Source organism: Dyadobacter sp. 3J3, from assembly GCF_009801115.1.
GTDB lineage: Bacteria > Bacteroidota > Bacteroidia > Cytophagales > Spirosomataceae > Dyadobacter.
This window is the reverse complement of sequence record NZ_VTOL01000016.1, coordinates 1-115,343: the sequence shown is the minus strand read 5'-3', so window position 1 is coordinate 115,343 and position 115,343 is coordinate 1. Positions and strand designations below refer to the sequence as shown.

The window sequence follows — 115,343 nt, the reverse complement described above, 5'->3', positions numbered from 1 at the left end:
TTTCTTTGCCGGAGTTTATACAATCATAATCTGGGGGATTGCACAACTTGCCCCAAACCACGGAAATGGTGAAGTGGTGATGCAAAATGGCAAAAAATACTACGCCAATGTCGGACAGACTTTTACGGAAGATAAATATTTCAACTCACGTCCATCCGCTGTGGATTACAATGCGGCCGGTAGTGGCGGTAGTAACAAAGCACCTTCCAATCCAGAATATCTTGCAACCGTCCAAGCGCGTATCGACACTTTTTTAGTACACAATCCGGAGGTTAAAAAACAAGACATTCCGGTTGAACTAATAACGGCAAGTGGCAGTGGGCTTGATCCGGATATTTCTCCAAACGCCGCGCTTGTTCAGCTTAAACGAGTTTCGAAGAATAGAAATATTTCTAATGAAAAGTTGCAAAAACTAATCGAGGAAAATACAGAAGCTCCTTTGCTGGGACTATTGGGGCCAGCAAAAGTGAATGTTTTAAAATTGAATATGGCGCTTGACGGATTGAAAAATTAATCATTAAAAACTCAAGGTTACAGGTTTTGTGAGGCTTCTGTAAGCCTCACAAAACAAAAAATATCAGATTTCAATAAAAAAGACTTTACGCGTTAGTGCACTTACCAGAATGAAAATGAATAAATTAGTACTGCTTGCAGCTGGAATTTTTTCAATACCAGCCATTGCCCAGGATGCCATCTCAACAGAAAAAACAAAACCAAATCCATTAACTTTTTCAGGTTACGTTGAAGCTTTTTATAGTTACGATTTTAACAAACCAGCTAATCACGAACGACCAGGTTTTTTATACAATTACAACAAACACAATGAGGTCAATTTAAATCTGGGGCTTTTTAAAGTAAATTATAATACAGAAAATGTTCGCGCAAATCTGGCTGTAATGGCCGGTACTTACCCACAATATAATCTGGCAGCCGAGCAGGGATTATTGAAAAATATCTATGAAGCCAATGTCGGAATTAAAATATCAAAAAAGAACAATCTCTGGATTGACGCCGGTGTTATGCCATCTCATATTGGCTTTGAAAGTGCGATAGGAAAGGACAACTGGAGTTTGACACGCAGTATTTTAGCTGAAAATTCGCCGTACTATGAAGCAGGTGTAAAGATTGGTTTTACAAGTAAAGACGAAAAAATCTATGCAGCGGCGATGTATTTGAACGGCTGGCAGCGTATCCAGAAAATTCCGGGAAACCAAACTCCCGCTTTTGGAACACAATTAACATATAAACCCTCTTCCAATACAACATTGAATTGGAGCACTTACATGGGAAATGAGCAGCCGGACAGCTCGAAACAATGGCGATATTTCAACAACTTTTATGGCCAGTTTCAATTGACAGAAAAATTTGGGCTGACAGCCGGTTTTGATATCGGGGTACAACAAAAAAGTAAAGGAAGCAGTAGTTACAATGCATGGTATACACCTGTTTTAATTGCCAGGTATATGCCGAATGAAAAAGTCAGAATTGCAGCAAGAGGTGAATATTATGCAGATGAAAAAGGGGTCATTATTAGCACAGGAACACCGAACGGTTTTAAAACTTTTGGTTACTCTGCCAACTTTGATTATCTGCCTGCACAGAATGTAATGTTCAGACTGGAAGCTCGGGCTTTTAATAGCAAAGACAATATATTTACAAAGGATGGCAAGGCCGACAACCAGAATTTCTTTGTTACAACATCCGTGGCACTATCATTTTAATGACTGAAAAAGAAAACAACGTAAAACATTTTCTGGACCTGATCAAAAAATCCAGAAAGGGGAAGTTTAAAATCTACATCGGCATGAGTGCCGGTGTAGGTAAAACTTACCGGATGCTGCAGGAGGCCCACACATTGATGCGTAACGGCATTGATGTGAAAGTCGGTTATATAGAAACCCATAACCGGAAAGAAACACACGATCTGCTGGAAGGCTTGCCCATTATCCCAAGAAGAAAACTCTTTTATAAAGGGAAGGAGCTGGAAGAGTTTGATTTGCAGGCTGTTATAAGTCTTCGACCCGAAATTGTAATCGTCGATGAACTTGCTCATACCAATATTGAGGGAAGTAAAAACGACAAGCGCTGGCAGGATGTAATGGAAATACTTGATGCCGGAATCAATGTGATCAGTGCCGTTAATATCCAGCATATTGAAAGCCTAAATGAAGAAATCAAGCAAATTACCGGCGTTGAGGTAAAGGAAAGAATTCCGGACAGCGTTTTGCAGCAGGCGGATGAGGTTGTCAATATTGATCTTACGGCAGATGAATTGATCACCCGTTTGAAAGAAGGTAAAATTTACGCCGCTGAAAAAGTCCCGACTGCGCTGAACAACTTTTTTACATCAGGAAATATTCTGCAATTAAGAGAGTTGGCACTTAAAGAGGTTGCCAGTCAGGTTGTTAGGAAGGTTGAAACGGAGGTAACTTCCCGAAGTGTCACAGCCTTGAAGTCGAATAAATTCATGGCTTGTATCAGCAGTAATGCGCAAACTTCGAAAAATGTGATTAGAAAAACTGCCAGACTTGCCAGCTATTACAACAGTCCCTGGGTGTTGCTTTACGTCCAGACACCAAATGAAAGTACGGATAAAATTGCACTGGATAAACAACGTCACCTAATTAATAATTTTAAACTTGCTACTGAACTCGGAGGCGAAATAATTCGCGTAGAAAGCGCACATGTGTCCAGAACTATTATGGAAGTTGCCGAGCAAAGACAAATCACAACAATTTGTATTGGTAAGCCGCATATGAGTTTGTTTAAAGTAATTTTGGCTACCAATATCTTTAACCAGTTATTGAAAAAGTTATCCGTTTCCGAAATTGACCTGGTCATTCTGTCCTGATGAAAATAAAAACTAAATTAACCCTGGGTGTGGGCCTGTTGTTTCTGATGATCATTATTCTTTCATTGGTAGCAGCGCGATATATCAATGTTTTGAAAAACGATACAGAAAATATTCTAGTCGATAACTATAACACACTAGAATATTCACGAAACATGCTCCGGTCTCTCGATCAGACGCAGCAGAGTACAAAAGCTTTTTTGGTCTTTGAAGATAATCTGAACAAACAGCGTAAAAATGTTACTGAAATAGGTGAGAGGGAGGCTACTGCTGCGATTTCGGACCATTTGGCAGAACTCAGGCAAGCACCGTCCAATCTTCTGCTCCACCAAATAATAAGAAAGGACATTACAGAACTGATGCGCCTGAATATGGAAGCGATTCAAAGGAAAAGTGAAATAGCTCAGGTAACGGCACGTTCTGCCAATTTGTGGATCGTTATGACAGGAACATTATGTTTTCTTTTTGCCTTCACTTTGCTTGTTAATTTGCCCAGTAATATTGCCAATCCGATCAAGGAATTAACGGAAAGCATTAAGGAAATTGCAGCTAAAAATTATTCGCAAAGGGTGAATTTTGGCAGCAAAAATGAATTTGGCGAATTGGCTGCTTCTTTTAATACCATGGCCGAAAAGCTGGAAGAATATGACAGTAGTAATTTGTCTAAATTATTATTTGAAAAGAAAAGAATTGAGGCACTTATTAACAACATGCATGAACCTGTTTTAGGTTTGGATGAAAATAAAAAGGTGTTGTTTGCCAACGACGAAGTATTAAAAATTTCAGGGCTTTTAGCCGAAGATGTTATTGGGAAATCTGCCGTTGAAGTAGCACTTCACAATGACCTGATCCGCTCTTTGGTGCAAGGTTTAGTAACACCCAAAGCCGATAATGAAAAAGAAAAACCGCTCAAAATTTACGCTGATAATAAGGAAAGCTACTTCGAGAAAGAAATAGTAAATATTACGATTACACCAACAGGAGAAAGGGAAAAGATTTTTATTGGCCAGGTAATAGTGCTTAAAAATATAACACCCTTTAAAGAGCTGGATTTTGCAAAAACTAATTTCATAGCCACCGTATCACACGAATTGAAAACGCCCATTTCATCGATTAAGATGAGTGTGCAGTTGCTGGAAAATAAGCAAACCGGTGATGTAAATGAAGAGCAAAAACAACTGATTGAAAGTATTAAGGATGACAGCAATCGACTTCTGAAAATCACAGGTGAACTGCTAAATCTTTCGCAGGTCGAAACCGGAAATATTCAATTAAATATTCAGCAAAGTAGTCCATATAAAATTTTGCAGTATGCTATGGAAGCGGTAAAACTTCAGGCAGAACAAAAGCATATTAAACTGATTTCAGAAATAGATGAAAACCTTCCGGAAGTAAAAGCAGATACAGAAAAAACGGCCTGGGTTCTGATCAATTTTCTGACGAATGCGATCCGTTATTCATCGGAAGAAACTAAAATCATCATTGCTGTGAAAAAGGAAATAACGGGCGTTTTATTTCTCGTAAAAGATGAAGGAAAAGGCATTGAAAGTCGCTACCGGGAGAAAATTTTTGATCGCTATTTCCAGGTGCCCGGAAGTGCAAAAACAGGAACTGGTTTAGGACTTGCTATCAGTAAAGAATTTATTGAGGCGCAGGGAGGAAAGATTGGGCTGGATTCTGAAATTGGGATGGGAAGTACTTTTTATTTCAATTTGAATACGAATTAGAAACCATATGGATTTACATTTTACCAATGAATAAATGTTAGCCATTACATTTATTCATTGGTAAAAATGTATATTTACACATATTTTCATTTGATTTATGTGATTTATTATATGGAGAGAAGCGAAATTGCACAATTAATTGCATGGAAAAATTCCGAAAACCGTAAACCATTACTTATTCGCGGAGCAAGGCAAGTTGGCAAAACATGGCTCATGAAGGCTTTCGGAAATCAGTACTATGAACAATGTGTTTATGTGAATTTTGAAAGTAACAAAATGCTTGGCAGCATCTTCGAGGAAGATTTTAATATAAAGAGGATAATTCTTGCTCTTCAAATTGAAACAGGAATTATTATTAATCCGGAAAATACCTTAATTATTTTGGATGAAATTCAGGAAGCGCAAGGTGCGTTGACGTCGCTGAAATATTTTTATGAAAATGCTCCTGAATATCATATAATTTCTGCTGGCTGCCTGCTCGGTGTGGCGTTGAACAGACAAACTTCGTTTCCTGTTGGAAAGGTTGGTTTTTTAGATTTACATCCTTTAAGTTTTGTCGAGTTTTTGCAGGCCGTTGGGGAAATCTCCTTACTTCATCTGTTGGAAAGTCAGGACTGGGTATTAATTAAGACTTTCAAAACAAAATACATTCAGTTACTTAAACAATATTATTATGTTGGTGGTATGCCGGAGGCGGTATTATCATTTTCAAAAAATTCGGATTTCAATAAAGTAAGAGCTGTTCAGAAGAGAATACTCGAATCCTATGAGCAGGATTTTTCAAAACATGCTCCCAAAGAAATTGTTCCGAGAATACGTATGTTATGGCAATCAATTCCAGCTCAACTTGCCAAAGAAAATAAAAAATTTATCTATGGGATCATTAAAGAGGGAGCAAGGGCGAGAGAATATGAATTAGCGTTGTCATGGCTGATTGACTGTGGATTGGTTCATAAAGTCAACCGCATATCAAAACCAGCAATTCCATTAAAAGCCTATGAAGACTTTGGCGCTTTTAAGTTATTTATGGTTGATATAGGTCTTTTAGGTGCCATGGTAGATATTGATATAAAAACACTTTTGGAGGGTAATATGTTATTTGAGGAATTCAAAGGAGCTTTAACTGAGCAATTTGTAATGCAGCAGTTATGTACATTCAAAGAAACTTTCACCTATTATTGGTCAGCAGAAAACGCTACTGCGGAAATAGATTTTCTTTTACAACATTCAGGAAATATTATTCCGCTAGAAGTGAAAGCGGAGGAAAATTTAAAGGCAAAAAGTTTAAAAGTATTTCATCAGAAATATAATCCTGCTTTCACAATAAGAACTTCTATGTCCGATTTTAGAATAGAAGATTGGTTAATAAATCTTCCACTTTATGCGATCAGCGAATTAACAGTTATAATATCCAAAAGCTAAAAGAAAGTAAAATCATTTTATGAACTTTTAACTCTGCCTTTTTTAAAACCTCCGTTCCAAAGCGAACGAATAGTGTTCATTATCGGACATTGTTCGTTCGCTTTGTTTTTGTTAAGTTATTGATTAAAAGAATTTTAATTTATCAAAAAATAGTTGGCAAACTATTTGAACAGCAAAGCTGGAAAACCATTACATAGTAAGATATGATCAGCAACTATTTTAAAATCGCCCGGAGAAACCTCGTGAAAAACAAGGTTTATTCGTTTATTAATATTGCTGGTCTTGCTACGGGGCTTGCCGTTGCGATGCTTATTGGACTGTGGATTTTTGACGAACTTTCTTTCAATAAATCTTTTGAAAATTATGATCGTCTTGCAGTTATCAAGCAAAATCAGACCTTCAATAATGAAATTGGAACCCAAAGTTCTGTGCCGTATTTAATGGGTGAAGAAATTCGTAATAAATACGGAAGTGACTTCAAGCATGTCGTTATGTCGTCCGGATCTTCTACCGGAATTCTGGCTTTTGGAGATAATAAAATTTCGAAAAAAGGAAATTATATAGAGCCGGGGATTACGGAAATGCTATCGCTGAAAATGATTAGAGGAACGCGGTCCGGGCTGAAAGAAATTAATTCTATCATGCTTTCGGAGGAAACTTCAAAAGCTCTTTTTGGAGAAAATGACCCCATTGATAAAATCATCAAAATCAACAATAAGTATAATCTGAAAGTTACCGGTGTTTACGAAAACATTCCTTACAATTCCGATTTTAAAGATTTATCGTACATCGCGCCTTGGGAACTTTACATTAATAACGAAAACTGGTCGGAGAAGAAGACCAATCCCTGGCGCGCAAACATGTTTATCACCTTTGCACAAATTGCTGATCATGCCGACATGGACAAAGTTTCTGCCAAGATCAGGGACGTCAAACTAAATAAAGTAACAGCACAGGATGCGGTATTCAAGCCGGAAGTTTTTCTTCATCCACTTAGTAAATGGCATTTGTATTCTGAATTTAAAAATGGAAAAATTTCTGGTGGGAGTATAGAATTTGTTTGGCTTTTTGGCATCATTGGTGCTTTTGTTTTGCTGTTGGCTTGTATCAATTTTATGAATTTGAGTACGGCAAGAAGTGAAAAACGAGCCAAGGAAGTTGGGATTCGGAAAGCAATTGGTTCTTTGAGAAGTCAGCTGGTTACACAGTTTTTTAGTGAATCATTACTGGTCGTGGCGCTTGCCTTTATTTTATCCATCATTTTTGTGCTTTCCGCCTTACCATTTTTTAATGAAGTGGCAGACAAAAAGATCATATTTCCATGGAAAGAGCCTTTGTTCTGGATTTCCAGCGTTGGTTTCAGTTTCCTCACCGGCCTTATTGCAGGAAGTTACCCGGCACTTTATTTGTCTTCATTCCAGCCAATAAAGGTTTTAAAAGGAAGTGGTTTTACAGGTATAAAGCTTGGAGGTTTTGCGGCAGTTCCACGTAAAGTTTTGGTTGTCGTTCAGTTTACCATTTCCATTATTTTAATCATTGGTACCATCACCGTTTTCCGTCAGATCGAATTTGCCAAAGACCGGCCGGTTGGGTATGATAGAAATAATTTGTTGATGGTTGCTATGAACACGCCCGAAATTCAGGGTCATTATGACGCCATAAGAAGTGAACTATTAAAAACGGGTGTGGTCAAGGAAATGTCACAATCATCTAATCCCACCACCTATATCGCTGCGATCAATAATGGTTACGAATGGGAGGGCAAGGATCCGGCGACACAGGGGAATTTTGGTACCATGGCTGTTTCTCATGATTTTGGAAAAACGGTTGGATGGGAATTTAAGGAAGGCAGAGATTTTTCAAGGTCCTTTTCTACTGATTCCTCCGGTGTTGTGATCAATGAAACCGCCGCCAAATTTATGGGACTGAAAAATCCTGTGGGATCCATTATTAAAGCGGACGGAAAGCCATATCAGGTTATTGGCGTGATCAAGGATATGATCATGGAATCTCCATACAAAGCTTCTTTTCGTACCTGTTTCTTTCTCGATTATAGCTGGGCCAATGTATTTAATATTAAAATAAATCCAGAATCAGGATCGACCGAAGCGCTGGGAAAGATAGAACAAGTCTTCAAAAAATTCAATCCTTCTGCTCCTTTTGACTACAAATTTACGGATGAGCAGTATGCGAAAAAATTCGGTGAGGAAGTAAGAATTGGCAAGCTTACTTCATTTTTTTCTATTCTCGCCATATTCATTAGTTGCCTTGGCTTATTCGGAATGGCCACTTTTATTGCAGAACAACGCACAAAAGAAATTGGAATCCGTAAAGTTCTCGGGGCTTCTTTAGCCAGTTTATGGAGCATGCTTTCAAGAGAATTTGTGCTGCTTGTGGTTTTGTCTTGCCTTATCGCGGCTCCGATAGCCTGGTATTTTATGGACAACTGGTTAAATAAATATGATTACCGGACCGAAATGTCGTGGTGGATATTTGCCGTTTCGGGTTGTGGTGCTTTGGTAATCACTTTACTAACGGTAAGTTTTCAAGCCATCAAAGCGGCCCTGATGAACCCAATAAAAAGTTTACGAAGCGAGTAGGGGCGGGCCTTGTGTCCGCCCAATCGAAGGCAAGCGCCCGCCCAATCGAAGGCAAGCGCCCGTCCAATCGAAGGCAAGCGCCCGCCCAATCCAATGCAAAGTGCCGAACCCAATCCAGCGCAAAAAAACAAAAGCAAACAAAACCCAACAAATATTAACCCAAAACTCAAATGCTCCGCAACCACCTAAAAATCGCATACAGAAATTTGTCACAGAATAAAGGATATTCTGCCTTGACAATTTTCGGCCTGGCATTAGGCCTGGCGGTTAGTATGCTGAGCATACTTTATGTAAAAGACGAGTTGGCGTACGATCACTTCAATACCAAATCCGATCATATCTACCGCATCAACAGCGACATCACCTATTCGGGAAAAGACTCAAAAGGCGCATTAGCACCAACGCCAATGGGACAAACCCTAAAACAGGATTTTCCTGAAATAGAAGAGTTTACAAGATTAGGAAAGTACGACAGCCAGATTGTAAAAAATGGGCAAACAGCAATTCGTGAAGAAAATATTCTTTATGCAGATTCCACCGTTTTCAATGTTTTCACCCTTCCAATGCTTGCTGGTAATCCGCAGAAAGCACTGACTGCACCGAACTCAGTTGTTATTTCAAAAAGAATTGCCGAAAAATATTTTGGTACGACTCATGCAATAAACAAAATCCTAACATTTAATAATGATGAAGTTCGCCGCGTCACCGGCGTGATGGAAAATATGCCAGAGCAATCACATTTTCACGCAGATTTTCTATTGCCTTTGTACGAAACCAAAGATGCAAAAGTGAACAAATGGGGAAATCATATTTTCAATACCTATGTGCTTTTAAAATCCGGAACAAGCCCAAAATCAGTAGAGGGGAAATTTGAAAAAATACTGCAAACCTATCTTGATCAGGCTTTAAAGCAATATTTTCAAACTACACTTGCGGATACCAGAAAAGCCGGGAATAATTTTAGTTATTCATTGATGCCACTGACAGACATTCATTTATATTCCGATCGTCAGGGCGAGCTTTCGCCAAATGGCAGCATCCAGTATGTCTATATTTTTCTTTTAACTGGCTTATTTATTCTTTTAATTGCCGTTTTCAATTTTATAAATCTGACGACAGCGCGTTCAGCCAAAAGAGCCAGGGAAGTAGGAGTTAGGAAAGTAATGGGTTCCGACAGATCGGTACTTGTATTTCAATTTTTGTCAGAATCTTTGCTAACAACTTTCTTTGCGTTGGCTACGGGCCTGATATTGTTGTATTTATTGCTTCCAACATTTAATGAGCTTGCGGCAAAACATCTTTCCATCAATACAGAAATTAATTTTACGTCAATACTATATTTATTAGCCGGAACCACTTTGGTTAGTGTAATTGCCGGACTATATCCCGCGTTTTATCTTTCATCATTTCAACCCGTAAAGGCTTTAAAAGGCATCAGAGTTCAATCCAAATCGCAGGGTTTCAGGAATTCCCTTGTTGCTTTCCAGTTTGCTTTATCCGTTTTATTAATCATCGGAACACTGCTTATCAATCAGCAGCTAGACTATATTCAGACAAAAAGAATAGGTTTTGACAAAGATCAGGTCGTTGTTGTTAATACAGCCCAATCCACGAAATCGCAGGTTTTGACATTTAAAAATGAAGTTTTGCGGACCCCGTCGGTAAAGAGTGGAACGGTGAGTGGTTTCCTTCCCGTCACTTCTAAGCGCTGGGACGACATGTGGTATCCACAGCAGGAAACAGATCCGAAATTTTCTGTCAACATGCAGGAATGGATGGTTGATCCTGATTATATTTCAACCCTCCGTATGGAAGTGGTAGCAGGAAGAGATTTTATTGATGGCAGAACAACGGATAGTTCGGCGGTAATTATCAATGAAAGTGCCGCAAAACAATTTGGCTTACAAGACCCGATTGGAAAAATAATTCATAAAACCGGAGGCGAGCAACTAACCGTAATTGGTGTCGTAAAAGATTTTCACTATGAATCGTTACGGTCGAAAATTGATCCTATGGGGTTGGTAATTAATGGAAATGCGATTGACAGACCGTTAGAAAAATCATTTCTGGAAGCAGTTTCTTTCCGCCTCAATACTGCTGATGTAACATCCTCACTTGCTCAAATTGAAAAAAAATGGAAAGAGATTTCCCCCGGACAACCGTTTGAATATTCGTTTTTAAATGAAGATTTTGATGCCATGTATCGTTCAGAACAACGCATTGAAAAATTGTTTACCGCGTTTTCGGGAATTGCCATACTGATAGCCTGCCTGGGATTGTTAGGTCTCAGCGCATTTTCTGCGGAACAAAGGACAAAAGAAATTGGTGTGCGGAAAGTTTTGGGCGCTTCCGTCGGCAGCATCGTTTCACTTCTTTCAAAAGACTTTTTGAAACCTGTTTTGGCTGCGATTCTGATTGCGACACCTATCGGCTGGTATTCCATGCAGATCTGGTTACAGGATTTTGCATATAAAATTGAAATGCAATGGTGGGTATTTGCCTGCGCCGGTTTATCATCGCTTGCAATTGCTTTATTCACAGTTAGTTTTCAAAGTATAAAAGCGGCCCTGATGAATCCGGTGAAAAGTTTAAAAAGTGAATAAAATTTAACAAGACAATTCGTAAAACCTCTTTGGATTAAAATTATTATCAGACATAGCTATGATCACGAACTATTTTAAAATTGCCTGGCGAAATTTATTAAAAAACAGATTCTATTCACTTATCAACTGTGCCGGTTTAACGGTCGGACTTGGTGTTGGTATTTTAATTTTGTTGTGGGTTCAGGACGAACTTAGCTACGATCGGTTTCATAAAAAATCTGACGTTATCTATAAGCTTGAAAACAAGGTAGGTACAGGATCAAGCCAGCAAATCTGGACATCGACCGTTGCGCCGATTGCGGGATTTGCTAAAAGAGAACTTCCTGAGGTCAAAGATGCCGTTCGACTAACTTATAACGGGTTATTTACTTTGTTCAAATACAAAGAAAAAGTTTTCAATGAGGCTAATTCTACTTTCACTGATCCATCGCTATTTTCTGTTTTTGATTTCAATTTGATACAAGGAAATCAGTCGAAACCGTTCCCTGACAATCATTCCGTTATATTAACAATGACTACTGCCAAACGTTATTTTGGTAATGAAGATCCGATTGGAAAAGTGATTCTTGCAAACAACAATGCGAATTTTACAGTATCCGGCGTAATACAGGACATTCCGAAAAATTCAGGTTTTAAAGGAGATATGTTCTTCCCAATTGCCCTTTTCTTTGATCGGATGTATGCTGAAAGAAGTGATGGCAGAAATTCTGACAATGATTTTGTACAGTTTAATTATTACACCTACTTACAGTTGCAGTCGGGGAAATCGCCTTCGGAGCTTGCGGTTAAATTGAGAAACATTCACCTGCGTAATAAGCCGGATGATACTGATCTTACCTATCTTTTGCAACCGCTGGCGGATACACATTTGTACCATTCCGATGGAACAGACGGAGGTATTGAAACGGTTAGAATGTTTGTAATTATAGCACTTTTAATTCTTACGATTGCCTGTATCAATTATGTTAATCTGTCCACTGCAAGGGCAATTTTACGCTCGAAAGAGGTCAGTATGCGGAAAATTGTCGGAGCGGCAAAATCACAATTATTCCTGCAATTTCTGGTAGAAACCGTCCTCATTTTTGCACTCACCACCGCTTTTGCTCTTGCTTTGATGTATGCAATCTTACCCGTTTTTAATCAAATTTCGGGTAAATCGCTGGTGCTTGATTTTACTGATTATTCAATCTGGAAAGTTGTTGGTTTTACAATTTTTGGTACGCTGGTTGCTTCAAGCATTTATCCGGCGTTATTGTTATCGTCTTTTGAGCCATTAAGAGCATTGAAGGGAAAAGTTTCGGGCAAGATCAACGAAGCGATATTTCGTAAAACCTTGGTTGTGGTTCAGTTTGCGGTTTCTGTAATTCTGGTTGCCGGTACATTCATTATTGGAAGTCAGCTCGATTATATTCGTTCGAAAGAACTTGGTTATGATAAAAATCATGTGCTGTCTTTTTACATGCAGGATATGGGTAAACATTACGAGGCTGTCAAAGCAGAATTATTGAATGAATCGGGCGTGACGGGTATTACACGGGCAAATTCCAATATAATCAACCTGGCAGGGATGACAGGAGATAATTCGTGGGATGGTAAGGAAGCTGGTGAAACGTTGATGTTGCGGACATTATCTATTGACAAAGATTTTATTTCATTTTTTAAAATGCAGTTATTGGATGGAGCCGGTTTTGCGGGTTCCGTAGCAGATTCCAGTCATTTTATTTTGAATGAAACAGCTGTAAAAACAGCCAGGATCAAAGACCCGATTGGCAAGAAATTTAAACTGTGGAATACAAGCGGGACAATTGTTGGTGTGGTTAAAGATTTCCATTATGGGTCGATGAAACAGGTTATTGAACCTACAATTTTCTTTTACCAACCGAATCAAATGAACCGGATTTTTATAAAAACAACCGGTAAGGATGCGGATAAGGTCATTGCCTCTGCCGAACGATTATGGAAACAATATAATGCTGACTTTATCTTCCAGTACGCTTTTCTGGACGATTCATTTAATGATTTATATAAAACGGAACAGCAAACCAGTCTGCTGTTCAATATTTTCGCCGGAATTGCGATTTGCATTTCATGCCTGGGGTTATTTGGACTAGCCGCCTATACCGCGCAAACCCGGACACGCGAAATTGGTGTAAGGAAAGTCCTTGGTTCAAGCGTTGCCGGTATCGTAGAACTTCTCGCGAAAGATTTTATCAAACTGGTTTTAATCGGAGTGGTAATTGCTGTTCCGATTGCCTGGTACGCTATGAGCAAATGGTTACAGGATTTTGCATACCGGGTAGAAATTCAATGGTGGATTTTCGCAGTTTCAGGCTTTTTGGCATTGACCGTTGCGCTGCTTACGGTTTCTTTTCAAAGTATAAAAGCGGCGTTGATGAATCCTGTGAAAAGTTTAAAAAGTGAGTAGGGGCGACCCTCGTGGTCGCCCAATTCCAATTCCAATTCCAATTCCAATTCCAATTCCAATTCCAATTCCAATTCCAATTTCCAAGTTCTCAATTCCCAATTCCTGGCACAGCCCAATTCCAGGTCAGGCCAGGTAAAAGTAAAAACAAACTCATCTAATCCAGAAATGCTTTACACTAACCCATAAACGTTCCGTTATCATGATCAGTAACTACATAAAAATCGCCTTGCGAAGTCTTTGGAACAAAAAGGTATTTTCTGGTATCAATATTTTCGGGTTAGCCGTTGGACTAGCAACCTGTATACTGATTTTACTTTTTGTTCAGAGCGAAGCTGATTACGACAAATTTAATCTGAATGCTGACCGGATTTTCCGGGTTACAGTGCACGGTAAAATTGGAGGAAAGGAATTAAATATTGCCACAGCTCCGGCACCCGTTGGCCCGGCGGTATCCGGTGATTATCCAGGAATAGAATCCTATACCCGGCTCACGAGTGAAGGGTCATTTTTGGTCAAATACGGTACTGAAAAGTTTAAAGAAGAAAGAGTGGTTTTTGCGGACAGCAATTTCTTTTCAATTTTCTCAATTCCACTGGTAAAAGGTGATGCAAAAAGTGCGTTGAAAGAGCCGAATACCATTGTAATTTCAGAAGCTACCGCAGACAAGTATTTTGGAAAGAATGATCCGATTGGAAAAAGTATCACTTTGGGAACCCGGGGTTTATTCAGAATAACAGGCGTTTGCCGTAATGTTCCTGACAACTCACATTTTCATTTCGACTTTTTTGGATCACTGGCTTCCGTTCATTTGGGCGAGAAATGGCTTGCAAGCGGGGCACATACCTATTTATTATTAAGGAAAAATTACCCTGTTGAAAAACTTGCTGCACAAGCTCCGCAGATTGTAAAAAAATATATAGCTCCTGAAATCCAGGAATTTTTGGGGATGAGTTACGAGGAATATCTTCGTAAGGGCGACAGTTTTACATTTTCCTTTCAGCCTCTCACGGCTATTCACCTGACTTCGGATCTGGAAGGTGAATTTGAACCAAACGGAGATATTAAATATGTTTATATTTTTTCTGCCATTGCTGCTTTTATTTTGCTACTTGCCTGTATCAATTTTATGAATCTGTCAACTGCCGGATCCGCAAACCGGGCGAAAGAAGTTGGTGTCAGAAAAGTGTTGGGATCCATTCAGCAGCAGCTTATTTTTCAATTTCTTGCTGAATCAATTCTGCTTACATTTCTGTCTCTTTTAGTGGCATTTGTATTGGTTATTGCTTTTCTTCCAAGCTTTAATCAACTGGCAGGTAAACAGTTTGATGTATACACAATCCTCAATTTTCGATTAGTTGGATTTGCTCTGACAGGTTGTATACTCGTTGGATTATTGGCTGGAAGTTATCCTGCTTTTTTCCTTTCTGCTTTCCGTCCAATCAGTGTTTTAAAGGGAAAACTTCAAATGGGTGTAAAAAGTGGCTGGCTGAGAAATACCCTGGTTACCGTTCAGTTTGTTGTTTCTATCGGCATGATTATCGGAACCATTGTCGTGTACCAGCAGCTTCGTTTTATTCAAAATAAAAAGGTAGGATTTGATAAAGATCAGGTACTGGTTTTACAGGATACTTATGTTCTTGGTGACAAATCAAAAATATTCAAAGAAGAACTGAAAAAGTTATCGCAGGTTGAAGATGTAACACTGGCCGGATACTTGCCGGCTGGTGCTTCCAATAACGGAACCGATGGTTTTTTGCCAGAAAGTGCAGCGGGAAATAGTTCTCCCTATCGTATAAGAACCTATCAGATCGACGAAGATTATTTGTCTACGCTGGGGATTGGTTTGGCAACCGGGCGTAACTTTTCAAAGTCTTTTTCCTCTGATAGCGTAGCAGTTTTAGTCAATGAAGCGACTGTAAAACAATTTGGCTGGAAGAAAGCAATCGGCGAGAAGATTTCGACAGTCGGTGACGGAAGTGCCAATAGCAAACGGGTTTATACCGTAGTTGGCGTAACAAAAAACTTTCATTTTGAATCGATGCATCAAAGCATTGCTCCGTTGATCATGATGTATGGCGGCGACAGGTATCAAATGGCCCTGCGCATCCGTACCGATAACATGTCGGGGCTGCTAAAAACGTTGGAGCGAAACTGGAAAGCACAAACGGACAGTCCGTTTTCTTATACTTTTCTTAATGAACGTTTCAATAAAATGTACGAGTCAGAGCAGCGGATCGGGGCTTTATTCGGGATTTTTGCGGGACTTACTGTTCTTATTGCCTGTCTGGGATTATTCGGTTTGGCGGCTTTTACAACCTTGCAACGTACCAAAGAAATCGGTGTGCGCAAGGTTTTGGGCGCCTCGGTTGTCAGCATTGTTACTTTGCTTTCCAAAGATTTTCTTAATCTGATTATCGTTGCCATTTTCATTGCCATACCGATCGCCTGGTACGGAATGAATCAGTGGCTGAAAGACTTTGCTTATAAAATTGATATAGAATGGTGGGTTTTTGCGCTGGCTGGTTTACTAACGGTCTGCACTGCTTTATTGACGATCAGTTTTCAAAGCATAAAAGCAGCGTTGATGAATCCGATTAAAAGCCTGAAAAGCGAGTAAGGGAAAACTAGCTGTTAGCAATTGGCTGTTAGCATTCTTACCTAGTAAAAAGACCTTATAAAACTCAAATGCGAAAGCTAAATGCTAACGCCTAAACGCTAAAATCCATGCTACGTAACTATTTCAAAATCGCTTTTAGAAATCTTGTCAAAAATAAGGTTTACACCGGAATTAATATTTTCGGTCTGGCACTTGGTCTGGCGACTTGTCTTTTGATCGTACTATATATATCCGACGAATACAGTGTCGACAAACATCATCAGTTTGGCAATCGTATTTTTCGTATTGCAACGGAGTCAAGTGGTGAAACCTGGGCTGCAACGGCGGGTCCGTATGCCCAGGGTTTGAAAAACGATTTTCCGGAGGTGGAGGTTGCCACGCGGATTATGAAATTTCCAGGCTTTGAAGATATGCTGCTAAGAATCGAAGAAAATAAATCCGTCAAGCAATTTTATGAGCCAAACGGATTTTATGCTGATTCAACAGTTTTCGAGATTTTTTCTTACAATTTTAAATATGGAAAAGCGAAAAATGCCCTGAATAAACCCAACACAATCGTTTTATCTGAGAAACTGGCGACAAAAATGTTTGGGGACGAAAATCCAGTGGGAAAAACGATTAAGATCGGCCTTTTCTTTGGCGACTTTAATTATACTGTTTCCGGAGTTTTTAAAAATGACCACAAATCTCATATCAACGCACATTTTTTCCTTTCGATGCAAAACACAGATTTAGGTCCGTGGATTAGCAGTCAAAAGAACTGGGGCAATAACAATATTTTTCATACCTACGTCAAGTTGCGTGAAGGCTCGGATGCTCAAAAATTTGAAAGTAAGCTACCTGAATTCCTTAACCGAAATGGTGGAGCAGATCTTAAAGCCATGGGTATTACTAAGCAACTTTTCATACAGCCTGTTCCGGATATTTATTTAAAATCGGATCTTGGCGGAGAGATTTCTCCTAATGGAAGTATGACTTATTTGTACATTTTCGGGATGATTGCTGCACTTTTGCTTCTGATTGCCTGCATTAATTTTATGAATTTGTCCACGGCCAGATCTGAAAAAAGAGCGAAAGAAGTAGGTGTTCGTAAGGCAATGGGCGCATTTAAAATATCGCTTGTTTACCAGTTTTTGGGAGAGTCCATGGCTATGTCGGTACTTGCGCTTTTTCTTTCTTTACTTTTTATTCAGGTTTCAATTCCATATTTTAATTACCTCACGGGTAAGAATCTGACCATTAATGGCAATCTGAATTTTGTCGGCTGGATCGTCGGTATTACTCTGTTGACAGGGTTGCTTTCAGGTATTTATCCTGCTTTTTATCTGTCGTCTTTCCGGCCAATCAGTGTTCTGAAAGGAAGTTTGGTCAACAATATTTCAGCATCCGTTTTAAGAAAAGGATTGGTAGTTTTTCAATTTACGGTATCGATCATCCTGATTTTGGGAGCTGTCGCGATCTGGAAACAATTATCTTTTCTTCAAACTCAGAATCTGGGATTCAGTAAAAACCAAAAGATTATTATTCCCCTTAAAACACCGCAATCACAAAACAATTTTGCAGCACTCAAAAATGAGATTGAAAGAAATTTCGGCGTGATTTCTGCTTCCGGCGGATCCTCTTATCCCGGAATACAAAGTGTTGAGGATTTGCTATTTTATCCTGAATCAAAGTCGGTGAATGAAGCTGTTGACATCCATTTTGCTGCTGTTGAAAATGATTATACAGAAACACTGGGCTTGAAAATACTTTCCGGAAGAACTTTTTCAAAACAATTTACAGCTGACTCTAACAGTATTATTTTAAACGAAGCGGCTGTTAAAGAACTGGGATTCAATCTGCAAAATGCACTGGGAAAAAAGATATTTTATGAGCTTCAAAATATTCGGAAAAGCATGACTATTGTGGGGGTAGTAAAAAATTTCAATTTTGAAAGTTTGCACAATGCAATTAAACCTTACGCTTTCACTACCAAGATTGCCAACAAACATCAGTACTTTATCGCCAGCGTGCAACCAGGTGATTATTCCAAATTGTTAGAAACATTTCAGGAATCATGGAAACGTCTAAATCCGGATACGCCTTTCTCATATTCATTTCTGGATCAGGATTTTCAAAAGAATTATGACAAAGAGCAACGCACAGCACACATTGTCATTTACTTCACCTTCATAGCCATCGTGATCGCCTGTCTGGGATTATTTGGACTTGCCATTTTCTCCGCAGAACAGCGCAACAAGGAAATTGGTATAAGAAAGGTTTTGGGGGCATCGATACTTAGTATCGTTGGGCTACTTTCCAAAGAATTTCTGCTGCTGATTTTATTCGCTATCCTTATCGCTACTCCGCTTGCTTGGTATGGCATGAACCGCTGGTTGCAGGATTTTGCCTACAAAGTGAATATTGAATGGTGGGTTTTCGCGCTGACCGGATTGCTTGCAATTTCTATTGCTTTGCTTACGATAAGTTTCCAAAGCATCAAAGCGGCCTTGATGAATCCGGTTAAAATTCTGAAAAGTGAATAATTGAGCTGCTGGCGGCTAGCTAATAGCGACCGGAGCTAATAAAAAAATCTAACAAAAACTCAAATGCGAAAGCTAAATGCTAACGCCTAAACGCTAAAACCCATGCTGCGCAACTATTTCAAAATCGCTTTTAGAAATCTTGTTAATGAAAAGTGGTATTCGTTGTTGAACATCGGCGGAATGGGTATAGTGCTGGCCGTTAGCATTCTTCTTTTTTGGTGGGTGAGAGACGAATTGACTTACGATAATTTTCATTCGGATGTCGAAGAAGTTTATCGTGTCAATACACGCTTCGGATCGGAAACCTCCGAAGATATGTTTCCTGATACTCCGGGTGCTGTTTCAACGGTTTCTTTGAGATCAATTTCCGGCGTTCGTTCTGCTGTTCGTGTTTCTCGTTACTGGGCGAGTATTTTTCGTGCAGGTAATAAAACAATTACTGAGAAAGGCGAGAAGGCTTATGTGGATGGAAATTTTCTGGATTTTTTCGATGGCTTTATTTTGCTTTATGGCGATAAAAAAAACCTGTTTCCTACGCCCGCTTCCGCAATTTTGACAAGAGATTTGGCGATGAAATTTTTTGGTTCAGCTAACGCAGTCGGAAAAATTTTCAAGAACATAGAAAATAATCAGATTCTGACCGTTGGTGCTGTGATTGAGAACAGCCCGGATAATTCATACTTTAAGCAAGAGATGTTTTTGCCCATGCAAGCCAAAGAACGGCCATTCAAGGAAGAAAACAATGGAGATAATCTGAATGAAAGCTGGATTGCTTACGACTTTGAAACCTTTGTGAAACTGGATAAAAGTGCAAATCCTGGAATTGTTGGTCAAAAGATAACGTCAATAAAAGCAACTGCCAGAAACAAGGATAACGATGCTGCGCTGTTCTTTTTACAGCCATTTAGTCAATTGCATCTATATGCCCCGGATGGAAAAAGTTCCGGAATGCAGCAGGTTAACCTATTAGGTCTGATTGCATTTTTGCTATTGAGTATCGGTTGTATCAACTACGTAAATCTGACAACCGCCCGTGCCTCTCGTCGCAACCGGGAAGTGGGAATTCGCAAAGTAGTTGGTGCCAAACCTGGCCAACTAGCCGGGCAGCTAATGGTGGAATCAGTATTGACTTTAAGCCTATCACTGATTTTTGCTGTGTTGCTAATAGAAATTCTTCTACCCTTTTATCGGGAGATAACAGGAAAAACAGACCAGTTTTCGGTGCTTGATTTAAATTCAGTACTTATCCTTATTGGTGCCTTGATTCTGGTTTTTTTATTGGCAGGAATTTATCCGGCACTGATGATTGCTGGTCTCAACCCCATCCGTGCATTACGAGGGCTGTCGAACCAGCGCAATACGTCGGTTTTACGTAAGGGACTTGTGGTGACGCAATTTGCATTGGCCACGATTTTGATTACCAGTACCTTAATTATTGGCAGCCAGTTACGCTTTATCCGTGAGCGAAATCCCGGATTTAATCGGGAGCATGTTTTCTCGTTCGATGCAAAAAAGTTTGCCTTACCGTTGCAGCAAGCCTTGTCGATGGAACCATCCGTTAAAAACGTAAGTACTTCAAGTGATTCCCCGGTCAATGTTTTAAGAGGGACAGGTACGGTCGAGTGGGAGGGAAAAGATCCTGGATCCATGCCCATTTTTGCTTATGTCAGTATCGATCCGTCGTTCATTCCTAGTTTTGAGATTAAGATTCTGGATGGGCGAAACTTTAATGGAAGTCCTTCGGATTCAGTTCAGTTTATGTTGAACGAAGCGGCAGTTAAGCAAATGCAACTGAAAAACCCTGTTGGGCAACGCATAAAAGTCGAAGGTAGAGATGGAGAGATTATTAGTGTGGTTAAAGATTTTAACATCGCCTCAATTCACGAAACAATAAGGCCCTTGATTTTATCCAGCCGCCCTAAAATTAATAATATTGTACTTGTCAAAACCACAGGTGAATCCGCCGCGACAGCAGTGGCTGCCGCACGTAAGTTATGGAGCAAATACGCACCGGAATATCCTTTCGACTACAAATTTCTTGAAACACATTACAATGACCAATATAAGTCGGAACAGCAGATGGAACAATTATTCAATTTTTTTGCAGGAATTGCCATTGTTATTTCCTGCCTTGGGCTCTTGGGCCTTGTTTCCTTTGCCGCCGCGCAGCGAACAAAAGAGATTGGTGTAAGAAAAGTCCTTGGTGCTTCGGTAGCCAGTATTACAAAATTACTGTCAAAGGATTTTTTAAAACTGGTATGTTTTGCAATATTCATTGCCGTACCAGTTACCTGGTATTTCATGGAAAAATGGCTGGATAATTTCGCCTTCAAAGTGGATATTGACTGGAGATTATTTCTAGTCGGTGGCCTGATCACAGTATTGACCGCTGTTGCAACAATCAGTTTTCAAAGCATAAAAGCAGCACTTATGAATCCGGTGAAAAGTTTGAGAAGCGAGTAGGGGCGACCCTCGTGGTCGCCCAATCTAAATCAAAAATTCAATCCAAATCAAACCTCCCAATCCATATCCATAACGCCGCTCCCATGCTACGGAATGAATCAGGTTGAAAGATTTAGCCTATAAAATTGATATAGAATGGTGGGTTTTTGCACTGGCTGGTTTACTAACGGTCTGCGCAGCTTTATTGACGCTCAGCTTTCAAAGCATAAAAGCATCGTTGATGAATCCGATTAATAGCCTGAAAAGCGAGTAGGGGAAATGAGCTGTTGGCAATTGGCTTCTAGCATTCCCGCCTAGTAAAAAAGATCTTATAAAAATCAAATGCGAAGGCTAAACGCTAACGCCTAAAGCTAAAACATATGCTGCGTAACTATTTAAAAATTGCCTTCCGAAACCTTTCCAAAAACAAGGGATACGGATTTATTAATATCGCCGGTTTGGCGATGGGGATGGCGGTCGCTATACTGATTGGCCTGTGGATTTATGATGAAATTTCCTATGACCGTTTTCATAAAAATTATCGCCGGGTTGCTCAGGTTATGCAGCATCAAACTTACAATGGCCAAGTTGAAACACAATCCGCCGTTCCGTTTCCGTTAGGTCCCGAGCTTAGAAAAAGTTACGAGAGCGATTTTAAATATGTGGTCAGGTCTACCTGGAACAGCAGGCACGTGCTTGCATTTGGTGAAAAGAAATTGGCAAAAAGCGGACCTTACATTGAACCAGCCGGGCCTGAAATGTTAACAGTCAAAATGTTGTCTGGAACAATTGCCGGGCTTAAAGATCCCCATTCCATCCTACTTTCTGAATCGGTTGCAAAAGCTTTTTTTGGAGATAAAGATCCTGTGGATCAGATTATGAAAATCGATAACCGTCTGGATGTAAAAGTGACCGGCGTTTATGAAGACATGCCACGTAATTCTACCTTTAAAGGAATGCAGTTTATGGCACCATGGAGCCTTTATGAAATAGATTCTCCCTGGATGAAAACAGAAGAAGATCCGTGGCGATCCAATAGTTTTCAGACTTTTGTCCAACTGAATGACAATGCTGATATTGAAAAGGTTTCAGCAAAAATTAAGGATATTAAAGTAAAAAATATTCGTCCTGAACAACAAAAATACAAGCCCGAAGTTTTCCTTAATCCGATGAGCGAGTGGCATTTGTATTCGGAATTTAAAGATGGAAAACGAGTGGGAGGTTTAATTGAATTTGTCTGGCTTTTTGGAATAATCGGTTCATTTGTACTGCTTTTGGCTTGTATCAATTTCATGAATTTGAGTACAGCTCGCTCTGAGAAAAGAGCAAAAGAAGTTGGGATTCGTAAGGCAATCGGGTCAATCCGGAAACAATTGATTTTGCAATTTTTTAGTGAATCTTTCATTGTCGTTGCGCTCGCATTTGTTTTGGCGATGCTATTTGTATTGCTTATCCTTCCTCAATTTAATCAGGTCGCCGATAAAGAACTTGTCATATTATGGAGCAATCCTCTTTTCTGGCTCGTTGGAATTAGTTTTAGTTTATTAACTGCCATGATCGCAGGAAGTTATCCGGCTTTATATTTGTCCTCTTTTCAACCTGTAAAAGTATTAAAAGGAACATTTAAAGCTGGTCGTTTCGCCGCCATACCAAGAAAAGCACTGGTTGTGGTACAATTTACAGTTTCGATCATTCTTATTATTGGAACAACCGTTGTGTTTCAACAAATACAATTTGCAAAAAACAGACCGGTTGGATATGATCGGAAGGGTTTGATAGTCATAAGTTTATCAACGCCGGATATACATAATCATTTTGAAGCGGTGAAAGATGAGTTGAAAAAATCAGGAGCCATTGCAGAAATCGCGGAGTCCGGAAGCCCTACTACGGAAACTTGGTCGTCTACCAGTGGTTTTATGTGGAAAGGAAAAGATCCGTCCTTATCTGCTGACTTTCATTTTAATGAAGTATCTCATGATTATGGCAAAACCATTGGATGGCAATTTAAAGACGGCCGGGATTTTTCGAAGGATTTCTCAACAGATTCTTCCGCTTTGATTGTCAATGAAGCGGCCGTGAAATTTATGGGTTTAAAGGATCCGGTTGGTGAAATGCTGACCTGGAACGGAAAACCTATGAAAATCATCGGCGTGACAAAAGACATGCTTATCCAATCTCCATACGCACCCATTGTTCCAATTTTTTATAGTCTATCATCCGAACAAGGTAGTATTGCAACCATCAAACTAAATCCTCAGGCCAATTCTTCCACAGCTTTGGCTCAGATTGAAAATGTATTTAAAAAGTACGATAGCGGTTCATCTTTCGAATATAATTTTGTAGACGAACAATATGCAAGCAAATTTTTTAACGAAGAGCGGATTGGTAAGCTGACAACGTTCTTTTCAATTTTGGCCATCCTTATCAGTTGTTTAGGGATTTTTGGTCTGGCTTCTTATACAGCAGAACAGCGTACCAAAGAAATTGGAGTGCGGAAAGTTCTTGGCGCGTCAGTAGCAAATTTGTGGCGAATGCTATCAATGGATTTTGTTGTCCTGGTGCTTATTTCCTGCATTATTTCCACACCAATCGCTCTGTATTTCTTAAACGGATGGCTGCAAAAATATGAGTATCGAACGGATATTTCACCGTGGATTTTCGTCTTTGCCAGCCTTGGTGCATTACTTATTACATTGCTGACCGTAAGTTATCAGTCGATAAGAGCAGCATTACTGGATCCGGTGAAAAGTTTGAGAAGCGAGTAAGTAAGGTAAAATGAAAATCATCACGTTAACAGCCAAATGCTAAAAAACTATTTCAAAATCGCCTGGCGAAATCTCTTGAAAGAGCGCCAGTTTACAATGCTGAATCTTATTGGCTTGTCAACCGGACTAGCTTGTACGCTTCTGATTTACCTGTGGGTGAATGACGAATTGCATGTCGACAAAGTCAATGAAAAGGATAGCCAGTTGTTTCAGATTATGGCCAATTATTCAAATGACGACGGTATCAAAACAGGTGGCAACACGCCAGGTCTTTTGGCAAGTGCACTTGCATCGGAAATGCCGGAAGTTGAATCTTCGGTTACCGTTGTACCGGCTTCCTGGTTTTCAAACAAAGGCGTTATTTCTTTTGATGACGCACATTTAAAAGCCGGGGGGCAGTTTATCAGCAAAAATTATTTTGACGTTTTTACTTGTCCGTTTACAGCAGGAGATAAAAATTCGCTGTTTTCAGATCTTCAAACCATTGCCATTTCAGAAGAGTTAGCTTTGAAAATGTTTCATACTACGGATAAGGTTATCGGCAAAACGATAAAATGGGACAATGGTGAATTTAGTGGAAATTATGCCATTGGTGGGGTTTTTAAGAATAATGCTGTCAATGCTACAAACCAGTTTGATATCCTTTTCAATTTTGATCTTTTTGCGGAAAAACGGCAGAGTATGAAATTCTGGGGAAACAGTGATCCTAATACCTTTGTTATTTTGAAAAAAGAAACGGATCTCAACCGTTTCAATGCAAAGATCAAAAATTACCTGACGTCAAAGGATAGCAAATCAACCACACAATTATTTGCGATAAAATATTCCGATAAATACCTGCATGGACAATTTATAAACGGAGTTCAATCGGGAGGAAGAATTACCTACGTCCGACTTTTTTCTATCATTGGTCTTTTTATTCTGATCATTGCCTGTATTAATTTCATGAATTTGTCCACGGCAAAAGCTTCCGGAAGAATTAAGGAAGTGGGTATTAAAAAAGCAGTAGGCGCATTACGAAGTTCGTTGGTTTTTCAATACCTGGGCGAATCATTGCTTATGTCGTTTTTGTCTCTAATTATTGCCATTCTTCTCGTTATTTTACTATTGCCACAGTTCAATGAAATAACCGGGAAACAGATTGAAATACAACTAAACGGATTATTAATCCTTATCGTTTTAGGAATAACTTTATTGACAGGACTTATCTCCGGAAGTTATCCTGCCATATATCTTTCCAGTTTTAATCCGGCTGCGGTTTTGAAAGGAAAGCTTAAAACATCCGTTGGCGAACTTTGGGTGAGAAAAGGACTTGTTGTTTTTCAATTTGCTGTTTCTGTGATCTTTATCGTTTCTGTTTTAGTAGTTTACAGGCAGATTAAATATATTCAGAACCGAGATTTGGGTTATAACCGGGACAATATTATTCACTTTGAAATTCCGTTGGAAATGGATTCTGTGAAGCTGAAAACGGCAGAAAGTTTCCTGGGTGAAATCAAAAATATTCCCGGCGTTATCAATGCATCCAGTTATTCCCACAATCTCACGGGCGATCACGGCTCTATTTCCGACTTTGACTGGCCAGGAAAAACGCCGGGTAAAAACATAGAATTCTCTAATCTGGAAGTTGGTTACAATTTCATGGAAACTGTTGGGATCCAGCTCAAAGAAGGCCGTAGTTTTTCGCAGAATCAAAATGCGTATAACGAAATTGTTTTTAATGAAGCTGCCATCAAAAGTATGGGCCTGAAAGATCCGATTGGTAAAACCATTAAATTCTGGGGAAAAGAAAGACAGATCGTTGGCGTGGTCAAAAATTTTAACTTTGAATCATTGTATGAAACTGTTAAACCATGCTTTTTTCAGGTTTACCCAATCATGCCAAATGTCATGGTAAAGATCAGTGGCGGCTCGGAAAAACGAACTCTCGCAAGGATTGAAAAAGTTTTCCAGCAATATAACCACGGATTAGTTTTCGACTATCAGTTTCTTGACGAAAATTACCAGGCCTTATATGTTTCAGAACAAAGAATCGGTCTGTTATCGCAATATTTCGCCGGTCTGGCTATTTTGATTTCCTGCCTGGGTTTATTTGGTTTGGCTGCTTTTACAGCACAAAGACGCCAAAAAGAAATTGGTATCAGAAAAGTGGTTGGGGCTACCGTTGGCAATATTGCCATGATGCTTTCTATGGATTTTCTCAAACTTATCGTGGTTGCCATGGTGATAGCCTTTCCATTAATCGGCTGGGCAATGAGCCAATGGCTGCATGAATTTGCTTACAGTATCGATCTGGGAATCAGCGTTTTTGTAATTTCAGGTGGTTCCGTAACTATGCTTACATTGGCAACTGTTGGATATCAGGCAATAAAAGCCGCGTTAACAGATCCGATCAAATCGTTAAAAACTGAGTAATATTGTGGCACTAAAAAGGCTTCGGGTGGAAGGATTTTCTTTCACCCGAAGCCTTTTTAGTGTCCTTTCACATTGATAAAAACCTATCAAACTGAAAGGTTAAATTTTTGATTTTTTTTAATATATAAAGTTGTGAAATGCTGATTACTAGTAACTTAATTTGCGTTTCAATTTTTGGTATAAGTTTGGTTTAATCTATTTTTTAAACCAAAAAATACTGACAGCTTAATCATGATATCCCAGTACGAAGGCACAAAACTGATTGAATCCGAGTTTCCGCAATTGGCCAGTTTATATAAAAGAAGTTCTCTTTCCACTGATATTTACAAAGCGGTTCAGCGCCTTCTGGATTTTTCCAAAGAAGCCGTTTTGGATTACAATTTAAACTTGTCACGAAAATGTTTCTCCGTAGCCAAACACTTATATAGTCAAGGCGACATGATCATAAGAAGTGCCGTTGAAAAAAGCTTTATTTATTCGTTTTCTGCATTTCTTCAACAAAATGATATTGAGAAAAAGCGTTTGAAGTTCTTTATTCCGGATGATTTTTATGCCATTTATCTCAAAGAACTGGAACATCTTCCGATACCGGTAAAAGTCCCTGAAATACCCGAAACTGAACTTTTTAGCGATATTGCCGTCCGAATGGCAACTTGCGATGATGCCGTTTTTGCGAAAATAATAACCGATGAAATGGAAGCATCTGCACGTACGCGTGGTTGCGGGATTTCAAAAAGGTCGCCTGCTGCCATTATTAAAAAGATGAAAGAAGGAAAAGCGGTTATCGCACTTACATCAAAAAATGAGTGGGTTGGATTTTCATATATCGAGGTTTGGCAAAATAGAGAATTCGTTTCAAATTCTGGTCTTATTGTCTCACCTGATTTCCGTAAATGCGGAATCGCCAAAGCGATTAAGGAGAAGATCTTTGATCTATCCCGACAACGTTTTCCCAATGCAAAGGTTTTCAGTATTACAACCGGGCTTGCAGTTATGAAAATGAATACAAAACTGGGTTTTGAAACAGTTACTTACAACGAGATTACCAAAGAAAAGAAGTTCTGGGAAGGTTGTAAAAGTTGTGTGAATTATCAGACTTTGAAAAGCAAGGATTGCAAAAACTGTTTTTGTACTGCTATGTTATTCACACCGGAAAATGTAAGAATCAAGGAAAAATAGGTTTGTTCTCCCATATTTTATAGGGTGAAATAAGCACGATTTTATTTTATTACCGGAGTATTTAAGAAAGTATGATTTTGATCCTTTTTCGTAAACTGTTTTTCACAGTGTATGTATTGGATTAACTGAAAACTTTCTGGAATACTCCTTTCTTTTATTATCTTCGTCTGTCGCCGAAATGTATTGACTAAACAAAGTGAAAATAGGATTTTGGCTAAGTATCTGTATGAAAATTTCTTTGGAATGATAATTGAGAAACAAGCACCAAATAAAGTATTCAGTCGGATTATTTTTTAATTAAAATAGAATTGATAATGAAAGTAGTGATCATAGGCGGTGGTTTTGCAGGAGTAAATTTTGCACTTTCCCTTGGTAATCATGACGAGTTTGAAGTAATACTCGTAGATAAAAATAACTACAATTTTTTTCCTCCACTAATATATCAGGTAGCAACAGCTTTTTTGGAGCCTTCAAGCATCAGCTATCCTTTCAGGAAATTGTTTTCTGGTAAAGATAATGTCCATTTCAGGCTTGGTGAGCTGCAAAAAGTAGTACCTGCCGAAAATAAGATTGTGCTGGACAACGGCGATCTTACCTACGATTATCTTGTATTTGCTACCGGTGCCGAAACGAATTATTTCGGGATGGAAAACGTGAAGAAGAACGCCATTCCGATGAAAACGCTTGACGATGCCATCGAAATGCGAAATAAATTATTACAGCAGATGGAAATGGCATCCATCTGTACGGATCCGGAGGAAACCAAAAAGCTGCTTACTATTGTGATTGCAGGCGGCGGCCCAACGGGCGTGGAAGTCTCGGGGATGTTTGCTGAAATGAGGAACGGAATCCTTCGTAAAGAATATCCGGAGCTCGCAGGAAAAGGCAGCGAAATTTATCTGGTGGACGGTGGAGATGCATTGTTATCACCGATGAGTGTAAAATCCCAGAAAAATACTTACGACGATCTCCGCCGACTGGGGGTGAAAATAAAACTGGATACGCATGTTAAGGATTACGTAAATGACATCGTTGTGTTTGATAACAGCGAGCCGATTGAAACGAAAAACCTGATTTGGGCGGCGGGTGTGACTGCCAAAGTTTTTGACGGTATTCCAACCGAAAGCTACGGCCGAGGCCGGCGAATGATGGTGGATCAGTTTAACAAAGTCCAGAGTACCGAAAATATTTATGCGATAGGAGATACCTGCATTCAAATTACTGATCCGAACTTTACCGGCGGACATCCACAGGTGGCTCAGGTTGCTATTCAGCAGGGCAAAAAACTTGCAAAAAATTTCAAGCTGATCGCCGAGGGGAAATCTCCGGAACCATTTAAATATCTTGATAAAGGTTCTATGGCAATTATCGGTAAAAACAAAGCTGTGGTGGATTTGCCAGTACCGAAATTACATTTAAATGGATTTCTTGCCTGGCTTATCTGGTTGTTTATTCACCTTTTGTCATTGATTACATACCGAAACCGATTCAGGACTTTTTATAACTGGACGATAGCGTATTTGACAAAAGACCAGTCGCTGCGGATGATCATAAAACCTTCCCGGCAAAATAAAAGCCAATAAGGAATTCAATAGTCCGGATTGTTGTTTCAATTTAGTATAGATAAGACGCTGATGTTGATGAGAATTATTTCTTTTGATATCTGGCGTTTTTCTGTAATAAATAAATCAAGAAAACTAGAAAGTAATTGGCCGCGTCGTTCGTCTTCCTTCATGTGTAAACATGTTGAAAAACGAAACTGAATCCACTGAAAAGATTAACTAATGAAGGAAACCATATTAGATATAGCGCAAAATATTCCTCCAGAAATCGAGCAGATCGATGTATCGCTCTCCTTTAAAAAATTCATAACTTATATAAAAGAAAGAATTGCAGGAGAGACAACCGTAAAAAGGAGATTTTTTGAATTTGTGCTCGACCGCTTTACCGAAAATCCGAAATTTGCAGGTGATATTGAATTATCCGAGATTGGTGAGTTTCAGGAGCAGCTAAGTCTTGTTTACAATATGCTCGTGCCCGTAATTGCGGATGAAAAGCAGACTTTGTGGGCATTAAGTGTGCCATTAAAACCAACTATTTTTTACGAAACTTCTGCATTTCACGACCTTTTGGCGGATAAAGAGACCGGAGTGGCAAAATGTGATTTGCTTCGTGATATTGACATCAGCATTGAAAAAAAGCAAAAAGTGCAGATGATTTATGGTTTTATTCTGGAACAGTTTTACGGCATTCCTTCCTATCATAACAACGAGATGATCCTCTCGATCCGGGATGATAAAACCTGCTTGTCTAAATATTACAAACTGCATCTTGGTAAGGATTTCATCGAAGTCACAGCAAAGCAGCCGTTACCTGAACTTGGCATTGAAATTATTCAAAAACAAGCGCAACGGGATTTTGACTGGAATATACTGGCCGGGATATTGCCGCTTTCCATGTTCAAATTTGAAGGGTTTTCTGTTATTACGCTGACAGACGTAACGGCAGATCAGGCAGTTGAAAATATTAAAAATATAATCCTGAATCCTGTTGCTGAAACGGCGCAGTCGTATTACGAAAAAATTATTGCTTCACTCAACCTGCTCATCGGCACGCACGAGGTGAAATTTGGTTTGCTGCCCGAGCTTCGTGTCAATGAAAAACTGGTTTTTAGCGATGATTTGTGTACGCATAGTATTCTGGTGCAAACTTCTCTTGAACAGGGATTGGAAGAAAATGATTTCCTGAATCTGGCGGACAAGTTTTTCGAAAATCCGTCAGTTTGTTTTTATAAAGATTTGAATGACGGAAAAGATCATGGTGATTTTTTGAAGGTTTTGAAAAGCAACGGAGTTCAGTCTTACGCCTTGCTTCCGGTTTATAATGGGGCAAGGCTTGTAGGTGTGCTGGAAGTTTACAGTAAACAAAAAGATTTGCTTAGTGAGCATTCACTTTCCAGGCTGGAACCGGCTCTTCCGCTGATTGGACAGCTTTTGCAGAACAATATCAATGAGTTCGATTCGCGAATTGAAAATGTGATCAAGGAGAAATTCACCTCGCTGCAACCCGCCGTTCAATGGAAATTTAAAGAAGTTGCCTGGCATTATCTGCGCGACAACGTCGTTCAGCTTCCTAAAACTCCGATAGAAAGTATTCATTTCAAAAATGTTTATCCACTGTACGGAGCCGTAGATATCAGAAATTCTACCGTTGAGAGAAATGCCGCTTTGCATACCGATTTACAGGTTCAATTCGGCGCTTTGATAATGGTACTAAAAACCATTAAAGAGAATGTGGGACTTGGGCTGGCAGACGAAATTATCTACAAATGCAAAAAGTGGATGGATCGGATTTCCGACCAGTCGACTGAAAATGACGAGGTAAAGGTTCTGGATTTCTTTGAATATGAGGTTTATCCGTTTTTACAACATTTCAGGCAGAGTGAGGAAAAGCTGGCAGAAAGTATTGATGCTTACTATAAGGTTGTAGACAAGGAAACCGGCATTGCCTATGCAAATAGAAATGCGCTGGAAGCTTCCATGCAGACCATAAACTCAGCTGTCAATCTTTATCTTGAACTTTTCAAAAATGAGATACAACAATCTTATCCCTGTTATTTTGAAAAATTCAGAACGGACGGTGTGGAGTATGACATTTATATCGGTCAGGAAATTGCGCCGGAGAAGAACTTTAATGTCCTGTATCTAAATAATATTCGTTTGTGGCAACTGACTTCCATGGCAGCGATAGCGAAAATTACACACGAGCTGATGCCGCAGATGAAAAATCCGCTGCAGACAACACAGCTCATTTTTATAAATTCCAATAGTATTGACATCAGTTTCAGGGACGACGAACGGCGTTTTGATGTGGAAGGATCTTATAATATCCGTTATCACGTGATTAAAAAAAGGATTGATAAAGTGCACGTGAAGGAAACTGGTGAACGCTTAACGCAGCCCGGAAAAATTGCGCTGGTATATTTCAACAGCAAATCGGCTGAGGAATATGTTAACTATATTAAATATCTTCAGGAAAAAAATACGTTGAAAAATGATCTTGAATATCTGGAATTGGAAGAATTGCAGGGCGTTACAGGTTTGAAGGCTCTGCGTATCGGCGTGAATGTGGATGAGGAATGGAGCTGAGACATTTGAATCTTTACTTTGTCAGAAAAATTAAAATTACTATATGAATTACGATAAGGCCCTGGAACATGTTCAGCATCATGTTAAACACTTTTTCAAAACGCAGCAGACTGAACAATTAATTTATCATAATCTGACGCATACCGAAGAAGTGGTTGGGCACGCAATAGATATTTCCCAACATTACGAGCTGCATGATAAGGATAATTTTGTCGTGGTAGCCGCTGCTTGGTTTCACGATATCGGATATTGCACTGGTGGTGCGGAAGGACATGAACAGCGGGGAGCCGAACTTGCAAAAGTTTATCTTGAAGAACTGGAAGTAAAAGAGGAGATAATTCTGGCGGTACAGGGCTGTATTCTGGCAACAACCATTCCTCAGCAACCGTTGGTATTTCTTCAGCAAATTGTTTGTGATGCTGATTTATACCATTTGGGGACGGATGAGTTTTTTGAAAAAAACAAGCTCATGCGGAAGGAAAAGGAAATATCGCTTGGCAAAAAAATAGATAAAAAGGTTTGGCGGAAACATACCATCGAATTTCTGGAAGCGCATACTTATCAGACTGATTATTGCCGAAATTTGCTGGACGATGTTAAAAAGAGAAATATTCAGAAATTAAAAGATAAGGAAACCGAAAAAGTGAAAGAACCTGAACCGCCGATTAATCTTCTGAAATATGTGGACGATATAAAACAGGCACCAGAAACGGAAGAGGATAAGGATAAAAAAGCGAAGTCCGACAGGCCGGATAAGGGAATCGAAACCATGTTCCGGATCAGCTCTAATAATCATCAGAGGTTGAGTGATATGGCTGATAATAAGGCACATATTATGATCACAACCACTTCAATCATCATTTCCGTTTTATTGAGTATTTTACTTAGGAAACTGGAAGATAACGCGTATTTGATATTCCCTACAATTTTATTGCTTACGATTTGCGTGATTACGATGGTGTTTTCAATTCTGGCCACACGCCCGACTATTCCGCACGGAACGTTTACAGAACAGGACATAACAGACAAAAAAGTAAATCTGCTTTTCTTCGGTAATTTTTACAGAATGGCCTACTCCGAGTATGCAGCCGGAATGCAAGCCATGATGAACGATAGAGACTTTTTGTATGGCAGTTTGACAAAAGATGTCTACTCACAAGGTGTCGTTTTAGGTAGGAAATACAGATTGTTACGCGTAGGCTACAACGTTTTCATGTTTGGGATTGTGGCATCGGTGGTTTCCTTTGTGATTGCCTCCATGTTTTTTGGTAAATAAATTTCATTTTGATTTTAAACAGAAATGAAATTTCAATTGTCGCATTAACGCGTTTAGAAATTAAATTAATATGATTTGTAACTTTTACAAAATAATGGCTTCGGCTATTTTCTTAACGGCTTGTTTTATAGGTTGTTCAAATTCGCATGAAAACGAGCAAACGTTAAAAGATTACAATCTTGAAAGTCCTGAGAAGTTTTTCATGCCGGAAAGCCTCTTTGAAATTTCCGGAATCGCTTTCCAAAAAGGAAATCCTGATACAATCTATGCCATTCAGGATGAGGAAGGTAAAGTTTTTCGTCTGGCCTGGGGCATTAAAAAACAATATCACGCCAAGTTTGGAAAAAAAGGAGATTATGAAGACCTGGCCATTGTCAATGACCAGGTTGTGGTGCTTAAAAGTAATGGTACACTTTATACATTTCCGTTTTTAGACTCTGCTTATGAGGAAGTTGACAGTACGCACGAATGGAAAAAAGTTTTGCCAAAAGGTGAATATGAAAGTATTTATGGAAATGAGGAAACCGATAGTTTGTATGTTCTTTGTAAAAACTGCATTCAGGATGATTCCAAAAAAAGTATTACAGGATATGTCTTTTACATGGCCGACAGTGCTTCTGTTCCCCGCACTTTCCAGATCAGTGTAAAAGAAATAAAAGCGTTGACAGGAAAAGTAGAAAGAGGTTTCCGGCCCTCCGGAATGGCTCAAAATCCGTTTTCAAAAGACTGGTATATCATCTCAGCTGTAAATAAATTATTGGTAATCACAGACAAAAACTGGAAGGTTCAGCAAGCTCTGTCGCTAAATGGCAATATGTTTACCCAGCCCGAAGGAATAGCTTTTGATAAAGATGGCAACCTTTATATTTCCAATGAAGGAGATGATTTTGCGGAAGGCAATATACTGAAATTTAAAAAGTTAAGTAAATAATTGATTTGATCTTATCTTGATATGAAATTCACTTCAATATTCATAATTGTCGCGCTGGTCATCATTTCTTCATGTTCCAGTTACAAGAAACTGCAATATTCTAAAGAAGCTGAAAGCTGGCAGCAAAGTGTGCCCTCACCTGATCTTGTTTTGAAGCATACCATGTACCTGGTGGGGGATGCAGGAAATGACAAGCCGGAAAGTAAAGCACCCGTACTTCTCTATTTAAAAGATAAACTTGCCAAAGAGACTAAAAACAGCTCTGCTTTGTTTTTGGGAGATAATATTTATGAATATGGTATGCCGCCTTCGGATGATTCAGCCAAAAGAAAAGTGGCAGAATATCGGATTACGTCTCAATTGGAAACGCTTGATGATTTTAAGGGAAGACCGTTTTTTATTCCGGGAAACCATGACTGGCGTGGATGGGGCAGAAAAGGGCTGAAACGTCAGGAAAATTTTATTGAATCCTATCTCAACACTAGAAAAGGAAAAACAGATAAGGATGATTATGAGCATTATTTTCTTCCACAGGATGGTTGTTCTGGCCCGGAGGTGATAGAACTTAATGATAATGTGGTCGTTATCGTTGTGGATTCCCAATGGTGGCTCAGTGACTGGGACAAGGATACAAAAATAAATGATGGCTGCGAAATTAAAAACAGGGCAACTTTCAAATTCATTTTTGAAAATGTAATTCGTAAATACCGCAATAAAAATGTAGTGATCGCCATGCATCATCCGCCGTTTACGTATGGTCCGCATGGTGGAAAATTCACAATCAAACAACACATTTTTCCGCTCACGGAACTGAATCCGAATTTGTATATTCCTTTGCCTGGTATCGGAAGTTTGAGTGCACTTTTCAGAGGTACAATTGGTTCACGCCAGGATACACATAACAAAGTTTACAAGGATATGCGTGACGGAATTTTGTCGGCGGCGAGGAAAAATGGAAATTTTATCTTTGCCAGTGGTCATGAACACGCATTGCAATTCATCGAAAACGAGGGTCAGAAATTTATTGTAAGTGGAAGTGGATCTAAAACCAGTCCGATTGGTTTGGGCAAAGGTTCGCAATTTGCTTCAACTGCTTTGGGTTACAGCACGCTGTCATTTTATGAAGGCGGAGAAACATGGGTGCAATATTGGGAGGTGGATGAGCAAGGCAAAAGTGCTAAAATGGTTTATCAAAAAAAGATTAAAGGTAAATTACCGGTAGTAAAAGAAGAGGCAACGATTGCCTATAAAGAATATGAAGAGCATCAGGATAGTACCAGCCGATTTGTATTAAAAAATGAAATAAAACCGGTAAAAGGTTTTCACAATTTTCTTTTTGGAGCACACCACCGGAATCTTTATTTAAACAAATATCCTTTCCCGGTGCTTGACTTTTCCAAATATAAAGGTGGCATAATTCCCGAAAAACAGGGTGGGGGAAATCAGACAAATTCACTCCGGGTGCGGGGAAGTGACGGGAAAGAATATGTGCTGAGAGATATGACAAAGGATGTCAGTCGCTTTTTGCCTTATCCCTTCAATAAAATGCTTGCCGCACAGTTTCTAGCTCAGGAAAATTTCCTTTCTACGCTGCCGTTTGCTCCGTTGGCCATACCAAAACTTGCCGATGCAATTCAGGTATATCATACGAATCCGAAAATTTACTATGTTCCATCGCAACCTGCACTGGGAGATTTTAATCAGGTTTTTGGTGGAAGTTTGAGCTTGGTGGAAGAACGTCCGGATGGTAAAAAATGGAAAGATTCCCCGTTTTTTGGCAATGCGGATAAGATTATCAGTACGCCCGATTTGCTTGAAAATATTCTGGAAAGTAATAAATATAAGGTAGATGAAAAATGGGCACTGAAAACCCGTTTTCTTGATATAATCATTGGCGACTGGGACCGTCATGATGATCAGTGGACCTGGGCGGATATAAAACAGCCGGATGGAACAAATCTGTATCGCCCGATTCCACGCGACCGAGATCAGGCACTATCAAAATACGACGGACTTTTTACGAATGCAGCACGACTTACTATGCCTTTTTTACGTCAGTTGCAGGTTTACGGCCCAGAAGTTCCCAGTATGAAATGGACAACATGGAGCGCGCGTTTATTTGACCGTACTTTCCTGAATGAATTGAGTTGGGAAGATTGGGAAGAGCAGGTGCATTATGTTCAGAAGAACATGACGGATGAGGTTATTGAAAATTCTTTTACCGATTGGCCGGATAAAGCCAGGGAAATGGCAGCACCATTGGTAATTAAAAGTATCAAAACAAGACGTGATAATTTACTTGAACTAGCCCGGAAACATTACGAATTTGTAAGTGAATCGGTGAACGTAATCGGAACGGAGGAAAAGGAAAGGTTCGAAGTAGAGCGCATAGATGAACAGCATACGCGGGTAACGGTTTCTGAAATAAATAAAAAAGGAGAGATCAAACAACAGAATTATAGACGTGTTTTTGATAATAAAATCACCAAAACAATCAACGTGTATGGTAATGGGGACGACGATGAATTTATCGTTACCGGTGATGTCAACAAAGGGATCAAGGTAAGATTGATTGGCGGAACTGGAAAAGATATTTTCACGGATAGCTCCGTTGTGCATGGAGGTGGTAAGAAAACGATCGTGTATGATGACTTAGGAAAAAACAAGATCAATGGTGGGCCGGAAACAAAAGACAAACGGACTGGTCTTTATCGTTACAACGTTTATGACCGCCGTAGTGCAGAAAGTGACTATGATATCACCGTTCCGCTTCCGATTGTTGGGTACAATCCGGATGACGGAATTTTAGTTGGTGCTAATTTTAACATGATCAAATATGGTTTCAAAAAAGAGCCGTATGCATCTCAACAGCGTTTTGGAGGAAGTTATTCTTTTGCGACCAAAGCAGTTAAGCTCTATTATACAGGAGATTATCTCAATGCATTTAAGAGTTTTGATTTTTATCTGGACACCTATTATCATGGTCCGGCATATGCGTTCAATTATGCAGGTTTAGGCAACACATCGGAACGCCCGGTTGATAATCCTAACTTTTACCGGGTGCGTCAAAGTGCTTTTCATGTATATCCTGCTATCAAAAAACATTTTGCAGGAAATAGCGGTTTTGTGACTCTGGGGCCCGTTTTTGAAGTTTCGGATGTGCAGTCTACCGCTGGCAGATTTATTACCAGTGACGCCAATCAGCTTAGTGATGATGTTTTCAAAACAAAATATTACAGTGGTGGACAGCTTTTATTTAATTTTAGCAGTGTTGACAATATCTTCTCTCCGCACTCCGGATTACGTTTTAACGCGGGATTTAATTATACCAAAAACCTGAAAGAGGATAAGAGTTTTTCGGGACTGAAAGCACAGATCGCGTTTTATTTTAGCCTGGATACCAAGGAAAATATCATTTTTGCTTCACAGCTAGGAACCGGATTGAACTTTGGCAAAGGCTACGAGTTTTTCCAAATGCCTACCATCGGAGGGAATCAGGGATTGCGCGGCTATCGCACACAGCGGTTTTACGGCAAAAGCAGTGTCTGGCATTCCAATGATTTGAGGATTCGATTGGGCAATAGCGTAAATCCAACATTACCATTGACTTATGGAATTTTTGGCAGTTTTGATTATGGCCGTGTGTGGCTCGATAACGATCCTAATAAGAACTGGCATTACAATTACGGAGGCGGAATCTGGGTTGCACCAGTGGATATCCTTACGTTATCTATCGGTGCGTTTATTCCAAAAGAAAAACAGGAAGAAAAACCGAGGATTGCTTTTCAGGTTGGATTTTGGTTTTAATTTGCTTGCAGAAATTGATATCAAATTTTTAAAGTTATGCTGAAATGAAAGAAAAAAAAATCATTAGGCCGCAGACCCTTTTTGCTGCCTCGGCCTTTTTTATTTCACTGGCCAATTTTTTGTTTTTCAAATCTGATATTTCAATTCACTTATACGATACATACTATGTGTTTTCTCAAAAATTCTTCGCACAATTTCTATCCTTGATTTGTATTGCCTGTTTTGTCATCTATTTTGCTTATGCATGGTTTGCATGGCCGTTGCGTAATCCGTTGGGTTATGCTCATTTCGTATTGACGGTAATCCCTCTTTTGATATTGATATTTAAACCCACTGAGGATATACAAACTTTAACCCTGGTCGCACTTATTGCATTTGTACTTTTAGTATTAGGCCAGATTGTTCTGGTACTCAATATTATACTTACAAGGCGATCAGAAATGAAGCATTGAATCGGGATTTATTTGGATAAAGCACTATAATCGGAAGGTTTTTTAGGAAAGTTATAGTATCTGATACTAACTTTATGGCTACTTAAAAATTCAGCATTAGCTATGAAAATTACTTCAAACCTGAAAAAATTAATTCTTGTTTTTTGCCTTCTCCTCAGTTCAAATTTCGTTTTTGCTCAACGTTATGTGTTTTTTCTTCACAATAAATTTATTGAAGAAAATGATCTGACTGCAAAACACCCTGATTATGGAATAGCACAGTTCGACGAAATTCTTGACTATTACACAAAGGAAAATTTTGTTGTTATCAGAGAGAAACGTGCTGCAAATACCAATGCAAAAACATATGCTCAGAAAGTAGCATCACAAATTGATAGCCTTGTGGCGAAAGGCATAAAACCATCAAAGATAACTGTTATTGGTACGTCAAAAGGCGGATATATCGCCCAGTTTGTTTCCAGTATTCAAAAGAATAAGGATTTAAATTATGTTTTTATTGGTAGCTGCGGTGAGGAAGATATTGTCAAAATCCCGGATATTAGTTTCAGTGGCAATATTTTATCAATATATGAAAAAAGTGATATTATTGGGCAGTCGTGTGTGAATATGAAATTGAAGTCGACGAATATTGTTGGCCGTTTTCAAGAAATTGAATTGAATACGGGACTGAAACATGGTTTTCTTTTTAAAGCTTTACCAGAATGGCTTGAACCATCAGCGAAGTGGGCTAAACAGGAATTCGGAACGGAATCAGTAAGAAAAAATATTGCGGTCAAAAAAGCCGCTAATAGTGTAAAAGTCAATACGATTGAGAGAATAGATTCTTTAATTACATCTTCAACCCAAAAACCATTTAATGGAATTATCTTAATTTATCAAAATGGTTTTACCAAGTATGCGAAGGTGGCTGGGTTTTCTGATATTGCAAAAAAGAAGCCTCTGAAATTTGATGATCAATTCGTGGTTGGTTCGATCAGCAAACAATTTACAGCTGTTTTGTTATTGCGGGAATTTGAAAAGGGCCGTGTTAAACTGGACGTACCAATCCGTAATTATCTGCCAGAAATAACCCAGTCATGGGCAGATTCTGTTACCATTGATCAGCTTTTGACACACATGAATGGAATCTCTGCTCTGGACAGGCCGCTTGATTTCAAGCCGGGGACGAAATATTCTTATTCTCAGATTGGCTATGATCTGCTTGCGAAAATTGTTGAAAAGACTTCGGGAAAGTCTTTCGCGTCATTGTCAGCCGAACTTTTCAGGAAATGTAAAATGTTCAACACATTTCATCCGGATGTGAAGCTATATAAGAATTTGGTAAAAGGTTACACCGAACAAAACAATGGAAAACTTGCGGTTGAAACTACGACATTTCAAAACTATGTTGCAGCGGGCTCTTTTATTTCAACAGCGCATGATTTATTATTATGGAATAATTGTCTTCATGGGGGGAAACTATTGTCTTTGGAAACGTATCGTTTAATGATTTCTAAAAAACCGGAAGCCGTGAGAAATCATCCCATTTTTGGTAAAGTTGAATATGGGTACGGCATTACGCATGACACAAAAGATGGTATCCTGCAACTCGGACAAACCGGTTTTTCGCCAGGATTTATTTCCATGGACTTCTATTTTCCTAAAACTAAAACAAGCATAATTGCTCTGGACAATGTAGTTTGGGATGAAGACGATATAAAAAAAGTATTTTCATATCATACGGAAATTCTTAAAATCATGAGAGAAGGGGATTTGGTGAAGAAGAAATAAAATGATCCGGACTGTTTAAAATTAGATAAGACTGTCCGGATTCCTATTTTATTCCTGCAAGCGCAATACTGACAATGTCGTTATAAATTTCCTGCGTCACACCGGATTTAGCCGCAACGCGCAAACCTGAAATCGTATTGAACAGAAAACGAGCAACGGCTCTTGGATTTTTATCTTTGGAGATCTCTCCGGATTCCTGACCTTTTACGATAAGTTTAAAAAATGCGTCTTCAATATCCTGCATGTTCTCACGTACAATTTTGTCAATTTCTTCATCATGCGGGGCCAGTTCGACAGTGCTGTTTACCATAAAACAACCTCTTGGAAGCTTGTCAGTAAAGCTGTCGTGAACCAGCATTTTAAAGATTTCTTCGAGCGAAGTCATCGTATTTTTAGATTGATTCACCATATCAATCAAGCCTCCGGCGGCTTGTGCCCGATACCTTTCCAAAGCCGCAATGTAAAGCTTATGTTTATCGCCAAAGGTATCATAAATACTTGATCTGCTCAGGCCAAGTGCGTCCACTACATCCTGCATAGAAGAAGCATTATAACCTTTGTACCAAAAAAGCGCTACGGCTTTATCTAAAATTGCTTCCTGATCGAATTCTTTTGTACGTGCCATAATGCTGAAAACTTTGCTGATAAACTCAGCAAAGTTAATTTATTTGGAACATTTGTTCCGTATTTGAAGCTGAAATTAATTCAAAACCGAATTAACGGTCAATCCTCCATCAATAACGATCTCTGTTCCGGTAATGAATGAGGAATCTGAGGAGGCCAGGAACAGGATTGTTTTTGCAATTTCCTCAGATTGAGCGAAACGGCTTAATGGAATCTTTTTACCAAATATTTCACCCAGGCCCGACAACTCGTCGTTACTTAAACCTAGTTTTCCATAAAGTGGTGTTTCAACCGGACCGGGAGAAACGGCGTTAACACGAATTTTCCTTGGTGCAAGTTCAGTTGAAAATACTTTGTTGAATGACAATATGGCGCCTTTGCTTGCAGCGTACACCGCTGTATTTGACATGCCCACGTTTGCATTTATTGAAGCATTGAATATTACAGAAGCTCCGTCATTCAGGATTGGCAGGAATTTTTGTACGGTGAAAAACGTACCTTTTACATTGATATTCATAATGGAATCGTAATGTTCCTCTGTTGCTGATTCAAGAGGAGAGAAGGATGTTACACCGGCATTTAGAAAAAGAATGTCAATTTTTCCAAATTTGTTTTTTACAGTGTCTACCAGTTTGTCAAGAGAAGAAATATCCGCCTGATCGGCAATAATTCCTGTCACATTCAGCTCTTGGGAAGCCTGATCCAGTAACGCTTTGTTTCTGCCGGTAATGATTACTTGCGCACCTTGCGCTGAAAACTCTTTTGCTGTGGCATAGCCAATTCCACTATTGCCACCGGTTACTACTGCGACTTTGTTTTGAAGATTGCTCATTTGAATAAATATAAAAATTGTTTATGGAACGATTGTTCCGTAAAGGTAATAATAACGGAACGAACATTCCTAATTAATTATAAACTATTTTTTTTGATTGGCGTTTATCTTTTAAAAACACCATGAGAAACATCTGAATATACTGATGATGTTTTCAGGCGAGATAACGAATGAGTACTTGTCTTATATTTTGTAAAACGTTAATGCAAAGGTAGATAGTGATTATAATGAAGGAAATGTATAAATACTTGTTTACGTTGTTCATTCTACGGATCGACATGATACTTTCTGAATAACTTATTATTTTTCTATAAATCGTTGATTTATACCATAGATTGCACCATCTGTACTTTCGTATTCAGAGATTCTTGCCGACATTTGTCACAAGTTAAATGAGGTCGTAGAAATCTCGTAAACTTAAAGGATTTAGAAATTAAATACTTCCGGGAGGGTGTTGGGAGTACAATTGATAAAGGCTTCTAATTTTTAGAAATCATGAAAAATAACAGAATTTATAGCGTTTTATTTAATAAATGCCCACGTTGCGGTCAAGGCGATTTTTTTATTACTAAAAGTGCATATAGTTTCAAGTTTGACCAAATGAATAAAATTTGTCCTCATTGTGGTGAAAATCTGGTGCCGGAACCTGGGTTTTATCAGGGCGCATTGTACATGAGTTATGCTTTTTATGTTGTTTTCATGTTGATTTACTTTTTTGTGTTCATTCACTTCTTTGAACCATATCTGGATTATTTCCTGTATAGTATTATTCCGGTTTTGATTTTTTTAACACCTTTATTTTATCGGTTGGCTCGAAGATCATGGCTGGCTATATTTATATCTCCTGATCCCGAAGAAGTGGTCGGTAAATAGGAATTTTATAAAAAGATATTGTTTGTGGGATTCATTTGGTTGTAAATCTGCTGTACCGGATTTATCGCCAAATGTTTTTTTTGTAATAAATCGTTCGCCCTGTTGTCACGAAAAATGATGTTTTCCATGGAATAAATTCCGCGGAAACCATATCAGTAGTGACTCTGCCACTATTTGATCGATGATTTAAAATTTCTGGAATTCTGAAGGGCGGACGTTTACCAATCCGTAGAAGGTATTACTGAATGTGGCGATGCTGTTGTATCCGGATTCATAGGCAATTTCGCTGATAGTTTTATTGGTTTGCAGCAATTGTTCCATAGCCCTGATCATACGCGACAACTTTAAATATTGCAAAAAGGATGTTTCCAGAGTAGCCTGAAATAATCTTGAAAATGTACGCGGACTCATCCCAAAATTTTTAGATATTACGTCAAGATGTAAGGGTGATTCCAGATTGTCCTGAATATAATTAATGATTGGCTGCATCTTTTCATGGTTTGTAGTGGGTAGTACAATCGGTAGTGGATGGCTGCTTATTTTGGGGAGGAGGTTCTTTATCGTGGTCAAAAATTGATTTTCAAAAGAATCAACCCTGATTTCTCCGCTCCAATCTTCTGTGAAAAGTAACATTTCTAATAGCAAGTTGGGAGCCGGATAAATTCCCATTCTCTCATAAAACGGGCTACTCTTAATATCCGCCATATTAAAGTAAAGATTCCTGACAATCGAAGATCTGTTTTTTTGCTGCACAAAATGTTCAAGTCCCGGCGGGATCCATATAAAATGTCTGGCTGGTAAAAAGTATGCCTTGTCTTTTGTGTTCAAATAAGCAATTCCACCCTCCACATAAGTCAACTGCCCTTTTTGGTGCAAATGATAGGGAAACAAATTTTCCATGCGGTCGTGAAGAACGTAATTGGACTCGGGGTTTTTGTCTATGTTGATTAACTGTTCGGAAATATTCATAATGGCCGGAATTGACAAATTTTTGGCAATATATAGAAAAGGGTTGTTTTGATGACGCATTACCTTTGTGATGTTATCAAGCCAGTATATGTGTTACCGTCAAAAAATAATCCTGTCTTCTCTTTTACTTTGTTCAGTTGTATTTCACGAAGCATTTGCAAGAACAAATTTCACTCCAAAAGACACACTGAAATTATCCTTGCACCAAATTTGGCAACAAGCCGAGGCGCAGAATAAAAGTGTTAAAATCAGCCAGCTAAAAATAAATTCGAGCTTTGAAAATCTTAAAGATGCCCGTGCAGAACGTTTGCCTGAAATCAATACCGGAACAAAATATGCACGGATTTCCAATTTGCCAATTTATGATAACGGCATATTGAACAAGCCTTCTTACTATCCTGTTCTTCACAATTATTTTCAGCTAAATGCGGAAGCATCCGTTGTGGTTTACAATGGTCAAAAACTTAAAAACCGGGTTAAGGAAGAGGACGTTGAAAATCAAATTTCATCTATTGAAAAAGATATGACTGTTTCGGAGGTGAAGTTTAAGGCAACGGCTTATTATCTGGAACTGGAAAGAAATCTGCTTTTAAAAAACCTGGTCAACGTCAATATTGCGGAACAGCAAAAGCGACTTGATCAGATCCGGGAATTGTTCAAACATGGCGTCATTCTACGCAGTGATGTACTTCGTGCTGAACTTTCTTTATCAAAACAAAAGATGCTTTTGGTGGAAATCGAAAATACGATTGCTATTAACAACCAGAAACTGGATGTATTAATAGGGCTGCCGGAAAATACGTTTTTAAATCCCTCCGAAGATGTTAACAGCCCGGTTGATTCTGCCAAAATTTATGATGAGTATCTTTCCGATGCATTTTCTAACGCCTATGGAATCCGGATTTCTGAAAAAGAAACCGAACTAAAAAAACTGGCACTGAAAATTGTAAAAGCGAATAATTTGCCAAAGGTGACGGCCTACGCGGAATATGGCTATACGTATCCGCAGATTTTCCTATATCCATATGCAGGAGCACTTTACGGACTTGGCCAGGCGGGAGTGAAAATTTCTTACACATTATCGTCGCTGTACCAAAATAAACATAAAGTAAAATCAGCGGAAATTCAGACTGAGAAACAGCATTTGATCCATGAGAATGAGGAAGATGCGTTGCGCGTCGAGGTAAATGAAGCCTATGTGCGCTATAACGAATCGTTGAAAAGGATCAAGGTTTCGGAAGAAAATATTCATCAGGCAAGTGAAACTTACCGAATAGTATATAATACTTATTTCAACCAGCTGGCGCTTTTAACGGATTTGCTTGACGCGGATACTCAATTATTACAATCAAAATTTGACCTTACCTCGGCTCAGATTCGGGCCAGACTGGAATATTATTACCTCATGAAAACGATCGGCAATCTTTAAGAAAATGGGCACACAACAAAATCAATTCAATAATTCAGATAAATTAATAACCAGAATAACGGCCTGGATTGCCGGTTTTATTTTGCTCGGACTATGTGTCTGGGGTGGCCTTACTTTGTGGGATCTGTGGCTATATGAAGAAACCGAGGATGCACAAATTGAAGAATATATCAATCCGGTGACGTCCCGGGTGGGAGGGTTTATTCGTGATATTCGATATGAGGAAAATCAATCAGTAAAAAAGGGTGATACGTTGCTGATCATTGACAACCGGGAATATCAGTTGGGACAGGAAGAAGCAGAGGCTGCCCTTTTAAATGCAAAAGCGCAGATCTCGGTTTTGAAAAGCACTGTGGAAACTTCTTCCAAAAATGCAACTGTGAACGAAGGACAAATTGCGGCTGCCAAAGCAAAATTATGGCATCAGGAACAGGAGTTTTCTCGGTATGAAAAGTTATTACAGGTTGAAGCAGTAACCCGGCAGCAATTTGAAAACGCCGAAACGGCGCTCGAAGTTGCCAAGGCTGATTATCAGTCGTTTCTGGATACCTATCAGGCTTCATTGTCAAAAGTAAATGACATAAAAGTGCAGCAGGAAGTTGCGTGGGCTGAAATACAAAGAAGGGAAGCTATTCTGGATCGCAATAAACTGGACGTGTCCTATACCGTTGTGACGGCACCTTATGACGGAAAAATGGGAAGAAAAACGATTCAAAACGGACAAATGATCCAGGCTGGGCAAACTTTGGCATACATCGTAGATCAGCAGGAGGGCAAATGGGTAATTGCAAATTTCAAAGAAACGCAGATCCGTCATATGCACACCGGACAAATGGTTGATATCGAAACGGACGCATTACCTGGAGAACATTTCAACGGCAGGATCGTTTCGCTTTCACCCGCAACAGGTTCAAGGTTTTCCTTGCTTCCGCCGGACAATTCGACTGGGAATTTTGTGAAAATAACACAAAGGATACCGGTCAGAATCTTGTTGACGGATGCCAAAAATAGGATTGAAAATCTTCGTGCCGGGATGAATGCGATGGTTTTTGTAAAAAAAGGAGCCTGAAATTATGTCAAATCACGCTTCGTTATTTAAGTCCTGGGTCCCTGAATGGCTGGTTAAAGTTGGTATCGGCATGGTGCTTTTTCCACTTCTGACGCTCTTCGGATTATTTACGAGTAACGTTAGTGCAACGGCTGGTTATTACGGAATCGAGCCGATTGACGTTCAATATTCAACCATCGTTTATTATGCTGCGTTGGTTGGGTGGTATTCTTTGGAGCAACGTTTTTTTAATAATTTAGCGGCAAAACAGTACTTTACTATTAACGTAATTTTGTTGCTGTTAACCTGCTATGTTTCTTATTTTACTCACAGTTCTTTCGTATTTTTCCTGACGCGATTTTTGCAGGGAATATTTACCGGAGGTATCAACAGTATTTGTCTTACATTGATTTTCAGGAAACTTTCCAGTGAGCGTTCCCGGGAAATCGGATATTCTGTTTTTTACGGAATGCTCGTTTGTTCTTCGCCGTTGGTCATGCTGCTTGCTTCGCTGATCATTGAATATTCTAATTATCAATCGCTTTATCAGGCTTTGATATTTATGATTTTACCGGGATGCATCTTGTTAATGTGCATGATGAAAAACGTGCGCCTGGCCAGGAAATTTCCCTTGTATCAACTTGATTGGAGCAGTTTTGTTTATTACATGCTCATTTTATGCTTATTTGGCTATATATTAATCTATGGGCAGAAGAATTACTGGCTTGAAAGTCTGCACATCTGGGTTTGTATCGGTGCAATTCTGTTGCTTTTGCCGCTTTTTATTTTCCGGCAATTAAGTTTAAAACGACCTTTTATTAATCTGGCTGTTTTCAAATATTCCAATTTTCGTATCGGCGCCGCTTTGCTGATACCGTTTTATATTTGCCGTGGTTCTTTAAATATCACATCAAATTATTTCGATGTTGTATTAGGCATGGATCCGATTCATGTATCGGAGTTGATGCTTGCTAATATGATAGGTGTGATCGTAAGTGTTTTTATTTCCTCCAGGCTTATTTTGATGAAAAAACCGATGCGGATGATCTGGCTTGGCGGATTTGCATTTTTACTGCTTTTTCATGGCTGGATGTATTTCCTTTTTGCTACACAAGCTGATGCTTCAACCTTTATTTTACCTTTAATTGTTCAGGGATTGGGTGCAGGAACGCTTATGGCGCCGATTATTCTTTTTACGGTTTCTTCTGTTCCGGCCGCGATTGGCGCTTCTGCTTCCATGGCTGGAATTCTGTTTCGATTTATTGGTTTTACAATGAGTATGGCTATGATTACTTCATTTCAGTTATTTGCCAAAAGCACACATAAGGAAGATTTTCGGAATCAGATCACTGCTTTGAGCCCGGTTGTGCAGGAAAGACTTAAAGGGTACGTGCTTGCCATGGAAAGTCATGGAGTTGCAAAAGATCAGGCGATGAAAATTGCCAACGTTTTGCTGAGCAAAGCCGTTGACAAACAAATGATGCTGCGGTACGCAATGGATTATTATTCGATCATTTGTTGGGTGATTGTGGGAGTAATGCTGCTTATTTCTCTGTATCCTTATTTTAGTCAAACGGTTTTGAATGTCAGGTCACGGCAGCCGGCGCCTTATTGATGGGAATATTAATCTATCAGCATCTGCTTCATGGTTGCTTTTAAAGAGAATATTTCCTTTTTTGAGAGTTCCCCAATTTTGGCACCAATTCGAATTCTGTCTACTGCTTTTATTTGATCCGTAGCAATTGATCCATTCCTACCGGACACAACACATTCAACACGCCACGGATAAGTTTTGATCGTAGAAGTTATAGGAATAACAATAATGGTTTTTAAGAATTCATTCATTTCATTTGGACTTATTATTACACATGGGCGAGTTTTTGCAATCTCACTTCCAATTGTCGGATCCAAAGAAATCCAGTATATATCGTACTGTTCAAAATGTTTTACCATGTCCATTCATCATTGTCAAAATCATTTGGAAAATCTCCCAACAAAAGCTCGTCGTCCTTGGCTTCATGCATCTGTTTAGCCGCCTCGGCCCAACCTTGACGAGGTTCAGGTTTAATCATTATAGTACCATTTTCTATTTCAATCTGGACACTAGATTTAAATGTTAATTTCATTTGTCGTAAAATCATAGAAGGAAGAATAATTCCCTGACTATTTCCTATATTTATTATGTTAGTTTTCATAATGTTATAACGTTAACTGGATTCAGTTTCAAATATAACAATAAATATTATAACAAATTTATTTACTGTCTTTCTTTAACCGACTTTTTCCTAAAAACTTCCGGACTCATCCCAACCTCTTTTTTGAAAAATTTAGTAAAATAGGAATTATCATTAAAGTTAAGTTTATAAGCAATTTCTGAAACGCTAAGTCCCAGATTTACCAGTAATCTTTTTGCTTCCAATACAACACGGTTTCGGATAACTTCACCGGCTTGCATACCCAAATGTTCCTTGCATAGCGCGTTCAGATGATTTGGTGTAATATTAAGCAGTTCCGCGTATTCACCGGGTAAACGGATTTCGATGAAATTCTTCTCAATCAGGGTATGGAAATTATGTAGCAGTACATTGGTTTTGAAAGGAATATTTTGCTGCCGGTTTAAAGAAGTGCTTTGCTCAATGGTAATAAATATTTGGAGTAAAAGTATGCGGATCATGTCTTCCCGAAACACAGTTTTTTGCGAAAAATGTAAAATTAAATCTTCAAATATCTGATTTACAGGATCATGAATATTGTCGGGGAGATTGATCACACCATCTTCTGAAATTCCGTTAAAAAATGAAAACGAAGCCAGATATTCAGGACGCAGCAGAAATGACTGGAAGAAATCGCCGGAAAAATTAACAACAAAACCTTCCACATGTCCCTTGAAATCCCAGGAATGCACTTGTCCGGGAGTCATGAAATATATCTGATACGGTTTTACTTCAAAATGGTTAAAATCAATCGTATGCATTCCGCCGCCTTCTGTGAAAAAAAGCAGGTGGTAAAAGCTATGCCGGTGTGGCGAGGTCAGGTTAGGATGTATTGCCAGGTATTCTGCAAACCGGCTTATCAGAATGTCGTCATCTTTATGTTCTGAAAGCGAGTTAATATCAATTCTGGGAATGTTGGCTTGCATAGAAGTGTTAAAAGTGTTTTCAAATCTACGAAGAACTTTTGCTTCAAATCCGATATTAATATTTAACTTTTGCCTCTGAACGTAAATCTGATTTCAGGTCGAAATTATGTCTAATATAAATCTTATCATTGAGGAACGCCCACGGAATATTGGAAATTTTATGGTGGGCCGATTGCTTCCTTTCAGAGGAAAAAAGATGGTTGGGCCATTTATTTTTATTGATCACATGGGCCCTGCCAATATGAACGACCATCAGAATATGGACGTTCCACCGCATCCGCATATCGGTTTGTCGACCTTGACGTATTTGTTTGAAGGTAATGTCATGCATAAGGATAGTCTGGGTACCGAAATTGAAATTAGACCCAAACAAGTGAACTGGATGACGGCCGGAGCCGGAATTGTACATTCGGAAAGGACGCCGGAATACCTTCGTCATTCGGATAAAATACTGCATGGATTACAGATCTGGGTAGCCTTGCCAAAGGAACTGGAACAAATGGATCCGGAATTTTTTCATGCTTCGGAGGAAGATTTGCCGCACTGGGAAGTTGACTCTGTTGCTTTTAAACTGATTGCAGGGAAGCTTATGGGCAAACAATCACCTGTCCCCGTTTTTAGTCCGTTATATTTTTTGGAAATAAAAAGTAAAGAAGCGAAATCGGTAAAACTGGGACATGAACTTTACGGAGAAGCAGGGATTTATATTCTTGAAGGAAGTATTGAAACCCAGGGTAATACCTATCTTCCCAAACAACTTTTGGTCGCTATGGACACAAATTTGTGCGAATTTACGATGGCTGAAAATACAACAGTTTATATTTTTGGCGGCGAACCTTTTGCCGAAGACCGGTTTATTTACTGGAATTTTGTCGCGACAAGTCAGGAATTAATTGATAAAGCAAAAGAAAGCTGGCTTGCACAAACCTTTAAACAGGTACCGGGCGAAACAGATTTTGTGCCCTTACCAGCTGAAAACCTTAATTTAAAACGTAAATAATGGCCAAAGTAGTCGCAAGTATCAGAACTGAACTTTATAAAACAGTAATAAAATCGGCCACCAATAGCCTGATAGCTGACGAACCGATTTCTGCCGGGGGTATGGATCTTGGATTTTCTCCGGAAGAATTGCTGGCATCCGCATTGGCGGCTTGCACGTGTGGAACTCTTCGTATGTATGCCAACCGGAAAGGTTGGGCCGAGTTGACTGAAATAAATGTCCAGGTAGAATTTTCAAGGGATATTCAGTCAAATGTTTCCCAAATGAACCGGACAATCGAGCTTGTAGGTGAATTGAATGAAGAGCAAAAAGCAAGATTATTAATCATTGCCAATAAATGCCCGATTCATAATACGCTAACGCATACGATTACCATTGACACAACATTAAGCTGATTATTACCTTATATAGTTTTTATTTTTTCTCTCAATAGCAATGCATTAGCATTTGCCGGATCTTTTTGGAGCGTTTTATTTATGTATTTCTCAGCGGCTTTGGCATTAGCAAATTTAAGATAGTTTAGTGCGATCTGGTTGCTGAGATTTATATTTGATGAATCGGATTGATAGCGCTGTTTGAGGCTAATGATCTCACTGACAAGATTTTGCAGTTCTGTCATATTGAAATTGGATTCGTTGTGCGTTGCAGCGTAATTCAGATACACAACAGCTTCTTCCGGCCTGTCTTCTTTCAAAAGTGTGATAAAAAGAGTCTGGGCGGTTTTGAAATTATCCTGAATAGCGAATGCTTTTTTGAGATAAAAAATTGATTTTTCGTTTTGATTTAAACCCGCAGAAAGCATTCCGGCCTGCATGAAAAAAGTTGGGTCGAGGGGGAATTCCAGCGTAAATGCTTCATTGATCTGCAAAGCGCCTTTCAGATTATTTTCTTTCAAATACACCTTTAACAATTCTGACAATGCGCCTTCCCAGGAAATTTGTTTTACAGAAAGTCCACCAGCAAGTTGTTCTTCAATTGTTTTTTCATGGGGAATTTCGGCTGGCATAGGCTCATTAAATGGCCAACCTTCTTTTAACATCATCATTTCGTAAACTGCTTTGAGTGAATCAACCGGCGTGATCGGCATTTGATTTCTCAATTCGACAAAGGAAATTTCATTTTTCCAATCGCTGCTGATCAATTTTTCATTTTTCAAAGACTGGTAAAAAGCATCCGATAGAAGCGCATAACCAAACAAATTCGGATGTACATGTTCCAGCAAAGTTTCATTACCGAGCATACCATGTGCAGAATTTTCTCTAAATACCTTTTCTGCATCAACCAATTTCACCTCAGGATATTTGGCAGACAATCCACGAAGTATCTTATTCATCGCTGCCGGAGCGCGGAATCTCAGCAGATCAAGTTCCTTTGCTTTAACAAAATATTTTTCAGCTTCCGGAAATTTATTTTGTTTAAAAGATTCAATACCAAGTTGATATTGATAGTTAGCAGACGCTGAATTATTTCCTGGATCTGATATAAATGGTTTTAAATCCTTTTCATTACTAACGAGCGTACTGATGAAAAGCGGAATGTTTTTGTTTGAAAATACCTTACAAAGATCCGTCATATTCGCTTCAAACTGACTAATTCCCTGTTTGAACTTTTCAGAATTCAAGGCAATTTTCTGATCAGAAACCATCCGTTTCATCAGATTTTCGCGAAGGTCAATTTTTTCAGTTGAAGCAGAAGATTTTAATTTGGCAAAAATGTTCGTGGCAAATTGAATAATTCTCAGATTTCTGGTTTTGATAGTAAACCTGATCAACGCAGGATTCCAACCCGCAAAACTTGTCGAGCCTACGCCCATAGCGCCGTAATATTCATTATGCCCTGTATAAACCATAACGGCATCAGGTTGATAATCAATAATCTGGTTGGCGAAATCAAGAACAGTGTAGGAATTAACAGCAGTCAGGGAAAGATTGATGATCTCAAATTCTTTTTCAGGAAAAGTATGCGTAAGTCGATATTGAAGCCAGCGGTGAAACGAACCATTGTGCATGTAGGGGTAACCAATGGTTGTAGATTCACCCAAAACAAAAATCCGGAAAGTGCCAGCTGCTTTTTGTTTTCTGAATGATTCGTAGTTTCCAATCGTAGCATTTTGCTGCTGCGCAAAATATTTTTTCGAAGTGTGCTGATTCATGACCAGATAACCAGGGTGATTCGGATCATCAACAAAAAGACCAAGATCAAGGCCATAACCAAATAATCTCAGTCCACATTCCAACAAAATGAAAACGATAACTGGAAAGAATATCGCCAGTATTTTAAAAAGCAAAATTCGCTTTCTGCTCACAGATACTTTGTTTTAAATGGTTTAAAAAATTAGGTTACACGGAGATACACAGAGCAAAAAAGAGGGACACAGAGATTTAAATTCAAATAACTCTGTGTATCTCTTTTTCCTCTGTGGTTCTCCGTGTAACCTAAAAAAACTAAGGCCGGATAATCGTGCCGTCAAATTTCCTTACCTGCCAGTTTGATTTGGTTGTTATCGGATATTTGGCTGCTTCTTTTTCATTAATGTCCACGCCAAGTCCGGGAGCTTCGTTCACAGACATATAGCCATTTTTCATCGTTGGACAACCCGAGAAAATAGCCTGGGTTTTGTCATTAAAACTTACAGCTTCCTGAATACCAAAATTCCAGATAGCCAGATCGATGTGTGCATGTGCTGCATGACCTACCGGAGAAACATCGCCCGGGCCATGCCAGGCCGTTTTTACATTATACCATTCTCCCAAACGGGCCACTTTCATGGCAGGAGTGATACCACCAATCTGAGAAACGTGACAGCGAATATAATCAAACATCTGATTGGCCATCGGATCTCTGAATTCATTAACATTGTTAAATAATTCACCCATCGCAATCGGTACCGTGGTACTTTGGCGAAGTTGTTTGAACCATCCCATATTTTCCGGAGAAAACGGATCTTCAATAAAAAACGGTCGGTATTGTTCTACGGCCTTGATCATGTTGATCGCGTCCATCGGCTGCACCCTTTCATGCACATCATGAAGCAGTTCAACCTCGTCACCACATTTTTTTCGTACTACTTCAAAAAGTTTGGGAACCGATTTCAGGTACGCCCGCTCATTCATGAAGCTGTCGCCTTCTCCACCAAAACCAGCCGTTTTAAAATCCGGTTTCTGCTCCGTACTGCCAACCGCTCCATAACCGCCTTGTTGGATACGGACATATTTAAAACCTTTGTCCATAATTTCCTGAGCATTATCCGCCGTAGCTTCCGGTGAATTTCCGTTGGCGTGTGTATAACACGGAATTGCAAAACGTGCCTTTCCGCCAAGTAGTTGATAAACTGGCATGTTGGCGCGTTTTCCCTTGATATCCCACAGCGCTTCGTCCAATCCGCTAAGAGCGTTATTTAATACAGGCCCATTCCGCCAATAGGAACTTACATAAGTGGACTGCCACATATCCTCAATGTTATCGACATCCTTGCCCGTGCAAAATTCATTAAGATAAGAATTAATTGCGGTAACTACAGATACGGCACGTTGTGTAAAGGTGGCGCACCCCAATCCATATAAACCTGGCTCGGTTGTTTCTACTTTTACAATAATTAGATTGGAGCCTTGCGGGGCTGTGGCAATGGCTTTTACGCTTTTTATTTTTATCGGAGCCAGGCCCTTTTGATAGGCGGGAGTGCTGTAATGCTCTCTTGCGTGGGCTTGTGAATTTTCTCCAAAGAGACTTAATAATCCGGCGGTTGATCCGGCGGCAATCATTCGCAGCGTATCGCGACGGTTAAAATCGGAGTTGTCTTTTTTGTTTTTAAACATGGGTAACGGGTTAAAAGGTTTGGCAACAGGTCGTTGTAAAAATATAGGGTTTAGTAATAGTTTTTGTTTACAGAATTTATGGCAGCGCAAAAGCGATGTAGGAACCACCAGGTTTGTGACCATTTTTAGAACCTCCCGCAGCAATTACCACATATTGTTTTCCGTTCACCTGATAGGTTATGGGCGTGGCAAAACCTCCGGCGGGTAGCTGGTATTCCCAGACAACTTTTCCTGTTTTTTTATCAAAAGCCCTGATCCGTTCGTCTTTGGTAGCGGCGATAAAAACCAGTCCGCCCGCTGTAACAATAGGGCCTCCGTAATTTTCAGTTCCTGTGATTGGAATCCCTTTTTTCGTCAGTTCCGGAAATTCTCCGAGTGGAACGCGCCATAAATATTTTCCCGTATTCAGGTCAATCGCATTTAAAGTTCCCCATGGTGGTTTTATTGCAGGATAACCATTCTGGTCAAAAAACCTTGTCCAACCGTTGTTTATGTAGGGTGGGATATAGGGGAAATCTGATTTTTTTGATGTTGTTTCCGGTGCAGCGGTGGCACTGTGATTGTCTGTGGAGGCTACGGCTTTGGTGTCAATACCAAGCAGAAAATTCACAAGTGCTTCACGTTCTTTCTCCGGGATATGTTGAAAAGAAGGCATTCTGCCGCGACCACTTTTAATAATCGTATTGATATCGTCCTTCGAAAGTCGGCTTCCCACACTGACAAGATTGGGATATTCCTGTCCGCTACCCAAGCGGTCTGAGCGGTGGCATGCGGCACAATTGCGCATGTAAAGTGATTTTCCAGTAATACCTTCATCAACGTTTGGTACTTTAAAGTCCAGCATTTTTAAGTCCCAGACCATTTCGTTTCCATTTTGATAAAGAATTCCATCAGGGTCGGCAGCATTTCCGCCCCATTCCGCACCACCGCCAATGCCAAGATACAGCGTGCCTTCCTTACTTGGCGGCATGTATTTATTTCCGGAGCGGCTTTGATCAAATTTCGCTTTTACAAAAGCATTTGCCTCGGGAGAGATATTGGTGATTTCATTTTCTGTGAAAACCTGACGTGAAAAGGGGGCTGGTTTTGTCGGATAGGGTTGTGTAGGCCAGGGATGTTCTCCGGGTAATTTATAATTGGTAGCAGCAGAACGTTCCTCGACTGGAAATAAAGGAAGTCCGGTATCACGATTTAAGAGAAATAGCAAACCATCCTTTGTAGCCTGAGCCACAGCATCAACCATATGCGCTTTGCTTTTTACCCGGACCAGATTAGGCTGACAGGAAATATCCCGGTCCCACAAATCGTGATGAACCGTTTGATAATACCAGTTCAGTTTTCCTGTTTCGGCGTTGAGAGAAATCACACAATTCGCATACAGGTTTTTCCCTTCACGGTCAACGCCATAAAAATCGACGGATGGCGAGCCTGTTCCAAAATAAACTGCACCTCGTTTTTCATCCATTACCATCCCTGCCCAGTTGTTGGCTCCGCCCATTTTTTTCCACGCATCCTTTGGCCATGTTTCATAGCCTTTTTCACCCGGTTGAGGAATTGTGTGAAATGCCCATTTTAGTGTACCGGTTAGGATATCGAAACCGCGGATAGTGCCGGGAGCGGCATCGCCGTATTCAGAAACCCGGGAACCGATCACGAGCATATTTTTATAGATCACACCCGGGCTGGTGGCGTCAACGGACATTTTACTTTTATCCCGGTCGAGATTATCAGAGGTGCCTTCGCGCAGATCAACGATACCCTTTTCTCCAAAACTTTCAACGGGTTTTCCTGTGGCGGCATCGAGAGCAAAAAGCTGAGGGCCTGCGGTGTATAAAATCCTTTTGTCCATTCCATTTGCCCAATACATTACGCCACGACTGACATGAAATCTTGGCGTTTTGTCTTTGAACGGATCAAATTTCCAGAGTTCTTCGCCAGTGTCTGCTTTTATGGCAAAAAGATTTAGGTTTGGCGTGGTTCCGTATAAAATACCATCGATGACAATAGGTTGGCACTGGATTTCCATCTGGCGTTTTGGTGCCGGACTTCCTTCCGGTCTTTTTGCTGCGTCGTATTGCCAGGCTACTTTCAGTGTTGCAACATTTCCTGTATTGATCTGTGAAAGTGGGGAGTAGCGGTTTCCAGCTTTATTCCCTCCGTAACCCGGCCAGTTTTTACCGGTTTCTTCTTCGATTGTTATTTTGTTCGGACTAATAAATGCAAGGAAAACAGCTGAAAGGCAAAGTGAACAAGCAATTAATATGAATAACTGGTGATGTTTTATCTTGCGAAAGTTGACGAAAGAATTAGTCATAAAACAATAATCTTTTACTCATCTCCTGGCAGAAAGTGATCTTTGATATAAAAGTGAATGACCTGAACCGACATTTCTAATTTATATCAAATCCGAAACCGTGTTACGACTGGTCACGAAATTCTCCACCTACCTATAAAAATGACAGTTATAATGTTGATTTTTATTTTGAACCCAGATCAGCTTAATACTGATCCGGGTTCTTTATCTGCTTAATAACCAGGATTTTGTTTCATATTAACATTCGCATTTAACTCATTAATCGGAATCGGTTGTGCATAATCTGTGGCATCATTCCATTGAATTGTACCACCTCGTACTTTTTGATAATAAGCAGCTTCCTGTGGCCCGAGTTTCCATCGGCACACGTCATACCACCATCCGGCCTCACCAAACAATTCGGCCCACCGTTCATATTTTAAAGGATCGTTTTTCAGGACATTATCCGTTGCTTTTGTGGCGGCAGTGAGGCTGGCATAGTCAACAGCCGAGGGAGTATTAATGGGCAAATTATATGCCCTGCGGTGTACTTTGTTGACATATTCAAGTGCCGTAGCATTGTCTCCGGTATGCGTAAGTGTTTCAGCATAAAGTAAATACATATCAGCCATGCGCAGCCAGAGAATATTATTTCCATTTGCCATATTCACTTCTGCTTCTGTACCCGTAATGTTGGTGTATTTTCGGAAACTCCATGCTTCCATGTCGGTTTCTGTAATATCCAGATAGTGGGAAATTGGCTTTTTAACGCCATTTACAACCATAGAATCCACATATGGCTGCTGACAGGCAACCCACAATCTTGGATCAACAGTTTTCGCATTTCTTGCCGCAATGGATCTTGTAACATAAGACTGATCGACATTGGCAATATTTGCTGTCGTTACACCGGCAGGAAAATAATGTCCAAGATTGAAGCCAAAACGTGTCAGGTTTTTTGCGTGCGGAAATAAATTGGACCAGGCAGAAGCTGAAGCAGCTCCGGTAGGTCCAACATAAGTAGGGGCAATCACCATCCCAATACTGCATCCCATTGACAAATCATTTGTACCGGTATAAGTCAGATCAACATTAAAATTAAGCTCGTACAATGATTCTGCATTGAACTCATTTTGACCGTTAAACATCGTTTTATATGTATCAAAAGGGACAAGCGATTTCCCGCTGTTGGTAATCACGTCGGTCAGGTATGTTTTGGCATCCGTCCAATCCTCCGTGAAAACATATACTTTGGAAAGAAATGCTTTCACCGCCCAGATACTTACTTTATGTTTGTCAGCAGCACCAGTCCAGGTTTTTCCGGCCAATAGTGTTTCAGATGCTTTCAGGTCACTTACGATAAAATCCCAGCATTCTTTAACGGTATTTCTTGAAACCTGAGTTTCAGCCAGACTGGCAGACGTAGTTTTAAGAATAGGAACACCCATTTTGTCTCCGCCAACACCGTTTACAATAAATGTTTCGCCCCAGGCTGTGGTCAAGTGGAAATAGAAAAATGCGCGTAGAAAAAGAGTTTGTCCTTTTATCAGATCAATGTTAGCCATATCTGTCGCCGACGCTTTGGCTCGATACGTTTCAAGAGCTGCCAGTAAGGTATTGCAGCGCTGAACGCCACGCCAGGTATCGGTCCACGTTGCCTGCAAAAAGGGATAACTGGAAACAGCATTATTCTGGGAAAGTCCAATCCAGTCCGGCGATCCCTGCCAGCTAAGATCAGCCGTATGATCCCACATCCAGGTATGTTTTACTAACATATGGTGACCGTACAATCCAGACGAATGCGTAGTTCCGTAAACGCCAGTTAATAATTGTTCAAGGTCAGATACTGAGTTTGGATAACTGGCAACTGAAATGGCTCCGGCATTATCAACATTTATGAAATCTTCGGAGCAGGATGCCAAACAAAGCAGAAAGGCAAGGATGAAAAGCTTTTGTATTATTTTCATTTTAGAAATATCGTTTTCGGTTACTTATAATACTGGCCTCTTAAAAAGTCAAGTTGATACCCAAAGAATAAAGCGCGGTACGCGGATAAGAATAAATCGCATCGATACCTCTTCCTGTTGTACCATTCCGGCCCAATACTTCGGGATCAAGTCCTGAGTATTTCGTGAAAGTCAGCAGGTTTTGACCCTGTAAATAAATTTTCAGATCCGAGATTTTCAAAGATTGAAGAACACTTTTTGGAAGGTTATAACCGATCTGCAAATTTCTCAGCTTGAGGAAAGATCCATTTTCAATTGCAAAAGAAGAAATGCGGGTATAGTTTGAATTAGGATCACGAACGTAGGTTCCATCCGCCGCTTTGTATCCAATTCTTGGTTCGCTGGTAAGGCCATTGCCATTAAAAAACGATGTTTTGAAAATGTCTTTCGTTGTATTATAATCACCTACAAAAAACTGAGTATAATATTTGTTACCATTGAAAACATCCACACCCTGAACACCCTGGAATAGAGCCGTAATTTCAAATCCTTTCCAACCGGCATTTAATGTGAAACCATAAGTCATTTTAGGCCAGGGATTTCCAATGAAGGTTTTATCAGCCGTAGTGATTTTTCCATCACCGTTTACATCCTTAAATTGAAGATCTCCTGCTCCGGTTGCTGCGGCCTGGTAAAAAACGCCTGTTGCTCCGCCAGAAGCCTGTTGTGCTTTTTCATTGAGTGCCTGAACTTCTGCATCGGTTTTGAAAATTCCTTCAACTTTATATCCGTAAAACTGGCTCATTGGTCTTCCTGCCTCTGTTCTGGCCACTACGCTTTCCAGATAATCGCCTGCTGAGCCGTCATTGATCGGATTGTTATTTGTTCCGTCAAGTTTCTTTACGAGGTTTTTGTTGAACGAGGCATTGGCCGTAATTCCATACGTGAAAGAGCCTTTTTTACCACGATAATCTGCTGCAATTTCAAGCCCTTTATTACTCATTTTACCAATGTTTGTGAAAACAGAAGTATTATTAAAACCCGCTGAACTTGGCACCGGAACCTGATAAATCATATCCTGGGTTTGGCGGCTGTACCAATCGACGGTGATGTTTAAAGCATTTTTCAAAAAGCCCATATCCAAACCGATGTCTGTCTGAAGAACCGATTCCCATTTGATATTCTGGTTGGCAAGCTGCGCGGTTAAAGAATACCCTTTTGAACGCGTTCCGTCTGGCAATCCCTGCGCATTTGTACCGCCCGAACCGCCATAGGAAGCTTGATAAGTATATTGGGGAATGTTACTTGTACTTCCCAGTTTACCATAACTTGCTCTTACTTTAAGATTTGAAACGTAGCTAAGGTTATCGCGGATAAACGCTTCTTCATTCAGTTTCCAACCCACAGAAGCTGAGGGGAAAACACCAAATTTATTATTCGGGCCAAAACGGTCCGAGCCATCCCGGCGAACTGTGGCCGTGAATAAATATTTGTCGGAATATGAATAATTGATACGTCCAAATTGTGAAAGTAACCGTGTTTGAGGAAGATCTCCACCACCCGCAACATAACTGCTCGGATTGTTTGTAAGTCCAAGATTATAAGTTACATATGGAAATCCACGAGCCTCAGCATGGAGTGAACTAATATCTGATTTATATGCTTCATAACCAGCAAGAGCCTTCAATTCATGTTTGCCAAAGTTTTTTACATAAGTAAGTACAAAATTGGCCGTCAGGTTTTTCCTGCTGTTGTTATCTTTGCTCAAAAAGGCCGTATGATTCGATACCGTACCATAATCATAAGCTTCATTGAACCGGTAATTGTTATCGTTATAATAAGACAAACCTACGGTTGAACGAAGATTTAATCCCTTGATGATTTCCAGATCGGCATACAAGCTTCCTTCGAGTGCGTTAGTCGCATTTTGCATATGATTCTGGTATTCCTGTCCCACGAGATTTGGCCCGGTAAAAAATGTTCCTGTTTTAGCCCAGCCGCCGTAGGTATTGGTTTCGTCGTAAATCCCTACAACGGGAGCAGAACGAAACGGGAATGTATTGGTTACCATCGGGTTGGTCTTGGTGGCCCATGCATAAAGTGTTTCTCCAACTTTTAGTTTTCTGCTGATTTTGAAATCTGTATTGGAACGCAGACCATACCGTTCGAAATAATTATCAATCATCGTACCGCCTTCGCGCTGATAATTTGCTGATAGATAGTAGTTTGTTTTGGCCGTTGCACCCGACATGGACAGGGAATAACTTTGCTCTTTTGCATTGGTATACAAGTCTTTAACCCAGTCGTTGTCCGGTAAAGTATTTGGATCACCCCAGCTGCTGGTAGCTACGCCGAAAGCTGATTTGGCTTTGATATAATCTGCTGTGTTTAATAAACTGTACAGATTTAAGGGTTTCCTGACACCATAATAAGCATTGAAATTAATGGTCATTTTATCCAATGTTTTCCCACGTTTTGTTGTAACCAGTACAACTCCACCAGCTGCCTGTGCTCCATAAATTGCTGCTGCACTGGCATCTTTCAGGATTTCAATGGACTCAACATCCTGCATGTTGAAATTGCTTCCGGCAGACATCCGGATTCCATCCACAATGTATAAAGGCGACATACCTCCGATAGAACCAACGCCACGTATAACAATATCCGAACTTGCTCCCGGCGATCCGTCATTCCTTGTAACCTGTACACCTGCGGCACGGCCTTGAAGCGCTTCGGTAACGCTGCGTACGGGAAGGTTTTTGACATCCTCAGCTTTCACAGACGACACTGAACCTGTCAGATCTGAGCGCTTTTGGGTACCATAACCAACAACCACAACTTCGGATAATGCTTTTACATCCGATTTTAATAAAACCTGTAAACTGGAACGGTTTCCAACAATAATTTCCTGGGATTCATATCCTACAAAACTAAAAACCAATATAGATTCAGCACTTGGAGCAGTGATCTCAAAATTTCCTCCCGCATCTGCCGTTGTGCCCTGGGATGTTCCTTTCAGCACGATACTGACGCCGGGCAACGGTTCTTTTGTATCAGCGGAAGCGATGGTTCCTTTCAGCGTTACTTCCCGGGAATGTAGATAAGGAAGGGGGACCAGCGTTTCCAGGTTATCATCCCGAACGGGTGCTGCGGCCGTTTTTTTGTTTAGTATAATATAGTTTCCGGATACTGTATATTTAATTTGTAATGGAATAAGTAATTTTTCAAGCACCGCATCCAGCCGTTGGTTGCTGGCCGAAATACTAACCTTTTGCTTTTGTATCAGCGAGGGGATATATGAAAATCTTACTTTTGTTGTTTTTTCAATGGAGTTGAGAACTGTCTTCAACTCCTCCTGATCCGCCTGGATCGAGATAGGGCGCTTCAAAAGTTCCTGTGCCAACCCGTCCCTGGCAAAAGCAAGGCCGGTAAATAAAAGCGAGACTAAAAAGGGTACCAGGGTAACTTTCATCGCTGTCACTAAATAATTTAGCGGAATACTATTTTTTTTCATAAATTTCGATGGTTTTGGGTATGACAAATCACAAAGCTCTCTCTGGCTCCATAGTATGGAGCATCATGCATTGCTTGGAAATCAGGGGGTTACAAATCCGGTAATGCTGAACCCATTACCGGATTTTCTTTAATAGAATTATTTTTTTTGCATAGAATTGAGTGGTTAAGGGTTAAGTATTAGTGAATTACTGACAACCTTCACTGGTAATAATTACCTGTCCGTCGCTGATCCGATACGTAGCTCCGATAGTCTGGCAGATGATGTCCAGTTTGGTAAAGAAAGGTTCGTCATTAAGTTTTACTCTAAGGAAACATTTATTCATAAGGGTATTGTCATAGATAAATGGAATTCCGTATACCTTTTCAAGGGTTGAAAAAACGGTTGAAATAGGTTTATTCTCAAAATTGAAATCCGGTTTTGTATCAACTTTGACTAATGCAACAGGCGTTTCAATGATTGATTTTGATATCAGATTATCTTTTGCGGAGAACGTAGCCTGCTGATTTGGGGTGAGCAATAATTCGGTATTGCGTTTTTTCTGATTATTCACATCTTTCATAGGAACCACAGAAACACGACCGCTTCTTACCAAAACTTCAACATTTTCGCCTGACGCTTTTACTAAAAAGCAAGTACCGACAACGCGTGTGAGAAGTCCGTTAGCATACACAAAAAACGGATTTTGCACATCTTTGGTAACGCTAAAAAGTGCTTCTCCAAAAAGAAAAACTTCTCTCTTTTTATTACTTACAAAAGGTTGTGAATAACTTATTTTGCTTTTCGGTGTCAATTCAATGATACTGCTGTCCGGCAAAGTAACTTTCAACGATTTATCAGTTGTATTGACAATTTCATGCAATGGAACGGGAGTATCCATTACATAGGCATTGTAGGTAAAAGGCTTGGGAACAGGTTTGAGTCCCCGCCATATTTGCCAGCCAATTCCTAAGGCCAGGATCACAACTGCCGCAGCGGACCACAATTTCCAGTTTACTGACCAGATAGTGCGTTCGTATTCTGGCTCAGCTTCTGTATTTCGTAATATGCGTGAAATCTGGAATTCAATCTCATCATTGGTGAGTGCCGAATTCTGTCTTCGCCAGGTCAGGATCAGATCTTTCGCCTGAGAAATTACGGCTTGCTTTTCAGGATATCGCTGACCAATATCAATCCAGAATTCATCCAGTTGGACATCCTCACCAAGTACCCAGTTTCTAAAAGAATCATCGAGCAGAAAATCTTCAAGATTGTAATTTTTATATTCTTTCATATCAGAGCACAAAAAGTAACGAGCTTACACAAGTATAATCTCAGTTGTGCCCGGATATCATCAAAAAATCTTGAAAAAATTTTATAAATTTTGAAAATATATTTAATTGGAATGTATCTTCCTGATTATCAAAATAATATAAAAAGAATTATAATCATGCAGAGTAGTGAAAGCCATTTCTCGCGAAACAATTTAAGGGATTGATGCAGCAGATTGGAAACAGCGGGGCGGGAGATAGCCATAACAACGGCTATTTCGTCGTTAGACAGATTTTCATAAAATTTAAGATGAATTATTTCCTGCTGACGACGGGTAAGTGTGTGCATAATGTGATGGATTCTATGCTCATTTTCAAGTGTAGAATCGGTTGAAATAATTTTCATTTCAATGGCATCTTCCATCATAACGGATTCTTCCTGCCAGTCTTCTATTGTGACAAGCAAATCAGATCTTTGTTTTTCTTTGAAAATTCTGTTCCGCAGGCTTGTTAAAAGATATGGCTTGATATGATCCGTTTGACCGATTGAAGTTCTTCGTTCCCAAAGTGATGTAAAAAGATCATGAATACAATCTTTAAGCATATCAGGATCATGCATGATTTTCCTGCCATACTCGAATAATGGCCGGTAATATAGTATTAGCATTGACTCAAAGGCTGTGCGGTCTCCATCCTTAAACCTCTGCCAGAGCAACGTATCCTTTTCCATCACGATAATAGAATAAATTGAAAACCTTACATCTTACTATGTCAAAATATTACCTTCAAATTATTATAAAATAAAAGTGCTGATAATGTTGTATTTACTCATTTAATCTTCATAAATTAATCGTTCTCATTTCTGTTTGCAGGAATATTTTATAAATTTCTGTCGGGCTTTATTTCAAATTTATCACCTAATCGTTTCAATTAAACTTGCTCTAATCATGAAGAAAATTTCCCTCGTTCTTTTATTGTCTGTTTTTTCAATTGCCTGTTTTGCACAAACCGCCTGGAAATCCGATAAAGCTCATTCGCAGCTGAAATTTGATATTACGCATAACGGCGTTTCCACTGTTTCAGGTGCATTTACGGATTTTGATGCAACAATTAAAGCTGCAAAACCAGATTTTAGTGACGCCTCATTCGAGCTGACTGCAAAAACGGCTTCTATTAATACAGGTGTTGACAAACGGAATGAGCATCTTAAGTCACCTGATTTCTTTGACGCAACTGCAAATCCTGATTTGACTTTTAAAAGTACCGGGATCAAGAAAACCGGTGCAGACAAATACCAGCTTACGGGAGACCTAACTATGCACGGAGTTACAAAACCAGTAACACTGGAACTGTGGTATCGCGGAACGATTGTAAATCAGATGAACAAAAAGTCTGTGGCAGGTTTTCGTGCGACTGGATCGATCAAACGTGCTGATTTCGGTATTGGTCCAAAATTTGCTCCGCCAATGCTTAGTGAAGAAGTTACCATCACAGCAGATGGTGAGTTTGGACAGTAATAGTTTATAACGATAAATCTGATTTATGTATAATTTAAAAGTTATATCGTCGACAGTGAGACCTGGCAGAAAAGGTCCGCTGGTGGCGGCGTGGATTACAGAAGTAGCCCGGAAGAATCCGGATTTTAACGTTGAACTTATTGATCTGGGGGAATTGAAACTTCCGATGATGGATGAGGCCAATCATCCGGTCATGAAAAAATACGAACATGCTCATTCCAAAAAGTGGAGCGCAACGATTGAAGAAGCCGACGCATTTATTTTCGTAACGGCCGAATATGACTTCAATTATCCGGCACCGTTACGGAATGCGTTGGAATATCTTTTTCATGAATGGGGTTACAAAGCTGCCGGAATTGTCAGTTATGGTGGTTTGTCGGGCGGTACGAGATCTGCAAATAGTTTGAAGGGAGATCTTTCGACCTTTAAAATTGTACCGATTTATGATGCTGTGAACTTCCCGATGTTTACCCAGCATATCACGGATGAAGGCGTGTTTTCTCCCGGAGAATCTTCGTACAGGTCCGCTGAGGTTATGCTTAAAGAATTGTTGAGATGGACAAGGGGGCTCAAAATTATCAAAGAGGATAAGGAATGAGTTTGTGAATGTTTTAACAAAAATCAGCACAGCATTTTCGAAAGCATTCGAAAATGCTGTGCTGATTTTATTTTAAGGAAATACCAAATTAATCCGTAGCATAATCAACCTTCTTTTTTTGAAAGCTGTAAATCAGATAAAATAAAGCTGGCAAAATAAAAATACTTCCGATCAATAATGCCATTGCCAGCGCATATATGGTTTTTTCATGACCGCTGTGTTCGATCAGTGAAAGATATCCGCCGTTTTTCAAAATAACAATATTGGGATAATGGCGATAAGTAGTTGTTAAAAGGATCATGGTAACCTGAAACCCAGCCAGAATCCGGAGAATATTTGCTTTCCCTTTGTACATCAGATACCAAAGAAGAACAAGAGATAAAGTGGCTGCTGAAATCGCGATAATACCCACGATGTTACCAAAAAACCAGTCAATCAGCGGAATTCCTTCAATCAGCGAGGAAATGAAAACCAGTGAACCGCAGATCACCGCAGCAATATTGAACGCTTTTGCCTTTCGTATAAAACGCTGACGGTCATGTTCATTGTCTGCTTCTCCGATCAGAAAAACAGCGGCAAGAAAGCCACAAATAGTAACAGTAAATAATCCTACTGAAACAGAAAACCAATGCAGCCAGCTGAAAATATAGGCGTCTAAAAAGTTATCCGCTTTTAAATCAATGTGGCCCGATACGGCGCTTCCGGCAATGATTCCCAGGAAAAACGGCGTAACAAAGCTGGAATATTCAAAAATCGGATTGTAAATATCCTGCATATCGTCTTTTACTGCATCGTAATGTCTGAAAGTAAAAGCCGTTCCCCTGGCGATAATACCCAAAAGCATAATCGTTAAAGGAATATGAAGGTAAACGGACATAGTGCTGTAAATCACCGGAAAACCGACAAATAATATCACAATAGCAATGATCAGCCACATATGATTAGCTTCCCATATTGGCCCAATAGCTTCATAAAGCGTTTTTCTGGTTTGTATTTTATTGGCTTTCGAAGTGAAGAGCTCAATAATTCCCGCTCCAAAATCCGCTCCGCCCAGCAAAAGGTAAAGGAGGATAGAAGTCCAGAGGAATATGATGACTACGTATAACATATTGTTAATGAGTGAGTGATAGAATGGGTGAATGATAGAGTGCTGGAATGTAGAAATATCTAGCCATGATTTTTTTGTTCTTCTTCCGATAAATCGTAGAGTTTAGGTACCATTTTTATTTGACGGTATAGCATAAAACTTACGATTGCTGCGAGTGAAAAATACATGAGCGTGAACATATAAAATGAATAACCAATGCCTGGCATAGGGGTAACAGCATCGGCCGTGCGCATGACATTGTAAATAATCCAGGGCTGGCGGCCAACTTCTGTAACCGTCCAGCCGGCTTCAACTGCCAGAAATCCAAGCGGTGTAGCCGCTACGAAAAGTTTAAGAAGCCAGTCGCTCTGAAGCCAGGTCTTCTTTCTCCAAAGTGCAAGAAAATACAAAAATGAAATGCCCATCATCGCCATTCCCAGACCTACCATAATCTGAAAAGCATAATGGGTTATAGGTACTGACGGTTGATCTTTTTCGGGAAACTGATCAAGGCCTTTCACTTCTGAATTGAAATCTCCGTGAGCCATAAAACTTAGCAGGCCTGGAATTTTAATCGCGTAATCAACTTTTTTATTTTTTTGATCGGGAATTCCGCCAATTATGAGTCCGGCAGATTTTTCAGTAAAAAAATGAGCTTCCATAGCTGCAAGTTTTGCGGGTTGTCTTTTCGCGACATCTTTTGCTGAAATATCCCCGCTTAATGGTTGAAGAACCGCAGCCACACAACCGAAAATTGCCGCTATGGTGAACGATTTGGTATGAAAATAAACATTTTGTCTTCTGATGATCATCAGGGCATGAACACCCGCCACGGCAAAACCCGTGGCAGCAAAAGCTGCGATTGACATATGCAAGGATTGCGAAAACCAGGCCTTGTTGAACATTGCCTTTATGGGATCTACATTGATGTATTGTCCGTCAACAAAATCAAACCCAGCCGGACTGTTCATCCAGGCATTTGCAGCTACAACAAGAATTCCGGAAGCCAGTCCGCTTACGCCTACAATAACACCTGTGAACCAGTGAAACCATTTATTGAAGCGGTCCCAGCCATATAAAAAGAATCCAAGGGCAATAGCCTCGATAAAAAACGCAGTTCCTTCCAAAGAAAAAGGCATACCAAAAATGGGGCCTGCATGTTCCATGAATTTAGGCCAGAGCAGTCCCAGTTCAAAGGATAAAACTGTACCTGAAACTGCGCCTGTTGCAAAGAAGATAGCAACGCCTTTACTCCACGCTTTTGTTACATTTTTGTAAACAATTTTATTGGTCTTTAAATAGTAGTAATGTGCTACTGCCATGAAAAACGGCATAACCATACCAATACAGGAAAATATGATGTGAAAACCCAATGATAGGGCCATTTGAGATCTTGCAGCCAGGAAATTATCCATAGGTGAGTTGCAATTATGTAAGTAAAACTGAAAATATTCCAGAAAAAGTTAGAGAGCCTATCTTTGTAATTTTATATTTTAACTTAATAAAAATATGCCTCCATACTCCTCTCCGGAATCGCCCCAAATCTACTCAACTCTGACCAGAAGAACCACTTTATTTAGAAAAATAAACAAACAATTAATACCGCTTTTGCAGTAAGAAATAGGGATCGGTTCTTTTAAAATAAGGTGATTGTACCGATTTGACGATCTTAAAAAAATAGAATAAATCCATAATTGAATTTGCCTGATTAATGCTGCGTTTTTGTCTTCTTTTCTATTTTTTTATTTTGGCTGAGCCTGCTGTGGGTCAGGTTCATAAAATATATGTTTCAACAGGAGGGAAGGATACCAACGCCGGAACTTTTGCAAAACCCTTTAAAACTTTGAATAAAGCTTTGGCTGTCAGCGAAAGCTTTTTCGGAAAAAAGGTGAGCATTCAATTGAGAGCTGGAACGTATTATTTAACTGAAACCATAGTAATAAAGAGCGATGCAAAGTTGCCCAAAGAGCTGGTAATTAAGGCTTTTGGAAATGAAAAAGTGACTATAAGTGCGGGTAAAAAGATTAATACAAAATGGCAATTATTCAGAAACGGAATATTCAGAACGGTGGTTTCTCCTGAAATTGCTTTTGAAAGATTATATGTCAATGGCATTTCGCAACCGATGGCGCGCTATCCGAATGCAGATACCACGGCTGGAATATTTAATGGTACCGCTGAGGATGCAACTTATTATGTTCGTGTTTTAAGCTGGGGAAATCCGGTTGGAGGTTATCTCCATGCGCTGGATGAATACAAAAAAGGGAGTTTGCATTACCGGATTACTGGGGTGGATGATACAGACAATGTAGAACTGGATGGAGGATGGCAATTTAATAAACCTGTTCATCCGGATAAATCTCTTCATTTTGTTGAAAATATTTTCGGAGAACTGGACGCTCCGGGTGAATGGTATTTTGATAAAACCTTTAACTTTTTATATTTCTATCCGGCAAAGAGAACAGATTTATCAAATGCTGTAATTGAAGTTTCAAATTTGAAAAACAGTATAGAATTGCAAGGTTCCGCCCAAAATCCTGTGCGAAATGTAGTTTTCAGGAATCTGCATTTCAGGCATAATGAGCGGTCCTTTATGGAAAGTAAGGAAGCAGTTTCCGGAAGTAATTGGAATGTTTACAGGGGCGGAGCGTTACTTTTTAACGGCACAGAAAATTGTAATATTGAAAGTTGCAGTTTTAGTGATTTGGGAGGAAATGCAGTCATGTTTTCTGGTTATAATAAAAATGATACAATTGCTGGTTGTCTGATCGACCATGTAGGAGCAAATGCGATTTCTTTACTCGGAAATATTAAAATTGAAAATGATATATCCAGTCAGATTTCAATTAGTAATAATACTATCCATCACACAGGAGAAATTGAAAAACAAGGAAGCGGAATTCATATTTCCAAAGGGGAAGATATAGTGATCAAGAATAACAAAATCTATCATATCCCTGGAAGTGCCTTGAAAGTTAACAATATACCTCGGGAAGAAATTACGAATTTAAGCAATACTATTTTTGAAGAATTTACAGAAATTAATCCCCGGTGATTTATGAAAAAGTTAATTTTTTTCCTTCTGCTTAGTGTTCAAATCTCACATGCTCAACAAAAGCATGTGCCTGTGATTGATGACAAAATTATCAAGGTGGACACTTTGTTATGGGATCTGAAAACACTAAGTAAAGCGCCTGAAATAGAATGGTTTGACAAAACCGGTAATATTCATTCATTGTTTTATAAAGGCGTGGATTACAACGGAAAACCTACCCAGGTTTTTGCATATTATTCAAATCCGGATTTGCTCCTAGGAAAGAAAACTGGCAAAACAAAGTTTCCGGGTGTGGTATTGTTGCACGGAGGAGGAGGAAAAGCTTTTAAGGAATGGGTTGAAAAATGGGCAGCAGAAGGATATGCCGCTATTGCCATGGATTTTTCGGGGAAACAGGAGGACGTAAAAGCCTATACATCGCCCGGCCCGGAACAGGGTGATACTGACAAATTTTACAAGCTGGAAACCGGCAGTGATCTGAAAAATATGTGGACATATCAGGCGGTGGCCAATGCAATACTTGCTCATTCGCTGCTATTAAGTTTTCCCGAAGTTGAAATAACAAAAACATGTTTGACGGGTATCAGTTGGGGAGGTTATCTTACCTGTCTGGTAGGCAGTCTGGATAATCGTTTTAAAGCGGCGGCTCCGGTTTATGGCTGCGCATTTTATGATGAATCGGATATATTTAAAGTTCCGCTCGAAAAACTTTCTCCTGCAATTAGAAAAAAGTGGATGAAATATTTCGATCCGTCTTCCTATATGTCGTTTGCCAAACCTCAGTTTTTGTTTGTCAATGGAAATAAAGACAGGTTTTACAATGTCATTCCCTACGATAAAACGTATAAACTGATCGCGGAAACTCAAAGATCGATGTGTCTGATCCCGGATATGAAACATGGCCACGAAGCAGGTTGGGAGCCGCATGAAATTCGCTACTTATTCGAAAGTGTAATCAATCAGGCTCCTCCGCTACCAAAAGTTAAACAGATTGCAATTAAAGATTCCTTAATCACCGTTTCTTATTCTTCGCCGGTTTCAATCTGGACAGCTGATTTTTATTATTCCAATGATACTACTTCGCTAAATGAAACACGGGTTTGGAATAGTCAGAAAGTGAATATCGATCCTAAGACAAAAATATTATCGAGCCCTATTCCGAAAGAAGGATTTAAATATGGATTTTTCTATTTGAAGGATCATAGAAATGTTTCTGCATCTAGCGAATTTATTATTAACTGAAATAAGATTTTCTATAATAATGTCATTTAAAAGGTGAGTTAGATTTCGATTGATCCTTAAAGACCAATAGCTCAAATCCCGAAGGGATGACATTATTATAGAAAAAAATAGGTATTTGCTATTTTAACGATGAAAGGGTGACATAATAATTCCCGGATTCAATTTAGCTGATCACTGATTTTGTTGCTGCTGTTGTTGTTTCAACTTTTGTTTTACAATATCAGCAGGATAACGCAAGGCAATTTCCCTGATTTCATAATTAAATTCAGAAAAGGTTTTTTCCCACATCGCTGCCTCGCCCGGTTCATATTCATAAAAACCTTTGGAATTTGAAATGCCGCGACCGCCCTCTTCCACGATTTTTGAAATTAATTCAGGTACCTCCGGACTGTTGTGCAGGGTTGGTAACAAATTCTTCATAACCGTATGATAAGCAGCAACTCCTGTCAAATCCATCCAGCGGAAAATACCAACGAAAGTCATAAAATAGCCTGCATTGTTTCTGCAAGACCGATCGACATCTTCAACCGTAGCATAACCATTTTCTACCAGGTTTATGGCTTCCCGATACATCGCATACATCAGGCGGTTGGTGATAAAACCAGCAATATCTTTGCGGACTAAAATGGGCTCTTTTCCCCATTGATGTGAAAGTTCATACAGATATTCGCCGTAAGAAATGTTACTGTCGTCACCACAGATTATTTCCAGAAACCGGGTTGTATGTGCCGGTTCAGTCCAGTGAAGCCCCAGAAAACGTTCAGGATGTGATGTGAGTTTTTGCAGTGTACTGATGGGAATAGCAGAAGTATTACTTACCAAAAGTGCGTCAGAAGCGATAACAGCTTCTACTTTTTTGTAGACAGATTCTTTAATTTCGATGTCCTCAATTGTACACTCAATCACTAATTTGGATGCGTACAACGTTGAATAATCTTCTGTGATCACCAGATTGGCTAAGTAGTATTCAGGAGTATGAGGGATAATTCCATTTTTGACGGCTTTTGCTAAATGGTCAATAATTCGTTTTTCTGCAAATAAAAGATCACTGCTTAACGGCGCCAGCGCCACAACGGGATGACCTGCAATCAGTAGACAGGTGGCAATGCTGGAACCCATCAGGCCAAGGCCGACAACAGCGACCGGGATTTCATTGGTATTCATATGAGGTTTAGGATAAAGTTATATACCAACTCCGGAAAAGGAGTGGTTCTTAAAGTTATTCATTACAAAATTGTTTTGCGAGTAAGAGGAGATTTTTTTCGAATAAGCCGAGATTTTGGGCTACAATGTCGGCCATGCCTATGGCATTTTGGATTTGGGTGTTTTCGATTTTTTTCCACGGAATAAATTCCGCGGCTATTTTGTCGGCCATGCCTATGGCATTTTAGGGTTGTGTTTTTACGATTTTTTTCCACGGAATAAATTCCGCGGCTACAATACCGGTCATGCCTATGGCATTTTGGATTTGGGTGTTTTCGATTTTTTTCCACGGAATAAATTCCGCGGCTATTATGTCGGCCATGCCTATGGCATTTTAGTTTTGTGTTTTTTTGATTTTTTTCCACGGAATAAATTCCGCGGCTATTATGTCGGCCATGCCTATGGCATTTTAGATTTGGGCGTTTGGATTTTTATCCACGGAATAAATTCCGCGGCTACAATACCGGTCATGCCTATGGCATTTTGGATTTGGTGTTTTTGATTTTTTTCCACGGAATAAATTCCGCGGCTACAATACCGGTCATGCCTATGGCATTTTAGGTTTGGGCGTTTGGGGTTAATTTCCCACGGAATAAATTCCGCGGCTATTATATCGGTCATGCCTACGGCATTTTGGGTTTGGTGTTTTAGGGATTGTTTCCCACGGAATAAATTCCGCGGTTATTATGTCGGCCATGCCTATGGCATTTTGGATTTGGGTGTTTTCGATTTTTTTCCACTATTATGTCGGCCATGCCTATGGCATTTTAGATTTGGGCGTTTGGATTTTATCCATGGAATAAATTCCGCGGCTACAATACCGGTCATGCCTATGGCATTTTGGATTTGGGTGTTTTTGATTTTTTTCCACGGAATAAATTCCGCGGCTATTATGTCGGCCATGCCTATGGCATTTTAGGTTTGGGCGTTTGGGGTTAATTTCCCACGGAATAAATTCCGCGGCTATTATGTCGGCCATGCCTATGGTATTTTGGATTTGGGTGTTTTTGATTTTTTTTTCACGGAATAAATTCCGCGGCTATTATGTCGGTCATGCCTATGGCATTTTAGGTTTGTGTGTTTTAGGGATTGTTTCCCACGGAATAAATTCCGCGGTTATTATGTCGGTCATGCCTATGGCATTTTAGATTTGGGTGTTTTGGGGATTGTTTCCCATGGAATAAATTTCGCGGTTATTATGTCGGTCATGCCTATGGCATTTTAGAGTTGTGTTTTTTTGATTTTTTTCCACGGAATAAATTCCGCGGCTATTATGTTGGCCATGCCTATGGCATTTTGGATTTGGGTGTTTTTGATTTTTTTCCACGGAATAAATTCCGCGGCTATTATGTCGGCCATGCCTATGGCATTTTAGGTTTGGGCGTTTTTGGGATTGTTTCCCATGGAATAAATTTCGCTGTTATTATGTCGGTCATGCCTATGGCATTTTAGGGTTGTGTTTTTTTGATTTTTTCCCACGGAATAAATTCCGCGGTTATTATGTCGGTCATGCCTATGGCATTTTAGGTTTGTGTGTTTTAGGGATTGTTTCCCACGGAATAAATTCCGCGGTTATTATGTCGGTCATGCCTATGGCATTTTAGATTTGGGTGTTTTGGGGATTGTTTCCCATGGAATAAATTTCGCGGTTATTATGTCGGTCATGCCTATGGCATTTTAGAGTTGTGTTTTTTTGATTTTTTTCCACGGAATAAATTCCGCGGCTATTATGTTGGCCATGCCTATGGCATTTTGGATTTGGGTGTTTTTGATTTTTTTCCACGGAATAAATTCCGCGGCTATTATGTCGGCCATGCCTATGGCATTTTAGATTTGGGCGTTTGGATTTTTTTCCACGGAATAAATTCCGCGGTTATTATGTCGGTCATGCCTATGGCATTTTAGATTTGGGCGTTTGGATTTTTTTCCACGGAATAAATTCCGCGGTTATTATGTCGGTCATGCCTATGGCATTTTAGGGTTGTGTTTTTTTGATTTTTTTCCACGGAATAAATTCCGCGGTTATTATGTCGGTTATGCCTATGGCCTTTTAAATCTGGGTGTTTGTAGTTATTTGGCAGAGAGAAGATTTTGAATTATAATATTGGCCAACATTATATTAGCCATTTGCTTTTTTTACGAATCTTAAAAACCAATTTCAATATTACCGAAAAGATCATTCACAAGAATTAAAAAATGCCGTAGGCATGACCGACATAATAGCCCCGGAATTTATTCCGGGGACAAAAATCGCAAATGTAAAATCCTGAATGCCGTAGGCATGACCGATATGGAATTGGCTACAAGGCTATGAAAAATGTAATTAAAAAAGACAAAAAAAGCCTGAGAGAAATTATCTCCCAGGCTTATTTTGAACCTTAATTAAAATTTATTTGGACCAGCTACTCACTTCCGTCTCAACCTCTTCACGGGTTTTACCCAGTTTCTTTTGAAGTTTACCCAAAAGTTCATCTTCTTTTCCTTCTTCGTATAATAAATCGTCGTCAGTAAGGTCAGCGTACTGCTGTTTGAATTTACCTTTTAACTCTGTCCAATTTCCTTTAACTTGTTGTGTGAAAGCACTCATATCTTTAAATGTTTTAAGTTTAAATTTGATGATAATCGAATTAAGCAATTTCTTGAAAACTTAAATAAATTGTGCCAAAAACTAGGTAGCCCGGGCTCTTTTATTAAAATAAAGTATTATTGACAGAGTTAACGGTTTAGACGTTATTGATTATCAAACCTATAACAAAAAAAGGCAGAGTTGAGAGGATCGAAATCCATCCCAATTCTGCCTTTTGACCTTCGATTTGATTTAAAATGGAAGATGCTTTCTGTGAATTGTTTTCCCAAATTTGTGCTTATTTTTTCACAATGCTACCCATTTTACCCATTATTCCTGCGAAGCTTTTTTTAGTAGTTTGTTCAGTCTGACGATACTTTGCACCATCGCACGTACTGAGTGATAATTAACTTTCCACGAATGGCTCATGTGTTTCCATATTGGTTCGCCCTGGCGGGTAAGCAGCGGCAGCCATTCACCAACTTCGTGATTGATCATTTTATCAAAAACAAAACGATGGGTAGCGTCGTAAGCTTTCAGATACTTTTCATCATCGTAAATCCGGTAGGCATCCAGCATACCGATCAGTACTTCTGCCTGCTGCCAGAATTCTTTTTCGCGGTCATAAACTTCTCCGGCGTGCGAGCCTTCTACATATACTCCGCCGAATTCCCAGTCAATTCCATAGGCAATGGCGTGATCGAAAGATTTCAGTAATTGAGTTTGATAATCATCATAAGGAATACCAGCAATGTCCAGCGCATGCATCAGCAGCCAGGCAAATTCTACGTTGTGTCCATAACTTGTGTTATCCTCAGCAGAACTTTTTAGCCCATCTTCCGAAAATCGGTCCCAGCCCCAGATAATGTCAAACTTGATTTGTGGCGCCACACTCCAGTCGGCCCAGAACTGTGGAATACCAGTGCCATAAACCGGATGCATTATTTTGCTGATCAGCAGCTGAATGATTTCAACAAGTTTTCTTCGGTGAACTTCTTTTCCACTTGCTTCATACAGCGTGGTAAAAGCTTCCATAAGGTGCATATGGGCATCCAGCGTTTTCCTGTCGCCACCGGCAGCACCAGGGCCTTTTAGCTCCCATTGACGGTTAAACATTTCAAAATAACCACCATAAAAAGTATCCGCACCATAGATTTGAAGCAAATCAAAAACCTTTTCGGCATATTCCAAGCCTCTGGCATCGCCGGTGGCTAAGGTGTATTCACTTAAACTATAAATAGCGAAGCTAAGTCCATAGACTATTTTTTCATCAATTTTGACATTACCTTTCCGGTCCATCAGCCAGTAAAAGCCACCAAATTCATTGTCCCACATTTTGTCAATTAAAAAATCAACGCCGTGTTTGGCTATGGCCGCATATCTGCCCTCGCCGTAACCTGCCCGATGTGCAGAGGAAAATGTAAAAACAGTTCTTGTTTGAGCTATTAATGATTTTTCGTCCTCTCCTGAATCCTTTCCTTCAAAGTCAAAATGAGTAATGAAACCGCCGTTTTCCTTATCAACGCACCGGGTTTCCCAAAATGGAAGTAATTCAGTGGTAAGATGTTGAGTCGCTTCGTCGCGGTACTGTTTAAGCTGTTCTACATTCATGTGCGGTTAAATGATTTTCTGGTTTATATATTAAATAATCTTATCCGATTTTTACAGTTTTGCCAGTTTGAGCTGCCTGGTATACAGCTTGAACTATGCGGTTATCACGCATACCTTCCTTTCCCGGAACCAATACAGGTTTGCTTTGCATAATCGCCAACGCATCTTCATCCATTTGCTTGGTCTGCTGATTGTCTACCGGGAAATTAATTTCCCCCAGCGTGCTGTAACCTTTGTTTCCGCTATATCCTGAAAGCGAATCCATATACAACATTCCTTTGTCGTAATTGACTTGCAAAAAATTGGTATTCAAACCATGGTTTCCGGTACAATTGGCAACGGTTCCGCCTGGAAAATGTAATTGGAATATGTTATTTCATCGGCATCCTTAAATATTTCGGTACGATTAATAACAATTTCGGCTGTTACAGAAATCGGTTCTGCGGCGGCTGCCAAACGTGCGCCTTGTAATGCATAGACACCCATATCATACATCGCACCACCACCCATTGATTTTTTTACTTTCCAGTTGTCGGCGCGACTTCCCATATATCCGGCAGCACAGGATATAAGCTGCACATTTCCTAATGTTTTTTCCTTTGCGGTACGCATATATTCCTGCGTGTTCGGATCATGCTGGCAACGATAACCGATGGACAAGCTCCGTTTATTATCCTTACAAACCTTGATCATTTCCTCACATTCCTGCACGTTCAGAGCCATTGGTTTTTCACAACAAACGTGTTTCCTTGCTTTGGCCTCCCTAATTACAAATTCTTTATGCATCGAAGGCGGAAGCACTACATATACTACGTCAATATCCGGATTATTGGCTATCGAATCGAAGTTTTTATAATTATAAATATTTTTATCAGAAATATTATACTTTTTTTCCAGGTTTCAGCCTTCTCAGGAGTGCCTGTTACAACTCCGGCCAGATAGCAATTTTTCGTTTTTTGAAGTGCAGGAGCAAGTAAATCAGTACTATAATATCCCAGCCAACCAACGCAATTCCCAGGCGTTCCTTAGATTTGCCCAAAGCTATACTGAACGGTGAAAAAATTGAAGTGGTGATAATACCTGCGCTGGCAGCCAAAAAGTTGCGGCGTGAAAAGGGAGTGACAATATTCGTAGCCATATGTGAGTTTTTTCTATTGAAGGCAATGTTTGCTTATAACTACTTTACTTGTTAGAAGTAAGAGTCTTGGGCAGTTTTATTTGTATTCTGTAAGGAAATATTTGTCTTAGATAAACATAAATGGGGCAGAATTTAAAAATCTGTCGTCATCTTATTTGCATTTGCTCGTTGTTACTTCGTAATTCGCAGATTAAATATTAATTAAGCATACCCCCAATGAGCAACGCCGAAATTGTCGAGATACTTGAACTGACTGCCAAACTACTTGAACTGCACGGAGCTGATCCTTTTAAAGTGAAAAGTTACGGCGTAGCTGGTTTTTATCTTGACAAATATAAAGATGGCGAAATAGCACTTCTGACGCTTGAAGAACTAACAAAGCTCCAGGGAATTGGAAAAAGTACCGCGGCAAAAATTATCGAAATTGTGCAGCGTGGTACTTTTAAGGAGTTGGAAGAATTGCTTGAAAACACGCCGCTTGGTGTGCTTGAAATGTTTAGTATCAAAGGTATTGGTGCAAAAAAAATCGCTATCCTTTGGAGAGAGTTGGGAATTGATAATTTACACGAACTCGAACTTGCCTGTCAAAGTGGTAAAATTGCGAAAGTAAAAGGTTTTGGAGGAAGCACGGAACAGAAAATTCTGGAATCGCTGGCTTTTCTGAAAGATCAGGCTGGTAAACTTCGTATGGATAAGGCTGAATCGATTGCGCAATTGCTTTCACAAGAATTGAAAAAAAGTTTTGACAAGGTTGAAATTGCTGGTGACGTTCGGAGGAAAGCTGAAATTGTTGAAACCATTCGTCTGCTGGTAGCCACAGAATCTCCTTTGGTTTTACAACAAGCTTTAAATTCTCTGGAATTTTTAATTCAAAATGAAAAAATTTCTTCTCCTTTTATCTGGCGAGGGAAAATGCAGGATATTGCTGTGGATATTGAAGTGTTGGCAGTAAAACCTGAAAATATTGTCAATGAATTATTTCTTGAAACTGCTTCTGCCGAACATTTGAATAAAGTTGCCGTTTCGGGAAATTCGCTTTGGAGGCAAACCAAATATGAGCTTTTTGATAGTGAAGAGGCAATTTATGAAAAAGCAGGTTTGCCCTATATTGTTCCGGAAATGCGTGAAGGTGCTGATGAATTTATCTGGGCAGAAACGCATACTTCTGATCAACTTATTACGTGGGATGATTTAAAAGGTATTTTGCACAACCATAGTACTTATTCCGATGGGCAGCATACGCTGGAACAAATGGCGCTATTTTGCCAGGAACTGGGTTTTGAATATTTAGGAATTGCAGATCATTCACAAACAGCATCGTATGCAAGTGGTTTGAAACCGGATGATGTTTTTCGCCAGCATGAAGAAATCGCCAAATTAAATGAACGTTTCGCACTGTCGGGAAGTGACAAACCTTTTAAAATTTTAAAAGGAATTGAGTCTGATATCCTTGGTGATGGTTCTCTGGATTATTCGGATGAGATTTTATCAAGTTTTGATTACGTGGTAGCTTCTGTGCATAGTAATCTTACGATGACGCTTGAAAAAGCAACTGCACGTTTGTTGAAGGCAGTACAGAATCCTTATACGACTATATTGGGTCATCCAACAGGACGCCTCTTATTGTCAAGAGAAGGATATCCGATTGATCATAAGGTTATTATAGATGCCTGTGCAGAACATAAAGTAGTGATTGAAATAAATGCTTCGCCGTGGAGGCTTGATTTGGACTGGCGGTGGATTGCCTATTGTATGGAAAAAGGTGTTTTGTTAAGTATTAATCCTGACGCGCATAAAAAAGAAGGATATTACGATATGCATTACGGAGTGGCCGTGGCCCGCAAAGGTGGATTGACGAAGGAAATGACTTTCAATGCTTTCTCGTTAACTGAAATTGAAGAATATTTAAAAATGCGAAGAGGGTAATATTATTCAACGTAACCTAATATTGAAAAATGAAAAAAGTTATACTCATCGTTATTCTAGGTTTTACTTTTTTTTCCTGTAACCAAAATGATCCCGGGGATCTGGTCAAAACTCCTGAAAAAATATCATTTTCCGGAATTTTGGTAAGGGATGAGAGAGGACTTCCATTAAGTGAGGTAGATCCGGATGATTGGAATATCAAAGATACCTGGGTAGAGCAGGAGATGAGTCTTTTTGGAAGTAACTTAAAAACTAACTGTCCTGCAACAGATTATGAAATTATTGGGTATCCCAATCCTACGAGAGGGCAGACCGCCATTCATGTTTACAAACCTGATTCCGTACGGTTGGCTATTCGTATTGTTGACAAAAATTTAAAAACGCTTTTTGCGAAAGATTCTTTATACTCCAAGATCAATTTGGTCGATTTCTCTGCATTTGGAATAACTGATACTGTTCGTGTTTATTACAAATTTATAAACGGAGGATGCGAATTCCGTGGACATGGTGATGTGGTAATCAGGAAATAGCTGTTAGCTTTTTGGCGTCAGGAAACCTCGATATTTGTATCATCACAGGAAAATGAAAGATTGAGATCTGACCGCCGAAAACCGATAGCTGACCGCCAAAATAAGATCCAAGACATTGAGCATTCAATACGATTAATATTTGCAGCTCAATGTCTTTGCGGCGGACCTTTAACGAATTTGGAGATTAGCACTTAGCAATCGGCTTTGGGACCTCAGTTGATTTTCGACGAAATCTGATATCCGGACCTGAAAACCGATCACCGCTGGCAAAATCTCCAAAACTTACAGAGAAGGGTTACTTATTGGTTCTTAATACGGGTGTATTTTTGATCATTCTCTTATCGCGCACCAGCAAATTATCTCTCAGATTTTCACTGATAAAAGATTGAACCTGCATTGTTGCAGCAATACGGGTTGTAGTCGGTGCAGGAATACCGATTACATCAAGGGCTTTCCTTAACAAAGTTTCGTTTTCATTGCCAAATGGCTGATAGGGAACTGTGGTATCTTCAACAATGTAAGTAGGGGCTATCCCGTTGACAGTTCCATAATCAGACTGGTCGTTGGCGTTAGCAGTTTGTCCAAGCATCACATACAGTCCCCATTTCCAACGATTTTGGTCATCACCAATCAGAGACCCAAAAAGGTTTTTTCCATAAGTATGTTCCCCGATGGTAATAACACTTGTATAAGGTTTCAGACCATTTATTACCAATTCACTGGCCGAAGCTGTTCCGTTTGAAGTAAGCACGAAAACACGGCTGAGATTTGCTCCAATGTTATTTGCTTCATTCAGAAAATTATAATTTAGTGCGTTTGCGCCGTATTTGCTTTGCCAGTAAGTAATATATTTATCGTTCCACTGCTCTTTGTAAAAAATCTTTGAACTGGAAGCACCCGTACCGATCAGTGAAGCTAGTACTTCCGCAGAACTTATATAACCACCAGGATTGAACCGCAGATCAAGAACAAGCTCATTAACTCCTTTACTTTTGAAATCAGCGAAAACCTGCCGAAGTTCGTTATCATAAACACTTGCACTCGCCGTAGTTCCCGGAACAAATTGGGTATATACCAGATAACCTATGGTTTTGTTGTAAGCAGGTTTCGAGATGACCGTAGAAAACAAGACAGGATCTTCACTGATGGTAGCTTTGGTAATCGAAATTGTTTTGGTATCGTCTGCCGTGATAGTTGTTCCTACAACCTTGCCCAGTGTAAAAGTTTCAGTATCACTGCTGGAAAATAATGAAGCATAATTGGCAGCTGTAAGTTGAGTGCCATTTATTTTCATAATAATATCACCACGTTTCAAACCGGCCGTTTCAGCAGGACTTCCCTTCACCACATAACTCAAAAAAGCGCCCAGGTTGGTTTTGGTATCGTCGGTATATGACAAAGTGTAACTGATCCCGAAAATTTTGCCAACACCATTAAAGTCGTCCGTCAATGCGTCAATATCATCCGTTATGGTTGAAAAACGATCGACGGTTGTACGGTTATAAATCAGCTTTTCGAAAAAATCCGTTGGGTTGATTGTCTCATCAAGACTGCTTTCCGCAGGCATATTTTTATACCAGAAATAAGCGTCATTCATTGTGCTGTAAACCCAGCTATTGATAACGCTGTAACTTGTTGTGTCCGTTGTTGAAGTTGTAGGAGTTACGTCCTTATCCTTGCAGCTTGCCAGAAAGGCGGCAATTGCGATAAACCCAATTTGGCTGATCCTTTTAAAATTTAGCATGTTTAGTCAGATTAAAATTGAGTAAATTCTTCGTACATAAATTGTGAGATTGATTTTTGGTATACAGATGTGCACAATTGATATTACGTAGGAAAGAAAATAAGTGTGGCGTAGGGATAAAACTTATTTTCTTTACTGAATATTCTTAAAAGCGGTTTGTTTCAGGTAATGGTTTTTTAGGTTGGGCTTGTGAACTCAATCTTTCTGATAATTTTACAAACGCTAAAAGTTTAAAATATTGGAGAAGAGCGGATTTAGTAAAAACAAATGAGCAGCTTGAAACCTGATTAGGCGAAAAGGATAGAAAAATTAAGAAGCATCGTAAAAGTTAGAACCAAAAAAAGCCGCTGTCAGAGATATCCCTAACAACGGCTTTTTTTGGTAACTGTAATTTTAAATTGCAGTCAGTTCTTTGAAAAATTTTCGCGCAATAATCGCATACTCCAACGGATTAGCAACCGCAGGATCCTGCTCCGCTTCCAGCACAATCCAACCCTGATAATCGCTTTCTTTTATTACATCAAATAAAGATGGAAAATCAATACAGCCTTCCAAATCACCCGGAACCGTGAAAACCCCTTGTTTTACAGCAGTCAAAAAGCTTAATTTTTCATCATGGACACGCTGCAACACATTTGGACGGATATCTTTTAAATGGATATGAGCTGTTCTGCCAATGTATTTTTTCAAAGCCTCCACAGGATCTTCTCCCGCGAAATAGAAATGTCCGCAATCGTAATTTAAATAAACATTTTCAGGATCAGTTTCTGCCATCAGGCGATCGGTTTCTGCGATGGTTTGAATACAGGTTCCCATATGGTGATGAAAGACAAGCTTCATTCCTCTGGTACGGGCAATTTTACCAAGTTCATTTAAACCGTTAGTGAAATATTTCCATTCTTCATCTGTATTCAACATCCCTTTTCCTTCAAAAACAGGTACTGTCATTTGTCCCTGACAGCTATTTCCGACTTCTCCGCCACCAATAACTTTCGCACCCATGGTTTCAAGGAAATCCAGAAGAGCAGTAAAGTTTTTAATATTTTCTTCCAAAGATTTTGTCGTCAGTTCGTAACTGTTCCACTGGTTGCAGATTTGCAGACCGCGTAAGTCGAGTGCTTTTTTCAAGACATCCGTATCACGTGGGAATTTGTTTCCAACTTCACAGCCGGTAAATCCTGCCAAAGCCATCTCGCTGATACATTGTTCAAATGTATTTTCGCCGCCAAGTTCCGGCATATCGTCGTTTGTCCAATTAATAGGAGCAACGCCAAGTTTTATATTTTCAAAATTCATTTTATTCAGATTATGGAAGTTAGTTCATTCAAGCTGATTAGTGAAAATTCGTGTATTCGTGGCGGAAAACATGCTTTGGAAATCCCTTACAAAAATATCCGCTGCGTTTTTTTGTTCTCCACATAAGTATCATAAGCCTTCTGAACAGACGCCGATTCAGAAACTTCCGCAATCGGAACTTCCCACCATGCGTTGTAACCTTTGACGGTTCGATACAACGAAGTTTCAATATAAATCACAGTCGTTCTGGTGTTGATCTTCGATTGTTCCAAAGCTGCTTCCAGCGAGGTTCTGTCGGTAGCTTTTATCACAATAGCACCCAAACTTTCTGCATTTTTCGCCAAATCAACAGGTAAGAAATCACCTGATAATTGGCCGGAATTTTCATCACGATAATTATACATTGTTCCAAAACGCTCGCTTCCAATACTTTCAGAAAGTCCGCCGATACTTGCATATCCGTTATTATTCAATAGCAAAATCGTGAATTTGACTCCTTCCTGAATAGAGGTTACAATCTCATGATTGTTCATCAAATAACCGCCATCGCCACAGATCACATATACATCACGCGTAGGATCCGCCATTTTTGCACCTAAACCGGCAGCAATTTCGTAGCCCATACAGGAGAAACCATATTCCAGATGGAAATTTTTAGGATCTGTCGCACGCCAAAGTTTATGCAAATCTCCCGGTGCGCTTCCTGATGCATTGATCATCACATCACGGCGGCCCATGAAATTGTTCAACGTCCCAATCACAATCGCCTGATCAATAGGAGGGACGGTGCTGTTTCCTTCGATATAAATCTGTGTAACTTCTTCATCCCAAGCGTGGTTGTAATCCGCGATTTTTTTGCGGTAATCGGCGTCGACTTCAAAGTCGCCAAGTAAATCTGACAATTCTTCCAGAATCACTTTTGCATCACCGATAACCGGTAACGCAGCATGTTTGAAAGCGTCAAATTCGCTGATGTTGATGTTAATGAATTTAACGTCCGGGTTTTTAAATATTGATTTTGAAGCCGTTGTGAAATCACTGTACCGGGTCCCGATACCGATCACCACATCGGCTTCATTGGAAATTTCAATGGCATATTTTGTTCCGGTTGCGCCCAGTCCTCCAATGCTGTAAGGTTCGTCAAATTTAACAGCACCTTTTCCAGCAAATGTTTCACCAACGGGAATGCCTGTTGTTGTAGCAAAATCATGCAAAATTCCATCTGCACCGCTATAAATGGCGCCACCACCAGCAACGATCACAGGCTTTTTGGAAGTACGAATCCACTCAGCCGCTTTTTGCAAAGTTGGTAAATCTGGCCGTGGACGACCCACATGCCACACTCTTTTCTTGAATAAATCTTCCGGGAAATCGTACGCATGAGTTTGAACATCCTGGGGCATGGAAAGTGTAACTGCACCCATTTCAGCCTGAGAAGTAAGTACACGCATAACTTCCGGCAAAGAATAAATCAGTTGCTCGGGACGGTTGATTCTGTCCCAGTATTTTGAAACAGGTTTAAAACAATCATTTACGGAAATATCCTGCGTCGAGGCACTTTCCAATTGTTGTAAAACCGGATTGGGCTCACGGGTTGAAAAAATATCGCCTGGTAATAACAAAACAGGTAAACGATTAATTGTCGCCAAAGCTGCACCCGTGATCATATTCGTAGCGCCGGGGCCAATCGAAGTTGTACAAACAAATGCTCCAAGCCGGTTTTTGATCTTTGCATAAGCCACGGCGGTATGCACCATGGATTGCTCATTACGGCATTGATAATAGCGAAAATCAGGATTTTGTTGTAACGCCTGCCCTAATCCAGCCACGTTGCCATGACCAAATATTCCGAAACATCCACCGAAATAAGGTTCTTCAATACCGTCGCGCTCGATGTATTGATTTTTTAGAAATGTTATAGTAGCCTGGGCTACGGTTAATCTTCTGGTCATGGTTTTAAGGAATATTTTTGATGATTTTAAGACGTGTTGGATACGGGGGAATATTGGATTTTATTATCAGCAATCGACAAATATCTCGGTGCTCTGCACCTTGTGGTCATGGGATGCCCGTTTGCCTTTTCTACAAATATTTGGGGTGCTCTGCACCATTTTCAGACAGGTGCAGAGCACCAAAATACTTGTAGAAACACGTCCAACGCTCTATGATCCCAAGGTGCAGAGCACCGAAATAATTCCAACGATAATCTTGTTTATTAATCTAATACAAAAACTCATACGCCATCCCAACACATCCAAACAACTCGAATTTCTGTAACATAAAACGCTTATACTCTTCCATGAAAATCTTCCCGGGCGTTGTCGGCGCGAATTCATCGGGATGATCGCGGAAAAATTCGCGGTTCACCATCGTCCATAACAAACGGGTATCGGTTGCAATATTTATTTTACAAATCCCAAGCGGAATGGCTTTCAGAATTTCATCTTCCTGAACACCTTTTGCATCCGTTTTGAGATTTCCTCCGGCTGCATTAATCCGTGCAACTACCTCCTGACTTACATTCGAACCACCATGCAACACCAGGGGAAATCCTGGTAAGCGTTTTTGTATTTCTTCCAGAATGTGGAATTGCAAACCTTGTCCGCCAGAGAATTTATAGGCACCATGACTGGTTCCAACGGCAATCGCCAGGCTGTCACAACCGGTTGCCTTTACAAAATCAACAACCTGCTGCGGATTGGTATATGACGAATGTTCTGCATCGACAATTAAATCATCTTCCACACCTGCCAAAACGCCAAGTTCCGCTTCGACACTGATTCCGTGTGCATGAGCACGATCCACAACTTCTTTCGTTCTGGCGACATTTTTTTCAAAATTATCGTGAGACGCGTCGATCATTACCGAACTATATCCGCCACTTCCAATGGCATCCCAAATATGTTCTTCAACCCCATGATCAACATGAACAGCAAAAACAGTTTGGGGATATAATCGAGCGGCTGACTGGATCATGGAAAGCAGCATATCGGCTTTGGCATAATCTCTGGCAAAAGGTGTCGTCTGCACGATGAACGGCGCATCTGCTTCCTGTGCGGCGGCAAATAATCCGTGTATTTCTTCCATGAAAAACACATTAACCGCAGGAATTGCGTAGCGGCCGTAGCATTTGTCAAAAAGTTGTTTTGTTGTTAAAAACATAATAAAATAATTAGCGAATCACAGGTGTTTGATCTCTACTCAAATCTTACCAGAATACACAATACAAGGCACCAAGAATACCAAAGATCAAAATCGAAGTGATCATAAAACCATTGCTCACTTTGAACATGGAACGGTCAATTTCAAGCCCTTTTGGATTGTTTTTGCTTTTTGGATCCAGTAATGTTACCACGATAATGATAGCGACAAGAATCAAAAAGATAATTCCCATACGATTCAAAAACGGAATTTCTTCATACCAGAATTTGAACGCTGTTGATAGGGGAATTGTCAAAAGTGCTGCGACCAGCGCTGCATTTCCAGTCGTTCTCTTCCAGAAAAAACCAAGGAAGAAAATCGCGAAAACACCGGGTGTGATAAAGCTTGAATACTCTTGAATAAATTGATACGCCTGTTCCAAAACCCGGAGTTGCGGCGCGATTAAAGCTGCAATACCCATAGAAGTCCAGATGGCATAACGGCCTACGCGGATCAGATGTTTTTCCGATGCGTCCGGTTTGATATATTCCCTGTAAATATCAAGCGTAAAAATTGTTGAAATACTGTTCGCTTTTCCTGCCAAAGAAGCAACAATTGCGGCAGTCAAAGCGGCAAATGCCATTCCTTTTAAACCAGATGGAAGAAGGTCGAGCAACACAGGATAGGCATGATCCGGTTTTACAACGCCATTAACATCAAGCATTTCTGTCTGAAACATACCGTTTTGGAAAAGTACATAGGCTGCAATTCCCGGAATTACTACGATAATTGGAATGATTAGTTTCAAACCCGCAGCAAATAAAAGTCCTTTTCTCGCCGTAGGAAGACTCGCTCCCAAAGTACGTTGGATAATGTACTGATTACAACCAAAATAATTCAGATTGTTGATCCACATCGCTCCGATGATCACAGACAAACCAGGAAGATCCTTATAATAAGGATTGTCTTTTTTCAGGATCATGTGAAAGTGAGGTTCCGCCTGTGCTTTCAGAGTGCCAAATGCACTGAAAACGTTTGGGTTACCAAACTGTTTAGCTACAAGATCCATCGCTAGGTAAGTCGTAACCAACCCACCAGCAATGAGTACTATTACTTGAATTACGTCCGTATAACCAATCACTTTCATCCCGCCGACGGTGATGATAATCGCAAAAATAGCCAATGCTCCGATTGCCCAGTTGAAGTCAATACCTGCGGTTACTTCCAGGGCCAGCGCACCGAGATATAGTATGGAAGTTAGGTTGACAAAGACATATAAAAGCAACCAGAAAATCGCCATCGTCGTCGCCACCACCGGATTATATCGCTGCCGTAAAAACTGCGGCATCGTATAGATCTTGTTTTTCAGATAAATCGGCACGAAGAAAATGGCTACTACAACCAGCGTAGCAGCCGCCATCCACTCATAAGACGCTATTGCCAGGCCAATTGCAAATCCTGATCCCGACATACCAATAAAATGTTCTGCCGAAATATTGGATGCGATCAACGAAGCTCCGATTGCCCAGAATGTCAATGAACCTTCTGCCAGAAAGTAATCGGTAGAGCTTGTTTCCTTGCTCGATTTCTTTTTGTAGATCCAAAATCCGTACGAGGAAACAGCAATAAAATAGATGAAAAATACGACGTAATCAAGCAACTGCAGGCCTTGTTTCATGGGGTTGGTTTAGGGTATAATCTGATTACACCAATGTATGACTAATGACTTCTTCCAACTTCACCGGCCTTCCTTCTTGCAAGGATTTCATCGCCGCGATACCAATAGCAGTAGCCATTAAGCCATCATGCGCATCAACCGGCGAAGGCGTGTCATTGAGGACACAATTAACAAATGATTTCAGACAAACGCGGTATGCCGTTTCATATCTTTCAAGGAAAAAATGCAGCGGAAGTGAGATGTGGCCACCATTACTGTCGTATTGTACCAGAGTATCAGACGTATTGTTCTCCGCTTTCGCCATCCCCTTCGAACCAAAAATTTCAAGTCGCTGATCATATCCGTATACTGCTTTTCTGCTGTTATCAATGACGCCAAGCGCTCCGTTTTCAAAAGTCAGCACAATGACAGCCGTATCAATATCTCCGAATTCTTTGATTTCAGGATTGATTAAAGCATCACCTTTTACAAAAACCTCTGTTACTTCCGAGCCAACAATATACCGCGCCATATCAAAATCATGGATCGACATATCGAGAAAAATTCCGCCGGAAGTTTTTAAATATTCGATAGGAGGTGGTCCCGGATCGCGGCTGGTGATACGAAGAATTTGCGGATCTCCGATTTTATCATCCGCCACGATATGGCGCACGTTAGCAAAGTTGGCATCAAAACGACGGTTAAAACCTAGCATCAGTTTTACACCATTTTCGCTGACTGCTTTTTGGGCTTCATAAATTGCATCCAAAGTTACGTCCAGCGGTTTCTCACAGAACACGTGTTTTTTCTGGTTCGCAGCTGCAACCGTGTACGGAACGTGAAAAGGAGTAGGAGAGCAGATAATCACCGCTTCCACATCCGGATGATTAATGACATCGTAAGCATCCGTAGTCACTTCTTTAACACCAAGATTTGTAGCAAAAGCATGTGACTCTGGCGATACGTCCGACGCGATAACTACTTCCGCACCTGGGATATGATGCAGCAGATTGCTCAGGTGTATCTGCCCGATACGCCCCAATCCAATCACTCCGATTTTTAGTTTCTTAGACATGTTTTTTGGGTTTTAGCGGTTGGCTATTAGCTGTTCGCTTTGCCAATCCGAGCTTAGTTAGTTTCTTATTTCAATATCTATTTATGGTGTCAATTTCAAATATCCGGGTCAAGCTAAAAGCCAATCGCTAACAGCCAGATCAGAATTTCCTGTTCCACTCTTTCAGCCACCTCTCAATCACCACTTTTGTTTGGGTGAAAAATTCTACTGCATGATTTCCTTGTCCGTGCAAGTCGCCATAGAAACTGTCTTTCCAGCCAGAGAAGGGGAATTGAGCCACTGGAGCGGCAACGCCGATGTTGATACCGATATTTCCAGCTTCTGCTTCGTGACGGAATTTTCTTGCGTTTAATCCGCTGCTCGTGAAAATACAAGCCATGTTTCCATAACGACCGGAATTGATAAACCGGATCGCTTCTTCGATCGTATTGATATGAACCAGACTTAATACCGGACCGAAAATTTCAGTCGCTGCTAGCTCGCCGTCCAGCGGAATGTCTTCAATAATGGTTGGGGCAATGAAGTTGCCTTGTTCGAAACCAGGAACATTTGGATTCCGACCGTCAACCAGTAATCTTCCGCCTTCACTTATTCCTCGTTCTATTAAATGATTCACACGATTTTTACTTTCCGCTGTAATCACCGGACCCATTTGTACATCACTTTCAAGTCCGAAACCGGTTTTACGATTTTTCGCTGATTCGACCAGACTTTCTGTAATATCCTTATGTTCTCCAACTGTGATGATGGTTGAAGCAGCAAGGCAACGCTGGCCGGCGCATCCGTACACGCTGTCGATTACAATTTGTGTTGTCATGTCAATATCAGCATCCGGCAAAACGATCACCGGATTTTTCGCTCCACCTTGTGCCTGAACACGTTTTCCATGCGCTGCGCCTTTGGAATAAACATATTTGGCAACGTTGGAAGAACCAACAAAACTGATTCCCTTGATCACAGGATGTTCCAAAAGTGCATCCACCACTTCACGACCGCCCTGAACAAGGTTAAGAACCCCCTTTGGCAGATCCAGTTTTTCCATCAAAGCGACGATTTTCGTCATCGTCAACGGTACTTTTTCAGAAGGTTTGATGATATAACTGTTTCCGCAGGCAAGTGCATAAGGCAAAAACCAGAAGGTGATCATACCCGGAAAGTTGAACGGCGCAATACACGCACAGGGCCCAAGCGGCTGTCGGATCATGTATTCATCAATTCCTTTGGCAATATCTTCCGAAAATTCGCCTTGCATCAAAGCAGGCATTCCACAAGCATTTTCAACGTTTTCAATCGCCCGGATCATTTCTGCTTTTGCTTCTAAAAACGTTTTTCCGGATTCCAGAGTGATCGTTTTCGCGATGTCGTCCAGGTTATCTTCCAGTAATGTTTTTAGTTTGAAAAGATACTGCACACGTTTCGATACCGGCGTGCTTCTCCATTCCTGAAATCCTTCATGCGCTGCCTGAGCAGCATCCGCCACATCCTGTGCATTTCCAGTTGGAACCTGCATCAATATTTCCTGTGAAGCAGGGTTGACAACATTGGTAAATTCGCTGGAATGACTATCCACCCAACGGCCATTAATATAATTCTGTAATTTCTCCATGTTAATATTTTAATTGAAATCTTGTTATGTTTTGGTAGGTTACACAGAGGGGCACTGAGATAAAAAGAGGGACACAGAGTTTTTTTTAATTCAGAGATTTACAAAATAAAATCTCTGTGCCCCTCTTTACATCTCTGTGGTTCTCTGTGTAACCTAAAACCCGCCCCGGCTTTCTACGAACTCAGTTACTTCCTGATAGGTTGGCATGAAGTTCGCGCAGCCTTCTCTTGTTACGATGATGGCGCCGCAGGCGTTTCCCATTCTAACGCTTTTATACAAATCCCATCCATTCAGAATTCCGTAGGAGAAACCGGCGCAGAATGCGTCTCCGGCTCCTAACACGTTTAATACTTCAACTGGAAATCCTGGAACTTTTACTTCTTCTTTGCCTGGTTGGAAAATCGAAGCGCCATCTTTTCCGCGTTTTACTACCAGGGTTTCGACGCCTGATTTCAGGATTTTCTCAATTGCAGTATTGATATTACCACGAATCTCGGGGGCGGAAATCTGTTGATGTTTGATGAGAAGCTGCTCTTTGTCTGTCAGATAAGTCGCGAGAATCTCTTCTTCTGTTCCGACCACCATCGTGAAACTGCTTAACGCTGCACGAAGTGTCACGCCAAAAGCCCGGGGGTCGTCCCATTGATCGGCGCGGAAATCGATGTCCAGCAGTGTTTTTAGATTATACTTTTTTGCTACTTCCAACGCGTAAAACATGGAAGTCCTACTTGGGTCTTTGCTGAATGCAGTTCCTGAAAATGCTACCGCTTTAAATTCTTCGAATGGAATTGCGTTAACGTGGTCAATCGTCAGGTTGATGTCTGCACAGTTTTCGCGGTAATAAACCAGTGGAAATTTGTCCGGTGGTTCAATTCCCAAGATTACTGCTGAACTTCTTGTTCCATCAATCGTTGGAATATATTCCGTTGCAATTCCTTCTTCATCCAGAAAATGTTTGATGAAGTTTCCAACCTGATCGTTTCCGATTCCTGTAAGGATTGCGGTGTTTAAACCAAGCCGTTGTGCGCCGGTCGCAATGTTGAGCGGACAGCCGCCCACAAACGCATTGAAGGCACTTATTTTCTCAAACGGACTTCCAATATTCGCAGAATACAAGTCGATGGAAGAGCGGCCAATGGTTAAAAGATCGTGTTTAGGCATTGGGAAAAAATGTTAGCCAGGTTACTTTTTTATTTTAATCGTTTTTTCGGACGAAACTATTTTGCATTATTCATTTCCAAAGTCACGATAGGCAACCGAGGATCCTGACCTTTCCATGAACCATAAATCCAGTCATGACCCGGGTCAGAAGTATTCGCCAGCGACTGATCGCTACCGGCCAGGAAATTCAGATAATAGACATTATAGCCATGAGCCGCCGCCACGGGATGATATCCTTTTGGCACTAAAACGGCCTCATTGTGATGCACACGCACAATTTCATCCAGCGAACGGTCATCCGTATAAACCTGCTGAATGGCGTAACCTTGCGGTTTGTCAATTTTGTAGAAATAAATTTCTTCCAGATTCGCCTCGATAAGCGTTCCGTCGGCATCAACTGTGCGGACATCATGTTTGTGAGCTGGGAAGGATGACCAGTTTCCTGACGGCGTATATACCTCTACGCAAACAATTTTATGACAATCAAATCCCGGTTGTAGCAAGCTGTTAATCTGCCGGTTGGCATTGTCGCCTCCCCGGAATTCGATGGCGGCTTCCTCCGGGCGTTTCATGTAAGGCGGATGATCTTCGTCCGTGGCAACCCAGCAAATGGCGATATCTGTTTTATTAGTTTGAGCCGTTAATGTAAATTCCGTATTTCTAGACAAATACATCGCGTGACCAATTCCGCTGAAAACATCTTTCCGTCCGTTTCCCGTTTCCCAAATTCCCTGATCGGTTTCTACTTTAAAATTTCCACCCAATAACGCGATGCAATATTCGTAATCTCCCGTGTTCAGTGTATATTGTTCGTTCAGGTCAAGAACTTTTGCTTCAAAGTTCAGATAAGTCCAGCCGGCTTGTTCGCTTGTGAGGGAATGATAGGTTTTTTGATCGGTTTTTGGTTTTACCAGTAGGTCGCTCATTGTTGTTTTTCAATTACATTTGCACAATGATAGCGTGGTATAAATTAAATACAAAGTGTAAATATGTTTATAATGTATGCAAACGTTTGAAAAAATTTTAAATATTTAATTGTAATTATCCTACTCATGAATTCCTCTCGCCCGGTTACTATCAAAGACATTGCCCGCCGCTTCCGTTGTTCTCCTTCCACGGTGTCCAGAGCGCTCAATGATCATCCGGCAATCAATGAAGATACCCGGAAAAATATCCAGGAGTACGCAAAAGAGGTGGGTTATCAGCGTAATGAAGTGTCTTTGAGCTTGTTGAATAAAAAAACAGCGACACTAGGCGTGGTGGTGCCAACGATTGGAAATTATTACGAAACGGCTGTCATAGAGGGACTTCACACCATTTTGCAGCCGTTGGGATATACCCTCAATATTTGTGTAACTAACGAGAATTACCTGCTTGAAAAGGAATATTTATCCAAACTTTTGTCCAACCGGACCGAAGGAATTTTCCTGTCCGTTTCCCAGGAAACCTACGATGCGGGTTATTATGAACACCTGGAAAGTGTGATCCAAAGAAAGACCCCGCTCATTTTTATCGATCGGGAATATGAAGATTTTGAAACGAGCCGCGCTACGGTCGACGATTATCACGGCGCCTTTGCTGCAGTCGAACATCTGCTAACCATTGGATACAAAAATGTTGCGCACCTGAAAGGCCCAAACGGACTGACGGTTTCCGAGCAGCGATTTAAAGGATACCGGGATTGTTTGAAAAAATATGACATACCGATCCGTGAAGAATTGATCATCAATACCAACTTCAAAGTAGAAAGTGCGATTGTACCAACAAAAAGATTGCTCGATCTGGATTCTCCACCTGACGCGATTTTTGGTGTTAACGATCAGGTGGCGATAGGAGCGATGCGGGTTATCTTAGACCGGGGTCTAAAAATCCCGGGTGACGTTGGTATCGTTGGTTTCGATAATTCTCCCATTTCCGCTTATACCTATCCATCGCTTACCACCGTTCACCGACCGGGCAGAAAGATCGGTATGGAGGCTTCGCGTTTGTTTTTGAATCAGTTGAATGGATCGGGGGATTTTGTGCATGAAAATATTGTGTTGCCTACAGAGTTGATTATAAGGGAGTCTTCGCTGCGGATTTCGTGAGGAGAAAAATGTGCTTATTGAAGTTAATTTTTGGATAATAATGGTTTATAGTTAATTCAGTTGTTTGTTCCCAAAATTTAGGAAATAGTATATAAATAGCGCTTGTTGTTATTTATATACCTACTTATTAAGCACTATTTAAGCAAGTTGAACAATGCTTAAAGCCCAATTCTACAAGAATATTTTGTCCAAATATCAGTTTGGGATTGAATTTTATTCTGTAATATTCCCTTAAATGATTCAGAAGAGGTCTTTTATAATTAATTTCGAATAACTCTAATATTTGAACAATTTTTTCGCCTTCTATAACTGTATTATAAGATTTTATACGGGTATGATCGCGATATAAATAGGACTGCGTTGCCATTCGGTTTAAAATATCTTTGTGTTGAGAACTTGAATTAATAAATATTTCAATATCCACTAAATGCTGATCTATTATTAATTCAAGTTCAGGTAAAGTCAAATTTTCATAATAGATGACTCCTGAATTGTTATAATCAACCTTTATTGGAAAACATTTCCATCTTAAATAGTGCCTTTCTTTAAAAGCATCACTTAAACTTAAAGCTGAGTTGGCTTCCGGTCTGTAATTTGTCTTAAACCATTCTTCATAATATTCTTGCTCGTTTCGATATATAATCTCCTCTGGAATTTGAAAATTGATAAAATCACTATTTAGTAGTAAACATTCCATTGAAGAATGATAAGCAGGAGATGATTCGTTAAAAATGAATTTTTTAGAGTTACGAATTATAATTTTTGATCGATACTTTTTTAAAAAGTCTTCAGGAAATTCAAAAAGATATTTGTATTGCAGGAGGCTCTGTTTCTCTAGTTTGTTAAGAAAATTCAACTCCGTTTTATAAATAAGCCCAGATGAAGTTTCACCACTTTTATCAATATCAAAAAGTGTCCTTTTTATATTAGCATTAGTTACGAAAAATTCGTTATTGTTGCGTGAATTAAATTCGTTTCTTGTAAATCCTGTCTTTAAAAATTCAGCATCTATTTCCTTTAAACTAGCAAATGACTTATTTAGATCTCTGGTTAGTAGATAGTTAATGTATTCGGTCTGAGAAACTTTTACACAATATTGATTATTTAAATGATTGTTAGAAATAGTGACGAAAAACGCGTCATTCTCCATTAAGACTGATATATTTTCCGGGTTGTCTATAAAGTTTGTCATACATTAAGTTCAAAACCGCCATGTGCCTATCCCATTCCATGCCATTTCAATAACACTACCGCAGTCATATTCTACTGGTACTTTGTAATAGCATAATTGCATTAATTCGAATCCTCCCGTATCATTCAATTCGATTCCGATGAGTCTATATTCTATGCTTGCAGCATCTACTGCCTTGTCGAGAAAGTGATGAGCGGTTTCTTCATCATTATCCAGTTGATCAATTAAGGATTTTTCAATGTCGTCCAGGTTTTTGGAAACTAATATTAGTTTACTAATTAATATTTCAATTCTTTCAGAAGTTTTATTGTTGGAAATCATAGTTTGAGAATTAATTAAATGGATTTAAATCGTATTGGGAGTTCAAAATAGATTACAAAAGGTAGGTAACCAATCTATTCTAATAAAAAAGTTTCTATATGTTGCTATTTTAATTTAGGTTTAACATCTATTTTTTTAAATATATAATTAGTTTAAGGCATTCGGGAAGTCTAATCTTAAGCAAAATATGTATAGGCGTTGTGGTGTAGATTTTACCTTCTGATTTGATTATCAAAAGAAAACCGTCTCGGCGAACTTAAACTTTTATTCAATGACAGAGTCACTAAATTTATTTTTTTATAGATTGTTTGTTAGCCGAATTGGTTTGCAAAAATGGCTTAATCTTAATAATTATGACCGTTATATTGGTTTTTGTACACTGTTTACTTAAACCAGTATTTTCTTCTTCAACGCAGTAAAATAGAATTAATAGCCATTTACAAAACTAAGTTAGCGCTATCACCATAATATTATAAATCTTGACCTCACAACTCACCCACAACTACAAAATCGGCCAAGACACCTTCATCCACAGCTTCTCCCCAACTCAAAACTTCGGTGTAGCTTTTGAGGATGATATGACGACTGGCGTTTTTTATGCAATTAATAAATCAGAACAGCCGGAATTTTGGGATGGGCTTCATATTTATAATGTTTCCGAAAATTTCAGTTAACAATATGGATTATTATTCCGCATTTTTTCAATAAAATATTAATTGTTTTGTTACAAAACAAGTGCTACATTTATAATGCCACACACTAAAAATATGGACTTATTTGATTTGAGAATGCGTCGCGCTGCGTTAAGGCAGTTGTTAAGAGATAGATCAGAATGGATGTCTCAGGAAGAAATAGACAAGATACTTGATCAGATAAACCTATTAACTACTCTTATTGAAATCCTAAAAAAGAGAGAGAACAAATAAACCATATCAATTTGAAATTAAAATTTGACCATGGAAACAAAAGAAGAATTTAAAGCTAGTTTACAGGCACTCATCGCGGATACAGATCGTATGATCAATGAAGCGAAATCTTATCTGATCAGTCAGGGTGAGGTGGTTGACCTTACCGATTGGGTTACGATCAAGGAATATTGCAAACGCTTTGATATTAGAAATACTGAAACCGTTACAAACTGGATCAGTAGGGGAATTATTCCTGCTGAAAATGTACGTACCATTGAAGAGTTCAATAATACTCGTTTGGTTAAAGCTGTGCCATATATTGTGAAGGAAACGAAGTCAGCTTGAAATAATTTTTACAATAATATTAACGCCAATTTCTATTAAAATTGACTGCACCTACAACCCACGAATTCCTCATCGGCCAAGATACCTTCATCCACAGCTTTTCACCAACCCAAAATTTCGGTGTAGCTTTTGAGGATGATATGATGACCGGCGTTTTTTATGCAATTAATAAATCGGAACAGCCGGAAGTTTGGGATGGGCTGCATATTTATAATGTTGCCGATATTACTGAAAAAACATTGCCCACGCAGCTGCAAATTACGTGGAGTGAAGATGGCTGGATTGCTTTTCTGATCATCAACAATCATTACCACGCTCTTTTTGATTTTGGAACAAAAGCAGGTTATTGTAGAAATGGCTTACCGGAAAATACGGGCGACTGGGCACTGATTACTGAACGGCAGCTTACGGAAGAGGTTATGGCAAAATATTTCGTGGTCGATGAAAATCATTTGTGAATGTTTAGGATTTTTAATTTGGTAACAATTAATATTTGAGATGTTTACCAAAGAATCACGAAACCCAGGTGTCAAAAACTTTATAAATTCTCCACCCTTTTGATTCTTTTTTGACAACAATGACATATCCTATTCCGCATTTAGGCCTACAATCATAGATGGCGGTCATTATTCCATATTCTTTGTTTTCGTCAAATTGAATTTTTGAAAAGGAAACGCTTATGTGGAAAATATTGATTCCATCAGTATAAATTATGCCGTTTATGCTGTCGTCGTTGGAAGGTTCCGGAGAATATTTAAACGAAAACCGCTTGTTGTCATAAATACGATGAACAAGCTTATGAGGAAGTTTGTCAGCCGAAATGTGAATGTTTAATTTATTGGTTTTGATGATTTGCTGAATTGATTCCAGGTCATTTTTATCTGGCTGATTTAAGATATCAGAGATGAAAACAATGATTTTTTCGTTTTTGCCTCGCCGGGAAGTTAGCGTTGTTATGTGTTCAGAATCAATCTTTCCTCTTTTCGAGACTTCTGGAAAGTTTAGATAAATTGCAGGATCTTTATAAACGGCTTCTATCATTTCGGGTAAAAGTGAAGTAAATATCTGTTGTTCAATAGCCGCAGCGTCATTATCCTGCTCACAGCAAAGTATAAGGGATGTTAGCATTACGAAAAGAAATAAGCTTGATTTGGTCAACAAAGTACTAATCGATTATGTGATGGGTAATTAGTTTTAAATATAGTTGGTATATTACTTTTTGCTGACCTCCCTACGGCACATTGATAATATTTCTACAACCTTGCAAACAGTTGAAATCTAGGTTGAAGTCTCAAATCCATCTTCCGACTTTGTTTCCTCCAAAGTAAAAAAGTAAAAGCTTCCGCTTTTGTCTAAATTCCTATTCGAATCGCATTAAATTTTCCGATTAGTAAATATTAATTTGTAATATGACCGTCGGTTACTTTACATTATGACTTACAGTTTTATGTAACAAGTAATTTAAATAATCCAAACCAGTCACTTCCATTCAAAAAAAACATGAAAATATGATCACCAAGTTATTCCCCTGGATAGACAAACTTTTTCGTGAAACAGACAGAGCGCATATCAGAAGGACAAAAAATATAAGGTTGATCCCTGATTTTAAGAACAGAAGAGGCGGGAAATTATCTTATGCGGAATGGGCACATGTGATTGGTATTTTTCAAACGATTATTTATCAAAATCTGAAACAGAAATCGGGAAATAAAATTCTGGATATTGGCTGCGGAACGGGTTTGCTTGGGATTTCTTCTGAGCCTTTTGTATCGGACAATGGCGAATATACCGGAATTGATATCATGACAGAAGATGTTGATTTTTGTAAAGAGCATTATAAATCAGATAATTATAAATTTATTCATCTGGACGTAGCCAATCCGACATACGCCAGTGACCAGTCCATAATCTTAAAATCCTGGCCGATCCGGGATGAATCGCAGGATCTGGTAACGGCACTTTCCGTTTGGACTCATATGAGTGAAACGGATGCTATTTTTTATTTTACTGAAATTCATAGAGTTCTGAAAAAAGGGGCAAAAGCCATGATCACTTTTTTTCTGCTGGATGAGGAATATGAGAACTCTCTTAATAAACGAAGCGATCAGCCAGGAAGATTTCATTTTACGACGCAAAACGGCTGGATTTTCGATTTGTCGGCTTACAATTCGGAAAACTGGTTTACTTTAAAAACAGCCAAACATCCTGAGGACGCTATTGCTATCACCAAAGAAGGACTTCGTATTCTTCAGGAAAAATCAGGTTTAAAACTGGTAAATTATTATCCGGGAAACTGGAAAGAAATTCCCGGCGTATTCTTTCAGGATATTCTGATTTTTGAGAAATAAGCTATTGTCGATATATTGTCATAGTCCATATTAGATTAAAACCAATGTGAAGTTTCAGGCCGAATGATCCGAAACTAAAATTGATTTGAAATATTAATGTTTATGAGTGAAATAAAAATCCGTCCTGCCACAGCCTCCGACCTGCCAGCATTACATCGCTTCGAGCAAGGCGTCATTCATGCTGAACGCGCTTATGACAAGTTAATAAAACCAGATCCGGTGCATTATTACGACATTGAAGAAATGATCCGGGCCTCTCACATTGAAATTCTGGTGGCAGAAATTGATGGAGAAGTCGTGGGCTCTGGTTATGCACGCATCGAGAAAGCACGGCATTTTTTGAAATATCCAGCGCATGCTTACCTAGGATTTATGTATGTTGATCCGGCGTACCGCGGCAGAGGAGTTAACAGCAAAATAATCGAAGGATTAAAAAAATGGGCTATTTCACAGAAAATTTCGGAATTAAGACTGGATGTTTATGAAGGCAATTTACCAGCGCTGAGAGCTTATGAAAAAGTTGGATTCAGCAAACAATTAATCAATATGCATATGGAAATTGGTGAAGATTAACACGCAGTACAACCTGAAATTTGCTTTGTAAGATGTTCTGACAAAATAAATAATCCTTATTCTCGATGATCAGAAAAAATTAAACATTCATACCTGTTTTTAGAGCCATCTTTAACTTCCTGAATCTATCTATCTCTTGTCCCTAGGTGTAAGGATTTATAAATTCACACTTCGGAATTCTTGAACCACCCAATTTTGGTATATGCAATCTCTAGATTAAACCATTACCTGAGTCAAAGTATTTGTATTTCACTAATTTAGTGTTTAAATATGACGAATTCGCTTCCTCAAACCTGACTAACACCTCAATTTAATTGCCTCAAATCACAAATTTTCCAATAATTCTAAATCGTTTTGGTCAATTAATGAAGATTTAATTGCATTTCTATTCTTATTCATAGTATAAAATAAATTTCCTGAAAAAAGTGTTACTTTCTGGCACAATGTTAGTTATATAAATACAACCGTATAAATTTAACATAACTAAGCTGGTTCTTAATCAATTAAGCTGCCGGTAACTACAAAATATAAGTAATCATGATACACGAAAAAATATTTATCCTGGCCGTAGACAGAGAAGCCAAAATTGTTGTCAAAGGCAATGTAGCTAACAACAGCAAACAGATCAATATTGACTTTGAATTTTTAATTAAAGAAAAACACGATAAATATTTCAGGTCACCAATTGGTTTGGAACATCCTAAATACTGGAAGCTACAAAGCCTGACTCCTGAAAAAGCGCAGCTGATGCAGTTAGTTTATAGTGGAGTTTCAAAGAAACAACTTGATATGGCAATCAAAGAATTTAAGCAGTTTTTCGGTCCGGGATATATTTTTAGCAACGGTATCAAAATCGAAGAGAGATTAAAAACTTTAAAAGGAATAAGACTTACTGATATCAACAGACGACTTTTAATGACAGCTTGATTTTTTCGAAAAGACAAATTCATTTCATCGACGGAACTGAAATAAGTCCTTCAAAAGCTACGGCTATTGAAGGACTTATTCATTTATATAGCCTGTATTTAATTGTTTTCAACAACCTTAAACTCATTGTTCGAAAAGTTTCGATATGGCTTTTTGGCATACTAAAAAGGCCAGAATGGACACATTGGCGTAAAAAAAGTTCTGGATAAATTTTTGATGTTCAGGTTTGTACAAAAATTTACCGACATGGACGCATTTTCGAGTATGATCATTGAGGCTGTGGAAAAAACAAAAAACGCAGTCGTAAAAATAGATGTTTTTAAAACGGAGAAAGGAAAACTTCGTCCTGCGGGCTCAGGTTCAGGTTTTATTTTTTCCTCAGACGGTTTAATCTTCACCAATTGCCACGTTGTGGATGGTGCTGAGAAGATCATGGTAAGTTTGCTCAACAATAATGAAATTGAAGCGGAACTAATAGGAAAAGATCCGGATACTGATATTGCCATTCTGAAAATTTACGCGCAAGGCTATTCAGTTGCCAAACTTGGTGATGCCAGTCAATTGCAGATCGGGCAGTTTGTGATAGCAATCGGAAATCCTTTCGGATACCAGCATACCGTAACGACCGGGGTGGTAAGTGCGCTTGGAAGATCATTGCAAACGCAGTCAGGAAGATATGTTGACAATGTAATTCAATCCGATGCTGCATTAAATCCGGGAAATTCTGGCGGGCCTATGATTAATACTGATGGGGAAGTTGTTGGTGTAAATACCGCTGTAATTCAGGGAGCACAGGGATTGAGCTTTTCGGTTGACATAAATACCGCCAAGGAAATCGCCAGACAACTGATTAAGGATGGAAAAGTTTTCAAAGCTTATCTGGGTTTACAATTGCAGGATGTACAGATCAATGAAAAAATCCGGCAGCATTACAAACTTTCGAATCATAAAGGAATTTTCGTTACGCATATTGAAGCCAATTCTCCTGCATCCCGCTCACAATTACTGGAAGGGGATATCATTGTTTCCTTTAATAACAAACCAGTAAGCAGCAGCAACGAACTTTTCAAAGAACTGACTCACCGTGAAGTGCTGTCGATGGTAGATATTTCAGTAATACGACACACGGAGTTGTTAAATTTTATGATTGTTCCTAGCGAAAAAAAATGAAGGTTAAAGGGTTAAACGCAGAGTTAAAAGAGTTTTACGCTGAGTTACACAGAGAAAAAAACTCCTTTAACTCCGCATCTAACTCCCGTTAACACTGCGTTTGAATTTAACCGTTTGATACAGTTTTTACAATTAATTATCGTCCCAACAGAGAAATATAAAGGTTAAACGCAGCGTAATCGGAGTTTCACGCGGAGTTAAATAGAGAAAAAACACTTTTAACCTCGCGTCAAACTCCCGGTAACACTGCGTTTGAATTTAACCGTTGGATAACGGTTTTTTACTATTAATTGCTTGATAAATAATTAATTGATAAATTTCTTTTATGTGGAGTTGTGATCATAAAGTCTCTGTTATGAAAAGAAAAACATTTCTCAAATTATCAATTGGAGCGATTCCGGGTGTAATGTTTAGTCGGCAAGCTTTTGCGGCTGACAGATTAAAAAAGGGGATCAAGGTGGATATCGGGAAAGACAGGTTTGAAAAAAGTATTAGCTTACTTGAAGGTGATACTTTTTTTACGAAAGTATCATCAGAAGATACGAACGGTGATTTGTACATATTTGAATCAACCCGTGTGAAAAAGGGCGGGCCTGCACTTCATCGTCATGATAATCAGGATGAGTGGTGGTATGTCTTATCAGGTGAATTTTTGATCAGGGTAGGAGATGAAACCTTTACGGCAAAGACAGGAGATAGTGTTTTTGGCCCAAGGGGTATCCCTCATGCATTTAGTAAAACCAGCGAAGGTGAGGCGAAATTATTGATGTCATTTCAGCCTGCGGGCAAAATGGAAATGTTTTTTAAGGCTGTGAGTGAAGGTAAGATGGCAAATATGTCGGATCAGGAACAAGACAGTTTCCGCAAATCTCACGGCTTTGAAAGGGTAGGCCCACCCATTGACTACATGAAAAAGCCATAAATTAAACAGGTTAAACGCAGCGTTGAAAGAGTTTTACGCTGAGTTACACAGAGAAAAAAACTCATATAACTCAGCGTCAAACTCGCCAAACCCTGCGTTTAAACAATTTATTTTCGAACTATCGGTAGTACCAATTTGGATTGATATTGGGCGTTGTGTAAAATTTTGTTGTGGGCTACGATACCTTTTGTTTCATCAAAATTATTTCCGCCTGTATTCATATTTCTGTCAAAACGAGGGAAATTACTGCTTGAAATTTCGACCCGCACGCTATGTCCCGGTTCAAAGAAATTGCTGGTTGACATTGGACTTAAAGTCAGCTTGTAAACTTTCCCGTTTTCCATCATCACTTCTTTGTCAAACCCTTCACGATAACGGGCACGCAGAATAGTCTCGTCCAGATTGAAAGCGCGGCCATCCGGATATACATCGATCAGTTTGACTGTAAAGTCCGTATCTTTAGCATCAGAAGAAACGAAAAGAGTTGTTTCAATTGAACCGGTTAATTCCACTCCGTCTTTGAAAGGTTCAGTAGTGTAAACCAGAATATCCTGGCGTGTTTCCATCTGATGCTGATCCCACGAACCTCCCTGAATGGCAGTTCCTGTACAGCAAACATTTCCGCCATAAGAAGGGACTGGGAAAGCCGGATCATAAGCAAATGCATCCGGTTTGTCTTCTTTTCCAGCCGGTTTGGCTGTTAGTTTCCCATCTCCATACAAACTGTTAGCGCTTCCTTTACTCGAAAAATAGTAGGGTGTAGGCTCAACATTTGCCGGCGGCCAGGTTTCAGAATATTGCCATTTGTTGGAACCCATGGTATAGTACTGAACTCGTGGCGTTTTTTTGAGTATATTGTTGTCTTCACCTTTAAGCCAGTAATCAAACCAGCCGTAGATCAATCCGTCATAATCCAGTCGCGCGTCACCTACACTGCGTTCACCTACAACCGTATTTTCTGTCGCGCGTTTGTAAGCACAATGCAAAGTTGGTGAAATGACAAGAAACTGTCCGTCACGCACCGGCTGATCAACTCCGTTTTTTCTGACATGGTTAAAAAGAGCCAGATTCGGCCCTGTCGATACGTCGTACCAGGAAACAAACCAATAGCTTGGTACACCGAAAGGCATATTGTCGTGATATAATCCGCCCTTGTACCATTCCGGATCGTTCGGTTTTCTGACAATCATTTTTTCGTAAGTACCTTTCGGACCGTTCACATTTTGGATAATATCCTGAACCGGCAAATGTTTCAGACCTTGTGCCCAATCCACTTTTGGCATTTCAGGAGCCAAGTCATAAAAACGCGAAATCCGCGTTAGATCTTCACTTGTTGCCGTTTTAGGAAATAATGGTCGAGCCATATTATCGGTTTCCGTACCGTATAGCCATGTTGTAAAAAGCATTTGCTGCGCACCACCGCGATACCAGTTTCCCTGCTCCATAAACGGACCTACTTTTCCGACCCCTGCGCCAAATCCCATCGGAACCATAGCTGCGTGGGAAGGATGATCTAGTGCGGCGACCGCCATTTGCCATTCTGCCGTTGAAGAACATCCAAGCGTACCGATTTTTCCATTGGACCATGGCTGGGCGGTCATCCAGGAAAATGCATCGTAACCGTCTGTTGTTGGCGGCCCTAATATTTCCCAGTTTCCTTCGGAAAAGAATTTTCCACGTTCGTTTTGTACAACATAGGCATATCCACGCTTCACAGCGTCCAGCGCATCCTGATAGGTGCGGGGTTTCAACTCACCATCTCCCCACGCGTTGAAGTTGTAAGGCGTTTTTGAGAAAATGATGGGTACTTTTTTGTCCGTTTTAGGCCGGTAAACATCGGTAGCCAGTCTTACGCCATCACGCATGGGCATCATGATTTTTTGTTCTATAATCGCGATTTCCTGCAATTTTTTAAGAACATCATCCTGGGCAAAAAGTGAGGTTGAAGAGATGGAAAATGTTAAAACAAAACTTAATAATGAAGTAATCTTATTTTTCATAAAATGACGGTTAAGTAATGGGAAGTGATCTTCAAGCTACTAAGTTTTTACGAAAAATTGAATTCGGACGGACAGTTTTTGCATCGACCTAAAAAACAAAAAGCAGATTCGTGAAAATCTGCTTTTTGTCAAACTCAGTTTTAGAATCTTTTATTTTTTCTGCTGAGAAAGGAAAGTAATCAGAGAAGCGAATTCTTCATAGGATAATGCGCTGGCAAGTCCAGTCGGCATCATGGAATCTTCCAGTTCTTTGCGCGAAACAATGTCGGAAGCTTTGATAGTATAAAGTTGACCCGTGATATCACGCATCACAACTTTTGCGGCAGATTCCTGCGTGATGAAACCCATATAAGTTTTACCACCTTTCGTCTCAATCACCACCGAAGCAAATCCCTGTGAGATCGAAGCGTTTGGTTTCAGGATGGATTCAGCAATTTGTTCACGGTTCATTATTGACCCGATTTGTCCCATGAAAGGACCTTTCATCGTTTCACCTTTTGTCAGACTGTGGCAGGCAACGCAACCTTGTCTGGTAAACAAGGTTTTACCCAAAGCAGGATCACCGTTAATTTTTGCCATCGCCAACATCACGTCTTCAATCGAAGATTCGCCAACCTGACCTTTTTTATTTCTTATTTTGTCAAAATCAATTTTTACTTCCTCCTTGGCAACTGCAACTTCTTCACCACCAAATTCTGTAATTTCCATACGGTTTCTGGCGTTCAAATCGGCGTAAAACTGTTTTCCTGCGGCGTCTGCTTTATTCCATTGTTCCGTCAAAATATTTTTGATTTCAGGAGAAGATTCCCAGGTAACAGCTTTGTAATATGGTCCGTGCGAATCCGGACGTGTGCTCCACCACCATGAACCATCATAATCAGCTTCTTTTTTGTAAAGTCTTGCCAAAGTCACCAGAATCTGTTTTTTCAATTCCGGATCGCTTGATTTTTTGTAAGCAGCAATAAGTCCGTCAACCGCTTTTGGGTCGTGCATATAACGCAGTGCCCAAAGTGCAATGGTTGAATTTTCTGTTCCAATTGCTTTCACAGTTGCGTCAACAGCGTTCAATTTTACAAGCGAGCGAACAGCAATGTGGGGCAAAATAATCGGAGAATTGGGAGTCGCATGAGGACCTTCCACATCTTTGGCTGGCGCAACGAAAGAAGCCGGAACTTTCACCGCAAGCAAAGCCTCAGCAGCTTCAATACGTCCCAAACGACCAAGTCCGATAGTAGCTGCAAGCTGAACACGTGGGTTAGCATCTTTCATTCCGGCAAGAAATAATTCGGTCGGAACATTTTTAAGATTTCCTTTACGATCCGTTAAAGCACGTAAAACGTATTCTTTGATATCTTTTTCAGCAGCAAGTTTTACCAGATTTGTAACACCGCTTTCGCCTGCAATTTGTTCGTAAGCATACATTCCTGCAACACGGGTATAAAGGGGCAAGCTTTTGTCAGAGGCAAGTTTCCAGGTAGCTTCGGTGGCTTGTTTCGCAGGACGTGTTATCAATTCCTGCTGAGCATCCAAACGAGCCGTTGCACTTCCTGATTTCAGGATGGTTACCAACTCTTTTATTGATAATTTCTTAACCTCAGGAAATGCTTTGTACTTCCAGTTTTTAGGTACCGCACGAACAACAAACCCTTTGGAAGCACTACCCGAATAACCGGCGCCATCCCAGGCAGCCAAATAAAGACGACCGGAAGCATCCACGTCCAGATCCGTTATTTGTGACAATTTTATAAAATCTTCTTCCTTCTGCGTGTAAGTTGCGCCGTCTGGGGTAACACGATGGATATAAGCCTGGCTTCTTCCCCAGTCGGCCATCATTGGCACGTGGTTGTATTTTGCAGGCCAGGTATCTTCGTCCATATATAAGGAACCCGTTCCCGAACCACCGCCAAGATCGATAAGTGCGGGAATGATTTCGTCTGTATGATGCTGGAAAAGAACCGGATATCCATATTCACCAGACTGTATCTGATTACTGAAACGAATATTCCAGCCACCACCATCATTGGTGTTGTCGCGGGTGAAAATATTCATGAATGGGTCAATGGCAACGTCATAAATGTTGCGCATACCGTGGGTGTAAATTTCCATTTCTGTACCATCCGGGCGCACGCGGACAATTCCACCACCAAGCATCGTCATTTTTTTACCGGAACGGTCAATTGCGTCATGAAAGCCAAAATCACCAACGGCGATATAAATCCAGCCATCAATTCCCATACGAATTCCGTTGGTAGCGTGGTCAGTACCACGGCTTTGCAGGAATTTTGGATTGCTGATATGTTCGATCAATGGTTTTGCCGGACCGTCCGCCACGCCATCTTTATTTTTGTCTTCAAAAACAACAAGATCCATTCCTGTTGCCAGGCCATTTTCTTTGGAAAAAACGGTATGAAGGACATAAACTTTATCACCCATTGCGATGATTCCGCGCGGGTCATCGGCCATGGCGAAAATCGTGTGTTTGTCAACTTTTCCGTCATTGTCACTGTCAACCAGTTTAACAATACTACCTTTTCCCGGATCTTTTCCAAGGGAACCGATCATGTCGACGCCTACAAAAACTTCGCCTGTTGAAGCCACCGCCAAACAGGCGGGACTTGGCGTTAAATCTGGTCCGGCAAAATTGGTGAGCACGAGCTCACTGGGCCAGCTGGATGCATTTGGTAATGAATCGATACGCGTTTGTGGAGTTGTCCGGTTTTCGGAATTCTCATGCAGCGGGTTGTACCAGGCAAACATAAGAAAGGCGGAAAACAGGCTCAAAGTAATTTTTAACATAATGTAACAGGGTATCCGGAATAGTATGAACAGAAAAAGTAAATGCTAATATATAAAGCACCAAGACGCTTTTATTACTTACCAAAACGTCAAAGTTGTGTCTTGAAAACACGTTTTGGCATAACAGTATTTCTGGTCGAAATTAGAAAAGAAATTGTTCCTATTCAACGTAATCGGTGATTTACAATTGAAATGCGGTTACAGACTTGATTATAATCTCTTCAATTTTCAATTGTAAGATCTATTACCAGGATATTAAATTATCCTGTTAAGTTTTAAACGGGAAATGTGTTATGTCCTTGCAAATTAATGATTTATAAGAATTGCATAAATTTTCACATTTTTTTAATTTCTAAAAGACTAGATATCCGAGCCGGATATTTGGCGTAATCAATAACTTAGCTTTTTGGTATTTGAACCAAAAATTTCTTAAAAAGTAGTTCATCAGAAAAATAATAGAATATGTCTGCCAGAATACTTGTTATCGGTAGTTCCAATACCGATATGGTGATTAAAACCGAAGAATTTCCTCAACCCGGGCAAACCGTTTTGGGGCAAACATTTTTAATGAATCCGGGTGGAAAAGGAGCTAACCAGGCCGTCGCAGCAGCTCGTCTTGGTGCTGATGTGCGTTTTGTAGCGAAAGTTGGGAAGGATATTTTTGGCAAGGAAGCGTTGGAAGGTTTTAAAAAAGAGGGTTTAAATACAGATTATATTCTGCAAACCGCTGATTTTCCATCCGGCGTTGCATCTATCATAGTAAATGAAAATGGTGAAAACCAGATCGTCGTGGCATCCGGCGCGAACATGGATTTAAAATCTTCTGATTTATCGGATTCAATTTTTGATCATATCGATCTTGTTTTGCTTCAACTGGAAATCCCGCTTGATACCATTCAATACATTGTAAAGAAATGTAATAAATTGAAAATCAGTGTAATACTTAATCCTGCTCCGGCGGTAAAATTGGATGACAACCTTTTAAGTGGAATTTTCCTTATCACCCCAAATGAAACTGAAACACAGCTTTTGACCGGAATTTTACCGGATACTCTCGAAAATATGAAAAAGGCGGCTCTTTTTTTTCAAAATAAAGGGATCAAAAATGTCATTATTACTTTGGGGAAAAATGGTGTTTATCTTTTCAATAGTGAATTTTCAGAAATCATTCCTGCCGTTACAGTAGTACCAGTGGACACAACCGCAGCCGGCGATATTTTTAATGGTGCCGTAGTAACCGCACTGGCGGAAGGTAAAAACTGGATTGATGCCTGTACATTTGCTTGTAAAGCTTCCGCCATTTCTGTCACCCGGATGGGTGCACAAAGTTCTGCTCCTTATCAAACTGAACTAAACTAAAAATGAAAAAAATACCTGTAATTATAGATTGCGATCCCGGCCTGGATGATGCGCTGATGTTAATGCTGGCTTTTGGAAGTGGCAGATTTGATGTAAAAGCAATAACAACCTCAGCAGGCAACCAGACACAGGATAAAACGCTTTTCAATGCATTGCGTTTGATTTCTTTGATGAATGTGAAAGTGCCGGTATACCGCGGGTGTGAAAAACCATTGCTTCGGGAATTGCTGGTTTCAGATCATGTCCATGGCGAAAGTGGCCTTGACGGTGCCGTTTTTCCTGCTCCTGTTTCAGAAGCTGAAAGTATTTTGGCTGTTGAAGGAATCGCGAATATTCTGAGAGAAAGTGAAGAGAAAATTACAATTGTTCCAACCGGGCCGCTGACTAATATTGCTGCTTTTCTATTGGCGTTCCCTAATTTGAAACACAAGATTGAAAGAATTTCTCTGATGGGTGGCGGGATTTTTCGTGGTAATATGACGCCGCTTGCTGAATTTAATATCTATGCGGATCCGGAAGCAGCAGCCATCGTTTTTGATTCAGGTGTACCGATTACGATGTGCGGATTAGATGTGACGCATAAAGCGATTGTTTTTCAAAAAGATATTGAAACGTTCAGAAGTATTGGAAATAAAACAGGTTTAGCCGCAGCTGGTTTGCTGGAATTCTTTTCCATTTTTTACAGAGAAAACCGTGTTGAACTCGAAGGCGGTGCGGCATTGCACGATCCGTGCGCAATTGCATGGCTGATGAATCCGGAAATGTTTAAGTCAAAACCTTGTTACGTTGCCGTAGAAACTAATGGGAAACTTACCAGCGGCGCTACCGTTGTTGATTATTTCAATGTGCTGCAAAAGGAGCCAAATGTGGAGGTTGTTTATGATATTGATCGTGAACAATACATAGAAATGCTTGCAGTCGCGATCAAAAATCTACCCTGACCGATCGATATTTGAGCAGGTATTTGGTAGATTATTAGTAAAACAATGAATTAGTAACAGGTATTCAATGTAAAGTGTGATACTTTTGTGCTATCAAAAGATTAAACGATTTGTGCAAAAGATTTTCTGATCAAAGGCGGCTGATGCGTACAGCTTATTGAGATGTGAATTGAAATTTAATTATGAAGGAGCAATTAAGAAAAGAGCAGGCACTGGATTATCATGCCAAAGGAAGGCCGGGGAAAATTGAAGTAATTCCTACAAAAGATGCGAAAACCCAGCGGGATTTGTCTCTTGCGTACTCTCCCGGTGTGGCTGAACCGTGCAAGGAAATTTTCAGAGATGTTGAAGAAGTATATAAATACACGGCCAAAGGAAATCTGGTTGGTGTAATTACAAATGGAACTGCGGTACTGGGTCTTGGAAATATCGGGCCTGAAGCAAGTAAACCAGTAATGGAAGGCAAAGGAGTTTTGTTCAAGATATTCTCGGATATTGATGTTTTTGATATTGAAATAAATGAAACAGATCCGGACAAATTTATCCAGATCGTTCTGGCATTGGAACCGACGTTTGGAGGGATCAATCTGGAAGATATTAAAGCGCCGGAATGTTTTTATATTGAAAAACAATTAAGGCAAAAAATGAAAATTCCGGTCATGCATGATGATCAGCATGGTACCGCAATCATCAGTAGTGCTGCATTGCTGAATGCACTGGAATTACAGAAAAAGACAATCGATAAGGCAAAATTCGTTATCAGTGGGGCAGGAGCGGCGGCAATGTCCTGCGTACTTTTGTATACTTCGCTGGGTGCTAAACCTGAAAATTTCATCCTGTTTGATAAAGATGGAGTACTGCATTCTTCAAGAACGGATCTGGGTGAAGACAGAATTCCTTATACCGTTTCCGCGACTTCTGATATGACACTGATTTCTGCGATGAAAAACGCTGATGTGTTTTTAGGATTAAGTGTAGGAAATGTGGTGACGCCGGATATGATTAAAAGCATGGCCGATAATCCAATTGTGTTTGCGATGGCAAATCCGGATCCGGAAATTTCTTACGAAGCCGCAACAGGTGCAAGAAATGACGTGATTATGGCAACGGGGCGAAGTGATTATCCAAATCAGGTTAATAATGTACTTGGATTTCCGTTTATTTTCCGCGGGGCACTGGATGTAAGAGCCACGCAGATTAATGAAGCCATGAAGCTGGCAGCGGTAAAAGCATTGGCCGATCTGGCGAAAAGTGCTGTGCCGGATATCGTGAATCTTGCTTACAATGAAAAAACGATTTCTTTTGGAAAAGACTACATCATTCCAAAACCGCTCGATCCAAGATTATTATCGACTGTTGCGCCGGCGGTAGCACTTGCGGCTATGGAAAGTGGTGTGGCGAAAAAACATATCCTTGACTGGGAAGCATATAAGGAAGAACTGAACCACCGTCTGGGTCTTGACAATCAGTTACTTCGTGTCATTGGAAATAAAGCCCGTCTGGATCCACGCAGACTTGTTTTTGCTGATGCTGACAACTGGAAAGTGTTGAAAGCAGCCCAACTTGTTTATGATGAAAAAGCAGCTTTCCCGATTTTGTTGGGAGAGGAAAGCAAGATCAAATCCCTGGCAATTACGAATGGAATTGATCTGGATGGTATGATAATCATCGATCCTAGAAGTGAAGCGCAGGCAGAAAACAGAAAGAGATATTCAAAACTTTATTTTGACAAACGTCAGCGTAAAGGAATCAATGAATATGAGGCGGAAAAAGCAATGACTGACCGGAATTATTTCGGTTGTATGATGGTTGAAACCGGTGATGCAGACGCGATGATTTCAGGCCTTACCAAAAATTATCCTGACACAATCCGTCCAGCTCTTCAGATTATCGGGACAGAAGATGGCGTGAAAAAGATAGCCGGGATGTACCTCTTAATAACTAAAAAGGGCCCGTTATTCCTGGCAGATACAACTGTTAATTTCAATCCAACCGCAGAAGAGGTGGCAGATATTACGGAGTTGGCAGCGAGGGAAGTTCAAAATTTCAATTTGACTCCACGTATTGCATTACTTAGTTATTCCAACTTTGGAAGCAGTGATTCTCCTGAGGCGAAAATTATGTCAGATGCCAGAAAGCTTATTAAAAAGCGTATGCCGTCTTTGATTGTGGATGGAGAAATGCAGGCAAGTGTTGCCCTCAACCCGAAAAACTTGCAGGATAGTTATCCTTTCAGCGAGTTGGTTGGTCAGGATGTTAACACATTAATATTCCCAAATTTGGCTGCTGGCAATATTGCGTATAACTTAATGAAGGAAGTTGGGAATGCGGATGCCATTGGCCCGATTTTATTAGGCCTGAAAAAGCCAGTTCATGTTCTTCAATTGGGGAGTTCTGTCCGCAGTATTTATAATATGGCACTTGTGGCAGTTATTGATGCTCAAATGAAAAGTAAAGCGAAAGAAATTTAATGTCTCGGGAAGATTTAAATAAATAATTAAATCCTGTCCTATCACCCGTGGGACAGGATTTAATTTTCGGTCAGTTAGTACCGGCTTGCGCAACAAATCATAAGAGTTAATCGTAATTCTATAAAGAAGTAAAGAATACCTTCCTCCGGTTAGTAGTTTTTTATTGCTCTTCACAACGTTTTTTATATACTTTGTGTCGTATTAGTTACACGGTGATTCTATTGATTTTGCACACTGCATGAAATATATCTTAAATTCTTTTTTAAAAAGATCCAGCTTTACAGCCTCCTGCCAAGTAGGAATCTTCCTTATATTTTTACCTTTTTGTGTTAAAGCACAAATTATAATTACTGCACCTCTCGAACGCGCCATTTATCAAAGGGATTTAGATAAATCGGCAAACGTTACGATAAGCGGCAGTTACTCCATAGCCGTCGATAAAATTGAAGTGCATTTTACACCGGTAAATTCCTTGCAAGGAGTGGAAATTCCGTGGAGAACCTTACAAACGAATCCGACCGGCGGCATTTTTAGTGGAGCCGTACGAGTTACCGGAGGCTGGTACAGCATGGAAGTCCGAGGTTCAAAAAATGGGGTAATTATTGGAAATCCTTACAAAATTTCCAAAGTGGGCGTCGGAGAAGTTTTTATAATTTCGGGCCAGTCTAATGCTCAAGGAATTAATTATACCAGTCCGGTAGCAACTGATGAGCGGGTAAATTATATTGATAATAATAATGAAATCAGTAATTCACTCGGTAATCTTCCTCCTCCCTTGTTTACTCAGCTCAACAACAGCAACATCACAATGGGCCTCAGGGGGCACGGAACTTGGTGTTGGGGGATCCTTGGCGATCTTTTAGCTGTAAAATTAAACGTTCCTGTACTTTTTGTAAATACTGCATGGGAAGGTACAGCTATTATGAATTGGAGTAAAAGTAGTCGGAACGAGCCAACATGGGACGTTTTCAGTGGTTTGGTGCAATTTGCACCTCAGATGCCTTATGCAAACGTTAGGCTTTCCATGCAGCATTATGTAAAACAATATGGCGCGAGAGCGATATTATGGATGCAGGGAGAATCGGATACCTTTCCTCTCAATACCAATTTTAATGATTACAAAAATGGCCTTCAGGATTTGATCAATAAGTTGAGCAGTGATATTAATTTTAAAGTTCCATGGGTAATAGCGCGAACTTCAAGAATTGCGAACCAAAATCAGGTATCAATCACAAGTCCGTCCATAATTGCTGCACAGAATGCTGTAATACAGGATCTTCCCGGAATTGCTTATGCTGGTCCTGAAACTGATAATTTATTTGTAAGTCGTGGTGGAGATGGAACTCATTTCCAGGGAGTTGAAGGCACAACGATTCTGGCCAATGCTTGGAATGACGTGTTGAGCACTACTTTTTTCTCAACAGTTGCTCCTGTTTCTGTTTCTGATGAACCAAAAATCACCAGTGCCTGTGCTGCAAATAATACCTCTGTGAATCTGACTTTGCCGGATGGTTATCTAAATTATTTCTGGTATACGGATGTGAATGGAACGCTCAGAGATTTAGGTGGGGGCAGAACCATCAACATTTCAAATCCGGGAACATACATGGCACGCGTAAAGGATGCATTCGGCAATACACTTCGCAGTCAGAAAATGGTTATCAGCTCAACCATTAAGCCTACCGCGCCAACAATTTTGCAGTCCGGCTCGCAACAGGTTTGTGCAGACTCATCTTTTACGTTTTCAATCAATTCAGGAAATGATGAATATTCGTGGTACAAACAAGGGGCAAATGATGTATTACAAAGCGGTTCTTCTCTGACGGTTTCAGAGTCAGGAAATTATTTTGTAAGAAGCCAAAGTGTTTTTGGTTGCGTTTCCGACAATTCGAATGTTTCGGCACTACTGGTTCGCCCTGAACTTCCAACGCCAGTCATCGCCAAATCCGGACCTTTTACAGCGACTGCAACGATTAACGAAACTGGTCTGAACGAGTCATACGACTGGAAAAGAGACGAGCTGATTTTGACAACGTCTACTACGAATAGTGTGAGAACAAATGTAACTGGCACATATTCAGCACGTTATAGGGAAACCTTTGCAATAGGAGCCAACTTACTTACATGTTATTCGCTTTTTTCAAATGATCTTGAAGTAATTACTGAGGGGGAATCGGATATTGTTGTATTCCCAAATCCGGGTGCAAGGGATAATATTTTTGTAGAATCCCGCGACGATATCGCTAATGCAGAAATTACAGTATATGACATTTTGGGGAGGGTAATGACTTTCCAAAAGCAGGATATCAAAAGCCGGGTGAAAATTCCGGTAAGAAACCTTTCATCCGGAAAGTATATTGTCCGTATAAAAGGTGCGGGTGTTGATGTGACCAGACAAATTGTTATTCTTTAATTTATAATAGTCACAGTTCGGCAGATTTTTGGCAATGCGTTGATTGGATGCAGTTTTAGCTTCAATATAATTTTCCTGATATTCTTATCTAAATTTCTCTTCCTGGCAGTTGTTATAAGTAGCTGTTTCTGAGATTTTCTTCATATTATCCGCTGAAATGCTGGCTGATCCCATTTTTTACCCCACATGGTTCAATCACCAGGTCTTAATCCCGAATCACATCACCCTCCAATGATCAGTTTAATTGAGATACATCAGGGGCAGGTTAAAATCGGTTAAAAACTTATTAAATACAAAGGAGAAAATACTGAGGCTAAAGTCTAAATTTGGCGATCTGAACCTGACTGTTTTCGATTCGCAAATTGACTTTAAATTTGATAAGGAAGAAACTTAAACAATCATAAAAACGCTGTATGAAATTATATCTGCAATCATTGAGGCGAAGTGTAAAAATTACAACGCTCCTATTGTCTGTTTTCCTGTTACCATCGTTTTTATATTCAGGATGTAAAAGTTCAACCTCGGAAGACAAAGGTTCTGGATCAGACAAAGCTTTCGAAAATTATTCAGCATCTTTTATCGAAGCGTTATGGAAACAAAATCCGGATTGGGCTACAACGGCGGGTTATCATAAATATGACAGTGTGCTTGTGATTCCGGATGATAAGTCGATCGAATCTTCAATTGTTTTTACAAAAAGCCAGCTTAATTCACTTGCTGCAATTAATCCCAAACAATTATCAGCTGCTAACCAGACTGATTTCTATTTAATACAAAATTTGCTAAAAGAAAGCCAGTGGAATACTGATACGCTAAAATCATATCAATGGGATCCTTCTTCCTATAATGTAAGCGGAACTTTTGCATTTATCCTGACTGAAAATTATGCGCCTCTGAATGAAAGGTTGAGAAGTATAAAAGGAAGACTTGTTAACGTTGCAGAATATTATGAAGCTGCCAAAAATAGTATTTCAAATCCGGTGCCTGAATTGTTAAGTCTTGCAGTCGATCAGAATTTGGGAGGATTGTCTGTATTTGAAAATGATTTGATGGATTCTTTGAAAGTATCAACGCTTGATGCCGCCGAAAAGAAACAGATTAATGAAAGATCCGTAAATGCTGTTGTTGCTATTAAAGATTATGCAAAGTGGCTAAAAGCACTAAAAAGCGACAAGCCTAGAAGTTTCAGGTTAGGAAAAGATCTTTATAAAAGAAAATTTGCTTACAATATTCAATCGGCATATACCGCCGATCAGATTTATGATTCAGCAATAGCCAGGAAAGAAGAGGTTCAATCGAAAATGGCGGTATTGAGCAGACAATTGTGGCCGAAATATTTCGGGACTAAGTCAATGCCGAAAGATTCGCTTGAATTGATTGGACTTATGATCGATACACTTTCCGTGACTCATGTTAAACAGCAAGATTTCCAAAAAGCGATTTCCGACATCATTCCCAGCCTTATTAAATTTATCAATAAAAAGAAACTGATAACCCTTGATCCTAAAAAACCTCTTATAGTTCGTAAAGAACCTGCTTACATGGCCGGTGTTGCAGGGGCTTCAATCAGCGCTCCGGGACCGTATGATAAAACAGGGAATACCTATTAACCTGAGTTCGATTTTAAAATAGAGTAATTTGATTTGTATTACTTGTTTCAAATTTGATGGCAGGCTTTTTGGGAAAGAAACAATAAGCAATCAACCCTGATATCAGGTTGGTTATAAAGT

General features: G+C 39.8%; 88 protein-coding genes and 1 pseudogene (1 of these 89 running past the window's edge). 48 read left to right on the top strand and 41 right to left on the bottom strand.

The window, feature by feature from the left end; translation table 11 throughout:
- The 22 genes and pseudogenes from FZF08_RS26810 to FZF08_RS26710 all read left to right on the top strand — a co-directional run.
- Nucleotides 1-514: the 3' portion of a K(+)-transporting ATPase subunit C gene (locus FZF08_RS26810; RefSeq protein WP_159476226.1), read on the top strand. Its footprint begins 50 nt before the window's first position; 514 of the gene's 564 nt are visible here — the last part of the coding sequence; the start codon falls outside the window, past its left edge; its stop codon occupies nt 512-514.
- Nucleotides 515-629: 115 nt separating this feature from the next.
- Nucleotides 630-1,721 (top strand): porin, encoded by a 1,092-nt coding sequence (locus FZF08_RS26805; protein ID WP_159476223.1) that lies wholly within the window; start codon nt 630-632, stop codon nt 1,719-1,721.
- Nucleotides 1,721-2,851, top strand: coding sequence for a universal stress protein (locus tag FZF08_RS26800; RefSeq protein ID WP_159476220.1), 1,131 nt, complete (start codon nt 1,721-1,723; stop codon nt 2,849-2,851). Before FZF08_RS26805 ends, FZF08_RS26800 begins: the two co-directional genes overlap by 1 nt.
- Nucleotides 2,851-4,578, top strand: coding sequence for an ATP-binding protein (locus FZF08_RS26795; protein ID WP_159476217.1), 1,728 nt, complete (start codon nt 2,851-2,853; stop codon nt 4,576-4,578). Before FZF08_RS26800 ends, FZF08_RS26795 begins: the two co-directional genes overlap by 1 nt.
- Before the next feature lie 66 nt (nt 4,579-4,644).
- Complete coding sequence (locus tag FZF08_RS26790) at nt 4,645-6,000, top strand: ATP-binding protein (protein WP_229216713.1); 1,356 nt, start codon at nt 4,645-4,647, stop codon at nt 5,998-6,000.
- A gap of 203 nt (nt 6,001-6,203) precedes the next feature.
- A complete protein-coding gene (locus FZF08_RS26785) occupies nt 6,204-8,600 on the top strand; it encodes an ABC transporter permease (protein ID WP_159476214.1) in 2,397 nt (798 codons plus the stop codon).
- A 170-nt stretch (nt 8,601-8,770) separates the two neighbouring features.
- On the top strand, nt 8,771-11,203 hold the full coding sequence (locus tag FZF08_RS26780; protein ID WP_159476211.1) for an ABC transporter permease: 2,433 nt from the start codon (nt 8,771-8,773) through the stop codon (nt 11,201-11,203).
- 58 nt (nt 11,204-11,261) lie between these two features.
- Nucleotides 11,262-13,628, top strand: a complete 2,367-nt coding sequence (locus FZF08_RS26775; RefSeq protein WP_159476208.1) for an ABC transporter permease — start codon at nt 11,262-11,264, stop codon at nt 13,626-13,628.
- Nucleotides 13,629-13,827: 199 nt separating this feature from the next.
- Nucleotides 13,828-16,245 (top strand): ABC transporter permease, encoded by a 2,418-nt coding sequence (locus FZF08_RS26770; RefSeq protein ID WP_200837174.1) that lies wholly within the window; start codon nt 13,828-13,830, stop codon nt 16,243-16,245.
- Between the two features lie 107 nt (nt 16,246-16,352).
- On the top strand, nt 16,353-18,770 hold the full coding sequence (locus FZF08_RS26765) for an ABC transporter permease (RefSeq protein WP_159476205.1): 2,418 nt from the start codon (nt 16,353-16,355) through the stop codon (nt 18,768-18,770).
- Between the two features lie 102 nt (nt 18,771-18,872).
- The gene (locus FZF08_RS26760) at nt 18,873-21,233 is read left to right on the top strand and encodes an ABC transporter permease (RefSeq protein ID WP_159476202.1); all 2,361 of its coding nucleotides are present in this window, start codon (nt 18,873-18,875) and stop codon (nt 21,231-21,233) included.
- 103 nt (nt 21,234-21,336) lie between these two features.
- Nucleotides 21,337-21,486, top strand: a pseudogene (locus tag FZF08_RS32395) (ABC transporter permease); the annotation flags it as partial.
- A gap of 106 nt (nt 21,487-21,592) precedes the next feature.
- Nucleotides 21,593-23,977 (top strand): ABC transporter permease, encoded by a 2,385-nt coding sequence (locus tag FZF08_RS26755; RefSeq protein WP_159476199.1) that lies wholly within the window; start codon nt 21,593-21,595, stop codon nt 23,975-23,977.
- Nucleotides 23,978-24,013: 36 nt separating this feature from the next.
- On the top strand, nt 24,014-26,392 hold the full coding sequence (locus tag FZF08_RS26750; protein WP_159476196.1) for an ABC transporter permease: 2,379 nt from the start codon (nt 24,014-24,016) through the stop codon (nt 26,390-26,392).
- 231 nt (nt 26,393-26,623) lie between these two features.
- Nucleotides 26,624-27,571 carry a hypothetical protein gene (locus FZF08_RS31625; protein WP_200837173.1) on the top strand — a complete coding sequence of 316 codons (948 nt, stop codon included), beginning with the start codon at nt 26,624-26,626 and terminating at the stop codon, nt 27,569-27,571.
- Between the two features lie 314 nt (nt 27,572-27,885).
- Nucleotides 27,886-29,154, top strand: coding sequence for an NAD(P)/FAD-dependent oxidoreductase (locus FZF08_RS26740; protein WP_159476193.1), 1,269 nt, complete (start codon nt 27,886-27,888; stop codon nt 29,152-29,154).
- A 201-nt stretch (nt 29,155-29,355) separates the two neighbouring features.
- The gene (locus FZF08_RS26735) at nt 29,356-31,719 is read left to right on the top strand and encodes a GAF domain-containing protein (protein WP_159476191.1); all 2,364 of its coding nucleotides are present in this window, start codon (nt 29,356-29,358) and stop codon (nt 31,717-31,719) included.
- A 43-nt stretch (nt 31,720-31,762) separates the two neighbouring features.
- Nucleotides 31,763-32,995, top strand: a complete 1,233-nt coding sequence (locus FZF08_RS26730; RefSeq protein WP_159476188.1) for a Pycsar system effector family protein — start codon at nt 31,763-31,765, stop codon at nt 32,993-32,995.
- A 70-nt stretch (nt 32,996-33,065) separates the two neighbouring features.
- Complete coding sequence (locus FZF08_RS26725) at nt 33,066-33,926, top strand: SdiA-regulated domain-containing protein (protein ID WP_229216712.1); 861 nt, start codon at nt 33,066-33,068, stop codon at nt 33,924-33,926.
- 21 nt (nt 33,927-33,947) lie between these two features.
- Complete coding sequence (locus FZF08_RS26720) at nt 33,948-37,733, top strand: metallophosphoesterase (protein WP_159476185.1); 3,786 nt, start codon at nt 33,948-33,950, stop codon at nt 37,731-37,733.
- A 44-nt stretch (nt 37,734-37,777) separates the two neighbouring features.
- A complete protein-coding gene (locus tag FZF08_RS26715) occupies nt 37,778-38,185 on the top strand; it encodes a hypothetical protein (protein ID WP_159476182.1) in 408 nt (135 codons plus the stop codon).
- A 102-nt stretch (nt 38,186-38,287) separates the two neighbouring features.
- The gene (locus FZF08_RS26710) at nt 38,288-39,955 is read left to right on the top strand and encodes a serine hydrolase (protein WP_159476179.1); all 1,668 of its coding nucleotides are present in this window, start codon (nt 38,288-38,290) and stop codon (nt 39,953-39,955) included.
- 43 nt (nt 39,956-39,998) lie between these two features.
- Here the strand turns inward: FZF08_RS26710 and FZF08_RS26705 are convergent, their stop codons facing one another.
- A complete protein-coding gene (locus FZF08_RS26705) occupies nt 39,999-40,580 on the bottom strand; it encodes a TetR/AcrR family transcriptional regulator (protein ID WP_159476176.1) in 582 nt (193 codons plus the stop codon).
- Nucleotides 40,581-40,655: 75 nt separating this feature from the next.
- The gene (locus FZF08_RS26700) at nt 40,656-41,411 is read right to left on the bottom strand and encodes an SDR family oxidoreductase (RefSeq protein ID WP_159476174.1); all 756 of its coding nucleotides are present in this window, start codon (nt 41,409-41,411) and stop codon (nt 40,656-40,658) included.
- Nucleotides 41,412-42,011: 600 nt separating this feature from the next.
- Between FZF08_RS26700 and FZF08_RS26695 the strand changes: the two genes are divergently transcribed.
- On the top strand, nt 42,012-42,284 hold the full coding sequence (locus FZF08_RS26695) for a DUF983 domain-containing protein (protein WP_229216711.1): 273 nt from the start codon (nt 42,012-42,014) through the stop codon (nt 42,282-42,284).
- Between the two features lie 186 nt (nt 42,285-42,470).
- On the opposite strand, the gene FZF08_RS26690 is transcribed toward FZF08_RS26695, so the two are convergent.
- Complete coding sequence (locus FZF08_RS26690; RefSeq protein WP_159476171.1) at nt 42,471-43,253, bottom strand: AraC family transcriptional regulator; 783 nt, start codon at nt 43,251-43,253, stop codon at nt 42,471-42,473.
- Nucleotides 43,254-43,341: 88 nt separating this feature from the next.
- On the opposite strand from FZF08_RS26690, the gene FZF08_RS26685 reads away from it, so the two are divergent.
- From FZF08_RS26685 to FZF08_RS26675, 3 genes are read left to right on the top strand one after another with little or no spacing between them, the layout of a single operon-like run.
- Nucleotides 43,342-44,682: a TolC family protein gene (locus FZF08_RS26685; RefSeq protein WP_159476168.1), complete on the top strand. Its 1,341-nt coding sequence runs from the start codon at nt 43,342-43,344 to the stop codon at nt 44,680-44,682.
- A gap of 4 nt (nt 44,683-44,686) precedes the next feature.
- Nucleotides 44,687-45,751, top strand: coding sequence for an HlyD family secretion protein (locus FZF08_RS26680; protein ID WP_159476165.1), 1,065 nt, complete (start codon nt 44,687-44,689; stop codon nt 45,749-45,751).
- Between the two features lie 4 nt (nt 45,752-45,755).
- A complete protein-coding gene (locus FZF08_RS26675; protein WP_159476162.1) occupies nt 45,756-47,345 on the top strand; it encodes an MFS transporter in 1,590 nt (529 codons plus the stop codon).
- Between the two features lie 8 nt (nt 47,346-47,353).
- Here the strand turns inward: FZF08_RS26675 and FZF08_RS26670 are convergent, their stop codons facing one another.
- The 3 genes from FZF08_RS26670 to FZF08_RS26660 all read right to left on the bottom strand — a co-directional run bounded on the left by FZF08_RS26670 (nt 47,354) and on the right by FZF08_RS26660 (nt 48,869).
- On the bottom strand, nt 47,354-47,683 hold the full coding sequence (locus tag FZF08_RS26670) for a type II toxin-antitoxin system PemK/MazF family toxin (protein ID WP_159476259.1): 330 nt from the start codon (nt 47,681-47,683) through the stop codon (nt 47,354-47,356).
- Entirely contained in the window at nt 47,677-47,925 is a 249-nt protein-coding gene (locus tag FZF08_RS26665; protein ID WP_159476159.1) for an AbrB/MazE/SpoVT family DNA-binding domain-containing protein, read from the bottom strand. Before FZF08_RS26665 ends, FZF08_RS26670 begins: the two co-directional genes overlap by 7 nt.
- A gap of 62 nt (nt 47,926-47,987) precedes the next feature.
- Complete coding sequence (locus FZF08_RS26660; RefSeq protein WP_159476156.1) at nt 47,988-48,869, bottom strand: AraC family transcriptional regulator; 882 nt, start codon at nt 48,867-48,869, stop codon at nt 47,988-47,990.
- A 106-nt stretch (nt 48,870-48,975) separates the two neighbouring features.
- Between FZF08_RS26660 and FZF08_RS26655 the strand changes: the two genes are divergently transcribed.
- A complete protein-coding gene (locus FZF08_RS26655; protein ID WP_159476153.1) occupies nt 48,976-49,869 on the top strand; it encodes a pirin family protein in 894 nt (297 codons plus the stop codon).
- Nucleotides 49,869-50,264, top strand: a complete 396-nt coding sequence (locus FZF08_RS26650) for an OsmC family protein (RefSeq protein ID WP_159476150.1) — start codon at nt 49,869-49,871, stop codon at nt 50,262-50,264. Before FZF08_RS26655 ends, FZF08_RS26650 begins: the two co-directional genes overlap by 1 nt.
- An 8-nt stretch (nt 50,265-50,272) precedes the next feature.
- Here FZF08_RS26650 and FZF08_RS26645 read toward each other — a convergent pair whose 3' ends face one another.
- The 7 genes from FZF08_RS26645 to FZF08_RS26615 all read right to left on the bottom strand — a co-directional run bounded on the left by FZF08_RS26645 (nt 50,273) and on the right by FZF08_RS26615 (nt 63,417).
- A complete protein-coding gene (locus FZF08_RS26645) occupies nt 50,273-52,174 on the bottom strand; it encodes a hypothetical protein (protein ID WP_200837172.1) in 1,902 nt (633 codons plus the stop codon).
- Nucleotides 52,175-52,313: 139 nt separating this feature from the next.
- The gene (locus tag FZF08_RS26640; RefSeq protein WP_159476256.1) at nt 52,314-53,630 is read right to left on the bottom strand and encodes an enolase C-terminal domain-like protein; all 1,317 of its coding nucleotides are present in this window, start codon (nt 53,628-53,630) and stop codon (nt 52,314-52,316) included.
- A gap of 130 nt (nt 53,631-53,760) precedes the next feature.
- Nucleotides 53,761-55,998, bottom strand: a complete 2,238-nt coding sequence (locus FZF08_RS26635; protein WP_159476147.1) for a PQQ-binding-like beta-propeller repeat protein — start codon at nt 55,996-55,998, stop codon at nt 53,761-53,763.
- A 212-nt stretch (nt 55,999-56,210) separates the two neighbouring features.
- Nucleotides 56,211-57,944, bottom strand: coding sequence for a RagB/SusD family nutrient uptake outer membrane protein (locus FZF08_RS26630; protein WP_159476144.1), 1,734 nt, complete (start codon nt 57,942-57,944; stop codon nt 56,211-56,213).
- Between the two features lie 40 nt (nt 57,945-57,984).
- Nucleotides 57,985-61,437 carry a TonB-dependent receptor gene (locus tag FZF08_RS26625; protein WP_159476141.1) on the bottom strand — a complete coding sequence of 1,151 codons (3,453 nt, stop codon included), beginning with the start codon at nt 61,435-61,437 and terminating at the stop codon, nt 57,985-57,987.
- Nucleotides 61,438-61,624: 187 nt separating this feature from the next.
- A complete protein-coding gene (locus FZF08_RS26620) occupies nt 61,625-62,710 on the bottom strand; it encodes a FecR family protein (RefSeq protein ID WP_159476138.1) in 1,086 nt (361 codons plus the stop codon).
- A gap of 128 nt (nt 62,711-62,838) precedes the next feature.
- Nucleotides 62,839-63,417 carry an RNA polymerase sigma factor gene (locus FZF08_RS26615; RefSeq protein WP_159476135.1) on the bottom strand — a complete coding sequence of 193 codons (579 nt, stop codon included), beginning with the start codon at nt 63,415-63,417 and terminating at the stop codon, nt 62,839-62,841.
- Between the two features lie 217 nt (nt 63,418-63,634).
- On the opposite strand from FZF08_RS26615, the gene FZF08_RS26610 reads away from it, so the two are divergent.
- Nucleotides 63,635-64,204, top strand: coding sequence for a YceI family protein (locus FZF08_RS26610; protein ID WP_159476132.1), 570 nt, complete (start codon nt 63,635-63,637; stop codon nt 64,202-64,204).
- A gap of 25 nt (nt 64,205-64,229) precedes the next feature.
- The gene (locus tag FZF08_RS26605) at nt 64,230-64,802 is read left to right on the top strand and encodes an NADPH-dependent FMN reductase (RefSeq protein WP_159476129.1); all 573 of its coding nucleotides are present in this window, start codon (nt 64,230-64,232) and stop codon (nt 64,800-64,802) included.
- A gap of 88 nt (nt 64,803-64,890) precedes the next feature.
- Here FZF08_RS26605 and FZF08_RS26600 read toward each other — a convergent pair whose 3' ends face one another.
- Both FZF08_RS26600 and FZF08_RS26595 read right to left on the bottom strand, forming a co-directional pair.
- Complete coding sequence (locus FZF08_RS26600) at nt 64,891-65,910, bottom strand: cytochrome d ubiquinol oxidase subunit II (RefSeq protein WP_159476127.1); 1,020 nt, start codon at nt 65,908-65,910, stop codon at nt 64,891-64,893.
- 59 nt (nt 65,911-65,969) lie between these two features.
- Nucleotides 65,970-67,304, bottom strand: a complete 1,335-nt coding sequence (locus FZF08_RS26595) for a cytochrome ubiquinol oxidase subunit I (RefSeq protein WP_159476125.1) — start codon at nt 67,302-67,304, stop codon at nt 65,970-65,972.
- A 296-nt stretch (nt 67,305-67,600) separates the two neighbouring features.
- Here FZF08_RS26595 and FZF08_RS26590 point away from each other — a divergent pair, with 296 nt between their 5' ends.
- Entirely contained in the window at nt 67,601-68,944 is a 1,344-nt protein-coding gene (locus tag FZF08_RS26590) for a right-handed parallel beta-helix repeat-containing protein (protein ID WP_159476123.1), read from the top strand.
- Nucleotides 68,945-68,947: 3 nt separating this feature from the next.
- Nucleotides 68,948-70,186, top strand: a complete 1,239-nt coding sequence (locus tag FZF08_RS26585) for a S9 family peptidase (RefSeq protein WP_159476121.1) — start codon at nt 68,948-68,950, stop codon at nt 70,184-70,186.
- Between the two features lie 171 nt (nt 70,187-70,357).
- On the opposite strand, the gene FZF08_RS26580 is transcribed toward FZF08_RS26585, so the two are convergent.
- The 12 genes from FZF08_RS26580 to FZF08_RS32380 all read right to left on the bottom strand — a co-directional run bounded on the left by FZF08_RS26580 (nt 70,358) and on the right by FZF08_RS32380 (nt 76,704).
- Nucleotides 70,358-71,350, bottom strand: coding sequence for a 3-hydroxyacyl-CoA dehydrogenase family protein (locus tag FZF08_RS26580; protein WP_159476119.1), 993 nt, complete (start codon nt 71,348-71,350; stop codon nt 70,358-70,360).
- Between the two features lie 55 nt (nt 71,351-71,405).
- Nucleotides 71,406-71,561, bottom strand: a complete 156-nt coding sequence (locus FZF08_RS26575) for a hypothetical protein (RefSeq protein WP_159476115.1) — start codon at nt 71,559-71,561, stop codon at nt 71,406-71,408.
- A gap of 12 nt (nt 71,562-71,573) precedes the next feature.
- Nucleotides 71,574-71,711: a hypothetical protein gene (locus tag FZF08_RS26570; RefSeq protein ID WP_159476112.1), complete on the bottom strand. Its 138-nt coding sequence runs from the start codon at nt 71,709-71,711 to the stop codon at nt 71,574-71,576.
- Between the two features lie 77 nt (nt 71,712-71,788).
- Nucleotides 71,789-72,010: a hypothetical protein gene (locus FZF08_RS26565; RefSeq protein ID WP_159476109.1), complete on the bottom strand. Its 222-nt coding sequence runs from the start codon at nt 72,008-72,010 to the stop codon at nt 71,789-71,791.
- Nucleotides 72,011-72,088: 78 nt separating this feature from the next.
- Nucleotides 72,089-72,292: a hypothetical protein gene (locus tag FZF08_RS26560; protein WP_159476106.1), complete on the bottom strand. Its 204-nt coding sequence runs from the start codon at nt 72,290-72,292 to the stop codon at nt 72,089-72,091.
- A gap of 318 nt (nt 72,293-72,610) precedes the next feature.
- On the bottom strand, nt 72,611-72,748 hold the full coding sequence (locus FZF08_RS26555; protein WP_159476103.1) for a hypothetical protein: 138 nt from the start codon (nt 72,746-72,748) through the stop codon (nt 72,611-72,613).
- 318 nt (nt 72,749-73,066) lie between these two features.
- Complete coding sequence (locus FZF08_RS26550; RefSeq protein WP_159476103.1) at nt 73,067-73,204, bottom strand: hypothetical protein; 138 nt, start codon at nt 73,202-73,204, stop codon at nt 73,067-73,069.
- Between the two features lie 574 nt (nt 73,205-73,778).
- Nucleotides 73,779-73,976 (bottom strand): CsbD family protein, encoded by a 198-nt coding sequence (locus tag FZF08_RS26545; RefSeq protein ID WP_159476100.1) that lies wholly within the window; start codon nt 73,974-73,976, stop codon nt 73,779-73,781.
- A 309-nt stretch (nt 73,977-74,285) separates the two neighbouring features.
- Entirely contained in the window at nt 74,286-75,566 is a 1,281-nt protein-coding gene (locus FZF08_RS26540; RefSeq protein WP_159476097.1) for an AGE family epimerase/isomerase, read from the bottom strand.
- A 40-nt stretch (nt 75,567-75,606) separates the two neighbouring features.
- Complete coding sequence (locus FZF08_RS32390) at nt 75,607-75,864, bottom strand: Gfo/Idh/MocA family oxidoreductase (protein ID WP_409012672.1); 258 nt, start codon at nt 75,862-75,864, stop codon at nt 75,607-75,609.
- Between the two features lie 11 nt (nt 75,865-75,875).
- Nucleotides 75,876-76,385 (bottom strand): Gfo/Idh/MocA family protein, encoded by a 510-nt coding sequence (locus tag FZF08_RS32385; protein WP_409012673.1) that lies wholly within the window; start codon nt 76,383-76,385, stop codon nt 75,876-75,878.
- A gap of 103 nt (nt 76,386-76,488) precedes the next feature.
- The gene (locus FZF08_RS32380) at nt 76,489-76,704 is read right to left on the bottom strand and encodes a hypothetical protein (RefSeq protein WP_409012671.1); all 216 of its coding nucleotides are present in this window, start codon (nt 76,702-76,704) and stop codon (nt 76,489-76,491) included.
- Nucleotides 76,705-76,920: 216 nt separating this feature from the next.
- Between FZF08_RS32380 and FZF08_RS26530 the strand changes: the two genes are divergently transcribed.
- On the top strand, nt 76,921-78,630 hold the full coding sequence (locus FZF08_RS26530; RefSeq protein WP_159476094.1) for a DNA polymerase/3'-5' exonuclease PolX: 1,710 nt from the start codon (nt 76,921-76,923) through the stop codon (nt 78,628-78,630).
- A 29-nt stretch (nt 78,631-78,659) separates the two neighbouring features.
- Nucleotides 78,660-79,160 (top strand): hypothetical protein, encoded by a 501-nt coding sequence (locus tag FZF08_RS26525; RefSeq protein ID WP_159476091.1) that lies wholly within the window; start codon nt 78,660-78,662, stop codon nt 79,158-79,160.
- A 295-nt stretch (nt 79,161-79,455) separates the two neighbouring features.
- Here the strand turns inward: FZF08_RS26525 and FZF08_RS26520 are convergent, their stop codons facing one another.
- From FZF08_RS26520 to iolB, 9 genes are all read right to left on the bottom strand, one after another.
- Nucleotides 79,456-80,904 carry a S41 family peptidase gene (locus FZF08_RS26520; RefSeq protein ID WP_159476088.1) on the bottom strand — a complete coding sequence of 483 codons (1,449 nt, stop codon included), beginning with the start codon at nt 80,902-80,904 and terminating at the stop codon, nt 79,456-79,458.
- A gap of 393 nt (nt 80,905-81,297) precedes the next feature.
- Complete coding sequence (iolE, locus tag FZF08_RS26515) at nt 81,298-82,200, bottom strand: myo-inosose-2 dehydratase (RefSeq protein WP_159476085.1); 903 nt, start codon at nt 82,198-82,200, stop codon at nt 81,298-81,300.
- Between the two features lie 86 nt (nt 82,201-82,286).
- Nucleotides 82,287-84,152 (bottom strand): 3D-(3,5/4)-trihydroxycyclohexane-1,2-dione acylhydrolase (decyclizing), encoded by a 1,866-nt coding sequence (gene iolD, locus FZF08_RS26510; RefSeq protein WP_159476083.1) that lies wholly within the window; start codon nt 84,150-84,152, stop codon nt 82,287-82,289.
- 268 nt (nt 84,153-84,420) lie between these two features.
- Nucleotides 84,421-85,362, bottom strand: a complete 942-nt coding sequence (locus tag FZF08_RS26505; protein WP_159476080.1) for a class II fructose-bisphosphate aldolase — start codon at nt 85,360-85,362, stop codon at nt 84,421-84,423.
- A gap of 46 nt (nt 85,363-85,408) precedes the next feature.
- The gene (locus FZF08_RS26500; RefSeq protein ID WP_159476077.1) at nt 85,409-87,019 is read right to left on the bottom strand and encodes a sodium/sugar symporter; all 1,611 of its coding nucleotides are present in this window, start codon (nt 87,017-87,019) and stop codon (nt 85,409-85,411) included.
- Between the two features lie 25 nt (nt 87,020-87,044).
- Entirely contained in the window at nt 87,045-88,073 is a 1,029-nt protein-coding gene (gene iolG, locus FZF08_RS26495; protein ID WP_159476074.1) for an inositol 2-dehydrogenase, read from the bottom strand.
- Nucleotides 88,074-88,212: 139 nt separating this feature from the next.
- On the bottom strand, nt 88,213-89,679 hold the full coding sequence (locus FZF08_RS26490; RefSeq protein WP_159476071.1) for a CoA-acylating methylmalonate-semialdehyde dehydrogenase: 1,467 nt from the start codon (nt 89,677-89,679) through the stop codon (nt 88,213-88,215).
- A 153-nt stretch (nt 89,680-89,832) separates the two neighbouring features.
- Complete coding sequence (gene iolC / locus FZF08_RS26485; RefSeq protein ID WP_159476068.1) at nt 89,833-90,840, bottom strand: 5-dehydro-2-deoxygluconokinase; 1,008 nt, start codon at nt 90,838-90,840, stop codon at nt 89,833-89,835.
- A gap of 56 nt (nt 90,841-90,896) precedes the next feature.
- Entirely contained in the window at nt 90,897-91,766 is an 870-nt protein-coding gene (gene iolB, locus FZF08_RS26480) for a 5-deoxy-glucuronate isomerase (protein WP_159476065.1), read from the bottom strand.
- A gap of 126 nt (nt 91,767-91,892) precedes the next feature.
- On the opposite strand from iolB, the gene FZF08_RS26475 reads away from it, so the two are divergent.
- Nucleotides 91,893-92,927: a LacI family DNA-binding transcriptional regulator gene (locus FZF08_RS26475; protein WP_159476062.1), complete on the top strand. Its 1,035-nt coding sequence runs from the start codon at nt 91,893-91,895 to the stop codon at nt 92,925-92,927.
- 127 nt (nt 92,928-93,054) lie between these two features.
- On the opposite strand, the gene FZF08_RS26470 is transcribed toward FZF08_RS26475, so the two are convergent.
- Together FZF08_RS26470 and FZF08_RS26465 are read right to left on the bottom strand one after the other, a co-directional pair.
- Complete coding sequence (locus FZF08_RS26470; RefSeq protein ID WP_159476059.1) at nt 93,055-94,119, bottom strand: hypothetical protein; 1,065 nt, start codon at nt 94,117-94,119, stop codon at nt 93,055-93,057.
- A 9-nt stretch (nt 94,120-94,128) separates the two neighbouring features.
- A complete protein-coding gene (locus FZF08_RS26465; protein ID WP_159476056.1) occupies nt 94,129-94,440 on the bottom strand; it encodes a hypothetical protein in 312 nt (103 codons plus the stop codon).
- 479 nt (nt 94,441-94,919) lie between these two features.
- On the opposite strand from FZF08_RS26465, the gene FZF08_RS32375 reads away from it, so the two are divergent.
- The 3 genes from FZF08_RS32375 (at nt 94,920) to FZF08_RS26450 (ending at nt 96,151) form a co-directional block, all read left to right on the top strand.
- Nucleotides 94,920-95,114 carry a DUF2251 domain-containing protein gene (locus FZF08_RS32375; RefSeq protein ID WP_159476053.1) on the top strand — a complete coding sequence of 65 codons (195 nt, stop codon included), beginning with the start codon at nt 94,920-94,922 and terminating at the stop codon, nt 95,112-95,114.
- Nucleotides 95,115-95,396: 282 nt separating this feature from the next.
- Entirely contained in the window at nt 95,397-95,693 is a 297-nt protein-coding gene (locus FZF08_RS26455) for a hypothetical protein (RefSeq protein WP_159476050.1), read from the top strand.
- 41 nt (nt 95,694-95,734) lie between these two features.
- On the top strand, nt 95,735-96,151 hold the full coding sequence (locus FZF08_RS26450; RefSeq protein WP_159476047.1) for a DUF2251 domain-containing protein: 417 nt from the start codon (nt 95,735-95,737) through the stop codon (nt 96,149-96,151).
- A gap of 55 nt (nt 96,152-96,206) precedes the next feature.
- Here the strand turns inward: FZF08_RS26450 and FZF08_RS26445 are convergent, their stop codons facing one another.
- Complete coding sequence (locus FZF08_RS26445; RefSeq protein WP_159476044.1) at nt 96,207-96,821, bottom strand: hypothetical protein; 615 nt, start codon at nt 96,819-96,821, stop codon at nt 96,207-96,209.
- 380 nt (nt 96,822-97,201) lie between these two features.
- Between FZF08_RS26445 and FZF08_RS26440 the strand changes: the two genes are divergently transcribed.
- The 5 genes from FZF08_RS26440 to FZF08_RS26420 all read left to right on the top strand — a co-directional run bounded on the left by FZF08_RS26440 (nt 97,202) and on the right by FZF08_RS26420 (nt 101,633).
- A complete protein-coding gene (locus FZF08_RS26440; protein WP_159476041.1) occupies nt 97,202-98,041 on the top strand; it encodes a class I SAM-dependent methyltransferase in 840 nt (279 codons plus the stop codon).
- A gap of 102 nt (nt 98,042-98,143) precedes the next feature.
- Nucleotides 98,144-98,614 carry a GNAT family N-acetyltransferase gene (locus FZF08_RS26435; RefSeq protein WP_159476038.1) on the top strand — a complete coding sequence of 157 codons (471 nt, stop codon included), beginning with the start codon at nt 98,144-98,146 and terminating at the stop codon, nt 98,612-98,614.
- A 537-nt stretch (nt 98,615-99,151) separates the two neighbouring features.
- The gene (locus FZF08_RS26430) at nt 99,152-99,541 is read left to right on the top strand and encodes a hypothetical protein (protein ID WP_159476035.1); all 390 of its coding nucleotides are present in this window, start codon (nt 99,152-99,154) and stop codon (nt 99,539-99,541) included.
- A gap of 246 nt (nt 99,542-99,787) precedes the next feature.
- The gene (locus tag FZF08_RS26425) at nt 99,788-100,711 is read left to right on the top strand and encodes a S1C family serine protease (RefSeq protein ID WP_159476032.1); all 924 of its coding nucleotides are present in this window, start codon (nt 99,788-99,790) and stop codon (nt 100,709-100,711) included.
- Nucleotides 100,712-101,066: 355 nt separating this feature from the next.
- Nucleotides 101,067-101,633 carry a cupin domain-containing protein gene (locus FZF08_RS26420; RefSeq protein WP_159476029.1) on the top strand — a complete coding sequence of 189 codons (567 nt, stop codon included), beginning with the start codon at nt 101,067-101,069 and terminating at the stop codon, nt 101,631-101,633.
- A 107-nt stretch (nt 101,634-101,740) separates the two neighbouring features.
- Here the strand turns inward: FZF08_RS26420 and FZF08_RS26415 are convergent, their stop codons facing one another.
- Nucleotides 101,741-103,633, bottom strand: coding sequence for a CocE/NonD family hydrolase (locus FZF08_RS26415; protein ID WP_159476026.1), 1,893 nt, complete (start codon nt 103,631-103,633; stop codon nt 101,741-101,743).
- A 150-nt stretch (nt 103,634-103,783) separates the two neighbouring features.
- Nucleotides 103,784-106,429, bottom strand: a complete 2,646-nt coding sequence (locus tag FZF08_RS26410) for a c-type cytochrome (protein WP_159476023.1) — start codon at nt 106,427-106,429, stop codon at nt 103,784-103,786.
- Nucleotides 106,430-106,891: 462 nt separating this feature from the next.
- Here FZF08_RS26410 and rbsK point away from each other — a divergent pair, with 462 nt between their 5' ends.
- From rbsK to FZF08_RS26385, 5 genes are all read left to right on the top strand, one after another.
- The gene (gene rbsK, locus FZF08_RS26405) at nt 106,892-107,788 is read left to right on the top strand and encodes a ribokinase (RefSeq protein ID WP_159476020.1); all 897 of its coding nucleotides are present in this window, start codon (nt 106,892-106,894) and stop codon (nt 107,786-107,788) included.
- A gap of 2 nt (nt 107,789-107,790) precedes the next feature.
- Nucleotides 107,791-108,729, top strand: a complete 939-nt coding sequence (locus FZF08_RS26400; protein WP_159476017.1) for a nucleoside hydrolase — start codon at nt 107,791-107,793, stop codon at nt 108,727-108,729.
- A gap of 182 nt (nt 108,730-108,911) precedes the next feature.
- On the top strand, nt 108,912-111,200 hold the full coding sequence (locus FZF08_RS26395; protein WP_159476014.1) for an NADP-dependent malic enzyme: 2,289 nt from the start codon (nt 108,912-108,914) through the stop codon (nt 111,198-111,200).
- A 238-nt stretch (nt 111,201-111,438) separates the two neighbouring features.
- Entirely contained in the window at nt 111,439-113,613 is a 2,175-nt protein-coding gene (locus FZF08_RS26390) for a T9SS type A sorting domain-containing protein (RefSeq protein WP_159476011.1), read from the top strand.
- Nucleotides 113,614-114,026: 413 nt separating this feature from the next.
- On the top strand, nt 114,027-115,223 hold the full coding sequence (locus FZF08_RS26385) for a DUF885 family protein (RefSeq protein ID WP_159476008.1): 1,197 nt from the start codon (nt 114,027-114,029) through the stop codon (nt 115,221-115,223).
- The last annotated feature ends 120 nt before the right edge of the window (nt 115,224-115,343 follow it).

What these genes read in the sequence shown, in the direction of transcription:
- FZF08_RS26805 (WP_159476223.1), top strand. Translation starts at nt 630, where the DNA reads ATGAATAAATTAGTACTGCTTGCAGCTGGAATTTTTTCAATACCAGCC.
- FZF08_RS26800 (WP_159476220.1), top strand. Translation starts at nt 1,721, where the DNA reads ATGACTGAAAAAGAAAACAACGTAAAACATTTTCTGGACCTGATCAAA.
- FZF08_RS26795 (WP_159476217.1), top strand. Translation starts at nt 2,851, where the DNA reads ATGAAAATAAAAACTAAATTAACCCTGGGTGTGGGCCTGTTGTTTCTG.
- FZF08_RS26790 (WP_229216713.1), top strand. Translation starts at nt 4,645, where the DNA reads ATGTATATTTACACATATTTTCATTTGATTTATGTGATTTATTATATG.
- FZF08_RS26785 (WP_159476214.1), top strand. Translation starts at nt 6,204, where the DNA reads ATGATCAGCAACTATTTTAAAATCGCCCGGAGAAACCTCGTGAAAAAC.
- FZF08_RS26780 (WP_159476211.1), top strand. Translation starts at nt 8,771, where the DNA reads ATGCTCCGCAACCACCTAAAAATCGCATACAGAAATTTGTCACAGAAT.
- FZF08_RS26775 (WP_159476208.1), top strand. Translation starts at nt 11,262, where the DNA reads ATGATCACGAACTATTTTAAAATTGCCTGGCGAAATTTATTAAAAAAC.
- FZF08_RS26770 (WP_200837174.1), top strand. Translation starts at nt 13,828, where the DNA reads ATGATCAGTAACTACATAAAAATCGCCTTGCGAAGTCTTTGGAACAAA.
- FZF08_RS26765 (WP_159476205.1), top strand. Translation starts at nt 16,353, where the DNA reads ATGCTACGTAACTATTTCAAAATCGCTTTTAGAAATCTTGTCAAAAAT.
- FZF08_RS26760 (WP_159476202.1), top strand. Translation starts at nt 18,873, where the DNA reads ATGCTGCGCAACTATTTCAAAATCGCTTTTAGAAATCTTGTTAATGAA.
- FZF08_RS26755 (WP_159476199.1), top strand. Translation starts at nt 21,593, where the DNA reads ATGCTGCGTAACTATTTAAAAATTGCCTTCCGAAACCTTTCCAAAAAC.
- FZF08_RS26750 (WP_159476196.1), top strand. Translation starts at nt 24,014, where the DNA reads ATGCTAAAAAACTATTTCAAAATCGCCTGGCGAAATCTCTTGAAAGAG.
- FZF08_RS31625 (WP_200837173.1), top strand. Translation starts at nt 26,624, where the DNA reads ATGATATCCCAGTACGAAGGCACAAAACTGATTGAATCCGAGTTTCCG.
- FZF08_RS26740 (WP_159476193.1), top strand. Translation starts at nt 27,886, where the DNA reads ATGAAAGTAGTGATCATAGGCGGTGGTTTTGCAGGAGTAAATTTTGCA.
- FZF08_RS26735 (WP_159476191.1), top strand. Translation starts at nt 29,356, where the DNA reads ATGAAGGAAACCATATTAGATATAGCGCAAAATATTCCTCCAGAAATC.
- FZF08_RS26730 (WP_159476188.1), top strand. Translation starts at nt 31,763, where the DNA reads ATGAATTACGATAAGGCCCTGGAACATGTTCAGCATCATGTTAAACAC.
- FZF08_RS26725 (WP_229216712.1), top strand. Translation starts at nt 33,066, where the DNA reads ATGATTTGTAACTTTTACAAAATAATGGCTTCGGCTATTTTCTTAACG.
- FZF08_RS26720 (WP_159476185.1), top strand. Translation starts at nt 33,948, where the DNA reads ATGAAATTCACTTCAATATTCATAATTGTCGCGCTGGTCATCATTTCT.
- FZF08_RS26715 (WP_159476182.1), top strand. Translation starts at nt 37,778, where the DNA reads ATGAAAGAAAAAAAAATCATTAGGCCGCAGACCCTTTTTGCTGCCTCG.
- FZF08_RS26710 (WP_159476179.1), top strand. Translation starts at nt 38,288, where the DNA reads ATGAAAATTACTTCAAACCTGAAAAAATTAATTCTTGTTTTTTGCCTT.
- FZF08_RS26705 (WP_159476176.1), bottom strand. Translation starts at nt 40,580, where the DNA reads ATGGCACGTACAAAAGAATTCGATCAGGAAGCAATTTTAGATAAAGCC.
- FZF08_RS26700 (WP_159476174.1), bottom strand. Translation starts at nt 41,411, where the DNA reads ATGAGCAATCTTCAAAACAAAGTCGCAGTAGTAACCGGTGGCAATAGT.
- FZF08_RS26695 (WP_229216711.1), top strand. Translation starts at nt 42,012, where the DNA reads ATGAATAAAATTTGTCCTCATTGTGGTGAAAATCTGGTGCCGGAACCT.
- FZF08_RS26690 (WP_159476171.1), bottom strand. Translation starts at nt 43,253, where the DNA reads ATGAATATTTCCGAACAGTTAATCAACATAGACAAAAACCCCGAGTCC.
- FZF08_RS26685 (WP_159476168.1), top strand. Translation starts at nt 43,342, where the DNA reads ATGTGTTACCGTCAAAAAATAATCCTGTCTTCTCTTTTACTTTGTTCA.
- FZF08_RS26680 (WP_159476165.1), top strand. Translation starts at nt 44,687, where the DNA reads ATGGGCACACAACAAAATCAATTCAATAATTCAGATAAATTAATAACC.
- FZF08_RS26675 (WP_159476162.1), top strand. Translation starts at nt 45,756, where the DNA reads ATGTCAAATCACGCTTCGTTATTTAAGTCCTGGGTCCCTGAATGGCTG.
- FZF08_RS26670 (WP_159476259.1), bottom strand. Translation starts at nt 47,683, where the DNA reads ATGGTAAAACATTTTGAACAGTACGATATATACTGGATTTCTTTGGAT.
- FZF08_RS26665 (WP_159476159.1), bottom strand. Translation starts at nt 47,925, where the DNA reads ATGAAAACTAACATAATAAATATAGGAAATAGTCAGGGAATTATTCTT.
- FZF08_RS26660 (WP_159476156.1), bottom strand. Translation starts at nt 48,869, where the DNA reads ATGCAAGCCAACATTCCCAGAATTGATATTAACTCGCTTTCAGAACAT.
- FZF08_RS26655 (WP_159476153.1), top strand. Translation starts at nt 48,976, where the DNA reads ATGTCTAATATAAATCTTATCATTGAGGAACGCCCACGGAATATTGGA.
- FZF08_RS26650 (WP_159476150.1), top strand. Translation starts at nt 49,869, where the DNA reads ATGGCCAAAGTAGTCGCAAGTATCAGAACTGAACTTTATAAAACAGTA.
- FZF08_RS26640 (WP_159476256.1), bottom strand. Translation starts at nt 53,630, where the DNA reads ATGATTGCCGCCGGATCAACCGCCGGATTATTAAGTCTCTTTGGAGAA.
- FZF08_RS26635 (WP_159476147.1), bottom strand. Translation starts at nt 55,998, where the DNA reads ATGACTAATTCTTTCGTCAACTTTCGCAAGATAAAACATCACCAGTTA.
- FZF08_RS26630 (WP_159476144.1), bottom strand. Translation starts at nt 57,944, where the DNA reads ATGAAAATAATACAAAAGCTTTTCATCCTTGCCTTTCTGCTTTGTTTG.
- FZF08_RS26625 (WP_159476141.1), bottom strand. Translation starts at nt 61,437, where the DNA reads ATGAAAAAAAATAGTATTCCGCTAAATTATTTAGTGACAGCGATGAAA.
- FZF08_RS26620 (WP_159476138.1), bottom strand. Translation starts at nt 62,710, where the DNA reads ATGAAAGAATATAAAAATTACAATCTTGAAGATTTTCTGCTCGATGAT.
- FZF08_RS26615 (WP_159476135.1), bottom strand. Translation starts at nt 63,417, where the DNA reads ATGGAAAAGGATACGTTGCTCTGGCAGAGGTTTAAGGATGGAGACCGC.
- FZF08_RS26610 (WP_159476132.1), top strand. Translation starts at nt 63,635, where the DNA reads ATGAAGAAAATTTCCCTCGTTCTTTTATTGTCTGTTTTTTCAATTGCC.
- FZF08_RS26605 (WP_159476129.1), top strand. Translation starts at nt 64,230, where the DNA reads ATGTATAATTTAAAAGTTATATCGTCGACAGTGAGACCTGGCAGAAAA.
- FZF08_RS26600 (WP_159476127.1), bottom strand. Translation starts at nt 65,910, where the DNA reads ATGTTATACGTAGTCATCATATTCCTCTGGACTTCTATCCTCCTTTAC.
- FZF08_RS26595 (WP_159476125.1), bottom strand. Translation starts at nt 67,304, where the DNA reads ATGGATAATTTCCTGGCTGCAAGATCTCAAATGGCCCTATCATTGGGT.
- FZF08_RS26590 (WP_159476123.1), top strand. Translation starts at nt 67,601, where the DNA reads ATGCTGCGTTTTTGTCTTCTTTTCTATTTTTTTATTTTGGCTGAGCCT.
- FZF08_RS26585 (WP_159476121.1), top strand. Translation starts at nt 68,948, where the DNA reads ATGAAAAAGTTAATTTTTTTCCTTCTGCTTAGTGTTCAAATCTCACAT.
- FZF08_RS26580 (WP_159476119.1), bottom strand. Translation starts at nt 71,350, where the DNA reads ATGAATACCAATGAAATCCCGGTCGCTGTTGTCGGCCTTGGCCTGATG.
- FZF08_RS26575 (WP_159476115.1), bottom strand. Translation starts at nt 71,561, where the DNA reads ATGGCCGACAAAATAGCCGCGGAATTTATTCCGTGGAAAAAAATCGAA.
- FZF08_RS26570 (WP_159476112.1), bottom strand. Translation starts at nt 71,711, where the DNA reads ATGGCCGACATAATAGCCGCGGAATTTATTCCGTGGAAAAAAATCGAA.
- FZF08_RS26565 (WP_159476109.1), bottom strand. Translation starts at nt 72,010, where the DNA reads ATGACCGATATAATAGCCGCGGAATTTATTCCGTGGGAAATTAACCCC.
- FZF08_RS26560 (WP_159476106.1), bottom strand. Translation starts at nt 72,292, where the DNA reads ATGGCCGACATAATAGCCGCGGAATTTATTCCGTGGAAAAAAATCAAA.
- FZF08_RS26555 (WP_159476103.1), bottom strand. Translation starts at nt 72,748, where the DNA reads ATGGCCGACATAATAGCCGCGGAATTTATTCCGTGGAAAAAAATCAAA.
- FZF08_RS26550 (WP_159476103.1), bottom strand. Translation starts at nt 73,204, where the DNA reads ATGGCCGACATAATAGCCGCGGAATTTATTCCGTGGAAAAAAATCAAA.
- FZF08_RS26545 (WP_159476100.1), bottom strand. Translation starts at nt 73,976, where the DNA reads ATGAGTGCTTTCACACAACAAGTTAAAGGAAATTGGACAGAGTTAAAA.
- FZF08_RS26540 (WP_159476097.1), bottom strand. Translation starts at nt 75,566, where the DNA reads ATGAATGTAGAACAGCTTAAACAGTACCGCGACGAAGCGACTCAACAT.
- FZF08_RS32380 (WP_409012671.1), bottom strand. Translation starts at nt 76,704, where the DNA reads ATGGCTACGAATATTGTCACTCCCTTTTCACGCCGCAACTTTTTGGCT.
- FZF08_RS26530 (WP_159476094.1), top strand. Translation starts at nt 76,921, where the DNA reads ATGAGCAACGCCGAAATTGTCGAGATACTTGAACTGACTGCCAAACTA.
- FZF08_RS26525 (WP_159476091.1), top strand. Translation starts at nt 78,660, where the DNA reads ATGAAAAAAGTTATACTCATCGTTATTCTAGGTTTTACTTTTTTTTCC.
- FZF08_RS26520 (WP_159476088.1), bottom strand. Translation starts at nt 80,904, where the DNA reads ATGCTAAATTTTAAAAGGATCAGCCAAATTGGGTTTATCGCAATTGCC.
- iolE (WP_159476085.1), bottom strand. Translation starts at nt 82,200, where the DNA reads ATGAATTTTGAAAATATAAAACTTGGCGTTGCTCCTATTAATTGGACA.
- iolD (WP_159476083.1), bottom strand. Translation starts at nt 84,152, where the DNA reads ATGACCAGAAGATTAACCGTAGCCCAGGCTACTATAACATTTCTAAAA.
- FZF08_RS26505 (WP_159476080.1), bottom strand. Translation starts at nt 85,362, where the DNA reads ATGTTTTTAACAACAAAACAACTTTTTGACAAATGCTACGGCCGCTAC.
- FZF08_RS26500 (WP_159476077.1), bottom strand. Translation starts at nt 87,019, where the DNA reads ATGAAACAAGGCCTGCAGTTGCTTGATTACGTCGTATTTTTCATCTAT.
- iolG (WP_159476074.1), bottom strand. Translation starts at nt 88,073, where the DNA reads ATGTCTAAGAAACTAAAAATCGGAGTGATTGGATTGGGGCGTATCGGG.
- FZF08_RS26490 (WP_159476071.1), bottom strand. Translation starts at nt 89,679, where the DNA reads ATGGAGAAATTACAGAATTATATTAATGGCCGTTGGGTGGATAGTCAT.
- iolC (WP_159476068.1), bottom strand. Translation starts at nt 90,840, where the DNA reads ATGCCTAAACACGATCTTTTAACCATTGGCCGCTCTTCCATCGACTTG.
- iolB (WP_159476065.1), bottom strand. Translation starts at nt 91,766, where the DNA reads ATGAGCGACCTACTGGTAAAACCAAAAACCGATCAAAAAACCTATCAT.
- FZF08_RS26475 (WP_159476062.1), top strand. Translation starts at nt 91,893, where the DNA reads ATGAATTCCTCTCGCCCGGTTACTATCAAAGACATTGCCCGCCGCTTC.
- FZF08_RS26470 (WP_159476059.1), bottom strand. Translation starts at nt 94,119, where the DNA reads ATGACAAACTTTATAGACAACCCGGAAAATATATCAGTCTTAATGGAG.
- FZF08_RS26465 (WP_159476056.1), bottom strand. Translation starts at nt 94,440, where the DNA reads ATGATTTCCAACAATAAAACTTCTGAAAGAATTGAAATATTAATTAGT.
- FZF08_RS26455 (WP_159476050.1), top strand. Translation starts at nt 95,397, where the DNA reads ATGGAAACAAAAGAAGAATTTAAAGCTAGTTTACAGGCACTCATCGCG.
- FZF08_RS26445 (WP_159476044.1), bottom strand. Translation starts at nt 96,821, where the DNA reads ATGCTAACATCCCTTATACTTTGCTGTGAGCAGGATAATGACGCTGCG.
- FZF08_RS26440 (WP_159476041.1), top strand. Translation starts at nt 97,202, where the DNA reads ATGATCACCAAGTTATTCCCCTGGATAGACAAACTTTTTCGTGAAACA.
- FZF08_RS26435 (WP_159476038.1), top strand. Translation starts at nt 98,144, where the DNA reads ATGAGTGAAATAAAAATCCGTCCTGCCACAGCCTCCGACCTGCCAGCA.
- FZF08_RS26430 (WP_159476035.1), top strand. Translation starts at nt 99,152, where the DNA reads ATGATACACGAAAAAATATTTATCCTGGCCGTAGACAGAGAAGCCAAA.
- FZF08_RS26425 (WP_159476032.1), top strand. Translation starts at nt 99,788, where the DNA reads ATGGACGCATTTTCGAGTATGATCATTGAGGCTGTGGAAAAAACAAAA.
- FZF08_RS26420 (WP_159476029.1), top strand. Translation starts at nt 101,067, where the DNA reads ATGAAAAGAAAAACATTTCTCAAATTATCAATTGGAGCGATTCCGGGT.
- FZF08_RS26415 (WP_159476026.1), bottom strand. Translation starts at nt 103,633, where the DNA reads ATGAAAAATAAGATTACTTCATTATTAAGTTTTGTTTTAACATTTTCC.
- FZF08_RS26410 (WP_159476023.1), bottom strand. Translation starts at nt 106,429, where the DNA reads ATGTTAAAAATTACTTTGAGCCTGTTTTCCGCCTTTCTTATGTTTGCC.
- rbsK (WP_159476020.1), top strand. Translation starts at nt 106,892, where the DNA reads ATGTCTGCCAGAATACTTGTTATCGGTAGTTCCAATACCGATATGGTG.
- FZF08_RS26400 (WP_159476017.1), top strand. Translation starts at nt 107,791, where the DNA reads ATGAAAAAAATACCTGTAATTATAGATTGCGATCCCGGCCTGGATGAT.
- FZF08_RS26395 (WP_159476014.1), top strand. Translation starts at nt 108,912, where the DNA reads ATGAAGGAGCAATTAAGAAAAGAGCAGGCACTGGATTATCATGCCAAA.
- FZF08_RS26390 (WP_159476011.1), top strand. Translation starts at nt 111,439, where the DNA reads ATGAAATATATCTTAAATTCTTTTTTAAAAAGATCCAGCTTTACAGCC.
- FZF08_RS26385 (WP_159476008.1), top strand. Translation starts at nt 114,027, where the DNA reads ATGAAATTATATCTGCAATCATTGAGGCGAAGTGTAAAAATTACAACG.